Genomic DNA, 111,145 nt, shown 5'->3' on the forward strand with positions numbered 1-111,145 from the left:
CAGTGAATCCTGGAAAACGAAGTTTGGGAACTCGTTTTTCATCTTTTGTCATTATTTTCCTACTTTCTAATAGCTACCTACAATGTCATCTGCCATCTGATAGATAGCTTTTCGAAGATTATTACGATATTTAACACGTGACAAACTTTTTATATTATCATCGCTAGCTAAAACCTGATAATCCTTACTTGCTTCTGCAACAATATCGCGAATCTGTCCCATATCATCCAAATCTTGTTGACCATGACTATGACGACTAAAGAGGGTTCGCATTTGACTACTTGTAATAATATCTGTAATTCCCCACTTATAACGGAAGTCTAAGAGCATTCGATCTAAACTAACTGTGGAAGCTTCTTGGATAATCTTCTCACTTGAATCGAGTTTAACAGGATAAGTCATCGGATTATCAGCAGTTGGATAGTGACATTGAACAATAGCATCCGCTGCTTTCATGATTTGATCCGCGTACATACGATTATCCAATCCATTCGCAAACTGTTTGATTTTCTCTTGAGTTTCTTTTACCAATTCATCTAGACTATTGTGAACTTGGTTTAAGAGTGCCTCAATCAATTCTGTCAGATAATCATAATTGACCTCAACATCCTTAACATGAGTCATTTTCAATTCAATTTGGTAAATTGGAATATTTTTTGACTTCGATAGTTGTTGCTTGAGTTCATTTGTCAAAACAGTTGTTAGCATTTTTTCCTGTTCAGCAGTCATCCCCAATCTCTCAATCAATTCATCAGGGTTATCATAGTTAAATCCATCACCATCTTCTGGACTATATTGTTTCAATTTTGCCATACCAGTATTATAGCTACGCAAAAGTCCAAGCATGTCTTCCTTTTTCTTCTCTGAAGGTGGAAGTTGAACAAAAGTATTAGTCATTTCAGATAATTGTGAGACAGTAGCTTTTACTTCATCAAAAACTTTGGCAAACTCTGGTGCTGTAATCCCAGCTTCTTGATTTTCTAGACTACGTTCTTCATCAGAAAGGTTGGCAGAGTCTTTATTGGCATAAATAGCTAGCGCTGTATTCATTAATTTTTCATTTTGAGCTGGCCAGCGGTAATTAACCACGCGCCCCCAATGTTTTTCCTGCATATCCGCCACACAGTTCGTACGTGAGTAGGCTTGAATTAAACCAGCTCCTTTTAGCGTACGGTCAACATACAAGGTATTCAACTCAGGCGCATTAAAGCCTGTCAAGAGTTGGTCCACAACAATGACTAAATCAAGGTAGTTCTTGTCATCAATCGATTTATTTAAACGAGCCGTCACATCTTGAGTATAGGCGGAAACATCGTCTAGACCGAAATTTGTACCAAATTCCTTGTTATAGCCTTCCATAGCTTTATGAAGACCATCATTTGTCTCACGCATACTATCATTATTTGTGGTATTCAGGCTAAAAGTAACTGCAACTTTTAAGACCAAACCACCATTCTTACGATGCTCTTCATTAACACGCTGAAATTCCTTAAAATACATCAGAGCCATTGGGGTACTTGCTTTACCTCCGCCAACATGGGTGATAAACATAGCATTGTATTTTCCTTCATTAGAACGATTACGCCAATTTTTATAAATATCTTTGACTACTTCTCGCACATGGTCTGGATTTTCATCGTAAAAACTAGGTTCAACTGCATCATCCATATCTTCTGGAGTAAGATTCTCAATTTTGGTACGGATTTTTTCCACTGACCATTCAGGATGACGTTGCTCATAGAAACTAGGAAGATATTTTTCTTTCATCTCATCTTCACTAATGGTTGTTTCAAAATCAACCTTAAATCCTAGGACGTTTCGATCGGCAATGGCTTCTCGAATCGTGTACGCATGTAACATAGGGCCAAAAATATCCTCTGTTCGTAAACCGTTAGTCGTCTCATCAAACATGGGAGTACCAGTATAACCAACCCAAGCCGAACGTTTAAAGGCTTTTTGGATATCTCTAAAGGATTCGCCACCTGTTGAACGATGAGCCTCATCAACGACAAAAACAATATTTTTATCTGGTGTTTTAAAATTTTTACGGTTAATTAAGGTATTGAGTTTTTGAACCGAAGTGACAATAATACCATCTGCTTTTGACTTTAATTTACGGCTTAAATCAGTTGTATTTTTGGTATCAAAAACACTACCAAAGTCATCTGCACTACTATCAGGATCATAAGCGCTGTACTCATCCTTTGTCTGAGAAGTCAATGCAATTCGGTCAACGACAAAAACCACCTTATCAACATTTGGTAAGCGACTTGCTAACCAAGCTGTCTTGAAAGAGGTAATCGTTTTTCCAGACCCTGTCGTATGCCAAATGTAACCAATTTTATTATTTCCAAGTTCAAAATCGGCTTTTTTAAGGTTATCAATAACACGTTGTGTGGCATATACTTGATAAGGTCTCATCACTTTAAGCATTTGCTTATTCTTGGTACCATCTAAAATCATGTAATTGGTTGCCATTTGATGAGCCATGGGAATGCTCAACATAGAATCTGCAAATTCTTTCCAATGACGAACAATTCCATTATCACTTTTACGTTGCCAATTAAAAGCAAAATCTTTGTTAAACTTATCCAAAGTTGTATTAGCCATGTATTTAGCGTTGTTAGGCGTCATAGCAACTAAAATCTGTACTGTTGAGAAAATATCTGTATATTGTTTTTCTGCAATATACTGCTCCATTTGATTCAGAGCTTCATTAACATCATGAGTATCACGTTTTTCTTCGATTTGAATAATAGGTAGACCATTTATCAATAAAGTAGTATCAAAGCGGCGCTCCTGTTTACCAGTAATTTTGGCAGGTCTGTAAATCTGATTAACAATTTGATAAACGGTATCACCAGCACCAATTTGCTTTTGATCAAATACAGTTAAGAATACATGGCGACCATCATCTAAATCAATTTCAACTTGAGAAACACCATTTAAGCCATAGAGAAATTGACCAGCCATATAAGGCGTCTGCAAATCTGAGATAATCTTTTTAACTTGGTAGAATTCTGTTTCGCTAAGCGGATGTTCTAATACATTTTTATTGTGACTTTCCAAAATTACCTTAAAATTCTGCCAAAGTTGTTCAGTCGTTTTAATATCTTTTTCGTATTGCCAAATTTTGGTTTTAACAACATAGTCAACCATTGGTTCACTGATTTCAGAACTATCTAACACATTAACCGTTCCTGTTGAAAGATATTCTATTAACTCCGATTCAAATTGCAACTCACCCATAATATCTCACCTCAATTGTATTGATTCTTCATTATAACATGCCAAAAGAAAGCATTTTCTCCCTACTCAGATAAACCAGAGCAGATGACATGGTAACCCTTTCTAGATTTCTATCACTTTATTTTACCAAATTTTAGGATATATTGCTTCCCCTTATTGGGCTCACACTCAGAAAAAGAAAAAGCCTCTAGGGCTTCTTCACAAAAATCTATCCCAAACTCTCCAAGGCTTCTTCCAAGTCGGCAATCAAGTCGTTTGCATTTTCCAGTCCGATAGAGAGACGAATTTGATTACGGGTTACGCCACAAGCAAGGAGGTCTTCTTCGCCTAATTGGGAATGCGTTGTGGTGGCAGGATGGACAACGAGAGATTTGGCATCTGCCACGTTCGCCAGATTGGAGAAAATTTCCAAGTGGTCGATGACCTGACAAGCTTCCTCGGTTCCGCCTTTAACATGGAAAGTAAAGATAGAACCCGCCCCTTTAGGAAAATATTTTTCTGCTAAGGCATGATAGGGACTGCTTGGTAGGCTTGGGTAGTTGACCGCTTCAACTTGAGGATGATTTTCCAAGAATGCGACAATTTTCTTGGTATTTTCTAAATGCCGGTCAATCCGAAGAGATAAGGTTTCCAATCCTTGCAGGAGCAAAAATGCATTGAAAGGCGACAAGCAGGCTCCCATATCTCGTAACAATTGCGTCCGCACCGATGTCACAAAGGCTGCAGGACCAATATCTCGTGTATAGCTGAGATTGTGATAGGTCGTATCCTCCTCAACAAACTGAGGGAACTTACCACTAGCTTCCCAGTCAAATTTACCGCTATCGACAATCACACCACCGATAGACGTTCCGTGACCTCCGATAAATTTGGTAGCAGAATGAACCGAAATATCCACTCCATGCTCAAAGACATTAATCAAATAAGGTGTACCAAAGGTATTGTCTGCCACAAGTGGAATCTTATGAGCATGAACAATCTCTGCTACTTTCTCCAAATCAGGAATATTGATGAGAGGATTTCCCAGCGTTTCAACCCAAACCAGCTTAGTATTGTCCGTAATCGCTGTATTCACTTCATCCAAGTTATCAATATCGACAAAAGTCGCTGTAATACCATAACGTGGTAAGGTTTCTTTGAGCAAGTTAAAAGTGCCACCATAAAGGGTAGTCGCTGCGACAACATGATCACCAGCATGTGCCAAGGCTAAAATGGTATAGGTAATCGCCGCCATACCTGATGAAGTGGCTAGTGCTCCAACACCACCTTCTAAAGCTGCCATTCTTTCTTCAAATACAGTAACGGTTGGATTTCCAATACGAGAATAGATATTGGCTGGCTTTCTCAGTGCAAAAATATCCTCTGCCTCTTGCGCATTGTCAAAAACATAAGACGTTGTCTGGTAAATCGGTACGGCACGAGACTTGGTATCACTATCAATCGACTGCCCCGCATGCAATTGCAAGGTTTCAAAGCTCCATTCTTTACTCATATCTAGTCCTCTTTTACAAAAATTTTCTTTTATTCTACTCCTAAATCTCACATATTACCAATACTTATTAGATAAGAAAAGCTATAGCGATCTGCTATAGCTTACTCTTTCTTACTAATTGGTGCGATAGAAGCCAAAACTTTTTTGAGGCCCATTTCAGGGAAATTGATTTTAAGTTCTTGACTAGAACCTGCTCCAGAAACTTCTAGAACGGTCCCTTCACCCCATTTTTTATGGACAGCAATATCACCAACTGACCAGTCTGTTGCGCTTACTGCGCCAGCATTTTTTCCAAAAGGAAGAGAACCACCAAGAGAAGTTTGTCGTGGTTGGGCAGCAGCTTTACGGTTTTGTAGCGCTTGCGACAGGCTCATTCCTTGACCAAATTGATCTGTTTTGCCGTTAACACAAGAAGCCTTGAAACTGGTATTAGCAGGACGAGCTAGTCCTTGGTAATCCAGCAAGTCACTAGAAATCTCGCGGATAAAGCGACTAGGCTGATTGTAGTTGGTCCGTCCAAAGAGAAGGCGAGAATTGGCATTGGTCAGATAAAGAGTCTTCTCTGCACGAGTAATCCCCACATAGGCCAGACGGCGCTCTTCTTCCAGCTCTGCTTCTTCTTCAGCAGCACGGCTAAGCGGAAAGACATTTTCCTCCATCCCAATCAGAAAGACCACTGGAAACTCCAATCCCTTGGCCGCATGAAGGGTCATGAGGGTTACTTCTGCTGTCTCCACATCACCATCATCCGTATCCGCAATCAGGGCCAAATCATTGAGGAAACGACTGAGTTTGTCCAGCCCTGTTTCGCCTTCAACAATTTCATCCTTCTCCTCAAAATTCTTAGTAACAGAAAGAAACTCTTGGATATTTTCAATCCGGGCATTGGCTTCAATCGTACCTTGTACAGCTAAAGCATTCAGATAGCCCGTCTGGTTGAGCACATTTTCCACCAATTCTGTCACAGTCAATGTATCCAGTTGCTCACGCAAATTCAAGACAATATTGGCCAAATCCCAAACTTCCTGCGCAGCCTTTCCCTTAATAGGAGAAAGCATAATCTGTGAACAAGCGTCTAAAAGAGACATATTTTGCAAGTTAGCAAAGTCACGAATCTTTTCAACCGTCCCTGGTCCCACACCACGCTTGGGTTCATTGACAATTCGCTCAAAGGAAATGTTGTCTGCTGGATTGGCGATGATGTTCAGATAGGAAATGACATCACGAATTTCTTTACGGCTGTAGAACTTGGTTCCACCAACCATGGTATAAGGAATATTGGACTTGAGCAGAGCTTCCTCAATGGTACGAGACTGGGCATTCGTGCGATAGAGAACCGCAAAATCCTTGTAGTTATAACCTTCTCGATTGAGTTCTGCAATCTGTTGAGCGACAAAAACAGCCTCAGCCTGTTCATCATTTGCACGGTGGTAAACAATACTATCCCCGTCAACATTTTGTGTCCAGAGTTTTTTAGGACGACGGTTCTTATTGCGCTCGATGACATCATTGGCAGCCTGCAAAATCGTCTTGGTAGAGCGATAATTTTCCTCTAAGAGCACTACTTTTGCATCTGGATAGTCTTTCTCAAAGTCCAAAATATTCTGCATATCTGCACCACGCCAACCATAAATAGACTGGTCAGCATCCCCAACCACACAGATATTTTTAAAACGAGACGCCAAAAGTTTAACCAACTGATACTGAGCGTGGTTGGTATCTTGGTACTCATCTACGTGAATATACTGGTAGCGCTGCTGGTAATAGGTCAAGACTTGCGGATTTTGATCAAAAAGGCGCAAGGTCAGCATAATCAAGTCATCAAAGTCCACTGCCTCTGACTGGCGCAATTCCTTCTGATAAACAGTATAGCACTTGGCCACAATCTGCGTGTACATGTCTCCAGCTTGACTTTCATAGGCCACTTCATCAATTAAGTCATTTTTTGCATTGGAAATGGTACCTAAAATAGACCGTTCACTCCACTTTTTCGGATCCAGATTGAGATTTTTCAAAATCCGTTTCATCAGTGTGCGTTGTTCACCTGGATCAACAATGGTAAAATTGCGGTTGTAACCAATATGGTCCGCATCTCGGCGCAAAATACGCACACACATGGAGTGAAATGTTGCAATCAAACTATCTTGCGTTGCAGGATTGAGAGTCATAGCCCGTTCTCTCATCTCTCGAGCCGCCTTATTGGTAAAGGTAATGGCCAAGATATTCCATGGATTGACCATTTTTTCATCAATTAAATAAGCAATTCGATGCGTCAAGACACGTGTTTTCCCCGAACCAGCTCCCGCCATAATCAAAAGAGGACCTTCTGTTGTTTGAACCGCTTCTGCTTGACGGTCATTCATTCCCTGTAATAATGGATTCATATTCTCATACTTTCTAACACATAATCTTATCTATTATACCAAATTCTAACCGAAAATTCCTTGCTCAAGCAAAAAGAAAACCAACCTTTCGGATTGGTTTTCTTGCAAAGTCTATTTTGATTAAACGATTGTACGTACACGCATTGTGTTTGTAGAACCTGATTGACCAACTGGTACACCAGCGACGATAACGATATTGTCACCTGATTCAACAAGACCTGATTCAAGGGCTGCTTTTTCAGCCAATTCAAACATGTCATCTGTTGAAGCTGGTTTGTCAGTTACAACTGGAATAACACCCCAGTTAAGCATCAATGATTTTTGAACATTTTCAGTAAATGTTACAGCCAAGATGTCTGCATTTGGACGGTATTTAGAAATTTGGCGAGCTGAGAAACCTGTTTCAGTTACAGTTACGACCAATTTAATATCCATTGATTGACAAGCATCTTTAACAGCTGACGCGATAACTTCTGTTTTAGAAGTACGGTCAAATTTAGATGAATCCAAACGGCCATATTCACCAAGAAGAGTTTGTGCGTTTGTAGCGATAGTTGCCATTGTACGAACTGACTCAAGTGGGTATTTACCATTAGCTGACTCACCTGAAAGCATTGTTGCATCAGTACCATCGATAACAGCATTGAAGACGTCAGATACTTCTGAACGAGTTGCACGTGGTTTGTCAGTCATTGTTTCAAGCATGTTTGTTGCTGTGATAACTGCTTTACCAGCTGCATTTACTTTAGTGATGATTTGTTTTTGGTAAACTGGAACCATTTCGAATGGTACTTCGATACCCATGTCACCACGAGCGATCATGATACCGTCAGCCGCTTCGATGATTTCATCCAAGTTGTCGATACCTTGTTGGTTTTCGATTTTAGCGAACAAACGAACATGTTCGTTACCAGTTTCTTTACAGATAGCACGAACTGCATCTACGTCTTTAGCTGAACGTACGAATGAAATCGCGATGAAGTTCAAACCATTTTCAAGACCGAAGCGGATGTCAGCATCGTCACGTTCTGCAAGTGATGGGAAAGGAATTTTAGTGTAAGGAATGTTTACACCTTTTTGTTTACCAACAACACCATCATTTTCAACAACTACTACGAATTCACGAGTATCTTCGTCTTTAGACAAAACGCGAAGACCCAATTTACCATCGTCAACAAGAACTTGTTTACCAACTTCAACGTCGTTAAAGATGTCAAGACCACCAGCAACGTTCAAAGCGATAACTTCTGGAGTTGATTTGATACCTTGTTTTGTAGCAACACGAATTTGGTCACCAGTTTTGTATGGGTGGAAATCAGCGCCATCTTCAAATACTTCAGTACGGATTTCAGGACCTTTTGTATCCAAAAGGAAGCCAACTTTTTGACCTGCAATTTCTTCTGCAAGACGTACAGTTGCCATACGAGCACCTTGCTCAGCGTGGTCACCGTGTGAGAAGTTGAAACGGAATACGTTGGCACCAGCTTTGATCAATTCAGCAATTTTGTTTGCTGAAGTTTCAACATCAAGTGACTCACCCCAGTATCCAGACTCACCGAATTTTTTACCACCACGTGTTTCAACGGCTGGTCCAAGGGTTGCAACGATTTTTACGCGTTTGTTCATTTTTGAAAACTCCTATTTTAATATAAATAACTTAGAAAAGATTGACTATTCTACTTCAAGGCGGTGTTGCAATTGACGGTTGAGTTCTGCCAATTTCAAGTCAGCCTTATGAGGATTATTGACGATGATGCTACCATCTTCTGCAAGTGAGAAGAGTGCTCCTTCTTCAGCGCTACCAAGGATTGGGCTTTCAACCACTTGATCTTTACGAACACCAACAGCCAAACCACCTTTACCTTCTTTCAACAACTCAACGGCGCGTGATCCAAGACGAGCTGCAAGAAGACGGTCATGAACGGTTGGGTTACCACCACGCAAGATGTGGCTTGGGTTAACTGCACGAATTTCTGTTTTATTTCCAGCTGCTTTCATGCCTTCAGCAAATTTCTCTGCTGACATAACACCTTCTGCCAAGATGATGATGTGGTGACCTTTGTTCAATACATCATAAGTATAGTTTACTTTTTCAACTACTTCTTCAAATGTAAACTCTTCTTCAGGGATGATGATTTGGTCTGCACCGATAGCCATACCTGCCCAAAGAGCGATATCACCAGCGTTACGGCCCATCAATTCGATAACAAATGTACGGCCATGACTGAAGGCTGTATCACGGATTTTATCGATAGCATCGATAGCTGTTGAAACCGCAGTGTCAAAACCGATTGTAAAGTCAGTACCAACGATATCATTATCAATTGTTCCAGGTACACCAACAGCTGGGAAGCCATGTTCTGTCAAGCGCATTGCACCATGGTAAGAACCGTCTCCACCGATAACAACGACACCTTCTATGCCGTGTTTTTTCAATTGTTCAATCCCTTTCATTTGCCCTTCAAGAGTTGCAAATTCTGGGTAACGTGCTGAACACAAGAATGTTCCACCACGGTTCAAAATATTCCCTACAGAAGCTGAATCCATTGGGAAGATTTCGTCGTTTACCATACCAGCATAACCATGTCTGATACCATAAACTTCCATTCCTTCATAAATTGCTTTACGAACAACTGCACGAACGGCAGCGTTCATACCAGGGGCGTCACCGCCACTAGTCAAAACAGCAATACGTTTCATTTCGCTTATGCTCCTTTTTTCCTTTTTAACTGTCTCATTATACCACATTTCTTGCGGGTTTGCTCGTGTTTTTGTTGGTTTTTAGCGAAAAACCGTTTTCACGGCATATTCTGCCAATTCTTCCTCAAATTGTTGCGATTTTGCAACAAAATACTTAGCAACTTGGACTGTTTCATTGCTATCTTGATAATGCAAAACAACAGGAATATTCCCTGGGTTGGCTTGTAAAATGCGGGCAATCTCTTGATCAACTAAACGATTTTCCAAGAGAATCCAGCACTTTTCAGACGACGCTATCTCCAACTTCTCCAAAATCATCTGTAGGTGTCCATCTCGCTCCTGCATTCGACCAGTCAGATAGAGAATTTTTCCTTCTTCCAAAAAAGCTTGATACTGCTTATAGGACTCTGGAAAGAGGGTCACATCTAGTCTCTGCTTGGTATCTGTCACCTGCAAGAAAGCCATTTGCTCCCCTTTTTTCGTACGGATAATGCGCACACCTTGTATCTGTACCAGAACGGTTGCTCGCAGATTTTCCGTCAAATCTGCCAATTCCGCCAAGGCTCGTGAACTATTTTTTCGGATTTTCAGCAGTGGATGCGGACTGATTCCAACACCAATCACCGCCTGTTCTAACTCAAATTTTTCACTATCCGAATAGTCTTCTGCTTCCGCCCAAGAGTAAGTTTCCTCTGAAAAGAAAGAGCCAAACGCCTCTACAAAGACAAAGAGATTATCCAGATTGGCAATGATTTTCTGACGATTTTTTTCAAAATCATCAAAGAGTCCAAGTTGAATCAGCGGCGTCAACAAGTCCTTTTTCTGGTACTTGACCGGCAATCGAAGCATGAAATCCTCCACGCTCTTAAAAGGACGATTTTCCAATATCCAGAAAGAGAAATCTCGTGGCAAGCCCTTGATATTTTTCAGCCCCATATAAATCTGACTCTCTGAGAATTTGTCATTGAAAGGAATGTTGTTGATGGTCAAGCGCGCCGCTTTAAAACCAAACTGAAGGGCATCATTGATGTAGTCACTACTCGAGTAATTGAGCATGACATCGAAGAACACATCTGGATAATGCACCTTGAAATAGGCCAATTGAAAGGCCAAAGCTGAGTAGGCGTAAGCATGACTGCGGTTAAACCCATAGCCAGCAAATTTCGCCATCATCCCAAAGATGTCCTTTGCTTTTTCTAAGTCATGTCCCAATGCTTGCGCGCCGCTAAGGAAATCAGCCTCCATGAGTTGCATTTTAGCCGCATTTTTCTTGGACATGGCGCGACGCAACAAATCGGCTTTTCCAAGTGTAAAGCCAGCATAGGCTTGCGCAATCCGCATGACCTGCTCCTGATAGAGCATAATGCCATAGGTCGGCTCTAAAATCTCGGCAATGGTCTCATCCAGCAGGTCAACTCTTTCCTGACCATGCTTCCGTTTGACAAAGTTATCCGAATAATCACTAGCTCCAGGACGATTGAGACTGGTCGTCGCTACAATATCCTCAAAGCGTGTCGGACGAACCCGCTTGAGTAGACTAATAGCACCTGGTTGCTCAAATTGAAAGATCCCCTTGGTCTGACCAGCAGCAAAGAGTGCCAATGTCTTCCGATCTTCCAAATCAATCTCGGCAATGGCAATATCTTGACCGTATTTTTCAAGCACCGCTTCTTTCATCTTCTGGGCAAAGGTCAGATTGCGCAAGCCCAGAAAATCCATTTTCAATAGACCATTCGCTTCTACTCCATGTGCATCATACTGGGTTACCAGCATATCATCCCCAATTTTCAGCGGAATCGTATCCGTCAAATCCTCATCACTCATCACCACACCGGCAGCATGGATAGAAGTCTGACGTGGATGACCTTCGATTTGCTGGGCAATAGCAAAGGCCTTCTGGTATTCTATTTTACTATTGATGATTTGACGAAATGAAGCATTGCGCTCAAAAGCCGTCGCCAAACTATCTCGAAATGATATTTTCTTTGTAATACTTGTCAGTTCATACTCAGGTACGCCGAACCGCTTGAGGACATCCCGAATAGCCTGCTTGGCACCAAAGGTTGAGTAGGTTACAATTTGAGCTGTGTGCATGGTGCCATAACGCTCCCGCACATAACGGATAAATTCCCCACGATAGATATCTGGAATATCAATATCAATATCCGGCATACTATAGCGTTCTTTATTGAGGAAACGTTCAAAGAGCAGATTGTGCTTGACAGGGTCAATGCCCGTAATTCCTAGACTGTAAGCCACCAAGCTCCCAACTGCCGACCCACGTCCCATTCCCATATAATAACCCTGACTACGCCCAAATCGTAGCAAATCCCAAACGATGAGGAAATAATCATCAAACCCCATCTCATGGATAATCGCTAATTCTTCTTGAAGACGACTTTGATAACTATCACCGACCAAGCCTCTCTCTGCCAAGCCAACTTGCGAACGCTCCCGCAATTCCTCTACCGCAGATCGTTCTCGATTAAAACGAGGCAGTTTGAGATTCTTATCCAGGTCATAAAAAACAGACTGCACAAACTTTTCTAGATTTTCAAGTGCTTGCGGAAAAGCTGCAAAACGTTCCCGTAACTGCTCTGGAGTCAAAAGACTCTGACGACTGGGTAAATCCGTCACCTGACTCAGAGAAATATTATCTCGAATAGCATGAAGTACCTGCATGGTCTCTATCTGATTTTCATCAAAATAACGAACCGTATGTAGAGGTAAAATAGGTCGTGCAAATTCTTGCGGTGCTGTATCTGGATACACTCCAATCACAAAATCATGCCCCAGTTCCAACTTATCAATCCCTGAAAAATACGGAACAAGCACTAAAACACCAGCTAAATATTCTTCAAAATCTGTAAACTCTTTCTTTCCCATCATCTTATGACTAGAAAGTTTTAACAGACTGCGATAGCCTTGACTATCACGCGCAATAAAAAAGAGGCGCAGCGGTTCTTCATTGACTACCACTTCTATTTCGCAACCAATAATCGGTTGAATACCTGCAGCCTGACAGGTCTCTATAAAATTATAAGCCCCGTAAAGATTATCAACATCCATGATACCTAGATAGCGATAACCCATTTCCTTGGCACGAGCTACATATTTTTCAATGGTCACCATGCTATCCATAAAAGTATAAACGGTCTTGGTATCTAACTGCGCTAGCATGGTAGCCTCCTTTGATTGATTTCTCTCTGATTCTATTATACAAAAAAATAGAATTTAATACTTGCAATTAAAATAGAAAAGTTGTATTATCTTTATAGAACAAGAATACAGGAAGGAGATTTTTATCATGGCATGGAAATTTGACAACAATATTCCCATTTATATCCAAATTACAAATACTATCAAACTACAAATCGTCACTAACCAGTTAAAAACGGGTAGTAAGTTACCAACCGTTCGTGATTTAGCTGATATTGCTGGCGTCAATCCCAATACTGTTCAACGAGCCCTATCAGACTTAGAGACAGAAGGGCTTGTTTATACCCAACGAACGACGGGACGATTTGTAACGAACAATATTGAACTCATCAAACAAACTCGAGTCCAATTAGCACAGCAAGAATTGGAACATTTTACCAAGAATATGTTGAGTCTCGGTTTTGCTAAAGAGGAACTAGCTGAGCTCATCATCAATTATGTTAAAGGAGAATAGTATGGAAAAGAATATCACCCTTGTTGAACTCCAACAAGTATCTAAATCATATGGTGGCCTCGTTGCCCTTAACAATGTGAATCTCAAATTATCTGCTGGGAAAATCATTGGTCTCTTAGGACCAAACGGATCTGGTAAAACAACCTTCATTAAATTGTTAAACGGCTTATTGCAACCAGAATATGGACAAATACTTATCAATGGCCGTCATCCTTCACCAGAAACCAAACAAATCGTTTCTTACCTGCCTGACACGACCTATCTGGATGAAAATATGAAAGTTATGGATGCAGTTGAATTATTTACTGATTTTTATTCTGACTTTGATCAAAAACGTGCTCTTCACCTCTTGCAAGACCTCAACATTGATTTGAGCAGCCGGATGAAGCATTTGTCAAAAGGAAACAAGGAAAAAGTTCAATTGATTTTGGTCATGAGTCGCCAAGCACAACTCTACATCTTAGATGAGCCAATCGGTGGTGTAGATCCTGCTGCTCGTGACTATATCTTACGTACCATCATCAACAACTACTCCCCAACTTCTTCTGTGATCATTTCAACCCACTTGATTTCAGATGTGGAGCAAATCTTGGATGAAGTAATTTTCCTCCAATACGGCAGTGTCATCCGCCAAGGAAATGTTGATGATATTCGCATTGAGAGCGGTGAGTCCATTGACGAATTATTCCGTCATGACTTTAAGTTCTAATTAGAAAGAGGAGAAATTATGTTTGGAAAATTAGTAAAATACGAATTTAAATCTTTAGGAAAATGGTACCTAGCCCTTTATGGTATCTTAACCATCCTGTCCGTCGTTCTTGGTTCTTGGATTCAGACGATCATCAGACGTTCTGAAAATCACATCACAACATTTAACGACAACAACTGGAATATGGAAGGAACTATGTTTGTACTTGCCTGGGTCGCTTTCGGGCTACTGGTTGGTGGACTCTTGATTTCCACTTTCTTCTTGGTTGTTGCTCGCTTCCAGAAAAGTGTCTATGGTCGTCAAGGTTATCTAACAATGACCCTCCCTGTCACAGGACACCAAATTATCCTTAGTAAGCTTCTTGCCTCCATCATCTGGTATATCTTGGCAGGACTCATGCTCGTAATATCTGGATTTATCATTACATCTATCGCGCTAGTTCCTATTTTCCATGAAATCGAATGGCACATCGCCTTTAGCGAACTAACCAATATCACTTATTGGCCAACGATTTTCCAAATTTTATTCTACTACTTTACTGAAATGATTCTGGGCATCCTATTGGCCTACTTTGCAATTTCTCTCGGCCAACTTTTCAAAGACCACCGAACACTATTAGCAATCGGCTTCTATCTCGGAATACAGTTTGTAATTGGTACTGGGGAAATGATTTACTTTGTAACCAGCACAGCTATGGCTACAACGCAAAATAGTGAAACCTTCCTCAATCCTTTCCTTCCAACTCCTTTATTCATTATTTTCAATATCATACTAGCTATCGGTTTCTACTTTGGAACCCACTATATCATGACTAAACGTTTGAATATTCAGTAAGAAGTAAAGGAATTTCAATAGATTTGAGAACGAGAAAAGGTTGGAAATATATCCAACCCTTTCTTTTTTACTACGGAAGACATGGGATTCGAACCCACGCACGCTATCACACGCCTACTGCGTTTCCAACACAGCCTCTTAAGCCACTTGAGTAATCTTCCAATGGAGCCGGTGGGAGTCGAACCCACGTCCAAACACCTGCTAACTTATTCGTCTACAACCATAGGTTATGTATTGCTTTAACAAGACCTTGACACATAACTCAAGCCCAAATCTTGCGAGTCAGTAAATCTCTTTTAGAACAGCCCGACAATGTCCTAACGTAGCTTGTTATTTTAAGACTGATAAACAAACACAAGCAATCTGTCATCAGTCACGCAGGCAGGTGTTTAGGCTGCTAATGCGTAAGAATTTGTATTTTTTGCAGTTATATTTAACTGGCATTTTTACATCTGCCGATGAGTTGCAGAACAAGCCTCATAATGCCTGTCGAATCCGTAACGACCCCGCGTTACGTTATATGTTAAACATTATAGCAGATTTTTCAACAAAAGGCAAAATTATTTTATTTCCATTATCAAACTTTTCAAAGGTCTTTATGGTACAATAGAACTATGTATAAATTATCTCAAAAATTAATACAGGTGCTGAGTTTTTTAGCCCTCGTAGGTAGCTTTGTGCTCGTTATCTGGCTCTACAAACTAGGCATTCTTAACAATCAAAACGTTCTCTCTGAATTCATCAAAAAACAGGGGGCCTTGGGTAGTTTGAGTTATATTGGCATCCAAATTATCCAAGTTGTATTTCCTATTATTCCTGGCGGAGTAACTACCGTCGTAGGCTTCCTACTTTTTGGGTTTTGGTGGGGCTTAGTTGTCAACTATGTCGGTATCAATATCGGAAGTATTATCCTCTTTTGGTTGGCACGCCGCTATGGCAAAAAATTCTGTCTCCTTTTCATGAAAGAAGAAACTTTTATCAAATACGAAAGCAAGATTGATGACAAAAAAGGTTATGAAATTTTCTTCATCCTCTGTATGCTGTCGCCGGTCTCTCCTGCTGACATCTTGGTGATGATTACAGGACTAACCAGTATGTCTTATCGTCGCTTTATCACCATCATCCTCCTCTGTCGCCCTTTATCTATCGTAGCTTACAGCTATATCTGGATCTATGGTAGTCAGTGGTTGCAACAAATTTTACATTAAAAAATAAGACGCTGGAAATTTTCCAGCGTCTTATTTTTATCGAATTCCCAAAGCAATACGGGCATAACGACTCATTTTATTGACTGTCCAAGCTGGTGACCAAACCAGACGAACATCTACTTCCTTCACTTCTGGTACGGACTGCAAGACATCATGAATCTGATCTGTAATCAAATCTGCCAAGGGACACCCCATCGTTGTCAAAGTCATATCAATCTCAGTCTTTCCTTCATCGAAACGAATTTCGTAAATCAATCCAAGATTGATAATATCAATTCCCAACTCAGGGTCAATCACTTCTTCTAGCGCAACGAAAATGCGCTCTTTAATGTCATTCACTTGTTCTTCTGTGTACATTTTCGCTCCTTCAATTGTATTATTTCTTCAATTTCAGTAGACTACTCTTCCATTGCGCATAACCAACACAATGCCCACTACTTGCCAAAGCCAGACTATTTCAAGTTTTGTGCTGTTCTTTTTTCGAAGCACGACCCCAACTTTTTATTCCAAGGAAAACCTCTAAAAAGCTCCCCAGCTTACCTCGCTTTTTTATTTCTAGGTTCGGGTTAAAACAGTCCACCGGACTGTTTTAATCCTCCATAAAGTCGCGGAGTGGTTTGCTGCGGCTTGGGTGGCGGAGTTTGCGGAGGGCTTTGGCTTCGATTTGGCGGATACGTTCGCGTGTTACGTTGAAGACTTTACCCACATCTTCCAAGGTGCGCATTTTTCCGTCATCAAGTCCAAAGCGGAGGCGAAGAACATTCTCTTCACGGTCTGTGAGGGTATCCAGAACTTCGTCCAATTGCTCGCGCAAGACAACACGGGTTGTGTAGTCAACTGGATTTTCAATCACTTCATCCTCAATGAAATCTCCCAAATGGCTATCATCTTCTTCACCAATTGGTGTTTCAAGAGAAACAGGTTCTTGTGCGATTTTCAAGATTTCACGAACTTTATCAGGTGTCATATCCATACGCTCAGCGACTTGTTCTGGTGTTGGATCTTGACCGAGTTCTTGAAGAAGATTACGTTGTTCACGGACCAATTTATTGATGGTTTCAACCATGTGAACTGGGATACGAATGGTACGGGCTTGGTCAGCAATAGCGCGTGTGATGGCCTGACGGATCCACCATGTTGCATAAGTTGAGAATTTGAAACCTTTTGAATAGTCAAATTTATCCACGGCCTTCATAAGCCCCATATTTCCTTCTTGAATCAAGTCAAGGAACTGCATACCACGACCAACATAGCGCTTTGCAATAGATACAACCAAACGCAAGTTGGCTTCTGCCAAACGTTGCTTGGCTTCCACGTCACCAGCTTCTACCAAGAGCGCCAATTCTTGCTCTTCTTCGTTGGTCAAAAGCGGTACGACACCAATTTCTTTCAAGTACATGCGAACAGGGTCATTGACCTTAGCAGAATTACTACCTAGCAACTCCTCATCTGTCAATTCTTGCTCTTCTTCTACTTGCATGACGCGTGAACTTGGGTTCCCGTCCTTATCTACAATAGAAATCCCTGCATCTTGGATACGTTGCAAAAGGTCATCAATACCATCTGCATCCAAGGTAAATGGAATAATCAATTTCTCGTTGATATCATCATCAACTGCTGTTCCTTCTTTTTTGTGGTTACGAATATAGTCCGCAACTTGTACATCAAAAGTTGTTACTTCTGTCTTTTTATCTTTTGCTGTTGCCATAATTACTCCAATTTTCTTTTTTGTGCAATGAGTTGTGTTAATTCATCCAGGGCCGCGTCATCATTTCCAACATGACTTTGTTCACGGATCACCCGAGAGCGCTGTCGATTGTCTCTCTTTAACCATTCTCGGTCGCGGGCTAATTCTAAGTCATGCATTTCCTCTTGTCCTAGTTCTGCAGGTAATTTTTCCTCTAAAATTCGATACCAGGCCGTCTGAACTGCATCCGACTGCTGACTGAGTTCGAAGGAAGATATGTCACCAGAAGATTTGAGTAGCTGATAGAGAGTTTGCACTTCAGGAGTGTAAAACTCAAAATCTTCTCGAAGTCGGTATTCATTGAGCAGATAGGGATGCTGCATGAGACGGTAAAAAATATGATTTTCCGTCCGCAGCAAACTGGAAATTTTTGCTTGCTTTGGTAACTCCTGAACAGGTTGGTCAGAAACATTTTCTCGTCTTACATCCGACTGTACTCGCTTGGATAAGCGAACATTGTTAACCGATAATTCTACCTGCTGGTAGTCAAAATCAGGTAACAAATCAGCCAGTCTGTAGATGTAGGAATTCTGCGCTGTAATGGATGTTGTCTCAGCGATAATCGGCGCCATCTTATCCACAAAATCAATCTGCATTTGCAAATTATCAGGATTTTCAGGCTTGAGATAATGCATGAGAAACTCAACATGACTAATCCGCGACTTGGTCAGAACCTGCTGCAACTCCTCAGCCGAATGACGACTGATGAATTCATCCGGATCCATGCCGTCTGGCAGTGAAATAATTTCTACATCAAATCCCTGTAATTCTTCCAATGCTTTGGCAGTCGCAGCTTGTCCTGCCTTGTCACCATCATAAGTCAAAACAACCTTTTTACAGTGCTTGCGCAAGTGCTGGACATGCTCAGGTGTCAGGGCAGTTCCCATAGAAGCTACTGCATTTTCAACCCCAGCTCGGTAAGCCGCGATCACATCCATGAAGCCCTCCATGAGATAGACTTCACGTTGTTTTTTAATAACCGCTTTTGCCTTATCTAGATGATAAAGTTCATAGCTCTTGTTAAAAATCGCCGTCCCGCGACTATTTTTATACTTGGCCACCTGCTTATTCGCTAAATCTGCCTCAGTCCACTTTCGACCTGAGAAGGCTACTACTCGTCCAAATTCATCGGACAGAGGAAAAATAATCCGCCCCTGAAAAGCATCATAAATTACATTATTATCCGCTGTATTGAAGAGTCCTGCATTGAGCAAATCTCTTTCCGAGAACTTCTTGGACAAGGCCTGATAAAGAATATTCGGCTGACTAGGTGCCAGACCTAGTTGAAAATACTGAATAATATCCTCCGTCAGACCACGCTGATGAAGATAAGCACGCGCTTCCTCTCCCATTTTGGTCGTCATCAAGAGAGCGTGGTAGAATTTCGTTGCCTCGGTGTGAACATCATACAACCGCTGATGTGGATGAGTTTGTTGGACTTGAACCTGTTGCTTGGGAGTAATGTCCAGCTGAAAACCAGCCTTATCCGCTACAAATTGAACACTATCGATAAAGGAAATTCCTTTTGTTTCCTCGATAAACTTGAAAACATCACCAGATTTACCACAACCAAAACAGTGATAAAATTGCTTGTCTTCTACGACGTTGAATGACGGTGTCTTCTCACCGTGAAAAGGACATAGCCCTAGATAATTGCGACCTGCCTTAGTCAGGGCAACGGATTCACCAATAATATCAACAATATTGACCGAAGACTTTATCTCATCGATCAGTTCTTTTGAAATCATCTTCCCCTCCTACAGACAGACTATGCACAACATACCATTTTTATATTTTATAACATTTTTCGGTAAATGTAAAATTTCCAAGATAGTTTACTTGCAAAAAAATATAATTGATATATAATAGTCTAAAATAAATATTTAGGAGGCATATTTAGAATATGTTAAAAGATTTGAAAGCTTTCTTGTTTAAAGGCAACGTCCTTGACCTTGCTGTTGCTGTAATTTTTGCCGGTGCATTTGGTGCCATCATCACTTCATTGATTGCGGACATCATTACACCACTTATTCTTAACCCAGCTTTGAAAGCTGCTAAAGTTGAGCAAATCGCCGAACTTGCTTGGAACGGTGTTAAATACGGTAGCTTCTTGAGCGCTGTAATCAACTTCCTTGTTGTTGGTACTACTTTGTTCTTCATCGTGAAAGCTGCTGAAAAAGCAATGCCTAAAAAAGCTGAAGAACCAGCTGCTCCTGCAGGTCCAACTCAAGAAGAATTGCTTGCAGAAATTCGCGACTTGTTGAAAAAATAATCCATAGAAAACAGGCTTCGGTCTGTTTTTTTGTTACCCAAAACAGTAAAAGAAGCCGTCGCCAGCTTCTTTTTTCTTTTCATCTTATCCTTGATAACCGTTTGGATTCTTCGATTGCCAATTCCAGCTATCACGACACATGTCTTCAATTGATTTTTCTGTTTTCCAATTGAGTTCAGCCAGCGCCTTGTCTGCATTAGCATAGAAGGCTGGTAAATCACCTGCTCGACGTGGTGCAATCTGATAAGGAACCTTGATACCTGTCACTTCCACAAAGGTATTGACCAACTCAAGCACACTTGTTCCCTTACCTGAACCAAGATTGTAAGTATAAACCTGCTGAGCTTGCTCCAATTTTTCCAAAGCCTTCACATGTCCTTTTGCCAAATCAACCACGTGGATATAGTCACGAACACAGGTACCGTCAGCCGTATCGTAGTCGCCACCAAAAATATTAAGGAACTCACGTTTGCCAACTGCTACTTGGGAAATGAAGGGCATGAGGTTGTTTGGAATACCTGAAGGATCTTCACCAATTAAACCGGACTCATGAGCTCCAATTGGGTTGAAATAGCGAAGCAAGGAGATGGACCAATCCTTGTCTGAAACATAGAGATCACGCAAAATTTGCTCACACATGACCTTGGTTTGTCCATAAGGGCTTGTTGGGACACCTACAGGCATTGACTCCAAGTATGGAGATGGATTAAACTCTCCATAGACAGTTGCGCTTGATGAGAAAACAATCTTCTTAACATCAAACTCACCCATGACTTCTACCAGTGATAAGATAGACATGAGATTATTACGATAGTACATGGTTGGCTTTTGAACAGACTCACCTACTGCCTTATGGGCTGCAAAGTGAATAGCTGATTCAATATTTTCTTTTTCAAAAACTTGACGAAGAGCTGCTTTATCTGCCACATTCAATCGGTAAAAAGCTGGGCGTTTGCCAGTAATTTCTTCAATCCGATCAACAACTTTCTCACTTGCGTTTGAAAGGTCATCCACAATGACAACATCTTTTCCAAGCTCCAAGAGCTCAACAACGGTGTGGCTACCAATATAACCTGCACCCCCAGTGACCAAAATACTCATGTCATTCTCCTATAACAATTTTGATGAGGACAAAAAAACAGCCTCACAGCTGTTTTTTTATATTCTATTAGAATTTTTTACGCTTACGAGCTGCTTCTGATTTGCGTTTACGTTTTACAGATGGTTTTTCGTAGAATTCACGTTTACGTGTTTCTTGAAGCGTACCAGCTTTGGTAACCGCACGTTTGAAACGGCGAAGAGCATCATCAAGTGATTCATTCTTGCGTACTACAGTTTTTGACATATTTTTCACTCCCCTCAATTTCAAAGTCTTTAATAGTTTACTACATCTTGATATAAAAGTCAATGATTTTGTTAAAAAAGAATGTGTCAAAATTTTGAGATGATTTAATACCCTTGTAAAGTAGTATAGTATTTTTCCCGTCATCGTGATAAATATCAAAATTCATCTAAAACGTCATTCCCGATTGACATCCTTACCTAGGCTTTTGGTTTAAAAAAATCATACTGACCATCTCTACTTCATATACAGCAAAGAATAGTAAGAAGCAATGGAGGAAAAACTCTTGGGGGAGAATATAGATGACAGGGTCTGAATTGGGGTCAAAGAGCCATGTCTGGTCGCCGGCAAAGAGAACTTTGTGGAAGAGGATAAAGAATTGATCAAAACCGATTAGTACTCCTACTAGCGCCAGCAAGATAGGTAAAATAGCTGCCCAGATAAATGTCTTCTGAAAAAGACTGCCAAAGCCTTTTCTGACCATATTTTTCCAAAAAAGATAGAGAGATGGAAGACTGACAAGAAAGAGGACCTGTGCTAAATGAAAGAGCCATTTGACCTGTTCAAAATGATGAAGCCCCGCTTCTGAAGAAGAGAAATTGGGCATGTCTAGAACCTGCTGAAAAGGATTTGTTAGGTAATTCATGAGGATATTGAAATTGTAGGAAATATCCGCAGCCCTCATGTAGACAATCTCTTCCAAGCCCAGCCATTTAATTTCCAGAGGATAGACCAGCCAAGCACCATAAATAGCAACTAGAACAGCTAGTGCTAGAAGGTTGATAACCACTCCTGCAACTTGTAGTTTAATTTTCATAGACATCCCACTCATCTAACGAATCTAGTACATGAGTCGGAGCAACAGGCAAATCTGCTACTTCTTCTTTCTTCGTAAAACCTGTCAAGACCAAGAGGGTCGGAAAGCCATTGTCAATCCCCGCACGAATATCGGTCAAATAATTGTCCCCAACCATAACAGTTTGAGCGCGTTCTGTCCCTAAATATGCCAAGGCCTTATCCATAATAATCGCCTCAGGTTTGCCCATGATAACAGGTTGAACTCGCGTGGAGGCTTCTAAAAGAGCTATGAGGGAGCCAGCACCTGGCAGCATTCCGCGTTCTGTCGGGATATTGAGGTCAGGATTTGTACCAATAAAGGTCGCTCCCTTTTGAATGGCTAGAGTAGCCGTTACAAATTTTTCATAATCCACTTGCCAGTCCAATCCGACTACAACATAGGCTGGATTTTCAGTATCCACTTGATAGCCTGCTTCAGTGATAGCTGATTTCAAACCGTCCTCTCCGATAACGTAAACTGTCTTTTCCTTGCCCAAGTCATTCATGTAATCAATCGTTGCATGAGTCGCTGTATAAATGGTCTCAAGCGGTGTCTGCACATCAAACTTGCTTGCTAACATATCCTGAATCTGCTCAGGCGAGCGTGTGGTGTTATTGGTCACGAAAAGATAAGGAAGTCCTGCCTCCTGCAAGCGAGCAACAAAACGTTCACCAGCTGGAATACGCTCTGTCCCCTTATAAATCGTTCCGTCTAAATCAATCAAATAGCCTTGATAGGTCATGTCTACTCCTTTTCGTTTCAAAACATTTCAATACTAGCTATTATACAATATCTCAGTCCTAGTTGGTAGCGGAAATTGCAAAAAGAAAACACCAGCTATTCATCTGATGTTTATATTTAATCAAACCTAGCTTCCCAGTGTTCCGCTGCATGTGCTTCAAAGCACAGAGCAATTTGTTTGGTAGTGGTTTTGTTTTCTGATAGTTGAGGGAGGTCGGATAAGGCAAAATAGTCACTCGCCAAGGTTTCGCTGTTTGCGACAAACTGACCTCCTAATGCTCGGCATTCGATGAAAATTTTGGTCACGCGCATGGCAGAGTTGGCTGGGTTATTCTTGTGCTTGTCTAAAACTGCAATCAGGCGCACGGCTTCTGCGTCCAGCCCCGCTTCTTCCTTGACCTCTTTTATGGTATTGTCCATGACAGACTGGTCTACGTCACACCAGCCTCCAGGTAGGGCCCAGCGGCCGTCAGCTTCTTGGACCAGTAGGATTTTGTCTTCTTTGAAAATGGCTGCGCGCGTATCAATTTTAGGTGTTTGGTAGCCTGTTTCCGAGCAGAAAAGATCTTCCACCTTTTTCAAGGGCATGCCTGAGGGTGTCACTAACATTTCAGCTGCAATCTGACGAATTTCCTCAAATCGCTCTCGGTCAAATACATTGGTCGTGTAAGCTAAGCCATTCTGAGCTAGTGCCTGCAAGCGAATAGCCCATTTCATCCATTTCTCATCCTTCGTCATCTACTTTTCTCCATTCAATCTGTGCTTGGGCACGTAGCTCGCCTTCTGATACAATAGCATGCTGACTGGTCAATCCGTCCAAACGATACTGGGAATCAATCATGCCACCGGGTGCCACTTCTTTGATGTATTTCAACTGCAGGCGTTTTGGAACATGATACAGTAGAAAATCATAATCCAACACGTCAAACATCCACTCAAGGTACTTGCTGTTATTAACATGACCATTCATATCAATGTCAAAATAACGAATTCGGTATTCTTGCGAAGCCAAATCTTCTAGTACCGGAAGTTTCGGCGCACGCTGAACCTTTTTTACCATTTCTGACTCAAAAGGAGCCACCAAGTCTTCTGGAACTGGACTTAATTTGCGGCTTTCCAAGCCCAACAAAACAAAATAACAGAGAATATCCATGAGCAGATCTCCCTCTGCATCATAGATGAAAAATTTTCGATAACAGAAAAATTTATTGTGAGATAGGGCTTCTGTCGCAATGGTCACTGTTTCTCCATAATGTGGCAAACGATGAATGGTAAATTCATAATCCGTTACCACCCAGACCAGACCATATGTCTCAAAGATATAACGGTCACTTCGCCCTAAACTGCTGGACTGACGTCCTGAAATTTCCAAACACCGCAAAATCAAATGCGGTAACTTAACTTCTCTTTTTACATCGACGATGTCAAAGGGAATGGTGTAGTCTTCTTGATACGATAAGCCCATAATTTCTCCTTCTAATCAATTATAAAGCGCTCTGCAACGGTGTCTCCCAAGAAAAGTCCCTTCTTGGTCATACGAACCTGATCACCTTCTACTTGTAGCAAGCCCTGCGCGACCAAGTCAGCCAGAATCGTCCCATAACGCTCTTGAAAGTCCACTTGGAATTTCTCCTTGAAGCTCTGCATGGACACACCTGACTTCTTGCGCAAGCCGAGAAACATTTCTTCTTCCATCTGCTCTTCTTTGGACAAGATTTCCTCGTGCAGTCGAGCATGTCCTTTTTCAGCGATAGACTTGAGATAGTGCTGAATCGGACCACGGTTACGGTAACGCATCCCATTGAGATAGCCCGAAGCACCTGCCCCTAGACCATAGTATTCAGCATTGTCCCAGTACATGAGATTGTGGCGGCTTTCAAAACCTGGCTTGGTAAAGTTGGAAATTTCATAGTGCTCAAAGCCATTTTTCTCCAACTCTTGCAAGATATAGTCAAACATGTCTGACTCCACATCTTCGTTGGGCAGATGAAGACTGCCACGGCGCTGACGATTCATGAAAACCGTATGATTTTCCAGAATCAAGCTGTAGAGGCTCATATGAGGAATATCCAGTTCCAATGCCTTAGCAACATTTTCCACCACCTGCTCCATGGTCTGACCAGGTAGGGCATAAATGAGATCAATGGAAATATTATGAAAATCAGCTTTTTTCAGCTCTGAAATTGTCTCGTAAATCTGATCCTGATTGTGACTGCGACCGATTTTTTTCAACATACGGTCATCAAATGTCTGTACGCCCAAGGATACTCGGTTACACTTAGAGGTTTTCAGCACAGCGATTTTCTCAGGCGTCAAATCACCAGGATTGGCTTCAATGGTAAACTCTTCAATTTGCGATAAATCCAAAATCTTTTCCAAATTGGTCAAGAGATAGTTTAGCTGTTCAGCAGAAAGCGCAGACGGCGTACCTCCACCGATATAGAGAGTTTTCAAAGCTGGTAAATCATAAAACTTAACCTCTTCCATGAGGGCAGCTAGATAATCATCTACCGGCTGATTTTTGATAAATACCTTAGAAAAATCACAATAGTAACAAATCTGAGTACAAAATGGGATATGAATATAAGCGGATGTCGGTCTTTTTTGCATAAGCTTAGTATAGCACAAATTCAGGAGAAATAGAAAAAGGCTGGCACGCGCCAGCCTCATCAAGAGTTATAGCCTAAAAACAAGGCGAATAGGGTAAAATAAGTCAGTAAAACGAGAGTAACTAGGTAAAGGAGCAAGAGAGCCATTTTCAAGCCAGTACTCGCCCTAGAGGCACGAATACCTCTATATAAACCGTAACCACTCACCACCACACAGATAATGTAGACCAATGCTATCAATAATCTTAGAATAATGGGTGATACTGCAAACATAGCCTATTCCTCCTATTTTTCTAAATGCTAAATATTCTCATTGTACCGCCTATTGTAGGGATACTAGAGAAGAAACCTACCTTAGCCATGTAGACAATGACTAGGCACTTGTATACCCATAGATCGGTTTTCCTAGCCTACTGGCTGGCTTTCCTGAGACACTAAGCATGATGATGCATCGGTTGCTGTTTGGTTTACAAACCTAATAATTGGTCTGAAAATTCTTCATCTATATCTATTTTGTAATATTCACGTGCTTTTAATGATGTCAATCGACGGATTAAGCTAAGTGGAAACTGTTTAATCATCCCATTAAACTGCTCTACAAGATAGTTATAATGTTGACGATAAGCAGCCAAATCTTCCTCACTCTTCAATATTTCCTCGAACAATCGATTCACATGTTTGTTCATATTGTATTCTGGAATATCATGAAGAATTTGAGCGAATTCCTTGGAAGATTCTACGGATTTATGCTTGTCATCCCCCTTAGAAAGCTGATCTCTGCGTCCTTTATTTTTAAAGAATTTTTCATCTGTACTATCTTCTCGATTCGTTTCACGTTCAGTTGATTTACTACTTTCACGTAGCACAGCATTTTTTTGAACTTCCAAAACAGATTCTTTTTCTAAACTCAAATGTTTATCTACAAATTTATTTGCCTTGTCCAATAATTGCTTATTGCGCTCAGCTGTAATCTTAATATTGCTCGCACAAGAGTCTATCGCTGAGTTTAAACGAACAGCATGCTGATAATTCAAGATGATGTAGACGACAATCGCCGTTGCCAAAGCACAATAGAATATCGCTCCTTTGAAAGGCTCAACTGTCATCTCTGCATCTTCTGGTGTAGTCGTCATTGAAAAAATGAACGACCACAGAAGAGTAGCTAAAATCATCAAACCGATTAAGCTACCGATTACTTTAAATAAATTTTTTATCATTTAGGTGATTTCTACTCCGCAATCAATGTTTCAAGACCAACCTTCATCATATCTGTAAAGGTATTTTGGCGTTCTTCTGCCGTTGTATCTTCTTCTGGATTAACCAAGCTATCTGAGATAGTCATGATTCCAAGAGCTTGTACACCGTGTTGGGCTGCCAAATAGTACAATGCAGCAGCTTCCATTTCAATAGCGTGAACCCCCAATTTACCAAGAGCGATGTTGCGGCCAGCCATATTTGAATAGAAGACGTCTGAAGAAAGGACGTTTCCGACGTGGGTTGTCATCCCCAATTCTTTGGCGATATGATAGGCCTTGTCAAGTAGAGCAAAGTCTGCAATCTGTGGCAAGTCGTATTCTGGCCAATCATTACGAATAATGTTTGAGTTGGTTGCTGCTGCTTGAGCAAGAACCAATTCACGGACATGGACATCTGGATTGATGGAACCAGCTGTACCTACACGGATGAGTTTTTTCACACCGTAATCAACGATGAGCTCACGCGCATAAATTGAGATAGAAGGCATCCCCATACCAGTTCCCATAACAGATACACGGTGACCTTTGTAGGTACCAGTATAGCCGAACATGTTACGAACAGTGTTAAAGCACTCTGCATCTTCTAAAAAGTTTTCTGCGATAAATTTTGCACGGAGTGGGTCTCCTGGAAGCAAGATTTTATCTGCAATTTGACCTTGTTTTGCTTCAATATGAATTGACATAAATTCTCCTTATTTTAATTTTTCTTAACTTTTTTGTAAAGCCAACGTTAAATTTACAAAAGCGAGCGTTAACATAGAAAAACACATTGGTTTTGATTTTGCAAAAAACATTAACATAGTAGCAAGAAAAAACAAAAAAGCTGCTAAATAATGCATTTGTTTTGGTTTCATAGTTTTCCTTATCTTACAAACCAGCAAGAATAGCTTTTACTAAAACTTTGAAATCTTCCTTGATTCGTTGAGTTACTTCAACTACTTCTTCGTGGTTGAGTTCTTCTTGGAAACCAGCTGCATGGTTGGTAATAGCTGAAATACCAAGCACTTTCAAGCCAGAATGTGCTGCAATGATGACTTCTGGTACTGTTGACATACCAACGGCATCCGCACCAAGCGTTTGGAAGGCACGAATTTCAGCAGGTGTTTCATAGGTTGGACCTGAACAGCCAAGGTAGACACCGTCGCTAAGTTTGATACCGAGTTTGTCTGCTACTTCATGGGCAACTTGACGGTACTCGGGTGTATAGGCTTTCGACATATCTGGGAAACGTGGACCAAATTCTTCCAAGTTTTCACCGATCAGTGGATTGGTGCCTGTCATGTTGATGTGGTCATTGATGAGCATAAGGGTACCCGGACCGTAGCCGATACCACCAGCCGCGTTGGTTACAAGTACACTGTGGCAGCCAAGTGCTTTCATAATGCGAACTGGGAAGGTTACAACTTCCATCGGATTTCCTTCGTAGAAATGGAAACGCCCTTGAAGAGCCAATACCTTGCGACCAGCCAAGTCACCATAAACCAACTTACCAGCATGCCCAACAACTGTTGAACGGCCCCAGTTTGGAATATCGGCATAGTCAACCACGATAGCATTTTCGATTTCTTCGGCTAATTCACCAAGGCCTGACCCCAAAATCAAACCAAATTCTGGCTCCGTAATGCCTTTTACTTGCAAGAAATCACGTGTTTCATAAATTTTTTCTAAAAGTGTCATGTTATGTATATCCTTTTTTACTATAATGTATAATGTCTGTCAATAGGCTGGTTTTGAAATGACTTCACCATCTTCTTTCACAAAATCTTCCATCATTTGTACAGGTAAAATCTCTAGAACGGCCTCGGATGGACGACAAAGTTTTACTCCCTTACTAGTGACAACAATGGGACGATTGATTAAAATCGGCTCTGTCATCATGGCGGAAATAATAGCATCTTCCTTTAATTCATCTGATAAACCTAAGGTTTCATAAGGTGGTACATTCGTACGTAGTAACTCTCTGGCGGTTATTTCCATTTGAGCTAGCAACTCCTTAAGTTTTTCTTCTGTCGGAGGCGTTTCTAAATAGTTAATAACCTCAACCTCCAGCCCACATGCTTGAAGTAAGGCTAAAACATTACGCGATGTACCACAGTTGGGATTGTGATAGATAGTGACTTTTTCCAATTGGTTCTCTCCTATCAAACGGATTTTATTGTAGTTGGTTCAAGAATGACTCACCAATCATGGCTGTGTCCACACCAAAGTTCTCAGCAATAGTGGCTGAAATATCTGCAAAATGTCCTTGTGGAATAACACCATTTCCTGTGAAGGCTGGGCTGTAAGCCAAGAGCGGAATGTATTCACGAGTATGGTCTGTACCAGCATATGTTGGGTCATTTCCGTGATCAGCTGTAATCAAAAGCAAGTCATTTTCACGCATAGCTGCAATAATTTCAGGCAAACGGTTGTCAAATTCGTGCAAACAATCACGGTAACCATGGGCATCACGACGGTGACCAAAGTTAGCATCAAAGTCTACCAAGTTCGTAAATGATAAGCCTTTTTCAAACTCAGCAAGTCCCATTGTTTTCAAGAGTGTATCCACACCGTGGTTGTTATTTTTATTGTGTCCCATGTCATGGTTGATACCTGAACCATTGAAAATATCATTGATCTTACCAACCGCATAAGTATCAATACCAACTTGGTCCAATTTGTTGAGAACTGTGTCTTCAAAAGGTGACACAGCATAGTCATGACGGTTTGATGTACGAGTGAAATTGCCTGGAGTACCAACATACGGACGCGCAATGATACGACCAAGTAAAGCTGGACGTTCCAAAGTGATGGAGCGCGCAAACTCACAAATACGATAGAGCTCTTCAAGCGGAATAATCTCTTCATGAGCTGCAATTTGCAGAACAGGGTCAGCAGATGTATAGATAATCAACTCGCCTGTTTCCATTTGCCGAGGACCGAAATCATCAATAACAGCTGTTCCTGAGTAAGGTTTGTTGGCTTCACGAATGACTTTCCGACCTGAAAATTTTTCGATTTGAGTCAAAATTTCTTCTGGAAATCCATTCCAGAAAGTATCAAATGGCTCAGTAATATTGAGACCCATGATTTCCCAGTGACCAGTCATGGTGTCTTTACCCAATGATACTTCTTCTAATTTTGTCACGTAACCAGTCGGATTTTCCTCGGCTGGAACGGTTTGAAGAGCTTGGGGACGAGGAATATTTCCAAGACCAAGTTTAGCCATGTTTGGCACTTCAAGACCGACTGTTTTCGAAATGTGGCCTAGTGTATCTGAAGCTCCATCTGGCACCCCAGCATTGACAAAGTTATTAGCGTCTGGCGCAGCACCGATTCCGACTGAATCCAAGACAACCAAGTGAATACGATCAAAAGTTGACATTTTCTTCTCCTTTGAGTGAAATTACTTTCATTATACCATAAATCCGAACAATACGCAGGACTGAATTGGTAGCATTTTCATAAATTAAATTTTAGGTGATTTTAAAAAGTGGCTGACAATATCTACCACTCTTTCTTTTTCTATGCATGAAGCAGATAAGCCCTAACTTGCGAGATAAAATAGAGCGAGCCTGTGACAATGGCAAACTCATTGTCCGCAAGAGACTGTACTTGGTCTAACCACTGATGGAAATCCGCCACACGGCCGACGTGAGTAGGATATTTTTCTAGGGGCACTGCATTGGGATAGTCAAAGCTCGTCACTGTCACCTGCCCAACCTGCTCCAACTGAGCAATCATCTGGTCTGTCGGCTTAGTATCAATCGCAGCAAACAAGATTTTCAGCTTCTTATCCGCATAGTCTGCTTTTAACAAATCACAGAGTGCCTGAATGGACTCATTATTATGAGCACCATCAATCATCAGATTGTGAGCGAGCAATTCCGTCCGTCCCACCCAGCGACTGGTAGCCAAGCCTTCTTTGATGGTGGCTGAGCTAATCTTCTCATAGCCTTTCTCGGCTAATAATCGGCTGACGCGAATAGCTAGCGCAGCATTTTCCACCTGATGATGTCCCGGAAGCCCAAGACGGACATCCGTCAAAAGGACTTGTTCTTCCTCTTCATACGTCTGATCAACTAGAGAAAAATCCTTGTATAGCTGATAAATGGCACTGCCTGTTTCCTGGCATTTTTCCAAGAATACTTGACCAACATCTTCCCGCTCTGTCGCAAAGATAAAAGGCGCACCATTTTTGATGACCGCAGCTTTTTCACGGGCAATCTCTGTGTAGCTGTCTCCCAAGATATTTTGATGATCAAGTCCAATGGAAGGACAAACTACGACTAGGGGCTGAAAAACATTGGTCGAGTCTAAGCGACCTCCCAGTCCTGCTTCCACCAAAACGATGTCAACTGGCTGAATTTCCGCAAAATAGAGAAACATCATGGCGGTGATAATCTCAAACTCAGTAGCTGGATCTAGTCCAGTTTCCAGAGGCAATCGCTCTACGATAGGATACAAGCGGTCAACCAGGCCAATCAACTCTTCCTCTGAAATCATCTGCCCGTCAACAGAAATCCGTTCACGAAATTCGACAATATAGGGAGAGGTAAAACTTCCCACTTTGTAGCCACTTGCTGTTAGAATATGCTGCAAATTAGCCACTGTAGAGCCTTTACCATTTGTCCCCACGATATGAACAGCCTTGATACGGTCTTGAGGATTGCCGAGCTCTTGCAAGAGCCAGTTAATCCGCTTCAAACCCGGCTTCATGCCAAATTTTAATTTACTGTGAATCCAGGCCAAACTTTCTTGATAGTTCATTTGCTTATTTTTCTAAAATCTTTGGTCCATCAGGATAGCCGACAATCACTTTTGAAATCAATCCAATGAAGAGACCGTGCTCTACAACACCTACTGTGTGGTCCAATTCTGTTGCCAAGGCTTCCGCGTCAGCAATTTTTTTCAAATCTAAGTCAATGATATAGTTCTTCATATCTGTGATCAGACGTTGTCCATCTTTTTCACGGAAGCTTGGGTTGTAGCCTTTGGCTTCAAACTTGCGGAAAAGATTTGCAGCACCGTACTGTACCACTTCAACTGGCAGTTTGAAAGTCCCCAGCGTTTCTACAACCTTGGATTCATCGACAATCCAGATACAGTCTTTGCTGTTAACGGCTACAATTTTTTCCATCAGGAGGGCTGCTCCACCACCCTTGATACCATTGAAGTGACCATCCACTTCATCTGCACCGTCTACTGTCAAGTCAACTAACTCCACCTCGTCAATGGCTTTCAGCGGAATTCCTAGACCTTCTGCTTGGGCATAGGTTGCATGAGATGTCGTTACTGCTGTAATTTGCAAGCCTTCTTCCTTGATACGACGACCAATTTCTTCTACAAAATAGTAGGCGGTTGAGCCTGTTCCCAAACCAACAATCATACCGTCTGTGACAAATTCAGCTGCTTTGATTCCGACTTGTTGTTTCAAGTTTGACATTAGATTCTATTCTCCTTTTGTTTTGGCTAGGTTTATTCTACCACAAATTTGAATTGATTTCCACGGGACAATAAAACGGTTACAAGTTTTCTCAACTTGTGGTATAATCTGCTTGTAAACTAGAAAAAAGGGCATACCAATGAATTTTTCACAGAGTATTTTCTCTACTATCAACCGACAAAAAGAATATTTCACAGATTTGGAAACCAGTATTGCAGATTATTTTTTAGAAGCGGGCAAATCGGACAAGGATCTGTCCTCACAGGCTGTTGCGGAGCGCTTGCACATTTCCCAAGCTGCTCTTACTCGCTTTGCTAAAAAATGTGATTTTTCAGGCTACCGCGCCTTTCTTTTTCAGTACCAAAAAGAATTGGAAGACTTGGCCAAAACTTCTCTTCTGCAAATGGAAAAAGAGCTGACTCGTCGCGTTTTCTATGATTATGAAGAACTGATTGCGCAAACCCAAGAGATGATTGATGAAGATCAAATCCAGCGTATTGCCAATATGGTGGAAGACGCCGAACGAGTTTATTTCTTCGGTCTTGGATCATCTGGTCTCGTTGCCCGCGAATTCAAGCTCCGCCTCATGCGACTAGGGGTGGTTTGCGAAGCCTTGACAGATCAAGATAGTTTTTCATGGACCATTAGCATTTTGGATGAGAGGTGTTTAGTCATCGGATTTTCCCTTTCAGGAGAAACAAAGTCCGTCATTGATAGCCTCCTTTCTGCCCAAGAGATGAGAGCAAAAACTGTTTTGCTAACTACTGCTCCTCCACTTGAAACTAAATCTTTAACAGAAAATGTCAAACTGGCTTCTGTTCACCATCTGAATTACGGAAATCGTATTTCCCCACAATTCCCTATGCTGATCCTACTGGATATCCTCTATGCTCACTTCCGTGAAATCGACCGCCCTCGCAAGGAGGAAATTTTCAATAGCTACTGGACCAAACCCTATAAACGTACAAGAAAATGAAGCCCATTTGGACTTCATTTTCTATTTTTCTGCTGCATTTTGAAATGGTAATACGCTCCAAACATGCCTGCTGTATTGCGATGATGTGCAAAGGTAAGTTCTGTCTTATCAGCTAGGCTAGATACCAGATACTTGTTGACAGCTACTTGAATTTTGGGTTTGAGAAGGGCTTCTTGTGCCATAATTCCGCCACCCAGAACCACTTTCTGCGGATTGGTTACATAGCAGATATTGGCAATTCCTTGTGCCAAATAATCCACCATGCGGTCAATCCCTTCAATGCAGTAAGGATTACCTTCCGTTGCTTCACGGAAAATGCGCTTGCCATTCCAATGTTCCAAACTTTGCCCATGTCTGTCTGCAACGTATTTCACCAAGGCTGATGTGGACGCCAAATCTTGGAAAGCTCCTCCTGGCAAATGCATATACCCCACCTCGCAAGCTGAATTGCTAAAACCATGGAACACCTGCTTATCAATGACCAGACAGCCACCTATACCAGTTCCAACTGTCAAACACACTGCGATCTTAGCCCCCATAGCATTTCCTGACATCACTTCTGCTAAACCAGCACAATTCACATCATTTTCAATCTCGCAAGGCAAATCAAAACGTTCCTCCAAATCATGCTTGAAACGAGTTCCTGCATAATTTGGAATTTGGGGTCCAGCATAGAAAATTTCTCCCTTATCAGGATCTACCATCCCCGCTGAAGAGATACAAATCCCCAAAACTTCATGGACTTTCCTATAAGAGTCAACAATGCTCGCTACCTTTTCGAGAATATGAGGACCACCCAAGTAAGCCTGAGTTGGCGTTTCATGTCCCTCCACGAGATTTTCTTCTTCATCTATGAGGCCGTATTTTATACTGGTACCGCCGATATCAATTGCGACGTAAACTTTCATGATACACCTCACTTTCTAACTTAACAGAAAGTTTCCTTTGCTTGACGAATCATAGCTGCTGCCTTTTCGACAATCTCCTGATCCGCGTCAATCAGATTCGCTAATGGAGAACGAACGCCTCCAAGTTCCAAGCCTTCATTTGTTTTGAGAACAGCTTTAATAATGCCGTACATATTGCCATGACCACTCACTAAGACCGCGATAATATCATTAATCGCAAATTGCAATTCACGCGCCTTATCCAAGTCCTTATCGGCAATGAGTTTGTTTAACATGAGGAAAAGCTCTGGCATAGCACCATAAGTACCACCAATACCTGCTTGAGCACCCATAAGACGACCACCCAAGAATTGTTCATCTGGCCCATTAAAGACTAGATGGTCTGGACCACCGATGCTGGCAAAAGTTTGAATATCTTGCACAGGCATAGATGAATTTTTCACACCGATAACGCGTGGATTTTTCAATATTTCTTTATACAAACTAGGGGTTAGGGCAACTCCAGCCAACTGAGGAATATTGTAAATGACAAAGTCTGTATTTGGCGCTGCTTCTGAAATCGCATTCCAATAGGCTGCAATGGCATGCTCGGGCAGGCGAAAATAAATCGGCGGAATGGCAGCAATGGCATCTACACCTAAACTTTCTGCATGCTTGGCCAATTCAATACTATACTTAGTATTGTTGCAAGCCACGTGAGCAATAATAGTTAATTTCCCCTTGGCAAGTGTCATCACTTCTTCCAAAACAATCTTACGATCTTCCACACTTTGGTAGATACACTCCCCAGAAGAACCATTTACATAAAGCCCCTGTACCCCCTTATCAATAAAATATTGGGTCAAGGTACGAACACCTTGGCGACTAATCTCACCAGCTTCATCATAACAAGCGTAGAAAGCTGGTAATACGCCGTGGTATTTAGATAAATTTTTCATTGTTACTCCATTCTAAATCCTAAAGTCAAATATTTTTCAACTAATCTTTCCATGAAAGACATATAGGCATAGCCCAAGGCTGCAAATCCAATGAGAATTAAGATACTCATTCCCAAAAGAAATGTCAGCAATGAACTGTATAAAATCAAATAAATTAAGCCGAGTATTCCCACCATGAGAAAAGACCAGGGGAAATTCAGACAAGTTAGCAAAAAGGCTTTCTTTATTAAAACGAAATAAGGTGACTGGTCTCGTAGCGCTAGAGGATAAAGGTAAAAGGAAGTCATCAATAGCAAGAATAGCATGGCAATACATACTAAACGCAAGACCTGACCAAGTCCGTTGCCTAGTTGCCCCAAAATCCTCATATCCAGGAGACAAACCAAGATGACCGTCACTTCTCCTAACCCCAAGAGTAAGCCGCGCTTGCTATTGGCTCGAACTGCTGTAATATAACTCGGCAACACTGCCACATGCTGTTCTTCTCTCAGAGTTAATAAGACCTGATACAGACTCATCTTAGCAATACCGATCGTCACAAGTGGAAGACAAGTAAAAATGAAAAGAAGATTCAGAACAAGAAGGTCTAATATTCGTTCACAAAAACGCATAAAGCGATTGTCAACAGAAAATATTTTTTTGAACATTTTATCTATTTTCACTTTCATCGTTTCCTCCAATCAAGACTAGTCTAATAATACCTTAAAGACACACTTTTCTACATTTTCATAACCATCCAAACGCAGATTTGGTTGATGCAATTCCCCTGGCATAAAGAGGGCAAAATGCTCTGAGTCCAATTCAAAATCTACTGCATATTCGCAAGTAGCTGATGCAAAGTCCCTATCTCCATCATAAGCTTGGCACTGTTCTTCAAAGCCAATACCAAATTTGACAAGCTCTTTTCCCTTCCGTAAAAAATGCAGATCCAAATAAGATTCGTGGTATTCAAATTCATGGGAAACTTCTGTATTAGTGACATTTTTTTGTACAAAGAAGAAAACTTTATCTCTGTCTACTTGATAGCTACCAAAATCTAAAAGCGATAAGTCATTGTTATCAATATAATCAATAGCTGTATCTAAATCAGGATGAAGCCCCTTATACATCTTCAGATTTTCTAAATTATCAAATATCATAAACTGTTCCTCTCTCTTCCTATCCTTTAACCGCTCCCATGGTAATACCTTGTGTAAATGATTTTTGGAAGATAAGGAATACAGTCACGATTGGCACTGCTGCCAGAGCTGCACCCGCCATAATCAAACCATAGTTGGTCGCCATTTCAGCCTGCATCGTTGCCACACCGAGCGAAATAGTCAGATTTTGACGTGAAGTCAACATAACCAACTGCATAAAGTAATCATTCCAAGTGTTGATAAAGGTAAAGATTGCTAGAGCTGCGAACCCTGGTTTAACAATTGGAAAAGCAACACTGACAAAGGTTCTCAATTCACCACAACCATCAATTTTTGCTGATTCCAAGAGCTCAGTTGGGATATTTTCACTAAACTGTTTCATGAGAAAGACACCGAACGGCCAACCAACTAATGGTAGGATAACCGCTGCCAGTGTATCGTGAATGCCCATGAAATTCACAATACGAACCAAGGGAACCAAGACAACTTGTTTAGGCAAGGCCATAGCTGCAATGAAAAGTGAAAAGAGAAGTTTTTGACCGTAGAAACGTTTTTTAGCCAAGACATATCCAGCTAAAGCTGAAGTCACACAGACCAAAATCATGGTTACTAAGGAAATGAAGACACTATTCCACAACCACTGCCAGGCAGGATTTTGTACAATTAGTTTTTCAAAATTTTCCATGGTTGGCTGGGCTGGCCACCATTGTGGTGGAATGACAATGGTCGCTGGCTGTGCCTTAAAAGCCCCCGTCAAAATCCAATAAAATGGGAAAATAAAGAAAACTGTCAAAAGAGCCAAAATTATCAAAGAAACAATATCAAAAAGTGAAGTTTTTTTCTTCATATCGAGCTCCTTTCTAGTATTCAACATCATTACCCAAAATCTTGAATTGGGCAAAACTAATAATGGCAATCAATACTGCTAGGAAGACACCCATAGTATTGGCATAGCCGTATTCTGACAACTTAAAGGCTTTTTCATAAAGGTAGTACATGAGGGTACTGGTTGAGTAGTTTGGCCCACCAGAAGTTAAGAGCTGAATAAGGGCAAAACATTGGAAAGAATTTATGGTAGTGATAATAGCAATATAAAGTGTTGTAGGCAAAAGACTTGGCCACTTAATATTCCAAAATACTTGACGTTCTGTCGCACCATCCACGCGCGCTGCTTCACAGAGGGAATTATCAATATTTCCCATTGCAGCAATATAAAGAATAATCGGTTGCCCAACTGATGTCGTCAAAAGAATGAGAATAATCGCCATCAAGGCCCACTGTTTATCCCCCAACCAGCTGATATTTTGTGAAATAATACCACCAGACTCCAAAATGAAGTTCAAAATACCTGATAGTGGATCGTAAATCCATTTCCAAACAACTGTTACGGCAACACTACCTGTAACAACTGGAAGGAAGAAGACAAAACGATAAAAGGAACGAACAATCACATTCTTCTCATACGTTTGTGAAGCCACAAAGAGTGAGAAAAAGACAACAATCGGAACTGACCCCACTACAATAATCAGCGTATTTTTCAAAGATTTAAGGAAAATCTCATCATGAAACATCCGACTATAATTATCTAACCCAATAAAGGTAAATTCAGTCATCGTGTATTTGAAAAAGCTAGTAATAAATCCCATTATCATAGGAGCTAAGACAAATACGGTAAAGAAAAGTAAGATTGGTGCCAAGAAGGCATATGATACAAGTGTTTCTCTCAATTTTATCTTGCTTACGCGCACAAGGAACACCTCGCTTTATTTTTTTGAAAAAGCCCCCTTTCCCTAGGAACCGAGAAAGGGGGGAATAGGATTACTTAGCTTTCATGGTTTCATTTGCTTTTTCTGTAAAGGTCTTCAAAGCTGGTTCAGCTTTTTCATCACCATTTGATACAGATTGAAGCATTGGGAACCAAAGTGTACGCATTTCTGCGAAACCATCAACAGTATTGTAGTATGGAGAATAGTATTGTGTCCAAGTGTTGATTGTTTCCATGCGTTCAGTGTCATACAATTTACCATATGAAGTGCGAACTGGGAAGGCGCCTGTACGAACTACGTCTTTTGGACCCCATTCTTTATCGTCTGCGATGAATTGGATAAATTTCTTAGCAGCTGCTACTTTTTCTTCTTTGCCATTGTTAAATACTGCAAAGCCGTTAATCAAATATTCAAGGGCTGGTTTGCCTTCATCAGAAGGGTAAGGTACTTCAACAACTTCCACTCCACTCGCTTTCAATAATTGTCCTTGAGTTCCGATAAATGAAGGAGCCCAAAGAATGGTAAATGAAGTTTGTCCATTTGCAAAGTTTTGGATGTCAGCAGAACCATCGAATTGAGAACCATTCATCAACATGCCATCTTTAATCCAATCAGCAGCTTTTCCCAAGGCTTTGACCATGTTTGATTCGTCAGTTGTATATTTTGTAACTTCTGCGTTTGTGATTGTGCCACTATAGAGGTTTGCTAAGAAGGCACGTGAACCTTGGTCACCACCTTGACCATTACAGAAGAGGGAACCTGGTGTGTAACCTTTATCCTTCAAAGCTTTCAACACTTTTTCAAAATCATCAGTTGTCCAACCTTCTTTTACAAGGTCAAGAACACCAGCATCTTTCAGCATTTTCTTGTTCAAGGCCATGTAGAATGGAGCCGAACTGATTGGATACATATAGGCTTTGTCCCCTGCCTTAGAAGCTTGAATGATATTGTCATTGTTAACATCTTTGACAAAGTCATCTGTAAAGAGATCATTCAATTCTGCTAACTTGCCATTTTTACCATATTGAATAATACGACCTGGTGCATCAAAAAGAACGTCTGGAGCTGTACCTGCTTCAATGGCAGTAGTAATTTTTTCAGGACCTGATGTAAAGTCTATGGTTTCCAGTTTTACAGTAATGTCTGGATTGGCTTTTTCAAATGCTGCGATGATTGATTTTTCATAGGTACCAACACCGTCATCCGCATTTTCTTGGGTAAAGACTGGGAATGCCCACCAAGTGATTTCTGTCTTAGAAGAATCTGCTGGACTTGATTTGCTATCTTTAGTAGCATTTGATGAGCTACCACAAGCTGCCAAAGACAAGGCTGCCACACCTGCCAACATTGATAAAACAAGTTTTTTCGTTTTCATGTGAAACTCCTTTGAATAATATGTTTATAGACCGTTATGTAATAGTTCCTAGAATTTTCTCGATAGATTGTCCTCCATTTTTTGAGTTAAACTGTTTATTTACCCCTTCAACCCAGCCACAAAACGTTGGGTAATTTCTTTTGGTCGGGTAATAGCGCCACCGACGACAACTCCGCATACACCAATGTCTTGAATTTGCTTAGCTTGTGCTGGCGTGTGGATTTTTCCTTCTGCGATGACGTCAACGCCTGCTTGACAGAGGCGTTCAATCAGAGGAATATCTGGTCCGTCAACTTGAGGACTGTAGGAAGTATAGCCAGACAAGGTCGGTCCTACAAAATCCACTCCCGCTTCAAAGGCTGCTAGACCTTCGTCAAATGTTGAAATATCCGCCATGAGAAGCTGTTCTGGATATTTTTCCTTGACCTGTTTGATAAAGTCAGCGATTTCCAAGCCATCATAGCGTTCCCGTTTGGTACAATCCATGGCAATCACAGCTGGCTTGAGTTGTGCCAACTGGTCTACTTCGGTCATTGTTGCCGTGATAAAAGGTTCCTGGGGCGGGTAATCTTTCTTAATAATTCCGATAATCGGCAAATCTGTCACAGCTTGAATTTCCTTAATGTCTCGAACACTATTTGCCCGAATACCGACTGCCCCTCCTTCTTCTGCCGCCTTTGCAAGGAGTGGTATGACACCACCAGCCTCAGTATACAAAGGCTCACCTGGTAAAGCTTGACAAGAAACGATGATGCCACCTTGAACAGCTTCAATCAGTGCTTCTTTGGTCCATCTTGTCATTTCTTCCTCCTTATTTTGTATTTGTTAGCGTTTACATTTTTATTATAAATACAAGCTCCTGTTTCTGCAAGAGCTTTCAGTCGTTTAGATTTTAGTTTTACAATTTCTTTTCTTCAAGTATTTCTCTGAAAGTACTTTCAGCACCAACCTCAAAATCTTGCAGACCAGACTTTTTTGCGCTACAATGGAGAGGATAAAATAAAGGAAAACTTATGAGCATTACAAAAGAATTTGACACAATTACTGCTATTTCAACTCCGCTTGGTGAGGGAGCAATCGGGATTGTCCGACTATCAGGTAGCCAAGCATTCGATATCGCAAACAAGGTTTTTAAAGGCAAAGATATCCATTCTCTTCCTAGTCACACCATCAATTATGGTCATATCATTGACCCAGATAAAAACGAGATCTTGGATGAGGTTATGGTATCTGTCATGAAGGCACCAAAAACCTTTACACGTGAAGATGTCATCGAGATTAACACCCACGGCGGGATTGCGATCACCAATGAAATCTTGCAACTCCTCATTCGCCAAGGAGCACGTATGGCTGAACCAGGGGAATTTACCAAGCGTGCCTTTCTAAACGGACGTGTAGACTTGACCCAAGCTGAGGCAGTCATGGACATCATTCGCGCCAAGACTGACAAAGCCATGAACAATGCTGTCAAACAGCTAGATGGCTCTCTCTCCAAACTCATCAATGATACCCGTCAGGAAATTCTCAATACCTTGGCCCAAGTCGAAGTAAATATTGACTATCCTGAATACGACGATGTTGAAGAAGCAACAACAGAAATTGTGCGTGAAAAAACCATGGAATTCCAGACTCTTTTGGAAAATCTCCTCCGAACAGCTCGCCGAGGCAAAATCCTCCGCGAAGGTATTTCCACTGCTATCATCGGTCGTCCAAATGTTGGAAAATCAAGCCTTCTTAACAATCTTCTCCGCGAAGATAAGGCGATTGTAACAGATATCGAAGGAACCACGCGCGATATTATCGAAGAATACGTCAACATTAATGGGTTCCCACTCAAACTCATCGACACGGCTGGTATCCGAGAAACGGAAGATATTGTCGAAAAAATCGGTGTTGAACGCTCTCGTCAAGCCCTAGCCGATGCTGACTTGGTCCTCCTCGTTCTCAATGCAGCAGAGCCCTTGACCGAGCAAGACCGCCAACTCTTGGCCATTTCAGAAATGACACGTCGCATTGTCCTCCTCAATAAGACAGACCTTGAAGAAAAGATTGAAGTGCATGAACTGCCAGAAGAAGTCATTCGTATTTCTGTCTTGGAAAATCAAAATATCAACCAAATCGAAGAGGCCATCAATCAACTCTTCTTTGAAAATGCTGGCTTAGTCGAACAGGACGCCACCTATCTTTCTAACGCGCGTCATATTTCTCTAATTGAACAAGCCGTACAAGCCCTCCAAGCTGTCAATGACGGCCTCGAAATGGGAATGCCTGTTGATCTACTTCAAGTAGATATGACCCGTTGCTGGCAAATACTGGGCGAAATCACTGGTGATGCTGCCCCTGACGAACTCATCACTCAGCTTTTTAGCCAATTCTGTCTTGGGAAATAAACATTTTTATAAATATCCTTTAAAAGAGGCTCGTTTTGCACAGATACAAGCCTCTTTTTATCTTCCAAAAATGCTCCCTTACTGTTTTCTTTACCTTTTTAAGAAAAAAGAGATATAATATTTTATAAAAACATCCATAGAAGACCCATCACGACTATGTTATGATAAGGTTACCTATCTAGTTAGGAAAAAAATATGGAGGAAAATCATGAAAAAATTATTTTTCATGTGCACTTGCAGTATTGACTGCAGTAACTGTATCATCAACGGTCGTAAGCGCTAATGCACCGTACAATAACTATGATTGGTCTCGTATTCATGTCAGAAAAAATTCTAATTTTAAAGCCATCAAAGCTAAACAAGATGAACTTGTTGAAAAAGTAGAATTTGAAGTGTATAGTGCTCACTCAAATCGTGCAGAATTTAAAAAAGCTGGCTTACACTTTGTAAAATTGATTCGCCAAGCACGTTCTATCAAAGCACTAGAAGAATTGGAACAACAATTCCAAGAATTGCTTGACGCAAGTTACCAATAGTAAATCGTATCTCGATTCTTTCCATTTACATTTGCAATAGTTAAAAAAGAACACCCAAGAATAGTTTTTTATCACTATCTTGAGTGTTTTTTGTATGATTTTCTATTTCTTTGTAAAACAAATTCACTGTATAAATATCATTAGTCTTTTCCAAAATCAACTTTTGGTACGGTTGTTGCTGCATCTTTGGTCGCTTCAAACAAGTCAACTTTCTCAAAACCGAAGGCTGCTGCGTAAAGGCTAGCTGGGAAGCGACGAATTTTCTTATTGTAGACAGAGGCAACGGTATTGTAGTCTTTACGAGCTACTAGGATACGATTTTCCGTTCCCTCTAGCTCCGTAATCAATTCTGAAACCTGCTGGTTGGAATTTAACTGCGGATAATTTTCCGTCAAGACCAACAAACGAGATACTGCGGAATCCAACTGGGTTTGAGCTTCTTTGTATTCTTCTGAATTGCGGCTCGCAGAACCAATCTTTGCACGTGCATCTGCAATAGCAGTGAAGACTTCTGTCTCATGCTCCATAGCTCCCTTGACTGCTGAAACCACATTTGGAATTAAGTCATAACGACGTTGCAATTGCGTATCCACATTTGCTTGAGCTGTTTCTACTTCTGTCTGGCTATCTACCAAACCATTGTACTGCCCGACCGCTCCTATTCCTAAGAAAAGGATAAGAGCAAGTGGAATTAAAATATACCATAATTTTTTATTCATAAAAGTTCCTTTCTGAACTGCTTCCTTGCAGTCTCACATATTTACCAGCCAGATGAGGCTCCACCACCTCCTCCGCCGCCTCCGGACCAATCTCCGCCACCAGACCAAGAATCATGATCTGAGTCATAGGAGGAATGAGAGGAATTGGAAGAAGACAGCAAGAGCCACCACAAGAGGTCCGAACCCGAACCACCACCACGGCCACCACCTTTTCCTATAAAGTAAATGACAATGGCAACCCCCATAATAATGAAAAACAAGATAGTGCCAGCGATATCATCATTTTCTTCCTCAAACTCTTGTAACCGAGTTTGGGCTCGATCTGTCCCGTAAAACTCATCGCCAATGGCATCTACAATAAAGCCTATACCACCATCGTAATCCTCTTCTCGGAAAAAGGTGCGAGCGGCTTCTAAAATACTCTTGGCTTCTACGTCTGTCAGTATAGTGGCTGCATTATCCGACGTCTCAAGACGAAATTTTCTGTCCTCTAAAGCCATAAAGAGGAGGACACCATTATTGGTACCTGAAAATCCAACCTGCCACTTACGAAAAGTAGCATTGGCCTGACTTTCCAAGCTCTCTGTCAGATGATCTGTTATGTAAACACCAATTTGCAGTTGTTGGTCAGTTTCCTCCCAACTACGATTTTCTTGGTCGATAGTGTCAATCGTCTCCTGTGATAAAATGCCTGTTTCATCCAAGACAGTCGTTCCAATCGGCCTCTCTGGCACACTGGCGCTCACCCTTAGGTCAGCAAACAGAAAACATGTACCTAGTAACAGGCTACAAAACCATATCCATTTCTTCATCACATCCTCCTTTACCTAGCCCCTAAGAATCGCTGCAACTCGCCCTTTCAAACTTGGCAACACCTCTTGTTTAAACCAAGGATTTTTGGCCTGCCAAATATTGTTACGAGGAGAGGGATGAACAAGGGGAAAATAGTCTGGCAAGAAATCATGAAAATGCCGCACATTGTCTGTTACCTTGATAGACTTTTTCTGCTTAAGATAATAGTGCTGGGCATATTGTCCAATCAACATAGTCAATTCAATGTCAGGCATTTCTTGTAAAATTTGCCCATGCCATTTCTCAGCAAAGCCTTTTCGCGGAGGTAAATCTCCTGACTTACCCGCACCCGGAAAATAGAAATCCATCGGAACAACAGCAATCAAGCCAGAATCATAAAACTCTTCTTCTGTCACACCCATCCAATCTCGCAAATTGTCACCAGAAGGATCCCTAAAATAGAGTCCAGACTCCTGCGCCCGAATACCAGGTGCCTGACCGACAATCACTATTCCTGACGTTTTAGGCGCTTCAAAGAGCGGAACAATCCCTCTTGCCGTAAAAGATTGATTGTCTGCATCGTCCATAATGGCCCGTCTGATTGTCTCTATTGACATAGAATCACCTCCAATTTGCACAAAAAGCCAGGTGAAACCCCAGCTTATTTGTGTTGGTAAAGACTTAGGCTATGTCTGGCTAGCTGATTACCAGCACATGTCCTACTTGATTAATTCGTAAATTGCTTCCGCATAAATCGCTGCTGCGCGATAAAGATCTTCTACATCAATAAATTCATTGGCTTGGTGCATAGTATCGGTATAACCAGGGAACATCGCCCCATAAGCAACACCACGCTCCAAGAGACGACCAAAGGTACCACCGCCGATAACCTGTTCATAACCGCGAAGACCTGTTTGTTTTTCATACACATCAAGAAGTGTCTTCACAAGTGGAGCTTCCATTGGCACATAGTGAGGTGTGTGCTCGTGCACTGACAAGGTTACTTCCTCGACGCCAGCCAATTTAACCAACTCTGCCTTGATAGCCTGAGCATCTGTTCCTTGTGGGTAACGGAAGTTAAGAGCAATCGTGTTGTCTGCTTGGTTTTCATCAAATTTGAAGACACCAGCATTCATAGACAATGAACCCATACGCTCATCAGTGTGAGCGACACCCAAGCGTTGACCTGCATGGTCTTCAAAGAGAACATCTGCAGCTACAACTAGATAGGCCTTAGCTGATCCTTCAAAGTCAAATTGATTGAGGAATTTAGCCAAGTAAGTCGCACCGTTGACACCTGCTTCTGGGTGAGCTCCGTGGGCTGATTTACCAACCACTGTTAAGCTAAAGCGGTTTGCTTCTTGTGACAAGTTAGCTGAAATACCGTATTCTGCTGTAAATTGGTCCAATTTAGCCTGCAAATCTGCTGTAGTCACATCTGCTGAAAAGACTGCTGTAGCTGATTCTGGAACCATATTTTCGCGTAAGCCACCTTTGAAAGAATGCAAGGTGAAGCTACCACCATTTTCATTACCAAAATGAAGGTATTCTGTGATATTCCCTTTTTCACCATTGATGATAGGGAATTCTGCATCTGGTGAGAAACCAAAATCTGGTTTTGGAAGACCAACATTGGCAAAGTAATAATCCATATCACCCCAGCCTGATTCTTCATCTGTTCCCACAACAAAGCGGACGCGTTTTGAAACTGGCAAGCCCAATTCTTTGATAATTTTCAAGCCATAGTAACAAGCCATTGTTGGACCCTTGTCATCTGACGAACCACGCGCAAAGAGCTTACCGTCCTTGATAACTGGCTCGTATGGATTTGTATCCCAGCCAGAACCTGCAGGAACAACGTCCATATGAGCAAAAATACCAAGTTCTTCCTCACCTTGACCAAAAGTAAAGTGACCAGCGTAATTATCAACATTACGTGTTTCATAACCGTCACGCGCAGCAATTTCCAAGAATTTTTCCAAGGCCTTAACTGGGCCAGGTCCAAATGGATGCTGGGCATCTGCCTTGCTATCATCACGCTCAGAATTGATCTCCAAAAGCGCACACAAATCAGCCATTAAATCTTCACGTCGTTTTTCAACTTCCGCCTTAAAATCAACTGTCATACAGTCTCCTTTTCCTAACAAGTAATTGATACTATTTTACCACAAACAGAAAGAGTTTTCATGATTTAGTTGTAAAAGTTCAAAACAGATGGATATAAAAAACTTCTGCTCATCGCCTATGAACAGAAGCCACTCGCTCTATTTATAAATCTCTGACTGACGTATCTTATTTGTGGTGCGTAAGATGTGCCAATCCTCCAAACTATAGACACATCTTACCTTAGACAAATTTTCAGCTCACCAAACAAACTAAAACATCTAAACACACCACGTACACCAAAACGGCTACCACTACGCTTCTCAATTCCATGGAGAATATAAAATTAGGACATTGAGCCAGCTGGCAACCTTGCTCTTATACTTGTAACCCCAAAAACAAGTACATGAGTAAAGTTGTCATATCCCGACTACCTTCATCTTTAGCCATGTATGAAAATACCTTCCATAGCTTATTTTGCATAATAAACGCTTAGAATCTATTTTTCTTTTCAATACTAGTTGACAAGCTTACTGTAGCACCTAGAACCCCAAAATAGGTACAACAGTAAGGTTGTCACATCTAGAAGCAATCTATGGCCAGTTTAAAGATACTGCTACCTATTCTCTATTTTCAAATGAGGCAGGTCATATTTTTTCATTACCTTGTATCTTTACCCGACATTGGAATTATACCAAATAAAGAAGCTCATGCTTATCTATTTCCTAAATTGTAGCTCTCATTTCCTAAACGGTTAAGTAGTTTTCTTTTTTCTCCTATTTTTTATCTATTAATATATAAAAAAACCAGTATCAAGTGATACCGGTTCCACATAGCAAATCTTAATTTTCTAAATGAATAACAACTGTCTGACAAAACTGAAAATCCTCACTAGTTGTCCGCAAAAAGACTTGAGGGTATTTTTCTAAAATAGTTTTCACATTGACCAGACCAATTCCGCGACCTTGCCCCTTACTGCTCTTACCGTATTTGTAAAGTTCAGCAATTGGTTTAGATTCCATTTGGCAAGAATTTTCAATTGCAACGACTTGCTGCTGCCCCTGTTGAAAGAATGCAAAAGAAATTTTCTTTTCTTCGGTTAACGCAGCTTCTTCAATAGCATTGTCCAAAAAACTAGCCACAACTAGTATAAAATCTATCAACTCCATTCCTCGTGGCTGGATTTCTCTTGGAATTTCTAAGGAAATTTCTACGCCATGTTCTCTTGCCTGCATAAATTTAGAAGCCAACAAACTCTTAAAAGCATTTTCCTGAATGTTGACCAGTCTTCCCACTTCAAATTTTGATTCCTGAAAGGGTTTGTTAGAGTCCTTCAACACCCTATCAAAAACATCTTCTATAATGGCTATATTTTTTTCAACAATGCCTAGTTTCAAGGTCCGCAAAATATTTGAATAATCATGACGAAAGCCCCGTACTTCCTTATAGAGCGTTTCAATCTGTTGAGTGTAGACATGTAATTGGTCCATTTGAATCTTTTTTTGAAAGGACAACTGCTCTTGAATTCGTTCCCGATAGGTTCGGTCCAATTGATTGACAAAAAACATAAAAATCAAGAGATAGGCAACTACAACCAGTTGACTGTGAATGGTGGTATCTCGATTGTACTTATAAGAAACATAAAGCAAATGTTGGTCTAGCATATAATAAGCAATCATGGATAAATTCATCCGCAGCAACAATTTATTTTGCTTCTCCTCTTTTAAGACAGAACTTACCAGTGAGAAATCATACCCTCCCCAATGCAAAAAACTCAGCAAAAATACAGTTGAAAGTAGAGAAACTAGAATACTAACCCCACCACTATCAAGATAAACCTGTTCTGATAAGTAGACTGCCGGAATGAGAAAAAGGTAAAAAATCTGCGATACTAGACTATAGAAAGTGTATGGAAACAGGGCTGAAAAAACAATCAAATTTCGATCGATCCCTGGCTCGATAAGAAACACAAATAGGGACATTTCCAGAGGAATAGAATATATATTATACCAATCTATTGGAATAAAAGCACCTAACTCTACACATAAAATATTGGCACACACTCTGATAGAGATTCCTATCAGATAATGTTTTAGAGTCAGCTGTTTTTTCATAATTTTTGCAATCAAATAAATGGGAATAATCGCATTGATGAGCAAACTCAGATAGCTTAAAAACAAACAAAACTCCATTGTCTCACCTACTACTCCTGAAGAGCCCCTAGCATTTCTGCTAACTTGACTCTAGAAACAATACAGGATGCTCCATTGTCAAAATAAAGGATTCTATTTTTTTTATCAAGATGTCGGACATTCTGAGGATTAACAACATAGGACCTATGGCATTGAATCAAGCGCGGCTCCTTCGCAGCAATATCTGTTAATTTTCCCCAAAATTCAATTCGCTCCTTATCAGTATGCAGAACAACTCTATGAGGTAAAGGAGAGGTTTCAAGATACAAAATATCCTTGATGGGAATTTGAAATTTTGCATTTGGAGAATCAATTTGCAAGAAATGTTCGGAGGGAGTCTGTCCAAGATTTTTTGAGACTCGTAACAGAACCTCTTCTATTCTCTGCTTAAATGTGTCCATTTCAAGGTCTTTATCTATATAGTCCAAAGCAGCTACTTGACTACGAAATGCAAGTGGCATTAACTCGGAATGCGTTGTTACAAATACAATAACTGCATAGGGATCTGTCGCCCGTATTTTCTGTGCTACTTCAATCCCCTTTTCTACCTCTGAATGCAATTCGAGGTCCAAGAAAAATAATTGATGGGCACCTTTCCCAACAATAGACTCTAGTAACTGACTTGGTCGCCCAAAGATTTCTAAACCATCATAATCCAATCCATTACTAGTGATTACTTCTAATAGGATTTTTTCCATTATACTTTGCTGTGCAATACTGTCTTCTAAAACAAAAATATTCATATTAATTCTACTAGTAACTCCTCTCTAACCAACCCTCTACCATGTTTAAATATGTTTCATTTGACATAAAATACTTCGAAGGTGCATTGTTTATCATATCACATAAACAAATAATATTAAACAGTTAATTTATATATCTTTATACTTGCATGTTCATTCCTGTTTAAAATCGTCACTTTTTCAAATCAAAAAAACTCTCAAATAGCTCATGTATCCGCTACTTGAGAGTTTCAGTATGAAACGATTAAGGATTGGTTGTTGCAATTTTATGTTTTACGCTAATTCATTAAAGTCCCAGACATCATCAACCCAACCTTCGTAAAAGTCTGGTTCATGACACACCATGAGAATAGAACCTTTATACTCTTTGAGGGCTCGTTTGAGCTCATCCTTGGCATCCACATCCAAGTGGTTGGTCGGCTCGTCAAGGACCAAAACATTGTTTTCACGGTTCATGAGCAGGCAAAAGCGAACTTTAGCTTGTTCACCACCTGAAAGGACCTGAATTTGGCTTTCAATATGCTTAGACGTTAATCCACAACGTGCTAACGCTGCACGTACTTCGGCTTGATTGAGGGCTGGAAAAGCGTCCCAGACCGCTTCAAGAGGCGTTTGACGGTTTCCACCAGGCACTTCTTGTTCAAAATAGCCCAATTCAAGATATTCTCCGCGCTCTACCTGACCACCAAGTGCTGGAATAATTCCCAATAAGCTCTTTAAGAGGGTCGACTTGCCAATACCATTAGCACCGACAATGGCAATTTTTTGGTTGCGTTCAAAGGTCAAATTGAGCGGTTGGCGGGTCAAAACACGGTCATAACCAATTTCCAAGTCTGTAGCTTGGAAGATGAAGCGACTTGGTGTGCGAGCCATTTTGAAATCAAAGCTTGGTTTTGGTTTTTCAGCCTGCAACTCGATAATGTCCATCCTATCCAATTTTTTCTGGCGAGACATGGCCATATTGCGCGTTGCCACACGAGCCTTGTTACGATTTACAAAATCTTGCAAGTCTGCAATTTCTTTCTGTTGACGTTCATAGGCTGCTTCTAACTGGGCACGCTTCATGGCATACACTTCTTGGAATTGATAGTAATTTCCAGAATAGCGATTGAGTTGCTGATTTTCAACATGATAAACAATATTGATGACATCATTCAAGAAAGGAATATCATGCGAAATCAGAACAAAGGCATTTTCATAGTTGAGAAGATAGCGTTTGAGCCATTCGATATGCTCAGCGTCCAAGTAGTTGGTCGGCTCGTCCAAAAGCAAGATATCTGGTTTTTCTAGGAGCAACTTGGCCAAGAGAATCTTGGTCCGTTGCCCACCAGACAGCTCGGTCACATCCGTATCCATACCGTAATCCATGACCCCAAGTGCACGTGCTACTTCATCGATTTTTGCATCTAAGGTATAAAAATCACGAGACTCCAGACGGTCTTGCAGTTCGCCAACTTCTTCCATGAGAGCATCCATATCTGCCCCCTCTTCCGCCATAGACATATAAATATCGTTGATACGGGCCTCTGTCTTGAACAATTCATCAAAAGCTGTACGCAAAATATCGCGGACTGACTGGCCTTTTTCTAATTTTGCATGCTGGTCCAAGTAACCAGCTGTCACATAGCGAGACCATTCCACTTTCCCTTCATCTGGCAACATTTGTCCCGTCACGATAGACATGAAGGTGGATTTTCCTTCACCGTTTGCACCGACCAACCCGATATGCTCTCCTTTGAGCAAGCGGAAGGAAACATCTTCAAAAATTGCGCGGTCACCAAAACCGTGACTCAAATTCTTAACTTCTAAAATACTCATTTTTTCTTGATTCCTCTAAAAAGAATAGTAACTCATCTCTAAGAACCTGTATTCACTAGTGAATACAAGTTCTAACACTAGAAAAGAGGGAGAACTATACTCTCCACTCCTTATTGTTCACTCATTTACTCCAAGCCAATTTCTGCACGAATGACATCCGCAATCGTATCAACATAGTAATCCACTTCTGCGTCTGTTGGTGCTTCTGCCATGACGCGTAAGAGTGGCTCGGTTCCACTTGGACGGACTAAGATACGGCCATTTCCAGCCATTTCTGCTTCCATTTTTTCAATGATAGCTGCAATAGCTGGCACTTCCATAGCCTTGTCTTTCATGCTATTTTCCACACGGATATTGACTAATTTTTGCGGATAGATTGTCACTTCTGCTGCTAATTCTGATAATTTCTTACCAGTTTCTTTCATGATTTTTGTCAATTGCACAGCTGTCATCTGACCATCACCAGTGGTGTTGTAGTCCATGAGAATAACGTGTCCTGATTGTTCACCACCAAGGTTGTAGCCTGATTTGCGCATTTCTTCAACTACATAGCGGTCACCAACGGCTGTCACAGCCTTATTGATATTTTCACGATCAAGTGCTTTATGGAAACCAAGATTTGACATAACCGTTGTCACAATGGTATTTTGCGCCAAAAGTCCCTTATCTGATAGGTATTTCCCTATGATATACATGATACGGTCGCCATCTACCAAGTCACCATTTTCATCGACTGCAATCAAGCGGTCCGCATCTCCATCAAAGGCAAGTCCAATCTGACTGCCAGACTCTTTGACCAATTCTTGTAAACTTTCTGGATGAGTTGAACCAACGCCGTCGTTGATGTTGAGACCGTCTGGAAGATCAGCCATTACAGCCAATTCAGCGCCCAAGTCGGCAAATACTTGACGAGCAGATGTCGCAGCAGCACCATTTGCCGTATCCAAGGCGACTTTCATACCATCTAATTCCAGACCAGTTGATACCAAAAATTCTTGGTATTTGCGCAATCCTTCTGGATAGTCCACAACATCACCAAGTCCAGTCGCTGACGGACGTGGCAAGGTATCTTCTTCTGCATCAAGCAGGGCTTCAATTTCTAATTCCTTGTCGTCATCCAATTTGAAGCCGTCACCACCGAAGAATTTGATGCCATTGTCTTGAGCAGGATTGTGACTGGCAGAAATCATAACACCAGCGCTAGCATTTTCCGTACGAACCAAATGCGCTACCCCTGGAGTTGCCACAACACCAAGTTTGTAAACATGGATCCCAACTGACAAGAGGCCTGCCACCAAGGCTGACTCCAAGAGTTGACCAGAAATACGTGTATCACGCGCCACAAAGACACGAGGTGTCTCTATCTCGTGCTGGCTGAGAACATAGCCTCCAAAACGGCCCAACTTAAATGCCAATTCCGGTGTTAATTCAACGTTTGCTTCGCCACGAACACCGTCCGTACCAAAATATTTCCCCATAATGATTTCCTAACTTTCCTTTATTTTTTAATGAATGTTGCTTCAATAGAAGTCGTTTCAGGTGAGAAGACAACTGGCAGAATATTTCCTTCTGCGTCTACTGCCTGCAAGGTAGCTGTTCCGGTATAGGAATCCGCTAACTTACTTGCATCTGGCACAACTGCCTCAACATGGTCAATGGAATGAATCGTATCTTCATCAGAAGTTACTTTTACTGAATTATCTCCTAACACAATCTTCGATACCACATAGCCACTTGCTAGCTGAGACTGTGTGATTTTTCCTTCAATAGGGAAGGTCTTGCTGGTTCGATTCCCAATCTTCACATTGAAGGAAGTTGGAACAATCGTGGCATTGATACCTGACGGTAAACTAGAAATCTGCAGTTGAACCGAATGCGTCCCTGGATCTAGGTCTCGTAAATCAGCCGTTACTTCAAAACTACGAGTCGCTTCATCTACTTCCTTTTGAAGAGCGACCTTGTTGGAGCCTATCAACTCAACCGTAATCGACGGAGCAATACCTGTCACAAAGTACTTTTGTTTATTGTACTTCACGCTAACCGTCACATCTGTAACCGAGTAACTGTAGGTCTCCGTTGCAGTTCCAGCAGCAGATGTTATTCTAGCATTTTTATAATTGGTGGTCGTTGCATAGACGAACAAGAAGACTGCTACTAAGGTCGCCAAGGCAACTTGACCAATTTTTTTAATCTTATCTTGCATGCTCCTTACTTCCCTCCAAATCGCTTCCACCAGTGTTTAGTTTGTGGCTCATTCGAAACCAAGACACGGCGTAATTCTTCTTCAAAACTTTCTAAGCTCAAATTGTGTTTGAAATTCCCGTTGTGGGCAATGGAAATACCGCCCGTTTCTTCTGAAACAACAAAAACAAAGGCATCGGATACTTCAGACAAACCAATAGCAGCTCGGTGACGCGTCCCAAATTCCTTGGAAATTCCTGCACTGCCAGTCAGTGGGAAATAGGCACAGGCTACTGCCACTTTATTGCTATTGATGACGACTGCTCCATCATGCAGAGGTGTATTGGGAATGAAGATATTAATCAACAGTTCACTAGAAATAGTTGCGTCTAAGGGAATACCAGTCGACCTGTACTCTTGCAGGGTTCTAGCTTGCTCAATGGCTACCAAAGCACCAATTTTACGGGGAGCCATATATTTGACTGCCTTCAGACAGGCTTGGATCAAGGACTCTTCTGTACTGGTACTTGAGTCTGTAAAGATGTGCGTCGTTCGACCTAATTTTTCAAGAACCGACCGCAATTCTGGGGCAAAAATTACAACTCCTGCAATAACCCCATAGGTAATCACTTGGTTCATTAACCAAGAAATCGTCTGCAACCCCAGCAAACTTGCAATGACCTGCGCAAGTAAAAAGAGAAAAACTCCTCGAATCAGGGTCATAATTTTCGTTCCTGCAATGGCCTTACTCATCCGATAAATCAGAAAAATAACCAGTAGCAGATCCAGTAAGTTAATCAAGGCAACACCTGGACTCGATGCCAGGCTAGACCAGTAACCCGAATCCAGCAGTTGGTGTAAATTCAGCATATTTCTAACAATGTCCTCTTCTATAGAATGTCAATCACTTTATTATATCATTTTTTCAAGCCTTTGTCCGACTTCCATTCTAGAAAATCCCCATTCTTTGTGATAAAATGAGAACATGAAAATAAATACTTTACTAGGAATTCTAGCAGGGAAATCTTCACAATTCATCCTATCAAAATTAGGACGTGGCACAACCCTGCCTGGAAAAATTGCTCTTACATTCGATAAAGATATCTTGGACCATTTGGCAAAAGATTATGAAATTGTAGTGGTCACAGGGACAAATGGAAAAACTCTGACCACTGCCTTAACAGTTGGTATTCTGACAGAAACTTTTGGTCAAGTCACTACAAATACCAGCGGTGCCAACATGATTACTGGCATTACAGCAACTTTCCTTTCTGCAAAAAAGGCTAAATCTGGTAAGAAAATTGCTGTCTTAGAAATTGATGAGGCCAGCCTTGCTCGCGTGACCGACTATATCAAACCAAGCCTTATCGTCTTTACCAATATCTTCCGTGACCAGATGGACCGCTATGGGGAAATCTACACGACCTACCAGATGATTTTGGATGGCGCAGCTAAGGTACCAAGTGCGACTATTCTGGCAAATGGAGACAGTCCCCTCTTCAATTCAACGATCACTGTTAACCCTATCCAGTACTACGGTTTTGCGACTGAAGAGCATGAACCACAGCTTGCACATTACAATACCGAGGGGATTCTCTGTCCACATTGCCACCAGATTATCCACTACAAACTCAATACCTATGCTAATCTTGGCAGCTATATCTGCCTCAACTGTGATTTCCACCGTCCTGACTTGGATTATAAGCTAACAGAATTGATAGAGATTACCAATACATCTTCAAGCTTCGTGATTGATGGTCAAAACTATACCATTAATATCGGTGGTCTCTATAACATCTATAATGCTCTAGCTGCCGTGTCTGTTGCCCGTTATTTTGGGATTGAACCAAGTGTCATTAAGGCTGGATTTGACAAGAGTAAAGCCGTGTTTGGACGTCAAGAAACCTTCAAAATCGGTGACAAGGATTGTACCCTAGTGCTGATCAAAAATCCTGTCGGTGCCAGTCAAGCCATCGAAATGATGAAGCTAGCGCCTTATGATTTTAGCTTATCTGTCCTTCTCAATGCCAACTATGCTGACGGAATTGACACTAGCTGGATCTGGGACGCAGATTTTGAGCAGATTACCAGCATGAACATTCCTGAGATCAATGCTGGTGGTGTTCGCGCTTCAGAAATCGCTCGTCGCTTACGTGTAACAGGCTATCCAGAAGACAAGATTAGCCAGGTAGCTGACCTCAAATCAGTTATTGAAACTATTAAACAGCAAGATGGCAAACATGCCTATATCCTTGCAACTTATACTGCTATGCTGGAATTTCGTGAGCTTTTAGCCCAAGAAAACGCCATTGGAAAGGAGATGAAATAATGGTCTATACTTCACTAAAAAGTCCTGAAAGTAACTCTCCACTGACAGTCAATATCGCTCACCTCTACGGGGATCTTATGAATACCTACGGTGACAACGGCAATATTCTCATGCTCAAATATGTAGCAGAAAAACTGGGGGCTAATGTTCAAGTGGATATCGTTTCTCTGAAGGATACTTTCGATGCTGACTTTTATGACATTGCCTTTTTCGGTGGCGGACAAGACTATGAACAGTCCATCCTGGCTAAAGATCTGCCCAGCAAAAAGGATAGTCTCGGCCATTTTATTGAAAATGAAGGTGTGTTGCTGGCTATCTGTGGTGGCTTCCAACTTCTTGGACAGTATTATACCGAAGCCAGCGGACGAAAAATTGATGGTCTGGGGATTATGGGGCACTACACCCTCAACCAAGTCAACAATCGCTACATTGGCGATATCAAAATATACAATCAAGAATTTGACGAGACCTACTACGGCTTTGAAAATCACCAAGGACGCACTTTCCTAGCTGAAAATCAAAAACCACTGGGACAAGTCGTTTATGGAAATGGGAACAATAAAGAAGACGGCGGTGAAGGTCTCCACTACAAAAATGTCTTTGCTAGCTATTTCCACGGGCCTATCCTATCTCGCAATCCCAAACTAGCCTACCGCCTAATGACAACAGCCCTCCGTAAGAAATACGGACAAGACTTGCAACTCGCCAGCTACGACGACATTCTCAGTAAGGAAGTCGCTGAAGAATACGGTGATGTGAAATCTAAAGCTGAATTTAAAGAATAGAAAAGAAGTTGAGAATCCCTCAACTTCTTATTTTTTACTCGGCAAGATATTGGTTACTTTTTTGAGGCCTTCTTGAAATTTTCTACTCTGAGCTTCTTTTTTCAATTGTTCAATATCTGCCATGACTTGACTAGCTGCCCTGCCTTCTTCTGTCAGGAAATACAACTTTACAATACTTGCTGGTTGAATTTTCCCTGATTTTGGTGCCATATATAAAACCTCATCTGTGTCCGTCTGAGCATATTTAGCGGCAGGTTTAACTGGAATCATCAAGACAACCAAATTCCGTTCTTCTAACAATTCCTTAGCTCTTTCTATCGGAACATCTACCAAATTAGGCACCGCAATCAAACTTTTCTTGTAGGCACGATTGTATTCCAAATGCTTATCGACAATAGGAGCAGCCTTATCTGTGATATCACCAACAATAGCCACCGTATCTGGAATAACAGACAGCACTGTGTTCAAGGCACCTGCTACTTTCCCTAATTTACTAGTTGAACTTTTACTCAAATTTTTTCCCACTCGAACCATAGACATCCTCCTTCTTATCTGCTTTCATTATACCTTTTCTGGCAGTATTGAGCAAAGAAGAAACCTGATTCATTAGACTAATTTCATGAGAATTTGAATACCATTTTCATCGGTCACTCTAGCTTCTTGGTGTCCCAATTCCAGATTTAATCCTAATGTTTGAGTACATTTGAGACTGGCTTGGTAGGCAAATGCATTACTGTATTCCACAACAAAGTAGGCTAACCCGCGCATTTGTTTCTCGCGCGTTTTCAAGAATTTTCCTCCCCATTCATTGACCGCCAGGTGATGATGATAATTTCCAGAAGCTAACCAATAACCCGTTGGAACAGAGAATTTAACCTCTACATTCAAGAGTTGCTCCAGAAAAGTCGCTGTCGCTCGGCTATCTTTCCCCGTCAAATGCACATGACCCATACGGCTGCCAACAGGCATTTTATAAACTTGGTCCGAATTTTGCGCCAAATTGTAAACGGCTTGCGCATCCATAGAAGCCGTAATTCCCACAATCTGACCATCCTCACGAATATCCCAGTCTGAAACTGGAAGGTCACGGTAAATCTCAATACCATTCCCTTCCGTATCCTCCAAGTAAATAGCTTCGCTATAGCCATGATCCGACGCCCCAACTAAAGGAACCTTATTATCCACGAAATGCTTGAAAATCTGGCCTAAATCCTCACGACTTGGCAAAACAATAGCCAAATGATAGAGCCCATAAGCATCTTTCACCTCGGTCTGATCTTGGGTCTGAATGAGTCTAACCAAGACTTTTTGGCCCATGCCCAAGTCCACCTGTCTCTCACTCTGTCCTACAATTTCCAGACCTAAAACTTGCTGATAAAACATGGTTTGTAATTCTATATTATTTACATTCAAGGCCACCAGACCCAATTCAAATTCTGATTGATACATACTATTTTCCTCCTATATTGGTAATATATTATCACTAATTAGTGCGTACAACAACTAGAAGGTATTGAAAAAAGAATCCCGAAGGATTCTCTTTATTGTGTTCGTTTATCAATAATATAGCGAGGACGTCGTTTGGTTTCTAGGTAGATTTTTCCAATATATTCACCAATAATACCAATAGAAATAAGTTGAATTCCACCGATAAAGGCGACTACTGTGACGGTACTCGCCCAACCAGAAACGGTAGTCCCTGTAAAATGACGGAAAATCGTCCAAACGATGAACAAAAATGAAATAATGGATGTCATAAGCCCTAAACTCGTAATAAAGCGAATCGGCTTAATGCTAAGGCTAGTAATCCCGTCAAAAGCAAGGCCCAACATTTTACTGAGTGGATAATGACTTTCTCCAGCAATTCTTTCAAAGCGATCATACTCTACAATGGCATAATTAAAACCAACTAGAGGAACTAGGCCACGAAGAAACAAGTTAACTTCTGTAAATTCAGCCATCGCCTCTAGTGCCTTCTTAGACATAAGGCGATAATCTGCGTGATTAAAGACAATTTCCACCCCTAGTTTTTCCATCAAATGATAGAAACCTTCTGCAGTAAAACGTTTGAAAAAAGTGTCGGTTGTCCGCTTTTTACGAACCCCATAGACAACTTCTGCCCCATTTTGATAAGCCAAAATCATGTCATCCATGCAATTAATATCATCTTGCCCATCACAGTCAATAGTAATGACAATATCGGCCATCTCTTTGGCTTCCATCATACCAGCAAGAACTGTACTTTGATGTCCACGGTTACGAGACTGAGAAAGACCTTCAATAAAAGGATGTTGCGAATATTCTACTATCAACTCCCATGTTTTGTCTTTACTGCCATCATCAACATAGACAATACGGCTATTCTCTGATACCAACCTATCAGTTATTAACTGTGTTAATTTTTGGAGAAACAGTGGATTCGTTTCAGGTAATACTGCCTCCTCATTATAACAAGGAATAACAATATATAAGGTCGGATTGTTTACTGTCATTTATTTATCACTCCTTTACACAAAGAAAGCATTTTACTATAGCCTAAGCCAGACAGAATTAGAATTTGTGGCAAAAATTGGATAAGATAACGCCCTTTACCACCTTCAAAGATCATTAGAAATAAAAATCCTCCAAGGACAGAGAGTGCCAGTATTTGTGATTTTTTATCCTCATCAAAAGTTACAAATTGAGCAACAAAACCTAACACCAAAAAAACAAAAATGAACTGGATTCCGTAACGGTAATACTGGTACGGGTCACCTTCTACATCTGTGTAGATGAGATAGTTTCGAATCATGGCTGCAAAGCGATTATCTTTCGTTTTCTCATAGAGAGGATTAATGAAAAACGCTCCTTCTTTGCTAGCATCTTTGTAATTCCAGCCAAGCGTCCCATCGCGGACCAGCCCTACCTGTTTCTGAACCAAATGAGCCACAAACATAGTCGGCGTATATTCTGACAAACGGCGTTTAATATCCTTCATCACAACTTCATTTGAGAATCGACCATCGTAATATTCATCTACACGCGTTTCATCCGTTACAAAGGTAGACAATCCAGCTTGAAAATCGATCTGATTCGTACCGATATAGGTCAGTCCCAAGTCTATATAAGCAAGAGCAGTAATGCTATACTCCTTATTGAGAACAACCTCTTTCTGGGAGTCACGAACAAGTTTTAAAGTGGCATAAGATGCCCCAAAACCAATCAGAAAGATAGCAAAAATTGTTACATATTTTTTTATATTTTTTGAAAATAGTTGTACGACAAACACAGCAATCGGTAAAATAATGATTGTTGGTCTAATCAGAATACCTAAGGCTGTGAAAAAGGAAAAAAATAACCCATTCAAACTCAGAAACGCTAGACTAGAATTCCGTTGGTAAAACAATTCAAAAGCAAAATGCATTTGGATAACCAAAATCGGAATAACCATTATGTCCGTGTACATCGTCACAAATTGAGGCGAGAAACCGAGAAAGACTAAATAGAAAAAGTAGGTGATATTTGCTGTCACATCATCGAAATGTTTTTTTGCAATCTGATGTAACATATAAGCTGGTACAACTGCATAAAAAATATTCAAGACCTGCATGACCCAGATAGCATTCATACCAAATAAGTTGTAGAAAAAGCGTTCGTAGAGGAACAGCAGTAAATTATTGGGATAACGCGATAAGTAGAGTGAAATCGTTTCCGCATCTACCAGCTTCATTGCACCATTAAAGACCATTGCTGAGTCAGAGCGAATCATTAGATTAGTGGCTAATAAAATAACCAACTGATAAATGATAACCAAAATGAGTAACCAAAACTTATAAGCAACGAGCAGTTGATAAATCTTGCTGATAAATTTTTGGTATTTTATTAGAACAACAATAGCTAGCGCAAATAGAAAAAGCAGAATCGGAAGAGCCCCTGACAATTGAACCGTAGCAGTTATGAGCCAGTGAACGGAAACAATCAACATTATTACCGTAAGAAAACGAAATAGTTTTTTATAAATAGTACTCATTATCATAATTAAATATAAGATTTCATAGAAGTCTCTATGAAATCTTATAGCGCTCCTTATTTAATCACTTCCTGTGTCTTAGCGTACTTAGCTTCAACCGCTTCTTTTTCAGCTTTCCACCAGTCTTGGTTTTCAGTGTACCAAGCGATAGTTTCTTCTAAACCTTCAGAGAAGTTTGTGAATTGTGGTTCCCAACCGAGCTCTTCACGAAGTTTTGTTGAGTCGATTGCATAACGTAAATCGTGACCAGCACGGTCTGTCACGTGGTCATAAGCATCTTTTGGTTGACCCATTTTTTCAAGAATCAATTCAAGTACTTCTTTGTTGTTTTTCTCACCATCTGCACCGATAAGGTAAGTTTCACCAATTTGACCTTTGGTCAAGATAGCCCAAACACCTGTTGAGTGGTCATTTGTGTGGATCCAGTCACGAACGTTTTTACCTTCACCGTAAAGTTTTGGTTTGATACCTGACAAGATATTTGTGATTTGACGAGGAATGAATTTCTCGATGTGTTGGTATGGTCCGTAGTTGTTTGAGCAGTTTGAAATTGTTGCTTTAACACCAAATGAACGTACCCAAGCTTTCACAATCAAGTCTGAGGCAGCTTTTGTTGATGAGTAAGGTGATGATGGGTTGTATTTTGTTTCAGCAGTGAATTTTTCACCTGGTCCATCACCATGTCCTGGCAAGTCTTCGCGCAAGGGAAGGTCTCCATAAACTTCGTCAGTTGACACATGGTGGAAACGGATATCGTATTTACGAGCCGCTTCCAACAAAGTATAAGTACCGATAAAGTTGGTGTGGATGAATGGACTTGGATCTTCCAATGAGTTATCATTGTGACTTTCAGCCGCATAGTGAACAATAGCATCCGCTTTTGACGCCAATTCGTTAACAAGCTCAGCGTCAGCGATGTCACCAACAACAAGTTCCACACGGTCACCAAGAATCGCTTCAATGTTAGCACGGTTACCAGCGTAAGTTAATTTATCCAAAACAGTCACATGAACATCTGGATGGTTGTTATAAACATAGTGCACAAAGTTAGAACCGATGAAACCAGCTCCACCTGTGACGATAATATTTTTAAATTCTGACATGTTATTTCCTTATGAAATGTTTTTTCTTTTTTTTAGAGATTTTCTGCTTTCAACGGTTTAACATCTTTCAGCATTGGGTGATTTTTATCTGCTTCTGAAACTTGAGCTTCTTCAAGATTTTCCCACTTAAGTCCCAAAGCTGGATCTGCATAGTTAACAAAGGCATATTTGGGTTTCAATTCAAGTGCCCAATAATCATTTACTAAGTAACTGTACACCGCTTGGTCTGTCAAAACTTGGAAACCATTAGCCACGCCACGTGGTACAAAAATCCCTTTTGAGGCATCAATCACCGTTTGGTAAGTGTTCCCGAATGTTTCACCCTCACGAAGGTCAACCCATGAGCCAATAACTCTTCCTTCATCTACGATAGAAACATATTTATCCCATGGCTCCGCATGCAAACCACGCAAAGCGTGTTTGTGGTTAAATGAAACATTATTTTGCAATTTGCCTTCTGCAAAGAAGCGTTCTGGGAAACCTAACGGTAGCATTTTTTCTTTTTGGAAGTTTTCTTTAAACCAGCCACGGTTATCACCACGAACTGGAATATCGAATTCCATCATTCCTGGAATGCCTTCAACTGGGCGTCCTGCTAATTCTTTGTCAAAAAATTGTTCCGTCATTATGCTTCTCCAATCAAACGGAGCAAGTATTGTCCGTATTCATTTTTCTTCAATGGTTGTGCCAATTCAAAGACTTGCTCTTTTGTGATGTAGCCCATACGGTAAGCAATTTCTTCCAGGTTAGCTACTTGCACATTTTGCAAACGTTGAACAGTTTCAATGTATTGCGCAGCTTCAAGAAGGCTTTCGTGCGTTCCAGTGTCAAGCCATGCAAAGCCACGACCCATCAATTCCACTGACAAATCGCCACGTTCCAAGTAAGCTTTGTTGACGTCTGTGATTTCCAACTCACCACGAGGGCTAGGTTTGATATTTTTAGCAATCTCAACCACATCGTTGTCATAGAAATAGAGACCAGTAACCGCAAAGTTTGATTTTGGTTGTTCTGGTTTTTCTTCGATTGAAATAGCGTTCATATCCGCATCAAATTCAACCACACCAAAGCGTTCTGGGTCTTTTACTTGATAACCAAAAACAGTCGCTCCTGTTTCTTTGGCAGCGGCACGTTGCAACATTTTTGTCAAGCCAGCGCCGTGATAGATATTATCACCAAGAATCAAAGCAACATTATCATCACCGATAAATTCTTCCCCAATGATAAAGGCTTGTGCCAAACCGTCTGGACTTGGTTGTACCGCGTAAGAAAGGGAAATCCCCAATTCAGAACCATCACCCAACATATCTTCAAAACGTGGGAGGTCTTGTGGAGTTGAGATAATCAAAATGTCTTTAATCCCTGCCAACATCAAGGTTGAAAGTGGATAATAAATCATTGGTTTGTCGTAAATTGGCATCAATTGCTTAGATGCTGCACGTGTCAAAGGATACAAGCGTGTTCCTGAACCACCTGCTAAAATAATACCTTTCATAGTTAGATACCTTCCAATATAATAGTCATTTTATTATAACATAAAGAATAGAGGCTGTCACATCAAAAAAAGCCCGATAATTCGGACTTCCTAACCTAATGCAACATCCATTATCATCATAATGGTAAAACCTACCATGAGCCCCAGTGTCGCCAAATCTGTATTGCCATTTGTCTGAGACTCTGGAATCAGTTCCTCTACTACCACAAAAATCATAGCTCCCGCAGCAAAAGACAGGGCATAGGGTAATATAGGTCCCATGTACATCACTGCAACAGCACCGATAAGGGCTCCAATGGGCTCTACAATCGCTGAAATCGAACCCCAATAAAAGGCCTCTTTCCGCGATTTTCCGTCCGTCCGAATAGGGATTGATAGAGCAGCTCCCTCTGGGATATTCTGCAGACCAATCCCCATTGCCAGTCCAAGCGCACCGATAAAAGCAGCCTGTGAGAAATGATTGGCCAAGGCACCAAAGGTCACTCCAACTGCCAGTCCCTCTGGAATATTGTGAATTGTAATGGCTAAAAATAAGAGGGTTGTTTTGGATAAGTGGCGTCGTTCATGAGCACTACCACCCTCTGCGTCTTTTCGTTCATTGCCCAAATGCAGGTGAGGTACTAAAACATCGACCAAGCGTAAAAAAACACCACCAACCAAAAAACCAACTGCTGCCGGCACCCAAGCCAACTGACCATAAAGTGGCTCTGCATACCGAATAGAGGGCTCCAAAAGTGACCAAAAAGAGGCCGCAATCATGACACCTGCCGCAAATCCTTGCATAGTATCCAGCAATCTACGACTGATATTCTTGAAGAAAAAGACAATCGCAGACCCCAAGATAGTGCAACCCCAAGTAAATAATCCTGCTATAAATGCCTGCAATACAACCGGTTGCTGAGCTAACCAAGCCATATACATTCCTTCTTTCTAGAGATGTCGGAAAGGATTAGTTGAGACAGTTGAGGGAATAATTTCCAGCTCCCACGCTTCTGCCAGCTTCCATTCTTCCAACTTTTCAGCAATTTTTTTAACAAATAAAACTTCAATATGGTGACCCGGGTCAATAGCCAAAAGCCCTTGTGTCAACATTTCTTGACCAGTATGGTAATAAACATCCCCTGTAATCAAGACATCAGCCCCTTTTTGCAAGGCATCATGATAGAAAGACTGCCCACTACCACCGCAAATGGCCACCCGCGACACATATTGCTTGGCTTGATGACGGTATGAAACCAAACGAACGCTATCCAAGTCAAATACAGACTTGACCTTAAGCGCCAATTCCTCCAAAGTTTGCTCAGGGACTGTCCCAATACGACCAATTCCATGACCAGGCTGGGTCTCATGCAGATAATCCACATCTTCAATCCCCAACAAATCACAGAACCAGTCATTCAGTCCGCCATCAACCACATCAATATCCGTATGACTGACATAGATCGCAATATCATGCTTGACCAGATTCAGCAAAATCTGCGTCTGTAAGTCATCAGCCACCAAATTTTTCACCGGACGGAAAATCGGTGCATGCTTGACAATAATCAAGTCTACCTGCTTATCAATAGCTTCTACCACAGTCGTTTCCCGGATATCGAGTGCCACCATAACCCGCTTAACTGCTTTATGAAGCGTGCCAATTTGCAGTCCAGACACATCACCTTCCATAGAAAGGCTTGGCGGACAAAACTCTTGATACTTAGCGATGACATCACTTGCTAGCATGGAGAACCTCCTCGATATCTTTCATTTTTTGGGAAATAGCAGAGCGGTCAGCAGCATGTGTTTCTGGAACTTGTTGGAAAGCCCAGGTCAATTTACTGAGTTCAGCCTGCCACTTCTTCTGGAAAGTTTCTGAGCACTCAGCCTGTAAGTAGGGACCAAAACGCAATTCTTTAGCGGACAAGTTCATCTTTCCAGCCTCTGCCACCAAAATTTCGTACATCTTATCATTTTCTTCCAAGATGACTTCTGCAATCAGCTGATAATCATGTTCCTGTAACCATGTACGGACATCATCCTCACGATTATTGGGTTGTAAAATCAATCGCTCCACTCCAGCCAATTTTTCCTGACCAGATTCCAAGATGTCTGCAATCAGGCGACCACCCATTCCTGCAATGGTCACTGTACTAATCTGGTCCTGACTTTCTACTGCAGCTAGACCGTTTGCTAAGCGAACTTGAATCTTATCTGATTGTCCCGCTTCTTGAACATTCTTCAAAGCTGACTCAAATGGTCCTTTGACCACCTCACCAGCCACTGCAAAATCAATCTTTCCTGCTTCCACTAAAAAAAGAGGGAGATAAGCATGGTCACTCCCCACATCAACTAATCGCGCACTCTCTGGTACGAAACTTGCGACTTTTTCCAGCCGCTTTGATAATTTTGTTTTTTCCATCCTAGTCTTTCCAAAGATTCATTGCATTCAGAAAATCATCTGAGGCTGTTATATTTTTAGAAACTTGTTGCGCTTCTCTTTCTGCATTTTTGGCTTTAACTTGCGCAGGAGTTGTAATCCCCTCTCGTCTCCAGTTGCGCAAAATTGCTTGGATATAGCGCCAGTTTGTCTTGTTGTTAAATACTGCTTCACGCAAGGCTGTCCGCACTAAGTCCACCGACACACGATCTTCTGAGATTGTCTTTTGCAAATCTTCAATTTCAAATGGTGATAAGAAGCGGCCTAATTCTCTCTCAAAATCATCAACCAAGGCCTTCAAATCATTGATTTCTAACAGTTCTACCGTTTTCACTTCGCCTATTTCAAGATTATCTAGCTTTTCTAAAGCAGGTAGGGCATCAAAAATCATCTCAATCTCACCTGCTAGATTGATGGTCTTAAATTCCAATAAACCATTTTTCTGCAAACGTTCAATGGAACGATTGATATCTGCAACTGTTTTTCCTGTCGCTTGCGCAATCTCACTAGGTGCAATGCTCTCCAACTGGCTAGTATTTTGGAAAAAGAAAAATTGCCAGACTAAAAAATCATCAGCTGACGGAAATAATTCTTGAAAATGAAACAACAAGGCACTTGGAAGGACCAAGTTGCCTGTTTGAAATTGTTGTGAATAGGTCATAATTCCTCTTATAAACTGGCTGAAAAAGCCGATTGCTCAAAGTTTTCCCAATCATAAGGTGTCTCTTGATAGACAGCGTAGTTAATCCAGTTATTGAAAAATTGAGCTGCTGCCAAATTCCAAGATAGAGCCGGTCTCGTTGTCGGATCATCCTGTTTGAAATAATGCTCGGGTACACGTGGATTTTTCCCAGCAGACAAATCTCGCTCATACTCTTTTTGAAGCGTATCGCGGTCATATTCCAAATGTCCAAAGCTATACACTTCACGCATGTCTCGACTAGCAATAATCGACAGACCAACATCTTGACCATCCGATAGAATTTCTAGATTATGAAATCTCCTAATATCTTCTGCCAAGACTTCCGTATAACGGGAATGGGGTGCTAAAAATTCATCATCAAAACCACGCATGAGTGGACTGTCTACCTTGACTACTTCCTGGCTGTAGACGCCTGACAATTTGTGCGATTTGCCCTGCTTTTGAATACCATAACGGGCATAGAGCCCCGCCTGAGCCCCCCAACAGATGTGCAAGGTGGAGTAAACATGATCCTTAGACCAGTCAAAAACTTGCTTCAACTCAGACCAGTAATCCACTTCCTCAAAGGGCAGATTTTCAACAGGAGCCCCTGTCACAATCAAACCATCAAAATAACGGTCCTTGACTTGAGCAAAGGTTTTGTAAAATGTCTCCAAATGCTCTGAACCAGTATTCTTTGACTGATGACTTGCCATATGCAGAAATTCAACTTCCAGCTGCAAAGGGGTATTGGCCAAGAGTCTCAAAAGCTGGGTCTCTGTTACAATTTTCTGAGGCATGAGGTTGAGAATGAGGATATTCATCGGGCGAATATCCTGATGTTGGGCACGGTTATCATCCATTACAAAGATATTTTCCGTCCGTAAAATATCAACCGCTGGCAATCCTCTATCTATCTTAATTGGCATACACTCACTCCTATTCTAGTTATTACTAGTATATAGTAGTGAGACTAGCAATTCAATTTGCTAGATTTTAGGACAAGATATAGTTATTAACTATACTAGCCTGGGAAATTCATCAATACTTTCATGTCGTAGTCACCTACGGCTTCGCGTCCACCAAGACCGTCCAATTCTATCAAGAAGGCACAACCTGCAACCACACCACCAAGGCGTTCGATCATTTCAATGGTTGCTTTCACCGTACCACCTGTTGCCAAAAGGTCATCAACAATCAAGACACGTTGTCCTGGTTGGATAGCATCAGCATGCATGGTCAAAGTATCTACACCGTACTCTTTTTCGTAGTCAGCTGAGATTACTTCGCGTGGTAATTTACCTGGTTTACGAACTGGAGCAAAGCCAATTCCCAACTCAAAAGCTACAGGACAACCCACGATAAATCCGCGTGCTTCAGGACCGACAATCATGTCAATCTTCTTGTCTGTTGCATACTGAACGATTTCACGAACAGCGTAGCTGTAGGCATTTCCGTCTGCCATCAAGGGTGAGATATCACGGAAGGTAATTCCTTCTTTTGGATAGTTCTCAATGGATGCAATATAATCTTCAAGTTTCATGTTTTTCTCACTTCTTAAAATAGTTTTTACAGTCTATTATAGCACATTTTAAACCTATTGTACGATTTTCTCTAGCTATTCTCCCATCAACCAGTCATAGATTTCTTGGACGGTGCCCAAGGCCATGAGTTCTTGGTAGATGACTTCTTCTTTGAGGTCTTGGTAAATCTGACTTTCAGCAATTTCCCGTTTCTCTGCTTCTTTGTTGACCGTCATAACGCCTTCGTTTATGGTCACAAAACCAAGCTCTTGGAAAATTTGAATCATTTTGATCAAAAGTGGTTTCTTGATTTTCAAGTATTGGCTTAATTCAGCTAATTTGTAGCGGACATCAAATTCTGGGAATTGGTAAATAGTCTTGTAGAGCTTAGCAAATTGTTCCCGACTACCGTAACCGTCCAGATAATAAGGCTGGTCAATGGTGTTTTTGAAGTAAATTGCTTGGAAATCGTGTTCTTTAAAAACTTGCTTTAAAGCTGTCTTGTCGGTAGGAAGCTGGTTTATCACAATAGCAGATTGCTCTATTAGTTCAGACAGATCCTGATTCATGTCCAAAACTGGAACTCCTTTTGGTAGCGCAGCATTTTTCCCACGAATATTATAAAGCTGAACACCATTTACACGGGCATCTTCTAGCATAAGCTGAAGGGTCGTGTTACCATTCCATTGATTGACAGAGAGACTGACTGCAAGTTCCATACCTTTGACCTGAGAAAATTCAGTCGCTAAATTCCCTTTACCAAAGGCAACCACATCAAAAGCCGCACTTCCTTTGCTGATACGGAATTTAAGGTGGGCATTATTTTGTCCCATGGTGCGAGCTGACTCCACTTGAAAATCCTTGATATAGAAGATTGGTTTTGGATAGTCCATACCGTAGGGTTTTAGCTTATCAAAAGATTTAAGGGTGTCCAGTGTCAAGTCTTCCAAGTCTAGCTCTTCATCCAGACGCAGACTGGGTTTACTTGCCTTATCTAAATTGTTATCGATGATATACTGAGAAAGAATATCCGATAAAGCCATCAGATTCTCCACTGGTAGAGTCATACCCGCTGCACCAGCGTGTCCACCAAAGGCAAGAAAAATATCTCGGTGGTCATTCAAAGCCTCAAAAATATTGATTGCTTCAACCGAGCGAGCCGAGCCTTTCGCCTTACCATCTTCGATATTGAGGACTACCACGGTCTGCCCCAATTCTTCCAAAAGACGTCCCGCTACTATGCCCAGCACACCAGGATTCCATCCTTCTTTTGCCAAGACTTGAGCAGGCTTAGACAGATCTATCATGGTCTTGGCTTCATCGTAAATAGCCTGAACAATATCTTTGCGCTCGATATTCTTTTGGTCAATCATAAGAGCAATGGCTTGCGCTTCTTCCTCGTCAAAACCTGTCAAGAGTTCAATAGCTGGATTGGGGTCATCTAGACGCCCAAGTGCATTGAGACGAGGAGCAAGCTGGAAACCAACTGTTTCCTCATCAAGCGTATCCACATCAACTCCTGCAATTTTCATGAGCTCTTGCAGACCAATACGTTCGCTTTGTTTCAAAAGAGAAAGACCATATTTGACCATAATCCGATTCTCATCTGTCAGCGAAACCATATCCGCAATGGTTCCGATAGCGACCAAATCCAGCAGTTCGACCTGTACATTTTCCAAGAGGGCACAAGCCAGCTTAAAAGCTACTCCACAGCCTGCTAAATGTTGAAAAGGGTAATCCGCATCAGGATGCTCTGGGTGAACAATGGCATAGGCCTCCGGCAAGATCTCTGGCATAGAATGGTGGTCTGTCACGACCACATCAACTCCTACTGACTGGGCGTAGGCAATGGCTTCATTCCCAGCTACCCCATTGTCCACCGTCACGATGAGCGAGACACCCTGTTGCTCAATAAAATATTTGTAGACCGAAGCATTAGGACCGTAACCGTCTGTGAAGCGATTAGGTAAATATACCTGACACTCTGCTCCCAGTTCCTCCAAGGTTTCCTTAAGAATGGAAGCCGAGGTCATACCGTCTGCATCATAGTCTCCATAAATCAAAATCTGCTCATAATTTTCAATCGCTGCACGAATCCGTCCCACTGCCTTGTCCATGTTATGAAGCAGATAAGGATCATGCAAATCATCCAAACTTGGCTGTAAAAATGCCTGCAAGGCCTCCACAGTCTGAATGCCTCTTTCATATAAAAGATTGGCAGCTAGCTTGTCTAAGCCTTCTTTTTTAGCTGCCTTAATAAATGTCTCATCAGCAGTATCTGTCACCAACTGCCAGTCATAATTCGAACTAATCACTCTTTGACTCCTTTTTTCAAACATTCCCATTATACCATACTGAAAAGGAAAACGGCTGCCTTACGACAGTCGTCTTCTTCTTAAAATAAAGGTGCAAACATAGCTAGGACAGAACCTGCCACGCGCTTATACCATGGATAGTTTGATCGGAAGTCAAAGAGGGTAACGGCTTGTGATTTTTCAAATGATTCTTGGAAATCTAATAAGATATCCGCTGCAACCTGCTTGTGGTTGTAGAGATAAACACCACATTCAAAGTTTAGGTAGAAGCTACGGAAGTCCATATTGACCGTACCAACGCAGGCCTTAGTCCCATCTACTAGAACAACCTTGGAATGAACAAAGCCGGGTGTGTATTCGTAAATCTGAATTCCCGCTGCTAAATAAGTATCAAAATTAGTCCGCGCCGCCAGATAAGCTGTCTGCTTGTCATAAATATGTGGCAGGAGAATCTTAACCTCTACCCCACGCTTGGCCGCATAGGTCAGATTATCCAACATCTCATCATCTAAGACTAGATAAGGGGTCATGATATAAATGTAGTCCGTTGCCGACTGAATCATATCTAGGTAGACTCGTTTAGCCACATCGTCACCGTCAAAAGGATTCTCTCCGTAAGGTAGGAAGAAGGAATCCGTCTCCACCGTTTCTTTTTCCAACTCAATATGCTCTTCCAAGTAATGAAAATCCTCGTTCTCCGATTTCTCATTGAAATTCCACATCTGCAAGAACATGAGCGTAAAGTTAGCAACAGCTTCTCCCTTGACCATGATAGCCGCATCCTTCCAATAACCAAAACGTTCTTTTTTATTGATGTACTCATCTGCAATATTGACGCCACCTGTAAAGGCAACTTTCCCGTCAATAACAGCAATTTTACGGTGGTCACGATTGTTTTGTACAGTTGAAAGAGCGGGAATAATCTGAGAAAAAACCTTGGCCTTAATCCCATAAGACTGCAAAGTCCTATAGTAATTATATGGTAGCAGGGTGAGGGAATTCATGCCATCATACATGAAACGGACTTCCACTCCTTGCGCAGCTTTTTCCTTCAAAATCTCCAAAATCTCATCCCACATGTAGCCAAAATCTACAATGAAATATTCCATAAAAATGTATTTTTCAGCCTTACGAAGCTCTGTCAATAGCGCCTCAAACTTGGCTTCCCCAGATGAAAAATAGACGGCATCGGTGTTGCTATGCAAGGCATAGCCAACATGCTGATTCATATAATGTGCTAATTTAAGTTGGTCCTTATCTTCCTTCTCAAGACGATGCAAAATCTTTTTAGAAGTGTGCCCATACTCTCGCAATTTTTTTGCCTGTGCCAAAAAGTTTTTCCTATAACGACGGGTTTCAATATTGGACTGGAGAATGAAGTAAAAAAGCGCACCAAAGATAGGAACCCCCATGACAAAAATCATCCAAGCTAGTTTAAAACTAGCATTCATAGGACGATTGATAATATGAATACCAATAATAATGGAGAAAATCTGGAGCAGCACCACCACCCAAGGCACTGCTGTCGCAGCAAATGAAACCGCCCAAAGAATGGCATAGATAGTGACAGATAAGAGAATAAACACAATAAAAGTACGACTATACACCAAGCGCCAAAGCTTTCTCATAACATCTCCCTTAAGATAATTTTTGACTATTATAGCAGATTTTGAGCATAAATTCTAGTAAAGAAAAGTACCCCTGATTCTCCTAAAGTAAGGAACATAACTGATGTCATGCAAGACTTTCCAAAAATAATTTCTTCTTTCATTTCCTTCTACCATTTCCTTCTACACCCCGATAAAGAAGATAAACAATTAAATCACAGTGTCACTCTTTCTCTACTCTTACCTTTAGGACAAAATCAAGCAATAGCAAAAAACTCCTAGAATTTTTCTAAGAGTCCTATCATTATTTAAAGTTAAAAAAAGTTCGAGCAAGAAAGTCAGCTATACCTGGAAATAGACTATAAAACTTGGCTGTTGCTGCCAGTGAAAAAGGCATATTGAGCTCACGTTTCCGTGTTTTCATGGCCTTAACAATCTTTTTAGCAACAACTTGCGGTTGCATGGTGAAGGCTTTAACACTTTCTTGGTAAGAACCATCTGGATCTGCAAGGTCAAAAAAGTGGGTAGCAACAGGACCAGGATTGACAGTCGTTACAGCCACATTATAGGCTGCCAATTCCAGACGAATGGTGTTTGAAAAGCCAATCAGGGCAAACTTGGTCGCTGAATATACAGATGACTTAGCAGAGGCAACCAAGCCGGACATGCTGACAATATTGATAATATGCCCTGCACGAATGGCCTTCATCCGCTTGCCAACCTGACGACAAAATGTCATGGTTGCAAAAGCATTCACAGCAAACATATCTTCCACTTCTTGTGCCGTAAAGTTTTCAAAATCATTGTAAATGGCATAGCCAGCATTATTAATAAGAATATCCAGTTGCCCATACTCTTGATAAATATGAGCCAATAGCCCTGCCACAGCGGCTTCATCTCGAATGTCCAGTGAAAAAACAGCTTTATTTTCATGATAGGCATATAGCTGGTCTAATTTTTGCATATCACGTCCCAGCAAAATCAAAAAATCATCTGGCAAGAGTTTAACAATTTCTTGAGCAATACCACCAGAAGCACCTGTTATCAAGATTTTTCTCATACTTCAACCTCTTCTAAATCTTTGACAATGGACACATTTTCGAAAATAGTCGCTGCATCACGGCGAAGCTGACTGATATCACGTGATAAAAAACGAGGACTGATGTGATTGAGCAAGAGACGTTTGACTCCAGCATCACTGGCCACACGCGCAGCCTCCATGTTGGTTGAGTGTCCATGCTTGCGTGCAATCCGCTCATCTCCTTTGCCATAAGTAGACTCGTGCACCAAAATATCCGCATTAACTGCCAGACGAACACTAGCATGACACTTGCGAGTATCTCCTAGAATGGTCACAACCTTACCTGGGCGCGGAGCCGATAAAAAGTCGCTCGCCTTGATTTCTGTTCCATCTTCCAAGACAATATCCTGACCGTTCTTCACTTTTCCAAAAAGCGGACCAAATGGAACGCCTGCTGCCTTGAGCGCTTCCGCATCCAAGACACCATCCAAATCTTTCTGAATGACACGGTAACCCACACAGAAAATGGTATGGTCCAACTCTTCCGCATAGACCTTAAACTTATCATTTTCAAACATCAATCCTAAGTTATCTCGGTCAAATTCATGGAAGAAAATCTTGTAAGGCAAGCGTGAACCAGACGCCTTAAGGGTAGACAGAACAAAATTCTGAATCCCAACTGGACCATAAATTTTCAAATCCGTCTGCTCATCATTACTTTGAAAAGAACGGCTGGACAAAAAACCTGGTAGACCAAAAATATGATCTCCGTGCAAGTGCGTAATGAAAATCTTGCTCACTTTTCGAGGACGAATAGTCGTCTCCAAAATCTGGTGTTGAGTCCCTTCTCCGCAATCAAAGAGCCAAATTTCATTGAGCTCATCCAACAGTTTCAGGGCAAGACTGGAAACATTGCGAGACTTTGAAGGTTGCCCCGCACTGGTTCCTAAAAATTGTAAATACATGACTATCTTAACTTTCTATTTTTTTTTATAAAGAATGGCAGAGCGACCTGACCAAGCATAGAATTTCTGACCAGGAAAATCTTGACCTGCCAGTTCCACTTCTTCTTGATTGAAACCAGAAATCTTGACGTAGTCCGCATTCTGACCAATCTCAGTCAGTAAAAACTGTGTCTGTTCTACCGTTTCAAATTCTGAATCAACTGTCAATTTTTGCATAAAAATCTGACCATTTTCCGCAAAAATACCATACTGAGGAAAAATCTGGGCAAGATCAAAGAGCAAGTCTGACGTTACTTGGAAGTCCGCTTCCGCAAAAACTTGGGCAACTTCCTTGTCTGACACATAGGCAAAACCAAAAGATTTTCCAGATAAATTCAAGCGGATAAAGGGCTTGTTTTCCTCAAAAGATGGAGCTGAGTCAAACAGCTTAAGTGCCTGTGACAAGTCAAAATAATAATCCGTTGCAGCCTGAGGTGCCTTCTTTTGATAAAGCTCTGCAAAGTAGGCATTGATAACAGAAGGAGGCGGTGTAATAAAATCCAGCTTCTCTTGGTCTGACATGGAAGCCAATTTCTTTTCCAAATAAACCTTGTCAAGACTGGTAAATCCACCGTATTTTAGAGCTAAATCAAGATAATCCGTCATAAAATTCTTCCAACTTCCATTTATTATCTGGGGAAATATAACCTGAGATAACTTCGACATCTTCCTCATATTCCCTTTTATCAATGAGAGCAATTTTTCCTAATTCATGTAAACGATAAGATTGAGCCAAGGGCACACGCAGGTCAAACCGTTCAAACATGGTCTTGATTTTTGCTAGAACCATCATCTGAATGTGCGCCTTAGCCTTTTCATCCTTGGCCGAAATCATGACATGCGGAAATTGACTCGGTGTAAAACTATCATCTGTCTTGTCCAGCTTGTTGTAAACTGCCAACCTCGGAATATCCAGCATATCCAAATCTTTGAGAATATCCAGTACAACCGCCTCTTCTTCGGCATGATTAGGGTCGCTGGCATCAATCACATGGAGCAAGAGGTCCACATTCATGGATTCTTCCAAAGTAGACTTGAAGGCTGAAATAAGCTCCGTCGGTAAGTCTTGGATGAAACCAACCGTATCCGTCAAGGTCACTTGGAAAGTATCTGACAAGGTGATTTGCTTAGTTGTCGCATCCAGCGTCGCAAAAAGTTCGTCAGCCTCGTACTGAGTCTTGTCAGTCATGGCATTCATAATGGTTGATTTACCGGCGTTGGTATAGCCAATCAAGCCGATCTTGAAAACACCAGACTGCAGCCGACGTTCGCGCACCGTAGATCGATTTTTCTCCACCACTTTCAGCTGACGCTCGATGTCATGAATCTGGTTCCGAATACTACGGCGATTGAGTTCCAGCTGACTTTCACCAGGACCACGAGAACCAATTCCTCCTGCCTGACGACTGAGCATAATTCCCTGTCCAACCAAACGTGGCAACATGTATTTGAGCTGGGCCAGATGAACCTGCAATTTCCCCTCATGGCTCCGCGCTCGCATAGCAAAAATATCCAGAATCAACTGCATCCGGTCGATCACCTTAACACCCAAAATGCTTTCCAAATTGGTATTTTGACGAGGCGTCAAGCGATTGTTGACGATGACGGTGTCCACTTCTTCTGCTTCAACAATTTCAGCGATTTCTTCTAACTTTCCTGAGCCGACAAAGGTCTTACTGTCATACTTTTCCCGTTTCTGAGTGTAGCTTCCGACAACTTCTGCCCCAGCCGTCTTAGTCAGACTAGCCAACTCCTCCATGGACATGACAAAATTTTCCGTCTGCTGCAATTCCACCCCAACTAAGAGGGCGCGTTCTTGTTCTTTTTTTGTTTCAATCATGTAAAAATCTTTCTACATCTGCTAAAATTCGACCTTGACTGCCAGCTTCCGACACTTGGTAAAAGTCTACTTTCATCCGATTACGGAACCAAGTCAGCTGGCGCTTGGCAAATCTGCGCGTGTTTTGTTTGAGTTTTTCAAGGGCTTCCTCCAAAGATTGCTGACCTGAAAAATAGGGAAAGAGTTCCTTGTAGCCAATTCCCATAGCCGCCTGACAGTTAGGATAGGTTTCATAAAGCCACTTAGCTTCGTCCAATAATCCCATGTCCATCATCTTATCCACACGCTCATTGATACGATTGTAGAGCAGCTGACGGTCATCTGATAAACTTACCAAAAGCGCCTCATAAGACGGTTCTTGATTTTCCAAATCTTTGCCAAATTTCTTTAATTCCAAACCACGAATGGCACGGCGGCGATTGAGTTGAGGAATGTCCAAATTTTCCAGCTCTGCCATTTGAAACAAAGTCTCATCTGACAAAGACTCCAGCTCCGACCGATAATCCAAGACCGCCTCCTGGTCAATGTCTCCGCCCAAGTGATAGCCTTCCAGTAAAGACTGCAAATAAAGCCCCGTTCCTCCCACAATAATAGGAAGTTTTCCTCGACTGGCAATGTCTGCAATCAAATCTGAAGCCTCCTGCACAAAATCAAAGGCTGAATAGCTTTGGGTCACCTCACGTACATCTAACAAATGATGAACCGCTGCCGCCTGCTCCTCTGGGCTAGCCTTTGCTGTCCCGATATCCAGCTTACGGTAAACCTGCTGGCTATCCCCACTGATGATTTCTCCATTGTATTTCCTAGCAAGTTCAATCCCTAAAACAGTCTTGCCCACAGCTGTTGGCCCCAAGACCACAATTATCTTTGTTTTCATCTTTTTTCCTTGAAAATTTCTGATTTTTTCGCTAAGATTATTATAACATAAGTCACTGAGTGCATGCCAAAGACCGAGCTAAAACTTGTATCGATCGGTTATCGCACTCCACTAAAGAGAAAAGAGGTCTAATATGGCTAAGAGTTTTGGTAAAGGTTTCTTCACAGGTGTTGTAGCTACTGTTGCTGCTGTAGCAGGTGCAGCTTTCGCAGTTCAAAAAACTATCATTGAACCAGAAGAAAAGAAAGAAGCATTCATCGAAGAAAATCGTAAAAAAGCAGCTCGCAAACGTGTAGCACACTAAAAAACAGCCTAATGGCTAATGCAGATTGAAGAAATGTCCTATCTGAGGGCTACTTCTTCAATCTTTTTTCTTTTTCTCTATAAACAAACCTTTTGAAATATGATAAAATTATCCGTTTAAAAATCTATTGCACCGATGTCTATGAAATAACATAGTTACTTCTAAAATAAGGCCCCATCTCATCCTAAATAGTTTTGGATTCATTTTCTTTTTTGTCTGTTATAGTCTTCACCTATGTCTTTTGCCCGTTTTTAACTATTTTTCAAATGGGATTTCCTAGTGTATGATAGTTTCATCAAGTAAAGAGGTAAAACATTATGACAAAATCAAAATTTCAATTAGTTGGCTCATTGTTACGTCCTGCAAATCTTCGTGAATTTAAAACAGAAATAGAGCACCGCGACGATATCCAATATCCTTTCTACGACGCACTTCCAGGCTATCAAGAAACAGAAACTGCTGACATCAAGCAATCTGTTGCAGACCAAAAAGCAAATGGCATTGACATCTTGACGGATGGTGAATTTGGTCGCTCTATGTGGCACCTTGACTTCGTTTGGGGTCTACAAGGAATTGAACGCTACATTGCTGACCATGGTTACACATTTAAGGATCATGACGGTAGTTACTATGAGACACGAAAGGATATCGGTATCCGTATCACTGCTCCCCTTTCTGGTAAAAACCACCACTTCCTCGACATTTACAAGCAAGTCGTTGCCGAAGCGGATGGTCAAGATACCAAACAAACCATTTGGGGACCTGCTCATGCCTATACTGAACTGGCTATCTTTGATAGACTTGCTGGGGAAGACCAAGTCTACAAGACAAACGCTGACTTAAAAGCTGGCCTTATCAATGCTTACAAGGAATTTTTGGCTGAGTACAAAGAAATTGGTGGTAAAATTGTTCAATTTGACGACTGTCTTTGGGAGCTTTTTGACGAATCTCAACCAGTCAACTTCTTTGATGTTGCTGGTGGTAACTCAGGTCAAGAACAAATCACTAGCCTAGAACAATTAGCAGATGAATTCATTGCCATTAATAACGAAGTGATTGATTACGCTCATTCTATCGGCCTAAAAGTTTGGACGCATAACTGCCGCGGAAACTACGAAAGTCGACATGCTGCTGGGGGAACTTATGAAGCGATTGCCAAGAAATTTTTGGCAGACCAACACTACGACCGTTTCTTCCTCGAATGGGATGATGAACGTGCAGGCGATATTAAAGCCTTGGAAGTCTTAAAAGACAAGGAGGCCGAAGTAGTATTGGGACTTCTCTCATCAAAAACAACTGACTTGGATGACGAAGAACGTGTCCTCAGCTTGCTAGAACAAGCCAGCCATATCCTGCCAAAAGAACGCCTCCTCCTCTCACATCAATGTGGCTTTGCCTCATGTGACTCAGGAAATGAATTGGCCATCCCACAACAATGGGCAAAAATCAAACAAGGACAAGACATCGCAGCTAAATTCTGGAAATAGGGAATGAGACAACAATCGTGATTTCTCAGAAATCGATTTTAACGTCTCATCCCCGCACAGCTGACTAGAGTGATCGACTTCACCTCTAGAAGAGCTTTCAGTCAACCACTGCACAACCTCCCCTATCCTATGATAGAGGAGGTTTCTATTTAACAATTACCACCTTACCGTTTAAAGAGAACTTAAAACTATTTCCTTGGGGTTTTCTCCTTATTTTGTTACAATGAAGTCAAGAAAGTGAGGTCAACTATGGTTTACGAATTTTGCTTGGAGTATGGGACATTTCCCGTCAAAGAACGGAACGGCTTCTTCCTTACCAAAGAAACCATCCCCGAATTTATGAAAGAAGATAGCACCTTGATTGCACGCCTGCAAGAAATGAACTCTCTTTTTCATGAACTGTTTATCACTATTGAATGTAAGTTCGACTATATTGGGCAAGAATTTCCCGAAAAAATCGACCAACTCCGACCACTCTATGACCAACTAAGCAAAGAAGTCCTAGAAAAATACGGCGACCGAGAAAAAATCATGGTTGAAGAGTTTATCCTATAGAAAAGTGAGTGTACGAGTGCTGGCTGAAACAGTCTCTTCCCAGACTATTTCACTCTCCTAACTACTGCGTTAGGCTCTAATCTCTATAAAAAGTCAAAGAACCTGAGACAAAAGTCTCAAGTTCTCTTTATTTATTTCTCTGGATGCAGTGAATCACTGACATCAAATTTTCCATTTTCTGTAGAATAGACATTGTTATACAATCCCATTTTAGGATCATATCCTAAAATTTGATCATTCGTCAAGTAAGCCTCTCTCGGTGCTTTTTGGTAATAATAGGTAATTGAATAACCATTATCTACACCTTTTACAAAAATATATTCTTCGTCCATAATTGGATTTTGACCCTCTGCTGTCGGAAGAGCAATTTCCTGTTTGTTCTCAATATCGACATGGTAAGTCCGTTTTTTATTCAATTCCTCATAAGTTGGAGATTCTGTGTAAAATTGACTTTCCAATTGAGTTACTGGATAATGCTCAGACTCTTCATGAACCACTACAGTAAAGAATTTAGAAATCAGCTCCATATCGCGGTAGCGACTGACTGTTTTGTAAAAATAATGATAAGTCCCTGCATGATTGGTATTGAAGTTTTCTTCTACAATCACTTCTAAAACGTCCATCAAATTCTTATCAAATGCATAGTCGATACCTGTTAAATTTTGACGCAAATCAAGTTTCGTACCTACATTAACATGAAGAACCGCATGCTTATAATTGAAGTAAGCTGGGCTATCACCTTCAACTGCTAATGTTAATTTTTTCCCATTTGCCAAGTCAAACTCATAAAGTGCATCACACTCTTCTGGGTCAATCACTTGAAGCGCAGCAGGGACAGATAAAGTTGTTTGTTCTTTCTCTCCAGTTTTTGGATGAACATATTCCAATTTTGATTCAATTTCTTCTAGCGTAGGCATATAACCTTTTGAAATCAATAAACGAATATCATCTTTTCCCGAAGTTTCTACAAGTTTAACACTTGAAGTGAATCTACTTTTCGCTCCATATGTATGCGCTAAAGGATCTACTTTTTCTTCAGAAGGATAAAATAAACGTTCTTTATCACGCGGCTTCAGAACAGAAATCTGTACTCCAAATATGTTTTTGTAAACATCTCCACCACGATTTTTTAATTGTGAAAATGCCGAGTTACGGTCATGTAAATTTTCGAATACCAGTAGTGCGTAGGCCTCACCTTCAATATTCGTACCGTATGGATCTTCACAATCATAGTCAGAAGCTTTCACCGCAAAAGACTAGCTTAGACTGACTGAAGCAAGGGCTAGGACAGCGAATGTCATTATTCTATTTTTGGAAATCACGATCTTTCCTTTCGTCAACAGATCATCCATTTCACCCAGTGCACTTAGTGGAATATCTTGTTAAAGCAATAGTTAAATGTTGTCCTCTTTAACTGCAGTTCCAGTAAGACAAGAATTATTCTATCATACAAGTTGTTTCTTTTATCTCTTAATTTAAGGATTTTTTAAATATTTAATCATTTTTTATAAAATAAAACAAGTTTCCATACAGAAACTTGTTTTATTTATCCTTAACGAATCTCAGCTCCTAATTCAAGAAGGGATTTGCTAATTTTATCCATGTAGTTTGCCACTTCTTCGTCTGTCAGGCTGTCAAGTGGATTTTGGAAAGTTAAACTATAGGCCATTGACTTGTAGCCAGCTTCAATATTGGCACCAGCATAGACGTCAAAGAGAGTCACATCCGTCAAGCGTTTTACATTGCTCTTCTCAATAGCTTCCAAGATGTCTTGGTGCTTGATATCCGCTTTGACCAAGAGGGCAATATCACGGCTAACAGCTGGGAATTTACTGATTTCGGTAAATGGCTGCGCTGCTTGCAAGGATGCTTCGATGACATCCAAGTTGAGTTCTGCGACGTAAGTTTCTGGGATCGCATAATCTTTGGCTGTCTGTGGATGCACTTGTCCAACAAAACCAAGCAAGTCTTCACCCAAATAAATGGCTGCTGTACGACCTGGGTGGAGGGCTGCAACTTGACTAGTCGCACGGAATTCAGCTGTCAAACCATATTTAGCCAACAGACTTTCTACAATCCCCTTAGCATGGAAGAAATCAACTGGCACTGCTACCGTTTGGAAGTCTTTTTCTGCTACTAAGCCAGTCAAGACAAGGGCAAATTTACTGATTTCTTGTGGCAGGTCTTCTTTTAGATTACCAGACTGTTCAAAGACTTTTCCGATTTCATAGAAAGCCAAGTTTTTATTCTTACGGGCTACATTGTAGGCCACCGTTTCCAACATTCCTGACACCATGTTTTGACGGAGAGCTGAGCGGTCTACTGTCATTGGCCACATGAGTTCTGTGACTGTCGTCGGATGAACTGCAAATTCAACTGCTTTTTCAGGTGTCGTCAAAGCGTAGGAAATAATTTCTGTCAAGCCAGCACCTTCTGCCAAGCTACGTACTTGACGGCGAAGTTTTTGGCTGACTGTCAATTCACCTGCAGTGCCATCTTCTTGTGGAAGCGTTGTTGGCAGATTGTTGTAGCCATAGATCCGTGCAATTTCTTCCACCAAGTCAGCTGGAATGGTAATATCCCAACGGCGACGAGGCACTTGAACAGTGAAGATAGTATCGTCACCAGAAATTTCCATGCCCAAACGACGGAAGATGTCAGCAATTTCAGCATAAGTCAAACTTGTTCCCAATGAACGGTTGACATAGTCTACTTGAGCAGTAACTGGAAGGGCTGCTGTGTCCACTTGACCAGCGACTAGGCTACCTGCCAAGACTTGACCGCCAGCCAATTCAGCAATCATAGCCGCTGCTGTATCCAGAGCCAAGGCAAGGTCCGCCACATTGATACCTTTTTCAAAACGAGATGAAGATTCTGAACGCAAGTTAAGGCGACCAGAAGTTTTACGAATTGATTTTCCGTTAAAGAGGGCTGCTTCTAGGACAACACTGGTTGAGTGATTGTCGATTTCTGTTGAAGCACCACCCATGACACCACCAAGAGCAACTGGTTTGTCAGCAACAGTGATGACGATGTCTTCTTCTGTCAATTCACGTTCCACATCATCCAAGGTCACTAATGTTTCAGCTGCCTTAGCTTGACGTGCAACAATTTTCTTATCTTCAAATTTATTCAAATCAAAGGCATGCATAGGTTGACCAAAGTAAAGCAAAATATAGTTGGTCACGTCCACCACATTATTGATAGGGCGGATTCCAGCATTCATGAGCAGATTTTGCAACCACTGTGGACTTGGTGCTACTGTTACATTTTCTAGCACGCGCGCCTGATAAGTTACTACACGGTCAGAATCAATAGCTACTTCAATCACATCACTAGCCTTTTTGTCCACTTCCACCAAATTGTAGCTTGGAAAATGTGGCTTGCTATCGTAGATTGCTGCGACTTCATGGGCCACACCACGCATAGATAAGGCATCCGCACGGTTTGGCGTAATAGACAATTCGATAATCTCATCATCCAAGTCTAAATATGGGAAAATAGGCTCACCTACCACTGCATTTTCAGGCAAGTAATAAATACCATCCGCATACTCTTTTGGCACAACTGAGTCAGAAACGCCAATTTCAGCTAACGAACAAATCATCCCCAATGACTCAACGCCACGGATTTTACCTTTTTTAATTTTGTGGTTGCCCGCAATACGTGCACCTGGCAGCGCCACAATCACCTTGATACCAGGTTTGACATTAGGTGCACCGCAGACAATCTGCGTTGTCTCGTCACCAACATTTACCTGACAGATATTGAGATGCGTTTCTGGAATAGCTTCTGTTGAAAGCACTTCTCCGACAACCAGTTTTGAAAGGCCTGCACTGATTTGTTCAACGCCTTCCACTTCGATACCAGTTGTAGACATTTTTTCTGATAAGTCGTGACTAGTCGCATCAAAGTCTACTAATTCTTTTAACCATTTATAAGATACTAACATAATTTCCTCTTTATACTTTTTTTCTCAGTTCCAATTCTAAGCCAATTTGTCCTGACTGAGTTTCAATTTCTCTATCAGCATGAATCTCAAATCCAGTCGCAAGTGCTAGTTGAAGCAAGTAAGAATCCTTGGATAGCACTTTGAAAGCCAACCACTCTTTCCCCAGCTCTCTCGCTTCTTCTACTGCATAGTCTAGATAGAATTGTTCTAATCCTTGATTTCTAGCTTCTGTAAAGACCAAGAAATGTTGAATAGCCAATACAGACCCCTCAGAATCTGGCAAGAACATGCAGCCTGCTAGTTCATTATTCAATAACATAACTGTAAATTCAGGACTTTCTTGACTTGGCAAGTGAAAGATTTGTCCCATATAGGCATTGGTTGCTGCTTCTGAGAGACCCAGTCCTGTCAAATAGCTTTCCTTCTCAGCACTGCACCGTGCAAACTCTGTCTCGTAGGCTTTCCGAATTCCAATTGTTCTAACCATATTTTGTCCTATCTAGCTCTATCAGCCTATACTATTTAAACTGCTCTGAGAAACGGACATCCCCTTGGTAGAAACCACGGATGTCATTGATTCCGTAGCGCAACATGGCAATCCGTTCTTGTCCTAAACCAAAAGCAAAACCTGAATATTGTGTTGCATCAACACCAGACATTTCAAGCACACGTGGGTGAACCATACCGGCACCCAAAATCTCAATCCAGCCTGTCTTTTTGCATACGTTACAGCCATCACCACCACACTTGAAGCAAGAAACGTCTACCTCAACAGAAGGCTCTGTGAATGGGAAATAAGATGGCCGAAGACGAATCTGACGCTCTTCACCAAACATTTTCTTAATAATCATTTCAAGCGTTCCCTTGAGGTCACCCATAGAAACATTTTTCCCAACAACCAAACCTTCGATTTGGTGGAATTGGTGGCTGTGAGTTGCATCGTCCGTATCACGACGGAAGACACGGCCCGGAGAAATCATCTTAAGGGCACCTTTTGAAAAATCATGCTGGTCCATGGTACGAGCCTGTACAGGACTCGTGTGTGTACGCATGAGGATTTCTTCCGTGATATAGAAGGTATCCTGCATATCACGGGCTGGGTGATCTTTTGGCAAATTCATACGCTCAAAGTTGTAGTAATCTTTTTCAACCTCAAAACCATCCACAATCTGGAAGCCCATGCCTAAGAAAATGTCTTCAATTTCTTCAGATGTCTGTGTCAATACATGACGATAACCTATTTTGACAGCACGACCTGGCAAGGTTACATCGATTGATTCTGATTCTAATTGGGCTTGAATTTTCGCTGCTTCTACAATCTTCACCTGCTCTTCAAAGGCAGATGTCAAAATATCACGCACTTCATTGACCTGTTTTCCGACGATTGGTTTCAAGTCATTTGACAAGTCTTTAAGTCCCTTGAGAAGATCTGTCAAGGAGCCTTTTTTACCCAAAACAGCCACGCGCAAGTCTTGCAATTCCTTGCTGTGATTGCCTGTCATCTCTTTCAACTGTACCAGAGTTGATGTTTTCAACTCTTCTAATTGTGTTTGTAAATCCATAATTCCTCCATTTGTGCAAACAAAAACACGTGTCCCTCCATAGCGGAGCGTTGACACGCGGTACCATCCGTTTTCATTTACCTAAGTAAATCTCAATTCTAAGTCCTTTGGTGAGTGAATTGGCCAGGCTTTCCTCTAGCTGACTTCCAGTCACGGTCAGCATTCCCTACAAGAGTTCCACAAGGTTACTAGTCTCACAGACTTCTATTCAATTACTACTTATTCTAGCAAATTTTCCACTATTTTGCAAGAAAATTAGACAGTTTAAGCCGATAAGACCAACCCTTTTCCGTCTTTTTCTCTGGGACAAAGCCATAGGCTTCAAAGCATTTTTTGGAAGCTAAGTTATAGTCGTAAATCTCACGAACATGGAGTTCTGTCCAGCCCTTAGCTTGCGCTTCCTCAATCATCAAAGCCAGAACCTGACTTCCCAAACCTTGACCACGATAAGCAGCTTCCCCAATCACAATAGGCAGGTCTTCCTCACTCAGAGTCACATCACCAATCGCTCTCCAATGGCCATTTTCTACAATTTCAATAAAGTAGAGTTGACCATGATTGGCTAGATAATGGTACATGCGCAGCAATTTTTCTTCTGTATAGGCTTCTTTAACGCCGTCCACCAAATAAACCATCTCCACATCCTGATACCAAGGCAGGGCAAAGAGCAAGTCTTCACCAGCTTGATAAGGACGAAGGCGGACTTGATTGTCCTTAATCATTGACCGTCACCTCTCCAGTAGTATAATTCAAACTAAGTCCTGACTGAACATTGGGCACAAAAACATTGAATTCTAAACTACCATCAGAAGATTTTGCCTCCAACTGGCGTCCTACTGCTACCAAGTCATAGTCTGTTGCATAAATGAGCGTCACGCGATAACGGACTTTTTTGTTCTTATCCAGCGCACGACGGATTAAAGTTTCATAGTAATTTTGTCCTGTCGAATAGGAATCATCTGCTTGATTGGACCAGGCCGTTTGAGTAGCTATATTTTTAGGATTACTAGCAGATGCATCAAAGCCCTTTAAGCCACCTGTAATCGCATAGCCTAATAAATGTCCACGGTCCACCGCATGGTCGTATTCTCCCGCCAAATCATGTACCTGATGCCAACCAACTGGCGTCCATGAAGTAGAACCATTTCCAGTTGCATTTCGGTCTTGGTATTGACGAGTAGCTTTGGTCAAGAGTGCATTCGCCACTGTCGGAAGAATTTCGCCATTGACTTCTTTGGTTTTGGTATTCGCATAAGGCGCACTCGATACAGATGCATCCAATGTTGTTTTATTCCCATTTACCAGATAAGCCCCCGCACCATTCCACTTCAAGTCCGCTCCCAGTGATGTAGTTACACTATCCAATAGAACACTTGAAGCCAATTCCTCTGAGGGAACAGACTGATTAGCCCTAGACTGGTTTACCAAGTAAGTCGCTTGACCAGATAAACCTGACTGACTTGGACCGATTTCTTTATAGAGATAAGAGCCTGCAACTGCAATAATTGCTACTAGAATACTCATCCAGCTGGCTGACTGTTTCTTTATTTTTTTATTTTTCATCCTGTTTCCTAATGAAAAGAGTAGGTTGCCCTACTACTTTCCTGTAAATTTGCTAATAATTTCCTGCCATTTATCTGGGTGCAAGATTGCCCACGGATTGCTACCATCACCAATCACTGCATAGCCAATCATCATTCCAGCAGCAAAGAGAATCAAACCTAAAATGACAATGACCAAAATAAACAACAACTGTTTTCCGATATAGGTCAAATTTTCCTTATCCATCGTAGTCCTCACTGTCCACACGCGCAATGTCAGCACCAAGGGCTGCTAATTTCTCGTGGAATTTGTAGTATCCACGGTCCAAATGTGTTAATTTGCCAACCAAGGTCTCACCTTCTGCAACCAAACCTGTCAAAATCAAGGCCGCACTCGCACGAAGGTCTGTTGACATGACTTTTGCGCCTTGCAAAGGATTTCCACCTGTAATGATGGCTGTATCGCGTATGATTTCTGAGTGCACATCCATCCGACGCATTTCTTCCAAATGTTGGAAGCGATTCTCAAAGACGGTCTCCACCATGGTTGACTCGCCTTTAGCAACTGCCATCAACGCTGTAAATTGAGCCTGCATATCCGTTGGGAACCCAGGATGTGGTAAGGTTTTAACCGTTACCGGCTTCAGTTTAGACACCTCTGATTGGACACGAATTCCTGCATCTTCTTCCGTCACGGAGACACCCATTTCCATCATTTTGGAAATAAGAGGACGATTGTGCTCCCAAACCGCATCCTTGACCAAAACATTACCACCTGTCATCGCTGCAGCGACCATGAAGGTTCCAGCTTCAATACGATCTTGCACCACTTGGTGCTCTGCTCCGTGGAGTTTATCTACCCCTTTAATAGTCAGTGTTTCGGTACCTGCGCCTTTGACATCAGCCCCCATTTTATTAAGCAAAATCGCCAAATCTACGATTTCAGGCTCACGCGCAGCATTTTCAATAACAGTCGTACCTTCTGCCAAGGTCGCTGCCATCATGAGATTCTGCGTGGCTCCTACGCTTGGGAAGTCCATGTAAATAGTAGCTCCCTTCAGCTTTTCAGCACGAGCTTCAATATTCCCAGCCTTTTGGGTAATGGTCGCTCCCATAGCTTCCAAACCTTTAAGGTGAAGATCAATCGGACGACTACCGATAGTACAACCACCTGGCATGGAAACAATAGCGTGACCATTTCGCGCTAAAATAGGACCTAGAACCACGATTGAAGCCCGCATTTGATTGACATACTTATAAGGTGCTTTACTGCCGATTTCTCCACTTGCATCGATACGGACGGTATTCTTTTCCTCGTCAAAGTCAACGGCAATATCCAAACCACGCACCACATTGTTCATGGTAAATACATCTGATAGGATAGGGACATTGGTCAAAACAGTCTGCCCTTGATCAGCTAAAATGGTCGCAGCTAAGAGTGGCAAAACTGCATTTTTTGCTCCTTCAATTGTCACTTCACCGACCAGGCGATTATCGCCACCTTTTACAATAATCGAATCCAAATTTTCTTCCTCATTTCATCTCTATTAATTGGTTGCTGCTAGTGCCAAGGAACGGCTGATAGCCAACAGGTCTAGAAAGAATGTTGACACCAAATAGCCTAAACCAATAGCCATAAACAAGAGCAGGAACTGAATTTTCATTTTATTTTCTGCTGTCCCTCGTAGAATTCTTGACCAGTCTACGACAGTTGCCAACAAATCATGAGCCAGATAGATAAACAACAAATGACTCAACAATCTCAAAATATTTGCAATCATAAAAGTATTATACCAAAAATTTAGACAAGTCGCCCCATTTTGACACAGAAAAAGCGTCTCAACAACTGGTCTATCGGCTCAGTTTCCTGCCTTTGGGTACACGAAAAGAGGTCCACCGAACCGTAGCTCACTTTCTTATTTTTTGACTCACGAAAAAAAGGTCCACTAGACCTTTTTTTATTTATTTTGTTCCAACACGGATCCGGTTAATGGCACGTTGCAAGGCAACAGCTGCACGGCGTTCCATATCAATATTTTGTGCTTTTTGCGCTTCTTCCATCGCACGTTCAGCACGTAGTTTGGCACGTTCGGCACGGCTGACATCAATATCTCGAGCGCGCTCAGCTGAGTCAGAAATAATGGTAACACGGTCATTTGCAACTTCCAAAATCCCGCCATTCACCGCAATCCAGTCCACGTGGTTTTCGTCATCAATTCGACGCACTTTAATTTCATCAATAGCAAGCACAGCCACCATGTTAATATGTCCTGGAAGAATCCCCAACTCTCCTTCTTGCGTTTTGCAAAGTAGGAAGGATGCGTGGTGATCATAACGAATGCCATCTGGTGTTACAATTTGTACTGTCATTTCAGCCATAGTACACCTCTAAAACTTCATCTTAGAAGCTTTTTCAAGAACATCCTCAATACCACCTACCATACGGAAGGCATCTTCTGGAACTGTATCATGTTTACCATCAAGAATTTCCTTGAAGCCACGAATTGTTTCCGCTACTGGCACGTAAGAACCTGGTTGACCAGTGAAGGTCTCAGCAACGTTGAAGTTTTGTGACAAGAAGAACTGAATACGACGAGCACGTCCTACCAAGGTCTTTTCATCATCAGACAATTCGTCCATACCAAGGATGGCAATGATATCTTGTAATTCTTGGTAACGTTGCAAGACACGTTTAACTTCCATAGCGACCGCATAGTGCTCTTCTCCAACAATCTCAGGTGCCAAGGCACGTGAACTTGAAGCAAGTGGGTCAACGGCTGGATAGATACCAAGTTGCGTCAACTTACGTTCCAAGTTAGTGGTTGAATCCAAGTGAGCGAAGGCTGTAGCTGGCGCTGGGTCAGTATAGTCATCGGCTGGCACGTAGATCGCTTGGATAGAGGTAACAGAACCTTTTTTCGTTGATGTGATACGCTCTTGCAATTGACCCATTTCAGTCGCCAAGGTTGGTTGGTAACCAACGGCTGACGGCATACGACCAAGAAGGGCTGATACTTCAGAACCTGCTTGCGTGAAACGGAAGATATTGTCGATGAAAAGAAGCACGTCTTGTCCTTCTACATCACGGAAGTATTCGGCAATTGTCAAACCAGTCAAAGCAACACGCATACGTGCTCCAGGTGGCTCATTCATCTGACCGAAGACCATGGCTGTTTTTTCGATAACACCTGATTCTTTCATTTCCCAGTAAAGGTCATTACCTTCACGAGTACGCTCCCCAACACCAGTAAATACAGAGATACCACCGTGTTCTTGGGCAATGTTGTGAATCAATTCTTGGATAAGAACGGTTTTACCAACCCCGGCACCACCAAAGAGACCGACCTTACCACCTTTTAAGTAAGGGGCAAGCAAGTCAATAACTTTGATACCTGTTTCCAAGATTTCAGTTGATGTTGACAGTTCATCGAAGGTTGGAGCTTTTTTATGAATTGGCTCACGTTCAGCGTCTTCTGCAAATGGTTCTTCCAAGTCAATAGTATCACCTAAGACATTGAAGACACGTCCTAGAGTGTCTTTACCAACAGGAACTGAGATTGGACGACCTGTGTCCAATACTTCCATTCCACGAGTCAATCCATCTGTTGATTCCATGGCAATGGTGCGCACAACACCGTCACCAAGTTCTAGCGCAACTTCAAGAACAACTTTTTGTTTTGATTCATCGTTTTTGTAAACGACAAGTGCATTGTTAATCTCAGGTAACTTGTCTTCGGCTGCAAATGCAACGTCTACGACAGGTCCAACTACCTGAGTAATTTTGCCTGAACTCATCTATTCTCCCTTCATAAGATAAGTAACTAGAAATTATCCTAGTTGGTCATTTCTATTCCAAGGCCGAAGCTCCGGCAACAATTTCCGTAATTTCTTGCGTAATGGCTGCTTGACGAGCTCGGTTGTACTGGATTGTCAAATCAGAAATAACATTTTTTGCATTATCAGTGGCCGTCTGCATGGCGGTCATACCTGCCGCACTTTCAGCCGTTTTCGCATCAAGAAGCGCACCGTAAATCATTGATTCTGCGTACTGTGGCAAAAGCTGATCCAGAATAGCACTACGACTTGGTTCCAATTCAAAGCTGGCTGTGTAACCATCCGCTTCATTGTGGTCCAAATCCTCGATTGGCAACATCTGCTGGACACGAACTTGACTGGTCAAGCTATTGACATGGTGATTGTAACACACATATAACTCGTCAAAAATCTCATTTTTATACATCTCAACAGACTTGTAAATGATTTTTTGCACTTCTTCAAAGTTCGGATTGTCCGCAATCCCACGTAGTTCAAAGATTGGTGTCATACCACGATTCTTGAAGAAATCAGCTCCCATACCACCGATAGCAATAATTTCAAACTCATCTTTACTCGTATGGTCCTGATCAATCATCCCCATAACTGCCTTCAAAATGGTTGAATTATAAGCGCCCTTGAGTCCACTATCTGAAGTAATGACAATGTAGCCTGTCTTCTTAATCTCTTCGCGACGAATCAACATCGGATTGGTTGACCCTTTCATCAATTCTGCACGAAGCAAATCTGTTGTGATATTCCGCACCTTATCCGCATAAATCTGAAAAGACTTAGCAGCCTGTTCAGACTTAGCTAATTTTGCAGCAGAAACCATCTGCATGGCACCGGTGATTTGACTGGTTTTCTTTGTTGATGCGATTTTATTTTTAATTTCGTTTAGAGAACCTGCCATTCCTCACACTCCCTTACTTGAAAATAGACTGGTCTTTGAATTCTTGGATAGCAGCATCCAACAAACTCTCTTCTGGCAAGTCTTTTGTCACTCGAATTGTATCCAATAAATCATTGTGATGCATGTCAAAGTAAGCATAGAGTTCTTGCTCAAATGGCAAAACATCTGCAATTGGTACTGAGTCAAGGAAGCCATGAGTCAAGGCATACAGGATCAAAACTTGTTTTTCAACAGGCAATGGCTTGTGAAGTGGTTGCTTCAACACTTCTACTGTACGGCGACCACGGTTCAATTTTGCCTGAGTTGCTGCATCCAAATCTGAACCAAATTGCGTAAAAGCTTCTAGTTCACGGAAGGATGCCAAGTCAATACGGAGAGTCCCCGCGACTTTTTTCATAGCCTTGATTTGCGCTGAACCACCAACCCGCGATACAGAAGAACCTGCATCAATGGCTGGACGGATCCCTGAGTTGAACAAGTCATCTTTGAGGAAGATTTGTCCATCTGTGATAGAGATAACGTTGGTTGCGATATAGGCTGAGATGTCTCCTGCTTGCGTTTCGATAAATGGCAGAGCTGTAATAGACCCTCCACCTAATTCATCAGAAACCTTAGCTGAACGCTCAAGCAAACGGCTGTGAAGGTAGAATACATCCCCTGGATAGGCTTCACGACCTGGTGGACGACGAAGCAAGAGAGACAATTCACGATAAGCCACAGCTTGTTTTGACAAATCATCATAGACAATCAAGACATGCTTACCTTCATACATAAACTCTTCTGCCATCGCAACACCGGCATAAGGTGCCAAAAAAAGCAATGGAGAAGGCTGTGAAGCTGAGGCAGTCACAACAATTGTATAATCTAAGGCCCCGTATTGGCGCAAGGTTTCAACCTGTGTACGGACAGTTGATTCTTTTTGACCAATCGCCACGTAGATACAAATCATATCTTGATCTTTTTGGTTGAGAATCGCATCAATGGCTACAGATGTTTTACCTGTTTGACGGTCACCAATAATCAACTCACGTTGTCCACGACCAATTGGTACCAAGGCATCAATAGCCTTAAGACCTGTTTGCAAAGGTTGGTTAACAGACTTCCGTTGCATAACACCAGGAGCTGGCGCTTCAATCGGACGTGTCTTCGTCGTACGGATTTCTCCAAGACCATCGACAGGTTGTCCAAGCGGGTCAATAACGCGTCCAATCAGAGCATTTCCGACTGGAACTTCCATGATTTTCCCTGTACGGCGGACAATAGAACCCTCACGGATATCTGTAAATTCACCAAGGATAATGATACCGACATCGTTTGACTCCAAGTTTTGAGCCATACCGATTGTGGCATTATCAAAAACAAGAAGCTCACCACTCATGGCATTATCAAGACCATGGGCACGAGCAATCCCATCACCAATATAGGTTACAACACCTGTTTCTGTGTAGTCGAAATCAGGCTGATAATCTTCAATTTGTTTTTTTAGTAAAGCGCTTATTTCTTGTGCATTAATCACCAAAAGAACACCACTTTCTATTTCTACAGTTTCTTTCTAATGTCTTTCAATTGTGAACGGACACTAGCGTCAATAACATGGTGGTTAATATTGACAATAAAGCCACCAAGTATCTCTCGATCAATATGTTCGACAACATTGCGTACCCGGATGTCAAAACGTTTTTCCGTCAAGGCAGCAATGCGTTCTTTCTGCTCAGCCGTCAAGGGTTGAACCGATGTCACGACAGCATCAAAAGCATTTTTATGTTTGCTAATCTTGAATAAGACAGTTTCTAAAATCTCTTTTAGCAAACCAGCTTGGCCATTTTGAATGACCACTTCTACCAAGTCGTTGACAAAACGATATTCTGACTGACGAAGAGTCCGTAAAAATTCTTCCTTATCTTCCAAAGAAACGGTTGATAAATTCAAAATACGACTCAAACGTGTTTCCTTGATAATATCAAGAATATGTTCTACTTCATCATAAATATGCCAAATATCTTCTCGATCATAAACCTGTTCAACAAATGTCTGAGCAATTTTTTGCACAAGTGCATCTTCTCTTGCTGCCATTATTTGTCTCCCAATTTATCAATATAACGATCAATCAAATCGCTATGTGCTTGCTCCCCAAGATCTTCAAGAATAATTTTTCCAGCCAAGTCTACTGCCAAATGAGCCACTTGCACACGGAGCGCTTCTTGTGCTTCACGTTGTTCTGCAGCGATTTCTAATTGAGCTTTTTCTTTCAGAGTAGTTACTTCGAGATTGGCTTGTTCAACCAAATGTTTTTTCTCGATTTTACCACGTTCAATAGCATCTTCTACGATGCGTTTTGCTTCAATTCGACCTTCTGTCAATTCTTTTTCGCGTTGTTTTACTAATTCTTCTGCTGTTTGATTTTTTTCAGCAGCTTCATCTAGGTCCTTCGCAATTGTTTCTGCACGTTTTTCAAAGATTCCTGTAATGGCATCCCAAGCAAAGCCACGGATCAACACTAACAGAATCAAGAATGATGCAGTGACCAAGATAAAGTTACCAAGTACTGCAGCTGTATTCAATACTGTAAACATGAATAATCTTTCCTTTCCTTCTAACCTTCACCTGAGATTTTTTTGTCCAAATACATCGAAACCAACATGACATACACATATGCTTGCAAGCAAGAAATAAATGCAGAAAAAGCGGTCCAAATGACATTTAACAACAAAGCGATTGGATAAGCATAGGGTTTATAATTGGCCATTTGAAGCAATAAAGAAACCAAGACTTCCCCTGCAAAAATATTACCGTAAAGACGCAATGCCAAGGAAGCTGTATTGGTTACCTCTTCCAAAATATTCATTGGTGTCATAGCAGCTGGCGTTACAAAACCTTTCAAATACCCAAGAAAACCTCGGCGGCGAATTCCTTCAATATGACAGAAAATGACTGCCATAAATGCTAAACCAAAGTCATAAGCCATATTGGCAGTTGGTGACATCCATAGATTGTAACCATTGATTTCAATCTTGGTCATCAGACCTAGGTTATTAGCAACCAAGAGGAAGATTAACAAGGTAAAGAAGAACAAGCTATAATGTTTGGCTTCTTTTTCACCAAGATTTCCCTTAGTGAAGTTAACAGCCAGTTCATAAAAGAATTCTAAGACATTTTGCTTTCCCTTAGGCTTGAGTTGCATACTGCGACTAGCCCAAAATACCAAGAAAAAGATTGTTACGATTGTAACAGCAGATACTAACACAAGTGTTAGATCAAAACTAACTGGTCCAAGGTCAAGGGTAGGATTTACACTCTCTTCCATTGAAGTTCCCCCTTCTGTTTATTTAGCTCTTATTAGCCACGGAACAAGAAGGTCATACCCAAGGTAACGAAGAATGTACCTTCGATAAAGGCTACTCCGAGGAATACCCCTGTTAGCAATTTACTTTGCAGTTCTGGTTGACGAGCTGTTGAGTTCAAATATGCTGAAACCAACAAACCTTCACCGATACTTACGCCCAATGTAGCCATACCTAATGCCAATGCAGACAAATCCATTTTGAAATTCTCCTTTAAAATTTAATACCTAGTTAGCATACTCCTAAAAATGACGTTTGTCAAGGAAAGACAGGAGATGTAAGCGTTTTATGTAAACCATGAAAGAAAGAGAATGAAAACCATTTTCTCACTCTCTACCTATTATATAGCATCCTCAATTTGCGAAATTTCTTCCACAAAATGTCTTGCCATATCTTCAATATTTTTATCCATCGTGTCAATCGTGATTGCATCATCTGAAACCTTATCTGTGTCAGCAAAAAATTCGATATGATTGGTTAGATTGACAAGTTCTACAGGTGCATCACCTCCATACTCCCCGTCCAAGTTCAGCATGAGACGATTTTTCTTGTCCAAAGACTCAATTTGTATTTTCTTAGTTTTAAGATATTCAATCTTATCACTCTCCACATGCTTGCCACCATCCAAAACCTGACGAATCAAGTGAAGGATTTCGAAGAGATTTCCCGTCTTAACAATGATAAGAGTGAAAAGTCCATCATCCAACTTAGCATCTGGAACAATTTGCTCAAAGCCACCGATTGAGTTTGTTAGCGCAGCAAATACCATAGAGGTCTTCCCTTCAAAGACACCATTATCGTGGGTAATACGAACTGGTGTAAATTGAACACGCGGTAAGAGCTCTGCTCCTTTGACAACATAAGCCAAATAGCCAAACATGGTTTTCAACTGACTAGGCACGCTATAAGTCAACTCGGTCAGGGTCCCTGCGGCTGCAATATTGATAAAGTAGCTTTCAAACGGCTGTTTATCTTTTACAGTACGGGCGTGACCAATATCCATCAGAACGGTCTGGTTTTTGCCAATCATACGGGCTGCTGCAACAGGATTGCTACGAGGAACCTTTAAAGCACGCGCATAATCATTGGTTGTCCCAGTTGGAATAATGGCCATTTTAGGTCGTTTTTCCAAAGGTGCAATGCCGTTGACGACTTCATTAATAGTCCCGTCACCACCAGCTGCAATGACCAAGTCAAATCCCGCTTTAGCGGCACGAGTGGCCTCATTTTTTGCAGAATCTTTTTCAGGAGTCGTCTGAAAAGCTGATGTTTCATAGCCAAATCCCTCTAATATATCTAGGACCTCGGCTACATTTTTCTTCATGATTTCTTGACCTGAAGTTGGATTATAAATCAATCTCGCTCTTTTTCTCTGCCTCATCTTCATACCTTATAAACTTTCTAACCAAGCTTCATCTCTGATTTCGATGCCCAATTCTTGCGCTTTAGCCAATTTGCTACCTGCGTCTGCTCCAGCAACGACTAAGCTGGTTTTTTTAGAAACAGAACCAGCCACATTGGCTCCCAGGCTCTCTAATTTTGCCTTGGCTTCACTGCGCTTCAGCCGTTCCAATTTTCCTGTTAAAACGACCGTCATCCCTGACAAGACTGCTCCTTCCTGAGCTACTTGCCCTAGATAAGCCAAGTTAACTCCTGCTTCTTTCAGTTCTGTCAACAATTGCTGGGCACCTTCAGAAGAAAAGAAGCTATTCAACGACTTGGCAATCACCTGACCAAGACCGTCTATGCTGGCAATCTCTTCTGCACCAGTTTGAGCTAAATTTTCTAAATTACTGAATTTCTCCAGCAAAATCTTACTTGCCTTGCTACCAACATGACGAATTCCCAAGCCAAACAAGAGCCGTTCTGCTGAATTTTCCTTAGAAATTTGGATAGCCTGATGGAGTTTTTCAGCTGACTTATCTTGGAACCCCTCTACTTTCAGTAAGTCGGATTTTTCCAAACGATAAATATCCGCTACATCCTTGACCAGTTCTGCCCTATAGAGTTTTTCTACAATCGAACTTCCAAGTCCAGCGATATTCATAGCATCACGACTGGCAAAATGTTCCAAACGGCTCATAATCTGGGCAGAACAGATTGGATTGATACAGCGAAGAGCAACTTCATCTTCATAATGCAGGAGCTGGCTGCCACAAGATGGACAAGTTTGTGGAGTCTCTATGACAAGCTGATCTGTCCGCTTCTCTTCTACCACTCGCAAAACTGCTGGAATAATATCACCTGCTTTATAGACAATAACTGTATCTCCAATGCGAATGTCTTTTTCAGCAATGTAGTCCACATTATGTAAGGTAGCTCGACTAACCGTCGTTCCTGCCAGCTGAACAGGACTGAGATTAGCTGTCGGAGTGACGACACCTGTACGCCCTACCGTCCAGTCAACAGAGAGGATTTGCGCTTGTTTTTCCTCTGCTGGAAATTTATAAGCGACTGCCCAACGAGGCGCTTTGACAGTAAAGCCAAGTTCGTCCTGCATAGCCAAATCATTGACCTTGATGACTACGCCATCGATATCATAGGGAAGGCTATCACGCATAGCTGCTACCTTCTCAATAAACTCCCAAACATCATCAATGCTTTTTGCAAAATGGTATTCATGATTGGTCACAAAGCCGAGTTCGTCCAAATGTTGCAAAACATGTGACTGGCTATCATTTACAGTTGGACTGGCTACCTGGTAAAGAAAAGTAGCGAGACCACGACTGGCAACCACTCCCGTGTCTAGTTGGCGTAAAGTTCCTGCTGCAGCATTTCGGGGATTAGCAAACTCAGCCTCTCCTGCCTCTTGACGAGCTTGGTTGACTCGGTCAAAAGAAGCACGTGGCATATAGCATTCTCCACGAACTGTGATATTCTCTGGAGCACTCAGCGTTAGAGGAATATCCTGGACACGTTTGAGATTTTCTGTGATATTTTCTCCGACAGAACCATCACCACGCGTTGCCCCCACTACCAGATGACCATTTTCATAAGTTAGAGAGATAGAAAGACCATCAATTTTCAACTCACAGATGTAAGTCGCATGCGGGAATTCCTTACGCACACGGGTATCAAATGCTTCTAGTTCCTCACGCGAAAAAGCATCCTGCAAGCTATAGAGAGGATACTGGTGCTGGTATTTCTCAAATCCTGATAAAATTTTCCCACCGACACGATGGGTTGGGCTATTGGGCAAAACAGCCTCAGGATTGGCAGTTTCCAAGTCAACTAACTCACGGTAGAGTTTGTCGTATTCAGCATCAGAAACGCTAGGATTGTCTAATTCATAGTATTCTTTTGCGTATTGATTTAATCGTTCAACAAGTTCATTCATTCGATTTTCCATATACATATTATATCACGATTTATCAAACTTTCCTTTGTTACAACTCGACTTTCCTCGTGAAAATTTTTCTAAGAAAAGGTATAATGATAGAAAATAAAAAGGAGGTGCCGACATGGCCATTACCTATAAAAAACAAGACGATTTAGAAAAAATGTTGGAAGAATTTGCGTCCTTTGACAAATTGGAAAACGTTGAATTTCCTGAGCCAAAGACCACCGAAAAATCAACTAAAAAAGACAAAAAATAATGAACGTGTTCAGCCAATTACCGACTAGTCTCTTACAGGCGGGAGCCATTTTTCTCTCGATTATGATTGAAGCCCTGCCTTTTGTTTTGATTGGTGCCATTATATCGGGATTTATCGAGGTCTATATTTCACCAGAAATGGTCCATCGTTATCTCCCTAGAAATAAATTTTTGCGAATCCTATTCGGGACTTTTATCGGCTTCTTCTTCCCTTCTTGCGAATGTGGGATTGTTCCTATTGTCCATCGCTTTTTGGAGAAAAAAGTACCGACCTACACGGCTGTCCCATTTTTAGCAACTGCTCCTGTCATCAATCCTATCGTCCTCTTTTCTACCTTTACAGCTTTTGGAAATTCATTCCGCTTTGCTTTTTTGCGAGCCTTGGGTTCCGTACTAGTTGCTCTTGTATTGGGGATTTTTCTAGGATTTTTGGATACTTCTGCTATCCTCAAAGAATCAATTGAGTTAGAAGAAAAACATGCTCATCACCACCATAGAGGTTGGAAAAAAGTCGGCTTTGCCTTGGTACACGCCATTGATGAGTTTTTTGATACAGGGCGCTATCTGGTCTTTGGCTGTCTTTTTGCTAGCCTGGTTCAAGTCTATGTTCCGACTCGACTATTGACAAATTTGGGGCAAAGTCCGCTTTCAGCCATCTTAGTCATGATGCTTATGGCTTTCTTGCTCTCGCTCTGCTCAGAAGCGGACGCCTTTATTGGCGCCTCTTTCCTATCCAGTTTTGGCCTAGCACCCGTCATGGCATTTTTAGTGATTGGTCCTATGATTGACATTAAAAATCTTCTCATGATGAAGCATTACTTCAAAAATCGCTTTATTGTGGAATTCATGTTGATTATTTCCATTGTCATTTTAGGCTATAGCCTAGTAGTAGGAGGCTTGTAAATGAAACGATTTATGATTTTAGCTGGCTATTTTGAGATGACCATGTACCTCTATGTTTCTGGGAAATTAGACCAGTATATCAATTTGCACTACTCTTATTTAGCATTCTTATCTATGGCTCTGGCTTTCATTTTAGCCATTGTGCAACTGGTAGTCTGGATGAAAAATCTGGAAACGCTTAGCCATTTAACAAAAAAATCTGCAAAATTTGCTAGTATCGCTCTCTTAACCTTGCCACTTGTCATTGCTTGGACTTTTCCGACGGTCAATCTAGACTCTGCAACAGTGGCTGCCAAGGGCTATCACTTCCCACTGGCTGCGGGAGTTGATGCAGGTACACAAGACCAAGAGGGTACCTCTGTTCAGTACCTGAAGCCTGACACCTCTTCCTACTTTACCAAGACTGCCTATACCAAGGAAATGCGCGCTGTAGCTGACCAATTTATCAAAAAAGACAAAATTGTTATCACTCAGGAAAATTACATGGCTGTCATGGAAGTGATTTATGACTATCCTGAAGAATTTGTTGGGAAAACAATTGAATTAACCGGATTTGTCTACAACGATCCCGACAATGCTAACCAACAATTTCTCTTCCGCTTTGGTATCATTCACTGCATTGCTGATTCGGGGGTCTATGGGCTCTTAACTACAGGTAGTCAGCAAACTTTTGCAGATAATACTTGGGTCAAGGCGAGCGGCAAACTGACTCTGACTTATCATAACTCACTGAAGCAATCTCTTCCGAGCTTGGAACTCACTTCTATTCAAGAAATCCAAGAACCAAAAAATCCCTATGTCTACCGCGTCTTCTAAGAAAAACGAAATAAAAGTGAATTTTCTGAAAATTTGTGGTATACTAAAGAGAACACATTTAGAATTGGAATGAAACTATGACAACACCAGTATTATTTACAATTTTTGGAGCTAGTGGAGACCTTGCCAAGCGCAAACTCTACCCGTCACTTTTCCGTCTTTACAAGGCTGGACATATCGCTGAAAATTTTGCTGTTATCGGTACTGCGCGTCGCCCTTGGACCAAGGAATTCTTTGAACAGACGGTTATCGAATCCTTAGGTGACCTTCCTGATAATCCGCGTCAAGCTCATGAATTTGCTAGCCACTTCTACTACCAAAGCCACGATGTCAATGATACAGAGCACTATGTTGCCCTTCGTGAATTGCAGACTAAATTAGGCGACCAGTACCAAACCCAGGACAACAAAGTCTTCTTCTTATCAATGGCTCCTGAATTTTTCGGAACTATTGCCAAACACCTTAAGTCCGAAGAAATTGTCAACGGCAAAGGATTTGAGCGTCTCATTATTGAGAAACCTTTTGGAACAAGCTTGGCTACTGCTGAAAAGCTCAATGCTGAATTGTCTGAAACATTTGAAGAAGACCAAATTTACCGCATTGACCACTACTTAGGTAAGGAAATGGTGCAAAATATCTTTGCTGTCCGCTTTGCCAATATCATTTTTGAACATATCTGGAACCGCGATTTTATTGATAATGTCCAGATTAGTTTCGCAGAATCTATCGGTGTAGAAGACCGCGGTGGTTACTATGACCACTCTGGTGCTCTGAAAGACATGATTCAGAACCATGCTCTTCAGGTTTTGTCTATCTTGGCTATGGATACACCAAAAAGTTTCAATGAAGCAGATGTCCGCGCTGAAAAAATCAAGGTCTTCCAGAATCTCAAGAAACAAACTGATGAAGAAATCAAGCGCAATTTCATCCGTGGACAGTATTCAGATGGACAAATCGACGGTCATACCTACGCTGCTTACCTTGATGAACCCAATATTGCAGAGAATTCACAGACAGAGACTTTCGCAGGGGGCGTTTTCTTCGTGGATACAGACCGCTTCCGTGACGTCCCATTCTTCTTCCGAACCGGGAAACGCTTGACCGAAAAAGGAACGCGTGTCACCATTCTCTTTAAGAAAGCAGCTGATATTTTTGGACAACACGCTGAGCAAAATATCCTGACCATTTACATTCAGCCAACTGAAGGTTTCTCCCTATTTATCAATGGCAAAGAAGTTGGTGCGACCTTCTCACTGACGCCTGCCAAATTGAGCTTCCGTCACAATGCCGATGCACTTGGAAACTCACCTGAGGCTTATGAGAAACTCTTCTTTGATGTCCTAAATGGCGATTCCACTAACTTTAGTCATTGGGAAGAAGTTAAGGCAAGTTGGACTGTTATTGACCAAGTGGTCCGCATTTGGCAAGAAAATCAAGTCCCACTCCACCTCTACCCGGCTGGTAGTATGGGGCCACAAGCCGCCTTTGATCTTCTGGAAGGTTATGGAACTAACTGGCACTGGAAACCAGATACTTGGTACCGTGAACGTGGGCTCTTATAACATACAAAAAACGATTGGACTTCCAATCGTTTTTTACGTTCTTAAATTAAACCCTCTAAAAGACCTTTCATGAAGTCTTCCGAACGGAATTCTCCAATGTCATCCATTTTTTCACCAAAACCAATGAATTTTACTGGAATATCTAATTCTTCGCGGACAGCTAAAACGACACCACCACGAGCAGTTCCGTCAATCTTGGTCAAAACCAATCCTGTCAGTGGAGTGATCTTTGAAAATTCTTTCGCTTGACTAAGAGCATTTTGTCCAGTTGATGCGTCTACTGCTAGGAGAGTTTCATGTGGCGCTTCAGGAACAACGCGCTTAATAATCCGACCAATTTTTTCAAGTTCGGCCATGAGATTATCCTTGTTCTGCAAGCGACCTGCCGTATCAATCATCAGAATATCGATACCTTCTGCCACCGCACGTTCCATCCCATCAAAGACAACACTAGCTGGGTCTGATTTTTCTGGGCCTATCACAACTGGTACATCTACACGACGTCCCCATTCAGCTAACTGGGCAACTGCTCCTGCACGGAAGGTATCCGCTGCTACCAACATCACCTTTTTACCAGCCTGCTTGTATTTGTAGGCTAATTTACCAATAGAAGTCGTTTTCCCGACGCCGTTTACACCGACAAAAAGCATGACTGTCAACCCATTTTGCAGGTTGATTTTTTCATTATCAAAACCATCTTTTTCGTAGATATCTACTAATTTTTCAATCACAACACGGCGCAAATCCGCTGATGACTTAGCATTTTCTAACTTGGCTTCATAGCGAAGATCCTCTGTCAAGGTAGATGCTACCTTGACCCCAACATCTGATAAAATGAGCAATTCTTCCAATTCTTCAAAGAAATCCTCATCCACCGTACGGAAATTAGCAAAAAATTCGTTGAGTTTGGCACCGAAACCAGTCCGCGTTTTTTTGAGACTACGGCTGTATTTTTCTTCTTGAGTTTCGGTTTGGACTGCTGCTTCTGTCGGAGGCTCGACAAGTCCAGCTTCTGATTTGGTTTGAATAGCAACACGCTCATCCGTTTCAGCAGCTTGCGCAACTCGTTGCGCCGCTGCTTCCTTGGCAGCATAATAGGCAGCTATGGCATCAGAGCCTTGTGGTGTTTCTGAAACTTCTTGTTCATTCATTTCTTCAGGATGACTTGTCTCAGGCTGTTCCTCTAAAATCTCAGTTGGTATCTTTGTGACCACTTCTTCCGAGCCTCGAACAATCATTTCTTGTTCTGACAATTCTGCCTCAGCTTCCTTCTCAGATGTTTGAAGGAGTTCTTCTTCTAAAGGAGAAGCCTGATTTGAACTCTCTGCTTCATCTTCTGATAGGTCGTCAACAATGACTTCTGAACTTTCCTGAGAAGCTACTTCTTCTTTCTCTTCTTTTTTCCGACCAAATAGTCGATCAAATAATCCCATACTATTCCTCGCTTAATACATATTTGTTGACAGCCCAAGCAACGGCATCTTCATCGTTGGTCATGGGGGTAACAACATTTGCAAGCGCCTTGACCTTATCCGAACCATTTGCCATGCAGACTCCTAAGCCTGCCCATTCAATCATAGACAGGTCATTTTCCTCATCGCCACAAGTCATCACTTCCTCAGTTGTCAAGCCTAGATGGGCAATGAGTTTTTCGAGACCACTTGCCTTGTGGACCCCCCTTGGACTCCATTCCAAAAGAATGTCACGCGATTTGAAAATTTCAAACTGGTCATACAATGCTACAGGAATTGTTGGAATGCGTTGGTCTAGGTATTCAGCACTGGCAGCTGAAACTGCTTTATTGAAGAAAATATCTTTTGGAAGATTTTCAAATGGTGTCGGTAGAAAATTCAAAAGATTGTTGAGACTTGGATAGAGAGACTCAATTGCTGACGGTAAAACATAGACCTCACCACCACAAATAACGTCCAGTGGCAGGTCTAATTCCTGTGTAATCTGACGCAATTTCACCACTTCTTCCATCCCAAAGCCAATCTGGTCAATGATTTTTCCAGTATTGGTCTGAATGAGACCTCCATTAAAGGTTAAAGAGTATTGGTCGTCACCGATAAGGTCTAATTCCTTCAAAAATCCTTCTACAGCAGGTAGGGGACGACCAGTCGTAATAACGACCTTAACACCTGCTTGGCTCGCTTTTTTTAGAGCTTTTTTGTTAGCAGAAGAAATTTGTTTCTGACTATTTAAAAGTGTACCATCTAAATCTAGAGCAATTAATTTGATTGACATGCTATTTCCTCCATATAGGCCATAACAGCCCCAGTATCATGATCTCCAATAATCTCATCAGCTAGTGCTTTGATTTCTGGATGTGCATTTTCAGGAACAACAGCTGTACCTGCAAACTGAAGCATCCCCACATCATTGAAATTATCACCAAAAGCTAACACCTGATCTGCGGAAATTCCTAAGGCATCACACAAGTGGGACAAGCCATTTCCCTTATCCACATGATCCAACATGACATCTAAACATTCAAAACCACTGGTCACAGAAACTACCCCTGGAATGGTCTCTGTAATCCACTCAGCGGCTGCTTTTAGCTCTTCTGGAACAAAATTAGCACCAACCTTATAAATCTCGTCATCAATATTTTCAAAATCATCTACTAGCATTAATTGTGGATAATAGTGTTCCATAAAAGCTAAATATTCGGGTCCAATCGTTTTCAGAGCATAAGCTCCTTTCTTACCAGAAGCATGAATGGTGTCTACATTTTGAAAATGGCTATCAATAATTTTCTGAATAATCGTAAGATAAAGGTCCCGCGACATAATTTCTTCATAGTAAATCTTATCTTTTGAACGAACGACTGTCCCGTTTTCCCCCAAGAAAATCATCTGGTCTTCAAAACCAGCAAATTCTTTTTCCAGCGAAGCAATGGCGCGTCCGCTAGCTGCAACAAACTGAATGCCTTTTTCACGAAGAGCAGGTAATACTTTGGCTAAACGATCGCGGTCAAACTGGCTGTGATCGTCCAAAAAAGTCCCGTCTAGGTCTGTTGCAATTAGTTTAATACTCATTTACATACTCCTTCATAAATGTCAGAACAGCACCATCGTCACAATGGCCGATAATGCAATCTGCCCGTAATTTCACTTCTTCTTTTGCATTTTCAGTCGCAATAGCCAATCCTGCAAAGTCTAGCATTTCTAGGTCGTTTTGATTATCTCCGAAAGCAACAACCTGCTTCGCAGTTGTTCCAAGATAATCACATAATTTTTGCAAACCAACTGCTTTATGGATACCAGATAAGATAATATCCACTGAATCTCCACCTGTCGTGACAGCGACAACTTCCGGAAATGTTTGATTGAGCCAAGCTTGTGCTTGAGCCATATCTTCATCTGGAAAAGCAGCTACCATTTTGACAATGGGTTCCGTCACTTCATCAAAAGAAGCCACACGTTGGGTATTGATATAAAACTGAGAAATCAATTTAAAATATTCTGGATGGCTTTCTTTCAGCATATAGGCCCCTTTGCGACCAGACAAGACTGTTAAACCTTGACTTCCATAGGGCCCCTCTTCAATTCCTCTCACAATGTCAAGATAGGTTTCTTGAGGAATCGGCTGATCCTCAAAAATAATCTGACCTTGGTAGGAAATAATTGAACCATTTTCTGCTACAAAGGCCATATCTTCTTCAAAACCGGCAAATAATTTCTCCAAACTAAGCAGAGGACGACCGCTGGCTGCTACAAAGAGGATATTTTTTTCTTTGCAGCTGTCTAAAAATACACGGAAGGACTCCTTGTCAAAAGTATGGTCGGATTTCAAGAAAGTACCGTCCATATCACTTGCTAGAATTTTTTTCATCTTATAATTTTTCTACATCTTTTAGTTTAACAGAAACGATTTTAGAGACACCTGATTCTTGCATAGTTACTCCGTAAATCGCATCTGCAGCTGCCATTGTTCCCTTACGGTGGGTCACAACGATAAATTGACTTGACTTATCAAAACGATTGAGATAGTCCCCAAAACGCTTGACATTGGCTTCATCCAAGGCTGCTTCAACTTCATCCAAAATCACAAATGGAATCGTCTTGACACGGATAATCGAAAATAGCAGAGCCAAAGCCGAGAGAGCCTTCTCCCCACCAGACATCAGATTGAGAGACTGAATTTTCTTGCCAGGAGGCTGAACAGAAATCTCTACACCTGCTGTCAACAGATCACTAGAAGTCAAGATCAAATCCGCCGAACCGCCACCAAACATCTGCTTGAAGGTCAGCTGGAAGGACTCACGAATAGCATCAAAGGTCACTTTGAAACGCTCCTTGACTTCATCGTCCATGTCATTGATGGTCGCCAAAAGCAAATCACGCGCAGACAAGACATCTTCACGCTGACTAGATAAAAATTCCAAACGACTGTGAACTTCATCATATTGCTCAATGGCATCTAAATTGACTGGTCCCAAGGCGCGGATAGCTCTCTCTAAGTCTTTCAATTCTTTTTCTGCACGGACCAAATCTTCCAACTGCTTAGCTGTCTGACTGGCTTCATCAAAACTCATCTTGAAGTTCTCTGTCAAGTTCAAAACGAGACCACGCAATTTTTGTCCGACTTGCTCTACATCCGCCTCTAACTTAGCCTGGCTGCGAATAAAGTCATCATTTTTTAGTCGAGCCTGCTCCAAGCGCCCTTCCAAGTCATCTAATTGGCCTTCAATATCGTCCATTTCAAATTTAAAACGAACAAGAGCTTGGCTAATTTCTTCTTTTTTGGTCTGGGCTTGAACCAACTGTTCTTCCAAGACCTCCAAATTTGTATCATCCAAGGCTTCCATTTTTTGGTCAATCACTGCTTGTAAGAGGGAGGTCTCCTGCTCAGCACTTGTAATCTCGTCACGCAAACGTTTGGCTTCCATTTGAGTAAAACGAATTTCACCTGCCAGTTGATTTTCTTCGACCCTCAACTGAGACTGGCTAGCTTGTAAGCTTTGCAATTGCTCTTGAATGGCATCACGGTTGTTCTTGACCTCATCGATTTGTTGGTTGAGGTCCAATTTCTTTTGTGCCAAATCAGCCAAATCAGCCTGGATTTGAGTTTGCAAGCTCTGCATTTCAGTCAGATTTCCACCGGAAATTTGTCCAACTTGCAAGTTATAAAGGCGATCTAAATCTGACATGCGCTCTTGAATTTGCTCGTGAGAAATACGTACTTTTTGTTCAGTTAGACGAGCTTCTTCGCCCTCTGATTTGATAGTTTCTAAGCGGTTGCGTAGTTCATCCAAATTCTCTTTTACATCTGCCACCGCCATTTCTTGACGGCGAAGTTCAGTGGATAAACTGTCAATTTCCGACACTAACTCATCTAGTTCTGGCTTGATAAAAGTGGTATTCTGATTACGATTGGCACCACCTGCGAAAGCTCCGCCGGGACGAATCTCTGAGCCATCCAAGGTCACAATTCTAACCTGAAAGCGTGTTGCACGCGCAGCTTCATTGGCATGGTCAATGGTATCAAAAATTGCTACCGCTCCCAATAAATTCTGGAAAATTGTTGCCAAACGAGGTTGGTAAGTCACCAAATCTGCCGCCGTCCCTAAATAACCCGCTATCGCTTCCAAAGCCTGCAAAGACTGAGCCGTCATGTGACGTGGCTTAATAGTGGTCAAAGGTAGGAAGGTCGCCCGCCCTTGACGATTCCTCTTAAGGAAAGAAATAGCATCTTTAGCTGTCGCTTCATCTTCTACAATGATATTCTGACTAGCACCACCAAGAGCAATTTCCAAGGCCATTTGGTACTGAGTATCAAAGGTCAGATTCTCACTGACAGCTCCGATAATCCCGCTAAGTTGGTCCTTAGCCTGTAAGACTGCCTTGACACCCGCATAGAAGTTTGAGTGATTTTTCAAAATAGCTTCCAAACTCGTTTGGCGAGCACGTTTTGCTTTAACCTGATCCAGCAAGTCAAACATCCTTGCTTGCTCCTGCTGGTAACGATTTTCTGCTTCAGCTACTTCTCTGCGACAAGCTTCATAGTTTGCCAAAAGTGACTTGAGATTATCTTCCGCTTCCGTCACATGACGCTGACTCTCCTGCAAGGCCTGCTCAGTCGTCCGTCTATCCTCTTCTAATTTGGCTAACTCCTGAGACTGACTCTCAGACTGGTGAATTTGATTGGCAATGTCCTGCTCCAGCTTGGTTAAGGCATTGGATTTGTCCGCTTCGGTCTGCATGACCTTGACAAATTGTTCCCGCAAATGCTCGATCACTTGGTCTGGGTCTTCTGAAAAATGAGCAATTTCTTGCGAAACTTGAACCAACTTTTCTCTCACAACCTGCAAGTCTTTTTCCAAAATCACTTCCTGCGACTGCTTTTCTATCACCTCTTGGCGTAATGTTGCCAGTTTTTCCGACAAATTATCCAAACGTGCTTGAGCATCTTGTTTGCTAGACTCATTTTGGCTTGATTCTAGCTTGTGAACTTCAATTTTCCGCTCCAAATCGCTGACTAAGCGGGTCACATCTAAGAGGCTGACCTGTTGCTGATTAATGGTTTCCGACAACTGATGGCGTTTCCCTTTGAGCGCTTGATTTTCCTGTTCCAATTGATCACGCTGGGCATAGTATTCAGCCAACTCAGCCTTTATCGCCGCCAATTTTTCTTCTTTTTCGGTTAAATCAGCACGACCACGACGAATTTGCTCTACCAAAACATCCAAGTAGAGTTCACTACGCTTCCCGTCTAAGTCTAGAAACCGCTTGGCAATCTGAGCTTGTTTTTCCAATGGCTTCACCTGGTTATCTAATTCATAGATAATATCTTCTAAACGATCCAAATTATCCTGCGTCTGCGCTAATTTTGTTTCTGTTTCTTTCTTGCGCGTCTTGTATTTCAAGACACCCGCCGCTTCTTCAAAAATAGCACGACGTTCCTCTGGCTTGGAGTTGAAAATCGCTTCCACTCGACCTTGGGAAATAATCGAGAAAGAATCACGCCCTAAACCTGTATCCATAAAGAGATCATGAATATCGCGCAACCTTACCTTTTGCCCATCAATCAGATATTCACTATCTCCTGAGCGATAAATATGACGTTCTACTTTGATTTCCTTGGAACGATTGGCAATGAAGCCCTTGCTATTATCCAAAGTTACTGCTACAGAAGCATAGTTCAGTGGCTTACGATTTTGGGTACCAGCAAAGATGACATCAGGCATTTTTCCACCACGAAGACTCTTAGCAGATGATTCGCCCAAGGCCCAACGCAGACTCTCTGTGATGTTTGATTTACCCGAGCCATTTGGACCTACAACAGCTGTAACACCTTGGTCAAAAACCACCTTGGTCTTGTCAGCAAAGGACTTAAATCCCTGCATTTCAATTGATTTCAAATACATTAAGAACGAGCCTCCACAGCATTCTTAGCGGCAGCTTGCTCTGCCAATTTTTTAGAGCGTCCGCTACCGTGACCGATGACCTGATGATCTGCAGAAACTTCCACTTCAAAGGTCTTTTCATGAGCAGGTCCTGTCTCCGTAACAACTTTGTAGACAATATCAATCTCGCCGTTAACCTGCAATAATTCCTGCAAAATAGTCTTATAGTCTGTGACACGCTCAAAAGTCCCATTTTCAAGATGGGGAATCATGACTTGGTAGAGGAATTTTTCCACTACTTCAACACCTTGATCCAAAAGAAGGGCACCTAAAAATGCTTCAAAGGCATCCCCTAAAATGGTTTCACGATTGCGACCACCTGATTTTTCCTCCCCTTTTCCCAAGAGAAGGTAGGTATCAAAGCCACAAGAACGCGAAAAGCCTGCCAAACTTTCCTCACGCACAAAGCTAGAGCGCATTTTGGACATTTCGCCCTCTGGCTTTTGCGGATACCGTTTGTACAGGTATTGAGATATGATCAGTTGTAGAACAGCGTCTCCTAAAAATTCCAAGCGTTCATTATGTGAAATTTTTAGAAGGCGGTGCTCATTTGCGTAAGAGGTGTGGGTAAAAGCTGTCTCAAAAAGACTCAAATCTTGGACATGAATCCCAAAATTCTTTGCTAAATTTTCTCGTAAGTTTTCCATAAAAACTCCTTTATTCAGACGAGGACATGTACAACTTTTTAGGCAAAAACAAGCTAGCTAGCACTAAGTAGCACTAACTCGTAAACACATGCTTTTTCCTGAAAAGTTTCGCCCGACAGCCATGCTGTCAGTCTCTTTATTATACCACAAATCTGCCTCACTTCCTTTATTTGATCAGTAAAAAAACACGATCGAAGTCGTGTACTATGTTCTGTCTCAAAGAGAAAAATCTACTTTCAACTTTTCAATGACTGAACGCAGCAAATCCTTATTGGCATCATATTTAACAGCCTTATCACTATCGTTAACCATTAAAAGCATAGCGTTCATGAGTTTTTGCCGATGAAAGGAAACGGCCGCGCTGCTAATTCCCAGTTCTGCCGCAATATCTTTCCCCTTGACATGGGGCTGAGTCAAGGCTACTAGAACCTTGTAGCGGGTCAAATCGCTCAAACTTTTCAATACTGAATTAAAATTATCCTCGTCCAATTCCCTATGCGACAACAGGACTTGGTCTATCTTACAAGAAAGCACCACAAAAGTTTTGAACCCCTCTGAAAACTCATCAATAGGAATCAGCATAAGACGGATAAACCAAGAACTTAAAATGATCAGCTGCGCATCTGTTTGCAACTGCTCATGCTGAATCGCCTTGAGAACATCCGCCTCTGCAAATAACTTATCCATCGAAAGATGATTGGCAAAAAACTGGCGCTCGGCTGCAGCTTTTTCAAAATAAGGCTGATACAAAGGCTGTAATTCGCGCGATAAGTTCACCGTTTTTCTAAGATTTTCCAATGGAGCTTGTGTGTAAATCAAAAATCGCCATTTAGTTTCTGGTTTCCAAGGCACTTCTTCCAGTAATTCTAAAAATGACTTGCCCAAGTCCTCGCTGACACCACTTCCTCTAAGCATAAAGCGCAGGCAATAGTCAATATCTTCCTCCGTCATAGCCAGCACCAACTCATGGAAATCTTCCATGCTCTGTGGGTCATGTCCTTGATTTAACAGGTAAAGATAGGCAGTCGTCAGAATACCGATGCCTTCCCCCATAAAATGATAGGTACGCAACTCCCCTTGATAAGGAAGAAAAAGTTGATAAAGTTCATCCAAGATTGCAAAATCATCAGCTAAAATAGAAGACTCCTTCTGAGTAAAATCCCACTCCCTATCCTCAGGTGCATAAGACAGAGTTGGAAGCATAGTCTTCTCAAAAATTTCGCTCCGAATAGCTTGATAATGGTAGGTCATCATAGACTCCTTTTCTCAAATTTCAATGATTATTTAACTTTTTGCTGTGTTTTTAATAGTATACGCCAAAAGTCCTACAGAAAGCAAGAGATAGAGCAAGGAAATCTGTTGGGCAGTGAGCACCAAGACAAGTCCAGATAAAACTGTCTTACTAATCACCATTCCCATGGTCAAAACTGTGTCAATGCCAGAGCCAACTGTTGCCAATTTTTCTTCAGGAATGACACGATACATCAAGGCCGCAAATTTTGGATTTCCCCCACCTAAGACAAAGGCCGCCGGAAATATAACCAGAACTGCAACATAAAATTGATGGAAAAACAAGGCAGTGAAAAATACTACTAATAAAACCAAGGTCATATTAAGCATTGGTAGAATTTCAAAATGTTTGAAAAGACTTGTACACAAGAGAGAGCCCAAAATATTTCCCACAAGAAAGATAATTGAAATCGTTGCAATAGTGGCTGACGGATTGATGAAAATAAAGTCGCTAAAATCTTTAATCGTTGCCAACACCAAGATATCCAAGGTCGATCCAACGGCATTAATTCCCATGATGACAAAGACACTAGATTGAAGGACCGGCACATTTTTAATTGTAGTCAAGGTATCCTTAAGAGAGCGGCGCAAGTTGTCAACTAAACCTTTGGCAGCCTCTTCTTGTTGAGTTATCTTCAGAGGATTGTCTTGCAATAATTTATTCAAGGCTGGACGAATGCCAAGAGTAATCAAAACACAAATTACAAATGTTCCTGCGTTGAAAAACGCTAAATGTTGATAGGTCATCAAGCCAATTAACATCGCCCCACTAGCTTGAAAACCAATTTGCAAAATAGAACCCGCAGCTTGACGAAAAGCCATAGCCCCTTCACGATCTTCATCTAATACAATGCGTAGACTAAGCGGAGTAAACAAGTAAGACTCATACTGCCCCGAAATATCCGCAAACAGATTAGCCACCACTGCCACAATGACAATCCACAAAGCCGGAGTAAATCCCATTGATAGACCGACGATGACATATAAAACTGCTCGGAAAAGCTGAGTTCCTAAGATAGTTTGAATTTTCTTCTCCGTCTTATCTGCCAGCATCCCCATGAGAAACCGCGTTAACAATGGAAGCGACTCTGATGAGGTTACTAAGCTGATACCTAAACTTGGATTTGGTAACAGTAAAACATAATTCATCAAAGCTAAATAATAGAGCGAGTCCCCAAAATTCGAAATCATGTCTGCAGTAAAAGTTGCTAGATACAACTTATTCTTAAGTACACTTTTCATTTCCAACCTCTTTCATCTAACATTTTAAGTATTTGCTTAATTTATAAAAACATTATACAGCATTTTTAATTTAAGTCAATGATTAATTTTAATATTTTTGTTAAATAAAAATTAAAACACATTTTTTCAAAAGTATATTTGTGTATC

General features: G+C 41.5%; 106 protein-coding genes, 1 tRNA gene and 1 other RNA gene. 17 read left to right on the forward strand and 91 right to left on the reverse strand.

What is annotated here, in order from left to right:
* Positions 1-66: 66 nt before the first annotated feature.
* The 6 genes from ACHUFA_RS06220 to ACHUFA_RS06245 all read right to left on the reverse strand — a co-directional run bounded on the left by ACHUFA_RS06220 (position 67) and on the right by ACHUFA_RS06245 (position 13,005).
* Entirely contained in the window at positions 67-3,249 is a 3,183-nt protein-coding gene (locus ACHUFA_RS06220; RefSeq protein WP_394405216.1) for a type I restriction endonuclease subunit R, read from the reverse strand.
* Positions 3,250-3,457: 208 nt separating this feature from the next.
* Positions 3,458-4,741: an O-acetylhomoserine aminocarboxypropyltransferase/cysteine synthase family protein gene (locus ACHUFA_RS06225; RefSeq protein ID WP_394405217.1), complete on the reverse strand. Its 1,284-nt coding sequence runs from the start codon at positions 4,739-4,741 to the stop codon at positions 3,458-3,460.
* A gap of 101 nt (positions 4,742-4,842) precedes the next feature.
* On the reverse strand, positions 4,843-7,125 hold the full coding sequence (pcrA, locus tag ACHUFA_RS06230) for a DNA helicase PcrA (RefSeq protein WP_394405218.1): 2,283 nt from the start codon (positions 7,123-7,125) through the stop codon (positions 4,843-4,845).
* Between the two features lie 120 nt (positions 7,126-7,245).
* Complete coding sequence (gene pyk / locus ACHUFA_RS06235) at positions 7,246-8,751, reverse strand: pyruvate kinase (RefSeq protein ID WP_222348278.1); 1,506 nt, start codon at positions 8,749-8,751, stop codon at positions 7,246-7,248.
* Positions 8,752-8,796: 45 nt separating this feature from the next.
* Positions 8,797-9,825 (reverse strand): 6-phosphofructokinase, encoded by a 1,029-nt coding sequence (gene pfkA, locus ACHUFA_RS06240; RefSeq protein WP_222348270.1) that lies wholly within the window; start codon positions 9,823-9,825, stop codon positions 8,797-8,799.
* An 81-nt stretch (positions 9,826-9,906) separates the two neighbouring features.
* Complete coding sequence (locus tag ACHUFA_RS06245) at positions 9,907-13,005, reverse strand: DNA polymerase III subunit alpha (RefSeq protein ID WP_394405219.1); 3,099 nt, start codon at positions 13,003-13,005, stop codon at positions 9,907-9,909.
* Between the two features lie 127 nt (positions 13,006-13,132).
* Here ACHUFA_RS06245 and ACHUFA_RS06250 point away from each other — a divergent pair, with 127 nt between their 5' ends.
* From ACHUFA_RS06250 to ACHUFA_RS06260, 3 genes are read left to right on the forward strand one after another with little or no spacing between them, the layout of a single operon-like run.
* Positions 13,133-13,498, forward strand: a complete 366-nt coding sequence (locus tag ACHUFA_RS06250; RefSeq protein WP_222348261.1) for a GntR family transcriptional regulator — start codon at positions 13,133-13,135, stop codon at positions 13,496-13,498.
* A gap of 1 nt (position 13,499) precedes the next feature.
* Positions 13,500-14,207, forward strand: coding sequence for an ABC transporter ATP-binding protein (locus ACHUFA_RS06255; RefSeq protein ID WP_394405220.1), 708 nt, complete (start codon positions 13,500-13,502; stop codon positions 14,205-14,207).
* Between the two features lie 18 nt (positions 14,208-14,225).
* On the forward strand, positions 14,226-15,041 hold the full coding sequence (locus ACHUFA_RS06260) for a hypothetical protein (protein WP_222348257.1): 816 nt from the start codon (positions 14,226-14,228) through the stop codon (positions 15,039-15,041).
* A gap of 73 nt (positions 15,042-15,114) precedes the next feature.
* Here ACHUFA_RS06260 and ACHUFA_RS06265 read toward each other — a convergent pair.
* Together ACHUFA_RS06265 and ssrA are read right to left on the reverse strand one after the other, a co-directional pair.
* Positions 15,115-15,202 (reverse strand) — tRNA-Ser (locus tag ACHUFA_RS06265).
* Positions 15,202-15,549: a transfer-messenger RNA gene (gene ssrA / locus ACHUFA_RS06270) on the reverse strand. The genes ACHUFA_RS06265 and ssrA overlap by 1 nt, the downstream gene beginning before the upstream one ends.
* Positions 15,550-15,655: 106 nt before the next feature.
* On the opposite strand from ssrA, the gene ACHUFA_RS06275 reads away from it, so the two are divergent.
* The gene (locus ACHUFA_RS06275; protein WP_222348255.1) at positions 15,656-16,249 is read left to right on the forward strand and encodes a TVP38/TMEM64 family protein; all 594 of its coding nucleotides are present in this window, start codon (positions 15,656-15,658) and stop codon (positions 16,247-16,249) included.
* 36 nt (positions 16,250-16,285) lie between these two features.
* On the opposite strand, the gene ACHUFA_RS06280 is transcribed toward ACHUFA_RS06275, so the two are convergent.
* The 3 genes from ACHUFA_RS06280 to dnaG form a co-directional block, all read right to left on the reverse strand.
* Positions 16,286-16,606: a metal-sulfur cluster assembly factor gene (locus ACHUFA_RS06280; RefSeq protein WP_222348253.1), complete on the reverse strand. Its 321-nt coding sequence runs from the start codon at positions 16,604-16,606 to the stop codon at positions 16,286-16,288.
* Positions 16,607-16,838: 232 nt separating this feature from the next.
* On the reverse strand, positions 16,839-17,957 hold the full coding sequence (gene rpoD / locus ACHUFA_RS06285; protein WP_394405221.1) for an RNA polymerase sigma factor RpoD: 1,119 nt from the start codon (positions 17,955-17,957) through the stop codon (positions 16,839-16,841).
* 2 nt (positions 17,958-17,959) lie between these two features.
* Positions 17,960-19,744: a DNA primase gene (dnaG, locus tag ACHUFA_RS06290; RefSeq protein ID WP_394405222.1), complete on the reverse strand. Its 1,785-nt coding sequence runs from the start codon at positions 19,742-19,744 to the stop codon at positions 17,960-17,962.
* Between the two features lie 155 nt (positions 19,745-19,899).
* Between dnaG and mscL the strand changes: the two genes are divergently transcribed.
* Complete coding sequence (mscL, locus tag ACHUFA_RS06295; protein ID WP_222348241.1) at positions 19,900-20,268, forward strand: large conductance mechanosensitive channel protein MscL; 369 nt, start codon at positions 19,900-19,902, stop codon at positions 20,266-20,268.
* Positions 20,269-20,352: 84 nt separating this feature from the next.
* Here mscL and galE read toward each other — a convergent pair whose 3' ends face one another.
* From galE to rpiA, 15 genes are all read right to left on the reverse strand, one after another.
* Positions 20,353-21,369 carry a UDP-glucose 4-epimerase GalE gene (galE, locus tag ACHUFA_RS06300; RefSeq protein WP_394405223.1) on the reverse strand — a complete coding sequence of 339 codons (1,017 nt, stop codon included), beginning with the start codon at positions 21,367-21,369 and terminating at the stop codon, positions 20,353-20,355.
* Between the two features lie 67 nt (positions 21,370-21,436).
* On the reverse strand, positions 21,437-21,613 hold the full coding sequence (rpsU, locus tag ACHUFA_RS06305) for a 30S ribosomal protein S21 (RefSeq protein ID WP_000048054.1): 177 nt from the start codon (positions 21,611-21,613) through the stop codon (positions 21,437-21,439).
* 193 nt (positions 21,614-21,806) lie between these two features.
* Entirely contained in the window at positions 21,807-22,427 is a 621-nt protein-coding gene (locus ACHUFA_RS06310) for a TIGR01906 family membrane protein (RefSeq protein ID WP_394405224.1), read from the reverse strand.
* Positions 22,417-23,190: a TIGR01457 family HAD-type hydrolase gene (locus ACHUFA_RS06315; protein ID WP_394405225.1), complete on the reverse strand. Its 774-nt coding sequence runs from the start codon at positions 23,188-23,190 to the stop codon at positions 22,417-22,419. Before ACHUFA_RS06315 ends, ACHUFA_RS06310 begins: the two co-directional genes overlap by 11 nt.
* 116 nt (positions 23,191-23,306) lie before the next feature.
* On the reverse strand, positions 23,307-23,927 hold the full coding sequence (locus ACHUFA_RS06320) for an NUDIX hydrolase N-terminal domain-containing protein (RefSeq protein ID WP_222348208.1): 621 nt from the start codon (positions 23,925-23,927) through the stop codon (positions 23,307-23,309).
* Positions 23,914-24,654, reverse strand: a complete 741-nt coding sequence (locus ACHUFA_RS06325) for an acyl-ACP thioesterase domain-containing protein (protein ID WP_222348206.1) — start codon at positions 24,652-24,654, stop codon at positions 23,914-23,916. The genes ACHUFA_RS06320 and ACHUFA_RS06325 overlap by 14 nt, the downstream gene beginning before the upstream one ends.
* A gap of 11 nt (positions 24,655-24,665) precedes the next feature.
* Entirely contained in the window at positions 24,666-25,799 is a 1,134-nt protein-coding gene (gene hemW / locus ACHUFA_RS06330; RefSeq protein ID WP_222348204.1) for a radical SAM family heme chaperone HemW, read from the reverse strand.
* A 59-nt stretch (positions 25,800-25,858) separates the two neighbouring features.
* Positions 25,859-26,071, reverse strand: coding sequence for a hypothetical protein (locus ACHUFA_RS06335; RefSeq protein WP_222383486.1), 213 nt, complete (start codon positions 26,069-26,071; stop codon positions 25,859-25,861).
* A gap of 194 nt (positions 26,072-26,265) precedes the next feature.
* A complete protein-coding gene (locus tag ACHUFA_RS06340; RefSeq protein ID WP_394405226.1) occupies positions 26,266-26,970 on the reverse strand; it encodes a LemA family protein in 705 nt (234 codons plus the stop codon).
* Positions 26,971-27,026: 56 nt separating this feature from the next.
* Positions 27,027-27,737, reverse strand: coding sequence for a purine-nucleoside phosphorylase (gene deoD, locus ACHUFA_RS06345; protein ID WP_394405227.1), 711 nt, complete (start codon positions 27,735-27,737; stop codon positions 27,027-27,029).
* A gap of 184 nt (positions 27,738-27,921) precedes the next feature.
* Complete coding sequence (locus tag ACHUFA_RS06350) at positions 27,922-28,731, reverse strand: purine-nucleoside phosphorylase (RefSeq protein ID WP_394405228.1); 810 nt, start codon at positions 28,729-28,731, stop codon at positions 27,922-27,924.
* 39 nt (positions 28,732-28,770) lie between these two features.
* A complete protein-coding gene (gene arsC, locus ACHUFA_RS06355) occupies positions 28,771-29,181 on the reverse strand; it encodes an arsenate reductase (glutaredoxin) (protein ID WP_222348193.1) in 411 nt (136 codons plus the stop codon).
* A 25-nt stretch (positions 29,182-29,206) separates the two neighbouring features.
* Positions 29,207-30,418, reverse strand: a complete 1,212-nt coding sequence (locus tag ACHUFA_RS06360) for a phosphopentomutase (protein ID WP_394405229.1) — start codon at positions 30,416-30,418, stop codon at positions 29,207-29,209.
* A 140-nt stretch (positions 30,419-30,558) separates the two neighbouring features.
* The gene (locus tag ACHUFA_RS06365; RefSeq protein ID WP_394405230.1) at positions 30,559-31,803 is read right to left on the reverse strand and encodes a bifunctional folylpolyglutamate synthase/dihydrofolate synthase; all 1,245 of its coding nucleotides are present in this window, start codon (positions 31,801-31,803) and stop codon (positions 30,559-30,561) included.
* A gap of 4 nt (positions 31,804-31,807) precedes the next feature.
* A complete protein-coding gene (gene rpiA, locus ACHUFA_RS06370) occupies positions 31,808-32,479 on the reverse strand; it encodes a ribose-5-phosphate isomerase RpiA (RefSeq protein WP_222348187.1) in 672 nt (223 codons plus the stop codon).
* A gap of 139 nt (positions 32,480-32,618) precedes the next feature.
* Between rpiA and ACHUFA_RS06375 the strand changes: the two genes are divergently transcribed.
* Positions 32,619-33,455 (forward strand): MurR/RpiR family transcriptional regulator, encoded by an 837-nt coding sequence (locus tag ACHUFA_RS06375; RefSeq protein ID WP_222348186.1) that lies wholly within the window; start codon positions 32,619-32,621, stop codon positions 33,453-33,455.
* Positions 33,456-33,469: 14 nt separating this feature from the next.
* Here the strand turns inward: ACHUFA_RS06375 and ACHUFA_RS06380 are convergent, their stop codons facing one another.
* From ACHUFA_RS06380 to ACHUFA_RS06415, 8 genes are all read right to left on the reverse strand, one after another.
* Entirely contained in the window at positions 33,470-34,363 is an 894-nt protein-coding gene (locus ACHUFA_RS06380) for an ROK family protein (RefSeq protein WP_394405231.1), read from the reverse strand.
* Positions 34,364-34,383: 20 nt separating this feature from the next.
* Positions 34,384-35,301, reverse strand: coding sequence for a dihydrodipicolinate synthase family protein (locus tag ACHUFA_RS06385; RefSeq protein ID WP_394405232.1), 918 nt, complete (start codon positions 35,299-35,301; stop codon positions 34,384-34,386).
* A 2-nt stretch (positions 35,302-35,303) separates the two neighbouring features.
* A complete protein-coding gene (locus tag ACHUFA_RS06390) occupies positions 35,304-35,969 on the reverse strand; it encodes a YesL family protein (protein ID WP_222348181.1) in 666 nt (221 codons plus the stop codon).
* A gap of 18 nt (positions 35,970-35,987) precedes the next feature.
* Positions 35,988-36,440: a NanQ anomerase/TabA/YiaL family protein gene (locus ACHUFA_RS06395; RefSeq protein WP_394405233.1), complete on the reverse strand. Its 453-nt coding sequence runs from the start codon at positions 36,438-36,440 to the stop codon at positions 35,988-35,990.
* A 19-nt stretch (positions 36,441-36,459) separates the two neighbouring features.
* On the reverse strand, positions 36,460-37,287 hold the full coding sequence (locus ACHUFA_RS06400) for a carbohydrate ABC transporter permease (RefSeq protein ID WP_222348179.1): 828 nt from the start codon (positions 37,285-37,287) through the stop codon (positions 36,460-36,462).
* A 13-nt stretch (positions 37,288-37,300) separates the two neighbouring features.
* Positions 37,301-38,188 (reverse strand): carbohydrate ABC transporter permease, encoded by an 888-nt coding sequence (locus ACHUFA_RS06405; RefSeq protein ID WP_222348177.1) that lies wholly within the window; start codon positions 38,186-38,188, stop codon positions 37,301-37,303.
* 70 nt (positions 38,189-38,258) lie between these two features.
* Complete coding sequence (locus tag ACHUFA_RS06410) at positions 38,259-39,581, reverse strand: ABC transporter substrate-binding protein (protein ID WP_394405234.1); 1,323 nt, start codon at positions 39,579-39,581, stop codon at positions 38,259-38,261.
* A gap of 99 nt (positions 39,582-39,680) precedes the next feature.
* On the reverse strand, positions 39,681-40,382 hold the full coding sequence (locus ACHUFA_RS06415; protein WP_222348173.1) for an N-acetylmannosamine-6-phosphate 2-epimerase: 702 nt from the start codon (positions 40,380-40,382) through the stop codon (positions 39,681-39,683).
* Positions 40,383-40,594: 212 nt separating this feature from the next.
* On the opposite strand from ACHUFA_RS06415, the gene mnmE reads away from it, so the two are divergent.
* Both mnmE and ACHUFA_RS06425 read left to right on the forward strand, forming a co-directional pair.
* Positions 40,595-41,971, forward strand: a complete 1,377-nt coding sequence (mnmE, locus tag ACHUFA_RS06420; RefSeq protein ID WP_222348172.1) for a tRNA uridine-5-carboxymethylaminomethyl(34) synthesis GTPase MnmE — start codon at positions 40,595-40,597, stop codon at positions 41,969-41,971.
* 242 nt (positions 41,972-42,213) lie between these two features.
* On the forward strand, positions 42,214-42,507 hold the full coding sequence (locus ACHUFA_RS06425) for a hypothetical protein (RefSeq protein WP_222348170.1): 294 nt from the start codon (positions 42,214-42,216) through the stop codon (positions 42,505-42,507).
* Between the two features lie 140 nt (positions 42,508-42,647).
* Here ACHUFA_RS06425 and ACHUFA_RS06430 read toward each other — a convergent pair whose 3' ends face one another.
* From ACHUFA_RS06430 to cdaA, 10 genes are all read right to left on the reverse strand, one after another.
* Entirely contained in the window at positions 42,648-43,226 is a 579-nt protein-coding gene (locus tag ACHUFA_RS06430; RefSeq protein WP_222348168.1) for a LemA family protein, read from the reverse strand.
* Positions 43,227-43,267: 41 nt separating this feature from the next.
* A complete protein-coding gene (locus ACHUFA_RS06435) occupies positions 43,268-44,038 on the reverse strand; it encodes a TPM domain-containing protein (protein WP_394405235.1) in 771 nt (256 codons plus the stop codon).
* Between the two features lie 15 nt (positions 44,039-44,053).
* Positions 44,054-44,635, reverse strand: coding sequence for a uracil-DNA glycosylase family protein (locus ACHUFA_RS06440; protein WP_394405236.1), 582 nt, complete (start codon positions 44,633-44,635; stop codon positions 44,054-44,056).
* A gap of 102 nt (positions 44,636-44,737) precedes the next feature.
* Entirely contained in the window at positions 44,738-46,144 is a 1,407-nt protein-coding gene (gene pepV, locus ACHUFA_RS06445; protein ID WP_394405237.1) for a dipeptidase PepV, read from the reverse strand.
* A gap of 819 nt (positions 46,145-46,963) precedes the next feature.
* A complete protein-coding gene (locus ACHUFA_RS06450; protein ID WP_394405238.1) occupies positions 46,964-47,812 on the reverse strand; it encodes a GHKL domain-containing protein in 849 nt (282 codons plus the stop codon).
* 512 nt (positions 47,813-48,324) lie between these two features.
* Positions 48,325-49,056, reverse strand: a complete 732-nt coding sequence (locus tag ACHUFA_RS06455) for a response regulator transcription factor (RefSeq protein ID WP_222348159.1) — start codon at positions 49,054-49,056, stop codon at positions 48,325-48,327.
* Positions 49,057-49,329: 273 nt separating this feature from the next.
* Positions 49,330-50,874 (reverse strand): ABC-F family ATP-binding cassette domain-containing protein, encoded by a 1,545-nt coding sequence (locus tag ACHUFA_RS06460; RefSeq protein WP_394405239.1) that lies wholly within the window; start codon positions 50,872-50,874, stop codon positions 49,330-49,332.
* A 125-nt stretch (positions 50,875-50,999) separates the two neighbouring features.
* A complete protein-coding gene (gene glmM, locus ACHUFA_RS06465; RefSeq protein WP_222348156.1) occupies positions 51,000-52,352 on the reverse strand; it encodes a phosphoglucosamine mutase in 1,353 nt (450 codons plus the stop codon).
* Between the two features lie 20 nt (positions 52,353-52,372).
* Positions 52,373-53,077 carry a CdaR family protein gene (locus ACHUFA_RS06470; RefSeq protein WP_222348154.1) on the reverse strand — a complete coding sequence of 235 codons (705 nt, stop codon included), beginning with the start codon at positions 53,075-53,077 and terminating at the stop codon, positions 52,373-52,375.
* A gap of 5 nt (positions 53,078-53,082) precedes the next feature.
* Positions 53,083-53,925: a diadenylate cyclase CdaA gene (cdaA, locus tag ACHUFA_RS06475; RefSeq protein ID WP_222348153.1), complete on the reverse strand. Its 843-nt coding sequence runs from the start codon at positions 53,923-53,925 to the stop codon at positions 53,083-53,085.
* A 115-nt stretch (positions 53,926-54,040) separates the two neighbouring features.
* Here cdaA and murT point away from each other — a divergent pair, with 115 nt between their 5' ends.
* On the forward strand, positions 54,041-55,384 hold the full coding sequence (gene murT, locus ACHUFA_RS06480) for a lipid II isoglutaminyl synthase subunit MurT (protein WP_222348151.1): 1,344 nt from the start codon (positions 54,041-54,043) through the stop codon (positions 55,382-55,384).
* Positions 55,384-56,169 (forward strand): lipid II isoglutaminyl synthase subunit GatD, encoded by a 786-nt coding sequence (gene gatD, locus ACHUFA_RS06485; protein ID WP_394405240.1) that lies wholly within the window; start codon positions 55,384-55,386, stop codon positions 56,167-56,169. The genes murT and gatD overlap by 1 nt, the downstream gene beginning before the upstream one ends.
* Positions 56,170-56,196: 27 nt before the next feature.
* Here the strand turns inward: gatD and ACHUFA_RS06490 are convergent, their stop codons facing one another.
* From ACHUFA_RS06490 to miaA, 20 genes are all read right to left on the reverse strand, one after another.
* Positions 56,197-56,703: a hypothetical protein gene (locus tag ACHUFA_RS06490; protein ID WP_394405241.1), complete on the reverse strand. Its 507-nt coding sequence runs from the start codon at positions 56,701-56,703 to the stop codon at positions 56,197-56,199.
* A 72-nt stretch (positions 56,704-56,775) separates the two neighbouring features.
* On the reverse strand, positions 56,776-57,618 hold the full coding sequence (locus ACHUFA_RS06495) for a VOC family protein (RefSeq protein WP_394405242.1): 843 nt from the start codon (positions 57,616-57,618) through the stop codon (positions 56,776-56,778).
* A gap of 92 nt (positions 57,619-57,710) precedes the next feature.
* Positions 57,711-58,661, reverse strand: coding sequence for a glycosyltransferase family 2 protein (locus ACHUFA_RS06500; protein WP_394405243.1), 951 nt, complete (start codon positions 58,659-58,661; stop codon positions 57,711-57,713).
* A complete protein-coding gene (locus tag ACHUFA_RS06505) occupies positions 58,658-60,238 on the reverse strand; it encodes a glycosyltransferase family protein (RefSeq protein ID WP_489686317.1) in 1,581 nt (526 codons plus the stop codon). Before ACHUFA_RS06505 ends, ACHUFA_RS06500 begins: the two co-directional genes overlap by 4 nt.
* Positions 60,235-61,281: a dTDP-glucose 4,6-dehydratase gene (gene rfbB / locus ACHUFA_RS06510; RefSeq protein WP_394405245.1), complete on the reverse strand. Its 1,047-nt coding sequence runs from the start codon at positions 61,279-61,281 to the stop codon at positions 60,235-60,237. Before rfbB ends, ACHUFA_RS06505 begins: the two co-directional genes overlap by 4 nt.
* A gap of 32 nt (positions 61,282-61,313) precedes the next feature.
* The gene (locus ACHUFA_RS06515; protein ID WP_394405246.1) at positions 61,314-61,907 is read right to left on the reverse strand and encodes a dTDP-4-dehydrorhamnose 3,5-epimerase family protein; all 594 of its coding nucleotides are present in this window, start codon (positions 61,905-61,907) and stop codon (positions 61,314-61,316) included.
* A complete protein-coding gene (gene rfbA / locus ACHUFA_RS06520) occupies positions 61,907-62,776 on the reverse strand; it encodes a glucose-1-phosphate thymidylyltransferase RfbA (RefSeq protein ID WP_394405247.1) in 870 nt (289 codons plus the stop codon). The genes ACHUFA_RS06515 and rfbA overlap by 1 nt, the downstream gene beginning before the upstream one ends.
* Before the next feature lie 90 nt (positions 62,777-62,866).
* The gene (locus ACHUFA_RS06525; protein ID WP_222348124.1) at positions 62,867-63,691 is read right to left on the reverse strand and encodes a ZIP family metal transporter; all 825 of its coding nucleotides are present in this window, start codon (positions 63,689-63,691) and stop codon (positions 62,867-62,869) included.
* A 15-nt stretch (positions 63,692-63,706) separates the two neighbouring features.
* On the reverse strand, positions 63,707-64,501 hold the full coding sequence (locus tag ACHUFA_RS06530) for a Nif3-like dinuclear metal center hexameric protein (RefSeq protein WP_222348122.1): 795 nt from the start codon (positions 64,499-64,501) through the stop codon (positions 63,707-63,709).
* The gene (locus ACHUFA_RS06535; RefSeq protein WP_222348114.1) at positions 64,488-65,177 is read right to left on the reverse strand and encodes a tRNA (adenine(22)-N(1))-methyltransferase; all 690 of its coding nucleotides are present in this window, start codon (positions 65,175-65,177) and stop codon (positions 64,488-64,490) included. Before ACHUFA_RS06535 ends, ACHUFA_RS06530 begins: the two co-directional genes overlap by 14 nt.
* Position 65,178: 1 nt before the next feature.
* Positions 65,179-65,856, reverse strand: a complete 678-nt coding sequence (locus tag ACHUFA_RS06540) for a DnaD domain-containing protein (RefSeq protein WP_222348112.1) — start codon at positions 65,854-65,856, stop codon at positions 65,179-65,181.
* Positions 65,857-65,864: 8 nt separating this feature from the next.
* Positions 65,865-66,806, reverse strand: coding sequence for a homoserine O-acetyltransferase MetA (gene metA / locus ACHUFA_RS06545; RefSeq protein ID WP_222348110.1), 942 nt, complete (start codon positions 66,804-66,806; stop codon positions 65,865-65,867).
* Between the two features lie 95 nt (positions 66,807-66,901).
* Complete coding sequence (locus tag ACHUFA_RS06550; protein ID WP_222348108.1) at positions 66,902-67,420, reverse strand: adenine phosphoribosyltransferase; 519 nt, start codon at positions 67,418-67,420, stop codon at positions 66,902-66,904.
* A 75-nt stretch (positions 67,421-67,495) separates the two neighbouring features.
* The gene (gene recJ / locus ACHUFA_RS06555; protein ID WP_394405248.1) at positions 67,496-69,715 is read right to left on the reverse strand and encodes a single-stranded-DNA-specific exonuclease RecJ; all 2,220 of its coding nucleotides are present in this window, start codon (positions 69,713-69,715) and stop codon (positions 67,496-67,498) included.
* 80 nt (positions 69,716-69,795) lie between these two features.
* Positions 69,796-71,343 carry a cardiolipin synthase gene (gene cls, locus ACHUFA_RS06560; protein ID WP_394405249.1) on the reverse strand — a complete coding sequence of 516 codons (1,548 nt, stop codon included), beginning with the start codon at positions 71,341-71,343 and terminating at the stop codon, positions 69,796-69,798.
* A 283-nt stretch (positions 71,344-71,626) separates the two neighbouring features.
* Entirely contained in the window at positions 71,627-72,382 is a 756-nt protein-coding gene (locus ACHUFA_RS06565; RefSeq protein WP_222348096.1) for an SDR family NAD(P)-dependent oxidoreductase, read from the reverse strand.
* The gene (gene rnz / locus ACHUFA_RS06570) at positions 72,379-73,308 is read right to left on the reverse strand and encodes a ribonuclease Z (protein ID WP_394405250.1); all 930 of its coding nucleotides are present in this window, start codon (positions 73,306-73,308) and stop codon (positions 72,379-72,381) included. The genes ACHUFA_RS06565 and rnz overlap by 4 nt, the downstream gene beginning before the upstream one ends.
* Before the next feature lie 15 nt (positions 73,309-73,323).
* Positions 73,324-73,953 carry a cystathionine beta-lyase gene (locus tag ACHUFA_RS06575; RefSeq protein WP_394405251.1) on the reverse strand — a complete coding sequence of 210 codons (630 nt, stop codon included), beginning with the start codon at positions 73,951-73,953 and terminating at the stop codon, positions 73,324-73,326.
* Positions 73,937-75,187, reverse strand: a complete 1,251-nt coding sequence (hflX, locus tag ACHUFA_RS06580) for a GTPase HflX (RefSeq protein WP_222348090.1) — start codon at positions 75,185-75,187, stop codon at positions 73,937-73,939. The genes ACHUFA_RS06575 and hflX overlap by 17 nt, the downstream gene beginning before the upstream one ends.
* Entirely contained in the window at positions 75,180-76,064 is an 885-nt protein-coding gene (gene miaA / locus ACHUFA_RS06585; RefSeq protein WP_394405252.1) for a tRNA (adenosine(37)-N6)-dimethylallyltransferase MiaA, read from the reverse strand. The genes hflX and miaA overlap by 8 nt, the downstream gene beginning before the upstream one ends.
* Before the next feature lie 133 nt (positions 76,065-76,197).
* Here miaA and ACHUFA_RS06590 point away from each other — a divergent pair, with 133 nt between their 5' ends.
* From ACHUFA_RS06590 to ACHUFA_RS06600, 3 genes are all read left to right on the forward strand, one after another.
* Positions 76,198-76,368 (forward strand): DUF3042 family protein, encoded by a 171-nt coding sequence (locus ACHUFA_RS06590; RefSeq protein ID WP_222348079.1) that lies wholly within the window; start codon positions 76,198-76,200, stop codon positions 76,366-76,368.
* A gap of 317 nt (positions 76,369-76,685) precedes the next feature.
* The gene (locus tag ACHUFA_RS06595; RefSeq protein WP_394405253.1) at positions 76,686-77,855 is read left to right on the forward strand and encodes a cobalamin-independent methionine synthase II family protein; all 1,170 of its coding nucleotides are present in this window, start codon (positions 76,686-76,688) and stop codon (positions 77,853-77,855) included.
* A 249-nt stretch (positions 77,856-78,104) separates the two neighbouring features.
* Positions 78,105-78,410 carry a hypothetical protein gene (locus ACHUFA_RS06600; protein ID WP_222348069.1) on the forward strand — a complete coding sequence of 102 codons (306 nt, stop codon included), beginning with the start codon at positions 78,105-78,107 and terminating at the stop codon, positions 78,408-78,410.
* A gap of 131 nt (positions 78,411-78,541) precedes the next feature.
* Here the strand turns inward: ACHUFA_RS06600 and ACHUFA_RS06605 are convergent, their stop codons facing one another.
* From ACHUFA_RS06605 to ligA, 19 genes are all read right to left on the reverse strand, one after another.
* A complete protein-coding gene (locus ACHUFA_RS06605) occupies positions 78,542-79,657 on the reverse strand; it encodes a hypothetical protein (RefSeq protein WP_394405254.1) in 1,116 nt (371 codons plus the stop codon).
* A gap of 305 nt (positions 79,658-79,962) precedes the next feature.
* A complete protein-coding gene (gene pheT / locus ACHUFA_RS06610) occupies positions 79,963-82,362 on the reverse strand; it encodes a phenylalanine--tRNA ligase subunit beta (RefSeq protein ID WP_222348064.1) in 2,400 nt (799 codons plus the stop codon).
* A gap of 10 nt (positions 82,363-82,372) precedes the next feature.
* The gene (locus ACHUFA_RS06615; RefSeq protein ID WP_222348063.1) at positions 82,373-82,849 is read right to left on the reverse strand and encodes a GNAT family N-acetyltransferase; all 477 of its coding nucleotides are present in this window, start codon (positions 82,847-82,849) and stop codon (positions 82,373-82,375) included.
* A 31-nt stretch (positions 82,850-82,880) separates the two neighbouring features.
* Positions 82,881-83,924, reverse strand: a complete 1,044-nt coding sequence (pheS, locus tag ACHUFA_RS06620) for a phenylalanine--tRNA ligase subunit alpha (protein ID WP_222348054.1) — start codon at positions 83,922-83,924, stop codon at positions 82,881-82,883.
* Between the two features lie 239 nt (positions 83,925-84,163).
* On the reverse strand, positions 84,164-84,646 hold the full coding sequence (locus tag ACHUFA_RS06625; protein ID WP_222348052.1) for a GNAT family N-acetyltransferase: 483 nt from the start codon (positions 84,644-84,646) through the stop codon (positions 84,164-84,166).
* Positions 84,639-85,487: a DNA/RNA non-specific endonuclease gene (locus ACHUFA_RS06630; RefSeq protein ID WP_222348050.1), complete on the reverse strand. Its 849-nt coding sequence runs from the start codon at positions 85,485-85,487 to the stop codon at positions 84,639-84,641. The genes ACHUFA_RS06625 and ACHUFA_RS06630 overlap by 8 nt, the downstream gene beginning before the upstream one ends.
* Positions 85,488-85,520: 33 nt before the next feature.
* A complete protein-coding gene (locus tag ACHUFA_RS06635; protein ID WP_222348048.1) occupies positions 85,521-85,712 on the reverse strand; it encodes a DNA-directed RNA polymerase subunit beta in 192 nt (63 codons plus the stop codon).
* The gene (murA, locus tag ACHUFA_RS06640) at positions 85,705-86,988 is read right to left on the reverse strand and encodes a UDP-N-acetylglucosamine 1-carboxyvinyltransferase (RefSeq protein ID WP_394405255.1); all 1,284 of its coding nucleotides are present in this window, start codon (positions 86,986-86,988) and stop codon (positions 85,705-85,707) included. The genes ACHUFA_RS06635 and murA overlap by 8 nt, the downstream gene beginning before the upstream one ends.
* A 24-nt stretch (positions 86,989-87,012) precedes the next feature.
* Positions 87,013-87,246, reverse strand: a complete 234-nt coding sequence (locus ACHUFA_RS06645) for a DUF1146 family protein (RefSeq protein WP_222348044.1) — start codon at positions 87,244-87,246, stop codon at positions 87,013-87,015.
* 181 nt (positions 87,247-87,427) lie between these two features.
* Positions 87,428-87,844: a F0F1 ATP synthase subunit epsilon gene (locus ACHUFA_RS06650; RefSeq protein ID WP_222348042.1), complete on the reverse strand. Its 417-nt coding sequence runs from the start codon at positions 87,842-87,844 to the stop codon at positions 87,428-87,430.
* A 9-nt stretch (positions 87,845-87,853) separates the two neighbouring features.
* On the reverse strand, positions 87,854-89,260 hold the full coding sequence (gene atpD / locus ACHUFA_RS06655) for a F0F1 ATP synthase subunit beta (RefSeq protein ID WP_222348040.1): 1,407 nt from the start codon (positions 89,258-89,260) through the stop codon (positions 87,854-87,856).
* 52 nt (positions 89,261-89,312) lie between these two features.
* Complete coding sequence (locus ACHUFA_RS06660; protein ID WP_394405256.1) at positions 89,313-90,191, reverse strand: F0F1 ATP synthase subunit gamma; 879 nt, start codon at positions 90,189-90,191, stop codon at positions 89,313-89,315.
* A 13-nt stretch (positions 90,192-90,204) separates the two neighbouring features.
* A complete protein-coding gene (gene atpA, locus ACHUFA_RS06665; protein ID WP_222348036.1) occupies positions 90,205-91,710 on the reverse strand; it encodes a F0F1 ATP synthase subunit alpha in 1,506 nt (501 codons plus the stop codon).
* Between the two features lie 20 nt (positions 91,711-91,730).
* Positions 91,731-92,264 carry a F0F1 ATP synthase subunit delta gene (locus ACHUFA_RS06670; protein ID WP_394405257.1) on the reverse strand — a complete coding sequence of 178 codons (534 nt, stop codon included), beginning with the start codon at positions 92,262-92,264 and terminating at the stop codon, positions 91,731-91,733.
* On the reverse strand, positions 92,264-92,764 hold the full coding sequence (gene atpF / locus ACHUFA_RS06675; protein ID WP_222348032.1) for a F0F1 ATP synthase subunit B: 501 nt from the start codon (positions 92,762-92,764) through the stop codon (positions 92,264-92,266). Before atpF ends, ACHUFA_RS06670 begins: the two co-directional genes overlap by 1 nt.
* Positions 92,765-92,784: 20 nt before the next feature.
* Positions 92,785-93,495 (reverse strand): F0F1 ATP synthase subunit A, encoded by a 711-nt coding sequence (gene atpB / locus ACHUFA_RS06680; RefSeq protein ID WP_394405258.1) that lies wholly within the window; start codon positions 93,493-93,495, stop codon positions 92,785-92,787.
* A 32-nt stretch (positions 93,496-93,527) separates the two neighbouring features.
* Positions 93,528-93,731, reverse strand: coding sequence for a F0F1 ATP synthase subunit C (locus ACHUFA_RS06685; RefSeq protein WP_222348028.1), 204 nt, complete (start codon positions 93,729-93,731; stop codon positions 93,528-93,530).
* Between the two features lie 141 nt (positions 93,732-93,872).
* Entirely contained in the window at positions 93,873-94,913 is a 1,041-nt protein-coding gene (locus tag ACHUFA_RS06690; RefSeq protein ID WP_222348026.1) for a diacylglycerol kinase family lipid kinase, read from the reverse strand.
* Between the two features lie 9 nt (positions 94,914-94,922).
* The gene (gene ligA / locus ACHUFA_RS06695) at positions 94,923-96,881 is read right to left on the reverse strand and encodes an NAD-dependent DNA ligase LigA (protein WP_222348024.1); all 1,959 of its coding nucleotides are present in this window, start codon (positions 96,879-96,881) and stop codon (positions 94,923-94,925) included.
* A gap of 112 nt (positions 96,882-96,993) precedes the next feature.
* Between ligA and ACHUFA_RS06700 the strand changes: the two genes are divergently transcribed.
* The 4 genes from ACHUFA_RS06700 (at position 96,994) to zwf (ending at position 100,408) form a co-directional block, all read left to right on the forward strand.
* Complete coding sequence (locus tag ACHUFA_RS06700; protein ID WP_318530387.1) at positions 96,994-97,128, forward strand: SPJ_0845 family protein; 135 nt, start codon at positions 96,994-96,996, stop codon at positions 97,126-97,128.
* On the forward strand, positions 97,128-98,030 hold the full coding sequence (locus tag ACHUFA_RS06705) for a permease (protein WP_394405259.1): 903 nt from the start codon (positions 97,128-97,130) through the stop codon (positions 98,028-98,030). Before ACHUFA_RS06700 ends, ACHUFA_RS06705 begins: the two co-directional genes overlap by 1 nt.
* Positions 98,031-98,846 (forward strand): TIGR03943 family putative permease subunit, encoded by an 816-nt coding sequence (locus ACHUFA_RS06710; RefSeq protein WP_394405260.1) that lies wholly within the window; start codon positions 98,031-98,033, stop codon positions 98,844-98,846.
* A 77-nt stretch (positions 98,847-98,923) separates the two neighbouring features.
* On the forward strand, positions 98,924-100,408 hold the full coding sequence (gene zwf / locus ACHUFA_RS06715; protein WP_394405261.1) for a glucose-6-phosphate dehydrogenase: 1,485 nt from the start codon (positions 98,924-98,926) through the stop codon (positions 100,406-100,408).
* A 41-nt stretch (positions 100,409-100,449) separates the two neighbouring features.
* Here zwf and ftsY read toward each other — a convergent pair whose 3' ends face one another.
* From ftsY to ACHUFA_RS06755, 8 genes are all read right to left on the reverse strand, one after another.
* Positions 100,450-101,841 (reverse strand): signal recognition particle-docking protein FtsY, encoded by a 1,392-nt coding sequence (gene ftsY / locus ACHUFA_RS06720; protein WP_394405262.1) that lies wholly within the window; start codon positions 101,839-101,841, stop codon positions 100,450-100,452.
* A 1-nt stretch (position 101,842) separates the two neighbouring features.
* Complete coding sequence (locus tag ACHUFA_RS06725) at positions 101,843-102,655, reverse strand: Cof-type HAD-IIB family hydrolase (protein WP_394405263.1); 813 nt, start codon at positions 102,653-102,655, stop codon at positions 101,843-101,845.
* The gene (locus ACHUFA_RS06730; RefSeq protein WP_222348014.1) at positions 102,640-103,449 is read right to left on the reverse strand and encodes an HAD family hydrolase; all 810 of its coding nucleotides are present in this window, start codon (positions 103,447-103,449) and stop codon (positions 102,640-102,642) included. The genes ACHUFA_RS06725 and ACHUFA_RS06730 overlap by 16 nt, the downstream gene beginning before the upstream one ends.
* Positions 103,439-104,245 carry a Cof-type HAD-IIB family hydrolase gene (locus tag ACHUFA_RS06735; RefSeq protein ID WP_394405264.1) on the reverse strand — a complete coding sequence of 269 codons (807 nt, stop codon included), beginning with the start codon at positions 104,243-104,245 and terminating at the stop codon, positions 103,439-103,441. Before ACHUFA_RS06735 ends, ACHUFA_RS06730 begins: the two co-directional genes overlap by 11 nt.
* Position 104,246: 1 nt before the next feature.
* Entirely contained in the window at positions 104,247-107,780 is a 3,534-nt protein-coding gene (smc, locus tag ACHUFA_RS06740) for a chromosome segregation protein SMC (protein ID WP_394405265.1), read from the reverse strand.
* Positions 107,780-108,466, reverse strand: a complete 687-nt coding sequence (gene rnc, locus ACHUFA_RS06745; RefSeq protein ID WP_222348004.1) for a ribonuclease III — start codon at positions 108,464-108,466, stop codon at positions 107,780-107,782. The genes smc and rnc overlap by 1 nt, the downstream gene beginning before the upstream one ends.
* Before the next feature lie 216 nt (positions 108,467-108,682).
* Positions 108,683-109,717 (reverse strand): ArsR family transcriptional regulator, encoded by a 1,035-nt coding sequence (locus ACHUFA_RS06750; RefSeq protein WP_222348002.1) that lies wholly within the window; start codon positions 109,715-109,717, stop codon positions 108,683-108,685.
* A gap of 33 nt (positions 109,718-109,750) precedes the next feature.
* The gene (locus ACHUFA_RS06755; RefSeq protein ID WP_222348000.1) at positions 109,751-110,998 is read right to left on the reverse strand and encodes an MFS transporter; all 1,248 of its coding nucleotides are present in this window, start codon (positions 110,996-110,998) and stop codon (positions 109,751-109,753) included.
* Positions 110,999-111,145 lie beyond the last annotated feature (147 nt).

This window comes from Streptococcus hepaticus (assembly GCF_043656315.1).
Classification (GTDB): Bacteria; Bacillota; Bacilli; order Lactobacillales; family Streptococcaceae; genus Streptococcus; species Streptococcus hepaticus.

Coding starts and splice junctions, on each gene's coding strand:
- ACHUFA_RS06220 (WP_394405216.1), bottom strand. CDS start 3,249: ATGGGTGAGTTGCAATTTGAATCGGAGTTAATAGAATATCTTTCAACA.
- ACHUFA_RS06225 (WP_394405217.1), bottom strand. CDS start 4,741: ATGAGTAAAGAATGGAGCTTTGAAACCTTGCAATTGCATGCGGGGCAG.
- pcrA (WP_394405218.1), bottom strand. CDS start 7,125: ATGAATCCATTATTACAGGGAATGAATGACCGTCAAGCAGAAGCGGTT.
- pyk (WP_222348278.1), bottom strand. CDS start 8,751: ATGAACAAACGCGTAAAAATCGTTGCAACCCTTGGACCAGCCGTTGAA.
- pfkA (WP_222348270.1), bottom strand. CDS start 9,825: ATGAAACGTATTGCTGTTTTGACTAGTGGCGGTGACGCCCCTGGTATG.
- ACHUFA_RS06245 (WP_394405219.1), bottom strand. CDS start 13,005: ATGCTAGCGCAGTTAGATACCAAGACCGTTTATACTTTTATGGATAGC.
- ACHUFA_RS06250 (WP_222348261.1), top strand. CDS start 13,133: ATGGCATGGAAATTTGACAACAATATTCCCATTTATATCCAAATTACA.
- ACHUFA_RS06255 (WP_394405220.1), top strand. CDS start 13,500: ATGGAAAAGAATATCACCCTTGTTGAACTCCAACAAGTATCTAAATCA.
- ACHUFA_RS06260 (WP_222348257.1), top strand. CDS start 14,226: ATGTTTGGAAAATTAGTAAAATACGAATTTAAATCTTTAGGAAAATGG.
- ACHUFA_RS06275 (WP_222348255.1), top strand. CDS start 15,656: ATGTATAAATTATCTCAAAAATTAATACAGGTGCTGAGTTTTTTAGCC.
- ACHUFA_RS06280 (WP_222348253.1), bottom strand. CDS start 16,606: ATGTACACAGAAGAACAAGTGAATGACATTAAAGAGCGCATTTTCGTT.
- rpoD (WP_394405221.1), bottom strand. CDS start 17,957: ATGGCAACAGCAAAAGATAAAAAGACAGAAGTAACAACTTTTGATGTA.
- dnaG (WP_394405222.1), bottom strand. CDS start 19,744: ATGATTTCAAAAGAACTGATCGATGAGATAAAGTCTTCGGTCAATATT.
- mscL (WP_222348241.1), top strand. CDS start 19,900: ATGTTAAAAGATTTGAAAGCTTTCTTGTTTAAAGGCAACGTCCTTGAC.
- galE (WP_394405223.1), bottom strand. CDS start 21,369: ATGAGTATTTTGGTCACTGGGGGTGCAGGTTATATTGGTAGCCACACC.
- rpsU (WP_000048054.1), bottom strand. CDS start 21,613: ATGTCAAAAACTGTAGTACGCAAGAATGAATCACTTGATGATGCTCTT.
- ACHUFA_RS06310 (WP_394405224.1), bottom strand. CDS start 22,427: ATGAAAATTAAACTACAAGTTGCAGGAGTGGTTATCAACCTTCTAGCA.
- ACHUFA_RS06315 (WP_394405225.1), bottom strand. CDS start 23,190: ATGACCTATCAAGGCTATTTGATTGATTTAGACGGAACGATTTATAAG.
- ACHUFA_RS06320 (WP_222348208.1), bottom strand. CDS start 23,927: ATGACGAAGGATGAGAAATGGATGAAATGGGCTATTCGCTTGCAGGCA.
- ACHUFA_RS06325 (WP_222348206.1), bottom strand. CDS start 24,654: ATGGGCTTATCGTATCAAGAAGACTACACCATTCCCTTTGACATCGTC.
- hemW (WP_222348204.1), bottom strand. CDS start 25,799: ATGCAAAAAAGACCGACATCCGCTTATATTCATATCCCATTTTGTACT.
- ACHUFA_RS06335 (WP_222383486.1), bottom strand. CDS start 26,071: ATGTTTGCAGTATCACCCATTATTCTAAGATTATTGATAGCATTGGTC.
- ACHUFA_RS06340 (WP_394405226.1), bottom strand. CDS start 26,970: ATGATTTTAGCTACTCTTCTGTGGTCGTTCATTTTTTCAATGACGACT.
- deoD (WP_394405227.1), bottom strand. CDS start 27,737: ATGTCAATTCATATTGAAGCAAAACAAGGTCAAATTGCAGATAAAATC.
- ACHUFA_RS06350 (WP_394405228.1), bottom strand. CDS start 28,731: ATGACACTTTTAGAAAAAATTTATGAAACACGTGATTTCTTGCAAGTA.
- ACHUFA_RS06360 (WP_394405229.1), bottom strand. CDS start 30,418: ATGTCAACTTTTGATCGTATTCACTTGGTTGTCTTGGATTCAGTCGGA.
- ACHUFA_RS06365 (WP_394405230.1), bottom strand. CDS start 31,803: ATGAACTATCAAGAAAGTTTGGCCTGGATTCACAGTAAATTAAAATTT.
- rpiA (WP_222348187.1), bottom strand. CDS start 32,479: ATGTCAAACTTGAAACAACAAGTCGGAATCAAAGCAGCTGAATTTGTC.
- ACHUFA_RS06375 (WP_222348186.1), top strand. CDS start 32,619: ATGAATTTTTCACAGAGTATTTTCTCTACTATCAACCGACAAAAAGAA.
- ACHUFA_RS06380 (WP_394405231.1), bottom strand. CDS start 34,363: ATGAAAGTTTACGTCGCAATTGATATCGGCGGTACCAGTATAAAATAC.
- ACHUFA_RS06385 (WP_394405232.1), bottom strand. CDS start 35,301: ATGAAAAATTTATCTAAATACCACGGCGTATTACCAGCTTTCTACGCT.
- ACHUFA_RS06390 (WP_222348181.1), bottom strand. CDS start 35,969: ATGAAAGTGAAAATAGATAAAATGTTCAAAAAAATATTTTCTGTTGAC.
- ACHUFA_RS06395 (WP_394405233.1), bottom strand. CDS start 36,440: ATGATATTTGATAATTTAGAAAATCTGAAGATGTATAAGGGGCTTCAT.
- ACHUFA_RS06400 (WP_222348179.1), bottom strand. CDS start 37,287: ATGAAGAAAAAAACTTCACTTTTTGATATTGTTTCTTTGATAATTTTG.
- ACHUFA_RS06410 (WP_394405234.1), bottom strand. CDS start 39,581: ATGAAAACGAAAAAACTTGTTTTATCAATGTTGGCAGGTGTGGCAGCC.
- ACHUFA_RS06415 (WP_222348173.1), bottom strand. CDS start 40,382: ATGACAAGATGGACCAAAGAAGCACTGATTGAAGCTGTTCAAGGTGGC.
- mnmE (WP_222348172.1), top strand. CDS start 40,595: ATGAGCATTACAAAAGAATTTGACACAATTACTGCTATTTCAACTCCG.
- ACHUFA_RS06430 (WP_222348168.1), bottom strand. CDS start 43,226: ATGAATAAAAAATTATGGTATATTTTAATTCCACTTGCTCTTATCCTT.
- ACHUFA_RS06435 (WP_394405235.1), bottom strand. CDS start 44,038: ATGAAGAAATGGATATGGTTTTGTAGCCTGTTACTAGGTACATGTTTT.
- ACHUFA_RS06440 (WP_394405236.1), bottom strand. CDS start 44,635: ATGTCAATAGAGACAATCAGACGGGCCATTATGGACGATGCAGACAAT.
- pepV (WP_394405237.1), bottom strand. CDS start 46,144: ATGACAGTTGATTTTAAGGCGGAAGTTGAAAAACGACGTGAAGATTTA.
- ACHUFA_RS06450 (WP_394405238.1), bottom strand. CDS start 47,812: ATGAATTTATCCATGATTGCTTATTATATGCTAGACCAACATTTGCTT.
- ACHUFA_RS06455 (WP_222348159.1), bottom strand. CDS start 49,056: ATGAATATTTTTGTTTTAGAAGACAGTATTGCACAGCAAAGTATAATG.
- ACHUFA_RS06460 (WP_394405239.1), bottom strand. CDS start 50,874: ATGAGTATTTTAGAAGTTAAGAATTTGAGTCACGGTTTTGGTGACCGC.
- glmM (WP_222348156.1), bottom strand. CDS start 52,352: ATGGGGAAATATTTTGGTACGGACGGTGTTCGTGGCGAAGCAAACGTT.
- ACHUFA_RS06470 (WP_222348154.1), bottom strand. CDS start 53,077: ATGCAAGATAAGATTAAAAAAATTGGTCAAGTTGCCTTGGCGACCTTA.
- cdaA (WP_222348153.1), bottom strand. CDS start 53,925: ATGCTGAATTTACACCAACTGCTGGATTCGGGTTACTGGTCTAGCCTG.
- murT (WP_222348151.1), top strand. CDS start 54,041: ATGAAAATAAATACTTTACTAGGAATTCTAGCAGGGAAATCTTCACAA.
- gatD (WP_394405240.1), top strand. CDS start 55,384: ATGGTCTATACTTCACTAAAAAGTCCTGAAAGTAACTCTCCACTGACA.
- ACHUFA_RS06490 (WP_394405241.1), bottom strand. CDS start 56,703: ATGGTTCGAGTGGGAAAAAATTTGAGTAAAAGTTCAACTAGTAAATTA.
- ACHUFA_RS06495 (WP_394405242.1), bottom strand. CDS start 57,618: ATGTATCAATCAGAATTTGAATTGGGTCTGGTGGCCTTGAATGTAAAT.
- ACHUFA_RS06500 (WP_394405243.1), bottom strand. CDS start 58,661: ATGACAGTAAACAATCCGACCTTATATATTGTTATTCCTTGTTATAAT.
- rfbB (WP_394405245.1), bottom strand. CDS start 61,281: ATGTCAGAATTTAAAAATATTATCGTCACAGGTGGAGCTGGTTTCATC.
- ACHUFA_RS06515 (WP_394405246.1), bottom strand. CDS start 61,907: ATGACGGAACAATTTTTTGACAAAGAATTAGCAGGACGCCCAGTTGAA.
- rfbA (WP_394405247.1), bottom strand. CDS start 62,776: ATGAAAGGTATTATTTTAGCAGGTGGTTCAGGAACACGCTTGTATCCT.
- ACHUFA_RS06525 (WP_222348124.1), bottom strand. CDS start 63,691: ATGGCTTGGTTAGCTCAGCAACCGGTTGTATTGCAGGCATTTATAGCA.
- ACHUFA_RS06530 (WP_222348122.1), bottom strand. CDS start 64,501: ATGCTAGCAAGTGATGTCATCGCTAAGTATCAAGAGTTTTGTCCGCCA.
- ACHUFA_RS06535 (WP_222348114.1), bottom strand. CDS start 65,177: ATGGAAAAAACAAAATTATCAAAGCGGCTGGAAAAAGTCGCAAGTTTC.
- ACHUFA_RS06540 (WP_222348112.1), bottom strand. CDS start 65,856: ATGACCTATTCACAACAATTTCAAACAGGCAACTTGGTCCTTCCAAGT.
- metA (WP_222348110.1), bottom strand. CDS start 66,806: ATGCCAATTAAGATAGATAGAGGATTGCCAGCGGTTGATATTTTACGG.
- ACHUFA_RS06550 (WP_222348108.1), bottom strand. CDS start 67,420: ATGAAACTTGAAGATTATATTGCATCCATTGAGAACTATCCAAAAGAA.
- cls (WP_394405249.1), bottom strand. CDS start 71,343: ATGAGAAAGCTTTGGCGCTTGGTGTATAGTCGTACTTTTATTGTGTTT.
- ACHUFA_RS06565 (WP_222348096.1), bottom strand. CDS start 72,382: ATGAGAAAAATCTTGATAACAGGTGCTTCTGGTGGTATTGCTCAAGAA.
- rnz (WP_394405250.1), bottom strand. CDS start 73,308: ATGTATTTACAATTTTTAGGAACCAGTGCGGGGCAACCTTCAAAGTCT.
- ACHUFA_RS06575 (WP_394405251.1), bottom strand. CDS start 73,953: ATGACGGATTATCTTGATTTAGCTCTAAAATACGGTGGATTTACCAGT.
- hflX (WP_222348090.1), bottom strand. CDS start 75,187: ATGATTGAAACAAAAAAAGAACAAGAACGCGCCCTCTTAGTTGGGGTG.
- miaA (WP_394405252.1), bottom strand. CDS start 76,064: ATGAAAACAAAGATAATTGTGGTCTTGGGGCCAACAGCTGTGGGCAAG.
- ACHUFA_RS06590 (WP_222348079.1), top strand. CDS start 76,198: ATGGCTAAGAGTTTTGGTAAAGGTTTCTTCACAGGTGTTGTAGCTACT.
- ACHUFA_RS06595 (WP_394405253.1), top strand. CDS start 76,686: ATGACAAAATCAAAATTTCAATTAGTTGGCTCATTGTTACGTCCTGCA.
- ACHUFA_RS06600 (WP_222348069.1), top strand. CDS start 78,105: ATGGTTTACGAATTTTGCTTGGAGTATGGGACATTTCCCGTCAAAGAA.
- pheT (WP_222348064.1), bottom strand. CDS start 82,362: ATGTTAGTATCTTATAAATGGTTAAAAGAATTAGTAGACTTTGATGCG.
- ACHUFA_RS06615 (WP_222348063.1), bottom strand. CDS start 82,849: ATGGTTAGAACAATTGGAATTCGGAAAGCCTACGAGACAGAGTTTGCA.
- pheS (WP_222348054.1), bottom strand. CDS start 83,924: ATGGATTTACAAACACAATTAGAAGAGTTGAAAACATCAACTCTGGTA.
- ACHUFA_RS06625 (WP_222348052.1), bottom strand. CDS start 84,646: ATGATTAAGGACAATCAAGTCCGCCTTCGTCCTTATCAAGCTGGTGAA.
- ACHUFA_RS06630 (WP_222348050.1), bottom strand. CDS start 85,487: ATGAAAAATAAAAAAATAAAGAAACAGTCAGCCAGCTGGATGAGTATT.
- ACHUFA_RS06635 (WP_222348048.1), bottom strand. CDS start 85,712: ATGGATAAGGAAAATTTGACCTATATCGGAAAACAGTTGTTGTTTATT.
- ACHUFA_RS06645 (WP_222348044.1), bottom strand. CDS start 87,246: ATGATTGCAAATATTTTGAGATTGTTGAGTCATTTGTTGTTTATCTAT.
- ACHUFA_RS06650 (WP_222348042.1), bottom strand. CDS start 87,844: ATGGCTGAAATGACAGTACAAATTGTAACACCAGATGGCATTCGTTAT.
- atpD (WP_222348040.1), bottom strand. CDS start 89,260: ATGAGTTCAGGCAAAATTACTCAGGTAGTTGGACCTGTCGTAGACGTT.
- ACHUFA_RS06660 (WP_394405256.1), bottom strand. CDS start 90,191: ATGGCAGGTTCTCTAAACGAAATTAAAAATAAAATCGCATCAACAAAG.
- ACHUFA_RS06670 (WP_394405257.1), bottom strand. CDS start 92,264: ATGGCAGCAAGAGAAGATGCACTTGTGCAAAAAATTGCTCAGACATTT.
- atpF (WP_222348032.1), bottom strand. CDS start 92,764: ATGTTTACAGTATTGAATACAGCTGCAGTACTTGGTAACTTTATCTTG.
- atpB (WP_394405258.1), bottom strand. CDS start 93,495: ATGGAAGAGAGTGTAAATCCTACCCTTGACCTTGGACCAGTTAGTTTT.
- ACHUFA_RS06685 (WP_222348028.1), bottom strand. CDS start 93,731: ATGGATTTGTCTGCATTGGCATTAGGTATGGCTACATTGGGCGTAAGT.
- ACHUFA_RS06690 (WP_222348026.1), bottom strand. CDS start 94,913: ATGAGGCAGAGAAAAAGAGCGAGATTGATTTATAATCCAACTTCAGGT.
- ligA (WP_222348024.1), bottom strand. CDS start 96,881: ATGGAAAATCGAATGAATGAACTTGTTGAACGATTAAATCAATACGCA.
- ACHUFA_RS06700 (WP_318530387.1), top strand. CDS start 96,994: ATGGCCATTACCTATAAAAAACAAGACGATTTAGAAAAAATGTTGGAA.
- ACHUFA_RS06705 (WP_394405259.1), top strand. CDS start 97,128: ATGAACGTGTTCAGCCAATTACCGACTAGTCTCTTACAGGCGGGAGCC.
- ACHUFA_RS06710 (WP_394405260.1), top strand. CDS start 98,031: ATGAAACGATTTATGATTTTAGCTGGCTATTTTGAGATGACCATGTAC.
- zwf (WP_394405261.1), top strand. CDS start 98,924: ATGACAACACCAGTATTATTTACAATTTTTGGAGCTAGTGGAGACCTT.
- ftsY (WP_394405262.1), bottom strand. CDS start 101,841: ATGGGATTATTTGATCGACTATTTGGTCGGAAAAAAGAAGAGAAAGAA.
- ACHUFA_RS06725 (WP_394405263.1), bottom strand. CDS start 102,655: ATGTCAATCAAATTAATTGCTCTAGATTTAGATGGTACACTTTTAAAT.
- ACHUFA_RS06730 (WP_222348014.1), bottom strand. CDS start 103,449: ATGAGTATTAAACTAATTGCAACAGACCTAGACGGGACTTTTTTGGAC.
- ACHUFA_RS06735 (WP_394405264.1), bottom strand. CDS start 104,245: ATGAAAAAAATTCTAGCAAGTGATATGGACGGTACTTTCTTGAAATCC.
- smc (WP_394405265.1), bottom strand. CDS start 107,780: ATGTATTTGAAATCAATTGAAATGCAGGGATTTAAGTCCTTTGCTGAC.
- rnc (WP_222348004.1), bottom strand. CDS start 108,466: ATGGAAAACTTACGAGAAAATTTAGCAAAGAATTTTGGGATTCATGTC.
- ACHUFA_RS06750 (WP_222348002.1), bottom strand. CDS start 109,717: ATGACCTACCATTATCAAGCTATTCGGAGCGAAATTTTTGAGAAGACT.
- ACHUFA_RS06755 (WP_222348000.1), bottom strand. CDS start 110,998: ATGAAAAGTGTACTTAAGAATAAGTTGTATCTAGCAACTTTTACTGCA.